Below are 115,343 nucleotides of genomic sequence, written 5' to 3' on the forward strand. Positions count from 1 at the left end.
GAGAAAAACTAGGTTTGAACCTTGACTAGATGCGTTAATCAGGGCTTGAATACCATCCCAGCCTTTACTTGGAAGTTCAGTTTCTGGAGGCGTTGTATCAACTGACATTAGATGTCCTGTAGCCCCAATAGTAGCTCCCATTAACATGAGTGCAAAGAGAACAATCTCTGTAATCCAAAAACCTTTGGAACGGAAAAGACGGTAAAAGTCTGCTTGAATTGTGTGTATCATGGTTTTCCTCCTATTTTACTAATTGTGTGAAGTATTCTTCAAGATTTTGACGAGCATAGTAAATCTCATCCACAGCAACATCTGCTAGAGTAAGTTCTTTGAGAATGCGTTTGACATCTTGTTCATGACTAAAAATATGAATCTCATTGTCTGAATTAACAACTTTAAATTCAAGATGCACTTTGTCTTTTAAGATTTGACTAGCTTTTTCTTTGTCACTTGTTTTTAGAACAATATAGTCTTCATTCAGTGTCTCAAATTCGGCCTTACTGATTTCTCGAATGATTTTCCCTTGGTCTAGAATTCCAAAGCGATTGGCAACCAGATAGAGTTCTGACAAGATATGACTAGAGATGAGAATTGTTATTCCTAATTCTTGATTCAGACGTTGAATCATTTGACGAAACTCTTTGATACCGATTGGGTCAAGTCCATTGATAGGTTCATCAAGGATGAGAAAGTCTGGTTTTGATAGTAGGGCAATCGCAATGCCTAAGCGTTGTTTCATCCCAAGAGAGAAATCTCGAAAAACTTTTCTACCTGTATCTGTTAACCCCACATACTTTAAAGTTTCCTGAATGACTTGATCAGCATTTGGGATATGTCGAATAGTACAATAGTATCTTAGATTTTGATAGGCCGTTAAATGATTATGAGCTACTGGAGATTCAATAACCGAACCTACTCGAGATAGTGCTTTCGTGCACTCCTTATAGCCTTGACTAGAAAAGAGGGAAATAGTTCCATGGTCAGCAGATAATAATTGGGTAATGATTTTAATCAAAGTTGTTTTACCAGCCCCATTCTTTCCGATAAGTCCATAGATATCTCCTTCTTTTACTGAGAGATTAAGATCTTGTAGAATGGGTTGTTTGCCAAATTGTTTGGACAAGCCATGGATTTCGAGGACTGTTTTCATAGTTTTCTCCTTTAATCTTTAATACTCAATGAAAATCAAAGAGCAAACTAGGAAGCGAGCCGCAGGCTGTACTTGAGTACGGCAAGGCGAAGCTGACGTGGTTTGAATTTGATTTTCGAAGAGTATAAGATGTTTTATTTTTATAACTCTAGTATAAAGCATAGATATCAAAGAATCGTCAAGCATTTCTAAAGAGTTTCTAAAGTTTTTAAGTTTCTAAAAAATAAAAAGCCCAGTTGGCTAGAAATGCTAGTTGACTGGGCTCATTTTCTACAAAATATATTTCTCAATAGCGCGTGCAACACCATCTTCTTCATTGCTAGCAGTTACGGCATCCGCGAGAGATTTGACATAGTCGCTAGCATTTCCCATGGCAATCCCAAGCCCTGCAAATTCTAACATCTCAATATCGTTATTGGCATCACCCATTGCCATGATTTCAGAAGGTTGGATATCCAAAATCTCAGCCAAACGAGAAAGAGCAGAAGCCTTGGTTGTACCGAGTGGCATTGCTTCATAGATAACTGGTTGTGAACGAACTCCGCTAAATCTTTGACAAAGTTCATCAGCAAATCGTTGTTCAAAATCATCTATTTGTTCTTTTGTACCTAAGAACATGCCTTGGAACATACGATATTTACCACTGGTAGCTTCCTCAAGTGAGATTTCAGTCAGGTCAGAAAAGACGAGTGTCGCATCGTATTTTACGATAGGATTTGGTTCGCCTCCGAGAACGAAGTAGTGTTCCTCGTCAAAGAGAGTCAATTGGACCTCACTTTTTTCTGCAAGTTCATTCAGGTATTCAATGTCTGATTTGCTAAGTTCTCTCCAGTCAACCAGTCCCCAATCACTAGTTTGGTGGGTAGAACAACCATTGTTGACGATGACGTATTCATTCTGCAAATCAAGACCAAGTTTCTTGTAGTAGGGAAGAACCCCAAAGAGAGGACGACCAGTACAGAGAACCAGTTTGACGCCTTTTTCGACAGCCTTATGAATGGCATCAATATGAGCCTGAGGAATTTCCTTGGATTCGTTGAGAAGAGTACCATCCATATCTAGGGCAAGTAATTTAATCATAGTATTTCCTTTTCACGTATTTTGTCTATATTATAGCATATTTTGGATGAAATAAGGATTACTATGTCAATTTAGGACGTTTCAATTACAATTCATGATCTGAAGAAGCTTTTTGGCAAATATATGCTATACTAAACTTGCAATATACTGATAATGGATAAAAAAGCAGAGGGGTTATCATGAAAAGAAGAACAGTACAGATTTTACTAGCTTTATTAGTAATTATTTATAGAAAGACATGGTTTTGGTGGATTTTTAATCACTTTTCAGCTAGATTTGTAGCCGCTAGTCGAGAATTTTTTCAGATTCTTGCTTTTTTAGAGCTTAGCGTAAGTCTTCTAGCTATTCTTTATTTACTAGTATTCGAAGGTAGAAAAATGCTTGAGTTGAAGTGGAAATGGAGTTATCCAGTTTATTTGCTCCTTGCTTATGGTGTCAATTATCTTTTAGATATTGCATTGTCCTTTTTAACTCCAGCAACGTCCAATCAAATGGCTTTAAATGAATTGACAGAGATGACAGGGCGACAAGAGTTACCTTATCTTTTACTTATTGTTTGTCTGCTAGGACCAATTACAGAAGAATTGGTATATCGAGGAGTTCTGATGAATACATTTTTGAAAGATTCACCTTGGTATGGAGATGTTTTACTATCAGCCTGTGTCTTTGGCTATGTGCATGTCAGTTCAGGTTTAACACCACTCGCCTTTTTCACCTATGCAAGTGGTGGAGCAATTTCTGCATTCCTCTACCGAAAAACTCATTCTCTCTATTATCCTATTTTGCTCCATATCATGATTAATATCACTGCATTTTGGGATTTATGGATGCTTGTATTTTCATGAAGTTAGTGCTTATCGATCAATGCCGGAAATTTCCGGTATTTTACTTTTTATCAGTAGTTTAAGAACTCTCTATTTATAGGATTAGCAGTCAAAAAATGGTATAATGAATGGTAATGAAAAAATCAAATGAGGCAGAGATGAAACTACTTTATACCGACATTCGGACTTCTTTGACAGAAATCCTGACCAAGGAGGCTCAAGGACTGGTTGCCCAAGGCAAACGAGTCTTTTACATAGCTCCTAACTCTCTTTCTTTTGAAAAGGAACGTGCCGTGCTGGAGTGCTTGAGTCAGCAGGCTTCTTTTGCGATCACAGTCACGCGCTTTGCTCAAATGGCTCGTTATCTGGTTTTAAACGATATACCAGCGAAGTCTAGTCTCGATGATATCGGTCTTGGTATGGCTTTCTATAAGTGTCTGTCTGAGATAGACGCTAAGGATTTCCGTGTTTACGGGGCTATTAAACAAGATCCGCAATTCATCCAGCAATTGATTGAAATTTATCACGAAATGACAACTGCTAAGATGAGTTTTTTGGACTTGGAAAGTCTAGCTGACGCTGATAAACGCTCTGATTTACTCTTAATTTTTGAAAAAGTAACAGCTTATCTCAATCAAGGTCAAGTTTCTCAAGGAAGTCAATTATCGTATCTGATTGATGCTATTGAAGAGAATAAGGTAAGTAGTGATTTTAGTAAGATTGCCCTAGTCATTGATGGTTTTACTCGTTTTTCTGCAGAAGAGGAACACCTAGTGGATTTGCTCCATCGTAAGGGTGTTGAGATTATCATTGGTGTATATGCGTCTAAGAGAGCCTATAATAGCCCATTTAGTGAAGGGAACCTCTACCAAGCTAGTGTTGAGTTTCTAGGTCATTTAGCTTTTAAATATCAGACCAAGGCAAAAAATGCATGTCAAGAACATGAGAAACTTGATGCCTTTGCCAAAGCCTCAAAATTACTTGAAAGTGCTTATGATTATTCTGAAATTAGCTTGGAAGTGGATGCTAAGGATAGAGAAGACTTGCAAATCTGGTCTTGTCTGACCCAAAAAGAAGAGTTGGAGTTAGTTGCTCGTAGTATTCGTCAGAAATTGCACCAAGAGCCAAAACTTAGCTATAAGAATTTTCGAATCCTACTTGGTGACGTAGAGTCCTATAAACTATCCTTGCAGACAATTTTTAATCAATATCAGATTCCTTTTTATTTGGGCAAGAGTGAGTCTATGGCTCATCATCCTCTAACTCAATTCGTAGAATGCATCGGGCGTTTGAAACGATACAATTTCCGTCAAGAAGATTTGATTAATCTCCTACGCACTGGCTTGTATACTGACCTTAGTCAAGAGGAAATCGATAGCTTTGAGCAATATCTTCGTTATCTAGGAATTGATGGTCTTTCTAGTTTTAAACAAGAATTTACAAAAAATCATCATGGGAAATTTGATTTAGAAAAATTAAATAAGCTTCGTGTTCGTGTTCTAGATCCATTAGAAACGTTATTAACCAGTCGTAAGCAAAAAGCTGAGAATCTTCTTTCAAAATGGAACAACTTTTTGAAAGATGCTTATTTGACCAAGCAGTTACAAACCTTATCTGCAACGATGGAAGTAGCAGAGCAAGAAAGACAAGAGGAGGTCTGGAAAGCATTTTGCCACGTAATGGAGCAATTTGCAACCGTGTTTGAAGGTTCCCAGGTCACTTTGGATGATTTCTTGGCTCTTCTTCATTCAGGCATGAGCTTGTCCAATTATCGTACAATCCCAGCAACGGTAGATACGGTTCTAGTGCAAAGTTATGATTTGATTGCACCTTTGACAGCTGATTACATCTATGCAATTGGTTTAACCCAAGATCATCTACCTAAAATCACTCAAAATACTAGTCTTTTGAGCGATGAAGAAAGGGAAGTACTGAACCGAGCAACCCAAGAAGGTTCACAATTGCTGATTGCAAGTCAAGAAAACCTCAAGAAGAATCGCTATACCATGCTTTCTTTGGTCAACTCTGCTAGGAAGGAATTGGTCTTATCAGCACCAAGTTTACTCAATGAAAACGAGAGTAAAGAGTCAGTTTATCTGAAAGAATTGCAGGACTTTGGTTTTAGCAAGATTGAAAAGAGAATCGACAGAAAAAATCTATCAACAGAAGATATCGGTTCTTATCATAGTCTTTTGTCTAGTCTGGTTGCCTATCATCAGCAAGGTGAGAGTGAGACAAGTGACCAAGACTTAACTTTTGTAAAAGTTCTGGCTCGTGTGATGGGGAAAAAGTTGGAAGACAAAGGTTTGGAAAATCCTGTCCTACCGACAAGTCCGAAAAGCAAGGCTTTAGCTAATGATACACTGGAAGCTTTATATCCGCAGGAACAAGATTTCTATCTATCTACTTCTGGACTAACGGAGTTTTACCGTAATGAATACAGTTATTACCTTCGTTATGTCTTAGGCTTGCAGGAAGAATTGCGTCTGAAACCTGATGCGCGAAGTCACGGAAATTTCTTGCATCGTATTTTTGAGCGCGCATTGAAAATGCCGAGTGATGAATCCTTTGATCGTCGTTTAGAACAAGCTATCTCTGAAACCAGTCAAGAACGTGAGTTTCAAGCTATTTATCAGGAGAGTTTGGAGGCTCAATTTACTAAGGAAGTCCTCTTGGATGTCGCACTCGCTACTGGACACATTCTTCGACATAATGCGGATGTTGAAACGATTCAAGAAGAAGCCGTCTTTGGTGGCAAGGACCAAGCCTTTATTCAGCTAGATAATGGACGAAATGTCTATGTCCGTGGTAAGGTTGACCGAATTGACCGTTTGAAAACTTCTGATGCTATCGGTGTTGTAGATTATAAGTCTTCTTTGACTCAGTTCAAGTTCCCTATGTTTTATAATGGTCTTAACTCGCAATTACCAACCTATCTAGCTGCCCTCAAGCAAGAAGGGAATACGGATTTCTTTGGAGCTATGTACCTAGAAATGGCTGAACCAATTCAGTCATTACAAACTGCTAAAACTCTTTCTAAAGCAGTAGCAGAAACCAATAAGACTATGAAATACCAAGGCCTCTTTCTTGAAAAAGAGATAAAAAACCTTGGAGAGTTTTACAATAAAAACAAGACTTATCAGTTGTCTGATGAGGAATTCCAATTATTACTAGACTATAATGCCCTTATCTACAAAAAGGCAGCAGAGAAGATTTTATCTGGTGAATTTGCGATCAACCCTTATACAGAAAACGGTAGAAGCATTGCACCCTATGTTCAACAATATCAAGCTATTACAGGTTTTGAAGCCAATTATCATTTAGGTCAAGCGAGATTGTTAGATAAGGTTGCCAAGAGCAATGCCAAGGAAGCTTGGTTTAATAAAATCAGAGAGGAGTTGGAGCGATGAAATTTTTATCTCAAGAAGAGATTACAGCCTTGCAAGTAGCAGAAGTTCAGTCTAACAAGAAACCTAAGAAAACAGCTGAACAAATTCAAGCTATTTATAGCTCTGGTCAAAATATTCTGGTCTCAGCTTCAGCTGGTTCAGGGAAAACCTTTGTCATGGCTGAACGAATCCTTGATCAACTAGCGCGTGGTGTTGAGATTCGCCAACTCTTTATCTCAACCTTTACAGTCAAGGCAGCAACCGAGTTAAAAGAACGCTTGGAAAAGAAAATTAGCCAACAAATTCAAGAAACGCAAGATCTTGAACTAAAAAAACACCTCGGCAGACAATTAGCTGATTTACCCAACGCTGCTATTGGAACCATGGATTCTTTTACGCAAAAATTCCTGACCAAGCATGGTTATCTCCTTGACCTCGCTCCAAACTTTCGTATCCTTCAAAATGAAAGTGAGCAGCTTCTCTTAAAAAATGAGGTCTTTCGTCAAATTTTTGAAAGTCACTACCAAGGTAAAGAACAGGAACGATTTAGTCAGTTGGTGAAGAACTTTGCAGGTAGAAGCAAAGACGCGCGTGGACTGCGTAAACAGGTCTATATGATTTATGACTTTTTGCAATCCACTAGTAATCCTCAGGCTTGGCTAGAAGATTCCTTTCTAAAGGGATTTGAAGAGGCTGATTTTACGGTTGCTACAGAAACCCTTGCAGAGGATATAAAAGAAAGACTTTGGGATTTAGAAAGCTTTTTCCGTTATCATTTGGATAATGATGCCAAGGAATTTGGCAAAGCAGCTTATTTAGAATCTGTCCAACAAGTTCTTGATGAGATCGGTTCTTTAAGCCATAAATCAACCTTTGACAATATCCAAAAAGTGCTAGAGCGAGTTGTGAATATTTCTAAGGATAAGGGAGGTCGTGCTCTTACAAATGCCAGTCGTAAGGCTGAACTACAAGACTTGAAAGAAGTCTACAATCAAGAGAGAAAAGCAAAATTTGAAAAGCTGATCTCACTAAATGATCAAATAACTTTACTAAAATTCCAAGAAGATTATCATCAAGATTCCTGGGACTTGGCAAAGACATTCCAAGTCTTCATGAGGGATTTTGTTGATGCCTACCGAGAACGTAAACGCGAAGAAAATGCCTTTGAATTTGCTGATATTAGCCACTATACCATTGAGATTTTGGAAAACTTCCCTCAGGTTAGACAAGAATATCAGGAACGCTTCCACGAAGTTATGGTCGATGAATATCAGGATACCAACCACATCCAGGAGAGAATGCTGGAACTCCTCTCAAACGGTCATAATCGTTTTATGGTAGGAGATATTAAGCAGTCTATTTATCGTTTCAGACAGGCAGATCCCCAAATCTTCAACGAAAAATTTCATAGATTTGCTCAAGATGGCAAAGAAGGTCAGTTAATTCTGCTTAAGGAAAATTTCCGTAGTAGTTCAGAGGTTCTAGATGCTACAAATGATGTCTTTAGGCATCTTATGGACGAGGAAGTAGGAGAGATATCTTATGACAGTATGCATCAACTTGTTTTTGGAAATACTGATATTCAAGTAAATCCTGAAAACAAGGCAGAAGTTCTCTTATATGATAAGGATGATAGCGATTCTGATGATGAGGAACTTGCAACCAACAAATTAACTGGTGAGATGCGCATGGTGCTTAAGGAGATATTGCGTCTTCATAATGATAAAGGTGTCCCTTTCAAGGACATGGCTCTCTTAACTGCCAGCAGAAGTCGCAATGACCAGGTCCTACTTGCCTTGTCTGAGTATGGTATTCCAGTCAAGACAGATGGCGCCCAATCAAACTATTTGCAATCCCTAGAAGTGCAGGTTATGTTGGATACTCTTCGTGTCATCCACAACCCTCTTCAAGATTTCGCTTTGGTTGCTCTAATGAAGTCTCCAATGTTTAGCTTTGATGAGGATGAATTAGCTCGTCTAGCTCTTCAAAAATCTGAAGAAAAAACTCAAGAAAATTTTTATGAAAAACTAGTCAATGCTCAAGCAAATACGGGTCTTCAAAAGGATTTAATCAAAGCTGAATTACAAAAGAAACTAAACTTCTTCATGGAAACTGTCCAGTCTTGGCGTTTGTATTCTAAAACGCACTCACTTTATGACCTCATTTGGAAAATCTATAGCGACCGCTTTTACTATGACTATGTCGGTGCTTTGCCAAATGGTCAAGCTAGACAGGCAAATCTCTATGCCCTTGCTTTAAGAGCAGATCAGTTTGAAAAGAGTAATTTCAAGGGATTATCTCGCTTTATTCGAATGATTGATCAAGTCTTGGAAGCCCAGCATGATCTTGCTAATGTCGCTGTGGCACCACCTAAGGATGCTGTAGAACTTATGAGTATTCATAAAAGTAAGGGCCTAGAGTTTCCTTATGTCTTTATCCTTAACATTGATCAGCAATTCAACAAGCAAGATTCCATGTCTGAGGTCATCCTAAGTCGAAGAAATGGCCTTGGTCTCAAGTATGTTGCTAGAGTTGCTACAAATGCCAAAGAGGAATACGTTCCATCTACGATTAAATTATCTATCCCTAGCTTGACCTATACGCAAAACGAAGAAGAACTTCAGTTAGCAAGTTATTCTGAACTCATGCGTTTGCTTTATGTAGCCATGACACGTGCTGAGAAAAAATTATATTTAGTTGGAAAAGGTTCTCGTGAAAAGTTAGAAGCCAAAGAATATCCGACAAATGGGCAAGGTCTTTTAACTCGAGAAACTAGACTAGATGCTACTAATTTCCAAGATTGGATTTGGGCAATTTATCAAGCATTTTCTAAGGAGGATTTGCATTTCACTGTGCGCTTTGAGGGTGAAGAAGACCTAACTAGAGAAGCTATCGGAGAATTGGAAAATAAAAGCCAGCTCCAAGACCAATCCCAAGCAAACAATCGACAGTCTGATACCATTAAAGATGCGCTGGAAATGCTAAAAGAAGTGGAAGTGTATAATGATATCCACCGTGCAGCAATCAATCTTCCAAGTGTACAAACCCCAAGTCAGATTAAGAAGTTTTATGAACCAGTCATGGATATGGAAGGTGTCGTAGTTGCTGGTCAAAGTCAGCCAAAAGAAAAATCCATTCAATTCAACCTTCCTGATTTCTCTAAAACTAAGAAAGTTACTGGTGCTGAGATTGGTAGTGCTACCCATGAACTCATGCAGAGAATTACTCTAGCTAAGAAACCCACTTTAGAGACTTTAACAGAGGCCTTGGAGCAAGTTCAAGTAAGCTCGGATGTCAAATCCAAAATCAATCTAGGAAAAATTTTATCCTTCTTTGATACAGCTCTAGGTCAAGAGATTCTTGCAAATCAAGATAAACTCTATCGAGAACAACCTTTCTCAATGTTAAAAAGAGACGAGAAGAGCCAAGAAAACTTTGTTGTCCGTGGAATCTTAGATGGTTATCTCCTCTACGATGATAAGATTGCTCTCTTTGACTACAAGACAGACCGTTATGAGCATGCTAGTCAGCTTATTGAACGTTATCGTGGTCAATTAGAACTCTATACAGAGGCTCTATCTCGTTCATATCAGATAGAAACCGTTGAAAAATATTTGATTCTACTTGGTAAAGACCAAGTAGAAGTCGTTAAACTTTAAAAAGAAAGGAGACATCATGTCCATTCCTGTTAGAAAAAACTTATATGATGCAGTTTTAGAGGCCTCTAAAGCCGATACTTGGGAACAAGCTACCAAAGAATGGAGTGAAGTTTCCTTGATTTTTAATGGAATCGGTCGGAGCAATTGTGTCTGCGGTAATGCTATTAAGTATGCTTATGAACTTTTTAACGGAGTTACTGGCAAACGACTTTTTCCCATTGGGAGTGACTGTGTGCGTCATTTCCAAAGAATTAGCCTAGATCAACAGCTAGAAGAGGAAGAAAAACTTCTCAGAAAGCTTGAAAATCTAACCAGAAAGGCACAGAAAAAAGAAGCCATTCGAGTTAATAAAACAGATTTTGATGAGCGACTGATCAACTGGCTATGGGAAAAGGGAGCTTTTAAATCAAATCGAGGCAATCAATTTTCACCAGAAAAGGATCATCAACTCTTTTTGGAAGTTTTTCAAGGTGGAAGTTGGAGTAAGGCAGAGCCTTTGAAGAAAGCTCGTATGGAGGAAGTCCTTGAAAAATTTATCAAACCCTTTCTACTTGGAAAATCTGACGATCAACTCTATCTTGTTAAACTAGGAAAAGAAAAAATTGACTATGAGCAGGAACTTCGCATCAAGGCTGAAAAGGAGCGAAAGAAGCGGGACAAAATTGCTAAACAATATGCGGATAACCTGGTTCTAGCAATGGGACCAGCTGAACGTGCCTATCAGGATTACTTTGGATTAAGCGAAACACTGACACTAGAGGAGCGCCAGTGGGAAAAAATTCTCTTTGGTAAAAATCGTGCAGAACGTTCTATCAAATCAAAACAGTACCAGAGAGAGCTTGAAAAGGATCAACGCATTGCTAGTCAAGACCCTCTTGAAAGAAAACAAAAGCAAGTCTGGTTGCTTAACTCGTATTTTAAGGATATACCCGAAGAAAAAGCTCGCTTTTCCCGACTTCTAATCATGTATCGAAAAACTGGAGAAATTCCATTTTCAACTGACTATCTCTCTAACACTTTGTTTGACTTTTTCTACAAAATGAAGGCTTTTGAATTTGAAATATCACCTGATCAGGTACTTGATTTTCTTAAGGAATGTTTAGATGCGGAGAATCTATCGTCCGCACAAAAATCTTGGATAGAAGGCATTTTAACCAACTGCATCAAACCTTTTTTAGAAAGAATGATAGTATAGCGGAAGTTTTCGTCCTGCATGGAGAGACTCATTATTGTTAAAATTATGTCTCAAAATTTTTTACATAATTTAACTTATGTAAAAACTTAAAATATTTGTATCAACATTAAAAATTAGAAAGAAACTATGTCAAAAGAAATCGATATTGAATATTATCACCAACTAGCCTTGCAAAAACAAAAAGAGCATCGTAAGTTTTTAGGAAATTTAAAGAAGAAAGCGCCTAAAAATTTAGATAAAATTGCGCTTGAAATCCATCAAGAAGTTTTTAATGAAATTGATTGTAAAGCCTGTGCTAACTGCTGCAAGAGTCTTGGTCCAGACTTTAAAGAAGCAGATATCACACGTATTGCCAAGTATTTTAAAATGAAATTGCCTGCCTTTGAAGCTGAGTTTCTCCAGGTAGACGAGGATGGAGATAAGGTCTTCAAATCTATGCCCTGTCCATTTTTAGGAGGTGACAATCTCTGCTCTATTTATGATGTTCGTCCCAAAGCCTGTCGTGAGTTCCCACATACAGACCGTAAAAAAATCTATCAAATCAATAATCTAACGATCAAAAACACTTTAACCTGCCCAGCTGCCTATCTCTTTGTTGAGAAATTAAGAGAAAATATAGAATGAAAGAGTCGTTTATTCGGTTTTTTCTGTCTTTTATGATAGATTATTGGTGAATTTTACATGTTTTTTCCAAAAAAACATGTATAATTTCTTAATTAATTAGCTAATTGTTTGCATAATAAGCGTTTACATAGTATAATGTATCTGAAATTAAAATCAATGAATAGGATTTTGCTTATGCATGATTCCATTCATAATAAGGAGAAAAAGTGAATGAAAAAACTCACTAAATTTGGCATTATTACAATGTCTGTTTTTGCTCTAAATCTGGTATCACAGTCAGTAGTTCAAGCTGAAGAAACTAATAGCGAACCAGCAAATGTTTCAGTGACACCAGGTATTACTAATTCAACTGATGCTGAGAACACTTCTTTAGCAGACAATAAGGTTGCGCCAGACCCTACTAGTGACACCTCACTAAAATCAGACGAAGAGGGTGCCAATGCTTCCTCACCAAAAACTGAAGAAATCTCAACTAATAGCGAAGCTACAACTGGCGGGAAAGAAGATTCAACCTGCTCTCCTGGGACTTCAACAGGCTCAGCCCCAGGCGCTAGTTGCGAACCAGATGGTAGCAATATCATTGACGAAGGCGGTTATGTCAATGTAGAGGGACAACCGGCACATTTTAGTGAAGATGGTAAAAGTGTAGTCTATAATTACACTGTAGCCTTCAAAGGAATGCACTCAAGTGATCGCGGCCAAACAGTCCGTGATATTCGTATTCGTATTCCTAAAATTGCAGGTGCGAAGGCCGATTTCACTTTGATTGGAACACGTGATGCTAATGAAAATCCTGTAGATGTCAATGTTCCAATGAAAGAGCTTTCGTATGATAAATATGATGGGTATTCTGATTGGGATGCGATTGTTCCATCTGCTGAGGAACTAGCAACGGGTAAGAAACCATCTATTGTAAATATGCAAGATTATGATTTCGGTGATGGAACTGTTAATGTATATGCTGTCAGTTCAAAAACATTTAGATCAACAGCTCTTCGAGTATCTGTGACTGTACCTTTGGAAGAAGCTAAGAAGATTAAGTACTTACCAATTGATGTTAGATTTCAATGGAAATGTAGCCAAGAAGGTGGAATCAGCTCTTATGAAGAAGGTTGTCAACATTTAGAGGAATATTCTCTCTATCATCCGTATTATGCAAACAGTAACGGAGAAGTAACTTATGGTGCCCTAGGTAATCCAAGCTTAGTAGATGATACTTATGTTCAGAATGGCCATCTAATTAGATCAGTTTCAAACCAAAATACTCATATCACACCAAATAACGGTGACTGGAAAACTATTCCTCATGATGTTAATATTAATCCTGAGACCTTCTTTAATTATGTCAAAATTTTTCATTTGAAATACGGTCCTGTTAAATATTATGCTTCAGAATTTGAAGATATGGCTGACCAGGATGTTTCTACGCTTCATTATGGAGATGTAGTGGTGGATTATGTTATTAAGGGAACAAATCAATCTATTAAGAAAACTTATAAAGACACACCATTAACTTCTATTTATGGATCTGATGGAAAACTTGTGACCTATAATACTGGTGACAACTCAGATGAGCGTCCGTTTTCTATCACTGTAGATGGTCAAAAATACAATCTAGTTGGAATTTCTTCAACTTCTGCTCCAGAAACAGGTGAGCTAAAAGAAGGAACAACTCATGTTATCTATGAGTATGAGAAAGAACCAGCCCCAAAACCAAATCCAGAACCAGCTCCAAAACCAAATCCAGAACCAGCTCCAAAACCAAATCCAGAGCCAGCTCCAAAACCGAATCCAGAGCCAACTCCAAAACCAAATCCAGAGCCAACTCCAAAACCAAATCTAGAACCAGCTCCAAAACCTATTCAACAAGAAAAAGTTCAATCTTTGGAGCAAAAATCAGCTCATGAAAAAGCTCAGTTACCAAATACAGGAACTTCTGAGTCACCATCAGCTATGAATCTTCTTGCTATTATAGCTGGAATCTTTGGTATTTCACTTTTCAAAAAAAGTAAAAAATCAGAGAGTTAAGTAGATAGTTTTATAAAAAGCCATCCAAATTGGATGGCTTTTTAGTGTAGTCAACTATTTTTCTATAGTAAATCTCCATACAAAACAGGCTTTGATTTTTTAGGTTTTTGTATATTTATTTCTATCTGAAAATTCAAACTATATTTCTTATTAAGTGATAAGCCTTTTTTAAAGCTTAAAGTTTTTTAAACTTTTTCTTAAAGAAAACTTATATAAGGTATCTTTAAGCGATGTTCTGTATAGTTATACCATCATCAAAGAAAGAGGTATCGATATGAACTACATAGTCATTCCAGCTTATCAACCAGATAATAAACTTATCAAACTCATCGAAAAAATTCACGAAAAGAGTGATTTTCATATCTTAGTCATAGACGACGGCAGTTCATCAGAGTGCCAAAAAATCTTTGATAAAGCAAAACAATTTGCTACTGTCATTCGTCACCAAGCGAACCAAGGTAAAGGGCAGGCTCTAAAAACAGCCTTTACTTATATCCAAGAACAAAACATTTATGGTACGGTTGTCACAGCAGATGCGGATGGACAGCACAAGGTATGGGATATTTTCCGCACGGCTAATAAATCTTCAGAAAATCCAAACAAACTAATCTTGGGTGTACGTGCCTTTTCTGGAAAAGTTCCCCTTCGTAGCCGTTTTGGTAACAGCTTAACCAAAGCTCTCTTTAAGCTTCAAACAGGAGTAGGAGTAACAGATACGCAGACAGGTCTTCGTGCATTTACGACAAACTTGATACCGTTTATGCTTAAGATTGAAGGTCAACGTTATGAATATGAGATGAATATGTTGCTCGAAGCAACGAAAGAATACGAGATTCTAGAAGTGCCTATTGAAACTGTCTATATCAACGATAATGAGGCTTCACACTTCCGTCCAATACAAGACGGGCTCATGATTTATAAAAATATTTTTAAATTTGCCTTATCATCTCTCAGTAGCTTTGTTGTAGACTATGTCGTTTACGCCCTAGCAATCTTGATTTTGCCGACAGTTCCGACGAGTCTACGAATCTTTCTAGCAAACGGAGTAGCTCGTGTGACTAGCTCTATTTTCAACTATTCTACAAATAAGAAACTAGTCTTTAAAAATGACGATAGCCTTGTGAAAACAGGGATGGGATACTTTGGTCTAGCAGTCGGACTCTTTATCTTAGACACGCTACTGATTCGTCTTTTCTTTACAGTCTTTGGTATCAACCTTCTGATTGCTAAAGTTATCGTCGGCATCCTTCTCTTCGCTGTTTCTTGGACAGTTCAGAAGAAATTCATCTTTAAGGAAAGGACATCAACTGTATTATGAAATTTTTAAAGAAACGCTATGCTTACGCCTCTGTTCTTGGCCTACTCTTGACAGGATCCTTTAGTTACTCAATGCTAAAGACCTTTGTCCTCGCTGAAACTATCTCGACAGTTGCCACAACTAGCACAAGTTCCAATGCAGCAGCAAGTCAAGCTGCTAAAACAGCTACTGTCACTGACTCTAGTTATAAAGATGACAATATTTCTGTCAATTTGTCTGAAACGACGGTCAATAATACCCAAGTCTACGTTGCTGATATTACTCTGAGCTCATCAGATTATCTGAAAACTGCCTTTGCTCAAAATGCCTACGGAACTAACGTAACTGCAAAAACCTCTGTTACCGCAGCTGACAACAATGCCATTTTAGCGGTAAATGGGGACTACTATGGAGCAAACTCTACAGGCTATGTTATCCGTAATGGAGTTGTTTATCGTGATACTGTTCGTGAAGATTCTAGTAATGGGGACTTAGCTATTTATAAAGACGGCTCTTTCAAGGTTATATACGAAGATCAGATCTCAGCTGAGCAACTAGTAAATGACGGTGTCGTCAATCTATTGGCTTTTGGACCAGCCTTGGTCGAAAATGGTGAAATTGCAGTTGATACCAATACAGAAGTAGGACAAGCAATGGCTTCAAATCCTCGTACAGCTATTGGTATTATCGATGAAAACCACTATATCATCGTGGTTTCAGATGGACGTACCTCTGAAAGTGAAGGTCTCTCTCTTTATCAGCTTGCTGAGGTCATGAAATCTTATGGAGCAAAAACAGCTTACAACCTTGATGGTGGTGGATCATCTACACTTTACTTCAACGGTCAGGTTATCAATAAACCAACGACTGGTGGAAACAAAATTTCAGAAAGGGCGGTGAGTGACATTGTCTACATTGGTTACTAATTTTAGAAAAAAACGATTTAAAAAAACGGTCATTTCTTATACACTAATCACTATTTTCTTCTTTGCATTTTCTAGAATTTACGAAGCTTTTAGTTTTGGAGAAACTTCTGTTCATATGCACTATTTATTTGCAGTACCTCTTATTGGAGGAATTCTACTAGCAATCTTTCTCAAGGTTCTCCCTCATTTTTCTCGTATTAGTCTAAATCTATGGAATTCGTCAGTAGCGATTATTACGGCAGGTACACTTTTCCGCGGGATTGTCAATCTTTCTGGACGCTCAACAACCTTGGATGCACCCTACTGGTATGTTGGGATTGGTTTTGCAATACTAGCTATCGTTACTATTTTCATCAATCCAAACCTTTGGAATAATTCTGCTAAAGCAACTAAAACAAATCGCAAAGAAGTCTATAGTCAGGTATAATTTTATAAAAAAGTAGTCGTTCAGATGGTGTTCGACTACTTTTTATTGACTTTTATTTCTAAAATATTTTAAAAATATTACAAGTTCTTTTCTTCTGAAAGATACTGCTTTTATATTTAACAGAATATTGTATAATATAGTGGATAAATACTGTTTTTTACACAATATATAGAAACATCAAATACAATATCTAGGTCTTTGTAAGGAGAAAAGAATGAAAAAAATATTGCTGGCAAGTACAGTTGCCCTCTCTATGGCAGGTTTTGCAAAAACGACCGTCTATGCCGAGGATTCTCAAGCTACCAATAATGTTCAATCATCAGAAAAGATTGCTACCAATACAGTAAGCAATGAGAAGAAAAATCAAAGCGAAGCTGAAAAAGTATCTTCTCAAACTCCAGAGACCAAAGAACAACCTTCAAAAGAAACAGTAGTAGAAGTAGTTAACAAAGAAGGTTGGCAAAAAGAAAATAACCAATGGCGTTATTATGAGGATAATCAATCAGTTTCAAATTGGAAAAAAATAGCTGGAGTCTGGTACTATTTTAATCAAGATGGCATCATGCTTAGTAATACTATCTTTAATGATTACCTATTGAATAATAGCGGTGCTTTGACAGAATCTTCTTGGGTAAAAATTGACAACCAATGGTATTATGCCACTGAGGACGGGAAAGTTACTCGTAATAATTGGAAAAAGATAGCGGGTGTTTGGTATCGATTCGATGAAAATGGTATCATGATCAGCAATGCTGTTTACGATGATTATCTGTTCAAAGCAAGTGGTGTCTTAGCTGAAAATAGCTGGGTAAAAATTGGTGATAAATGGTACTACGGTAATCAAGAAGGAAAAATCAATCGTGACAAGTGGGCAAAGATTGATGGCCTATGGTATCGATTTGATGAATCTGGTGTCATGCTAAGTGCTACTATTTATAAAGACTATCTTCTCAAGACTAGTGGAGCTATGGCAGAAAATGCCTGGGCAAAACTCGAAGATAAGTGGTATTATGCTACAGCATCAGGAAAAATTATTCGCGACAAGTGGGAGAAAATCAGCGGTTCATGGTACTATTTTAATAAAGATGGTGTCATGTTAAGTAGCCAATGGAAAGAGAAATACTATCTAAAAGATAGTGGAGCCATGGCCAAAAGTGAATGGATTTTCGATGAAAAATACAAGAGCTGGTTTTATCTCAAATCAGACGGCACCTATGCTGAAAATCAATGGGTAGGTTCTTACTATCTCAAATCTTTTGGTTATATGGCCAAAAATGAATGGATTTTCGATAAGGACTACAATGCTTGGTATTATCTAAAAGAAGATGGAGCTTATGTAACTGGTAACTTTACCATTAATGGGAAAGACTATACTTTCCAAAGCAATGGAAAATGGATTTCTGATACAGCAGCTTACTATAAAGTAAAACCAATTACAGCAAATGTATATAGTGCTTCTGGTGAGAAACTTAGCTATATTTCGCAAGGAAGTATTGTAGCGATTGATGGAGCTGAAGCCAAAAACGGTCGACTTCCGGTCAAAATTTCTGGCCTTTCAGGATATATGAACAAGAGTGATCTAGTAGCAGTCAGCTCAGATAGTGACTTCATTCCTCACTATGCCACTGACGGTAATTATCTTTACCATGAGTTATCACCTTACGCAAGTATTCGTGTAGCACCTCACAGCTCATCAATGGCAATTGGTAAAAAATACTATTCAGCTGATGGCAAGAACTTTGAGAACTTTACAGTTGAAAATCCTTTCTTATTTAGAGATTTAAGAAAACCAACCAATTACACAGCTGAAGAATTAGATAAAGTCTATTCTCTTATGAATATCAAAGGAAGTCGTCTGGCAGGTAAGGGAGCAATCTTTAAAGAAGCTGAAGAACGTTATCAGATCAACGCTCTCTATCTAATTGCCCATAGTGCCATAGAAAGTTCATGGGGACGTAGCCAAATTGCTAAGGATAAAAACAACTTCTTTGGTATTGCCGCTTATGATACAACACCATATGATTCAGCAAAAAGCTTTGACGATGTTGATAAGGGTATCTTAGGTGCAGCCAAGTGGATCCGCGAAAATTACATCGATAATGGCAGAACATACCTTGGAAATAAAGCGTCAGGGATGAATGTTCTTTATGCATCGGATCCATACTGGGGAGAAAAAATTGCAAGTATCATGATGAGAATCAACAGTCAGCTAGGTGAAAAAGATTAAAAATCATTAAAATCGATAACAACTGCAAAGTGGTTATCGATTTTGCTTATCATGATAAACTTGAGAAATGAACTTTATGAAGTAGAATTTTGAACATATACATACAAGAGGGATAAATTTAAATCACATAGGGATCAACGCATACGCTTATGATTATTCAGTAATCCAAGACTTACTTGATAATCTCAAAGCCAATAATCAAATTATACTAGGTGGGGATGTTTTTTGCTACAAGAATGGCCAATTGAAACATACTTATGATCATTGGTATTACGAGAAACAAGATCCAACCATTGATAGCAGTAAATCCATTATTCAAACAGAAAAATATATCAGCAACTATGTTAAAGATCATGGTGAACACTATTATTTTTCAATTGTTTTAGACAATGAGGAATTTAATTTGTGACTGATTGACTTAGAAAACATTTTACAATCGGCATTGAATCAAGCGTCAAATATGAGAAATCATGTTATAATAAAAGATAGTGATTTATTTTTAGAAAAAAGGATATCTATTTAATTTTTAAATATGAAAAAATAGATACAAATCCAATAAAAGAAAGGAATTTTACAGAATGGCAACTATTCAATGGTTTCCTGGACATATGTCCAAGGCGCGTCGTCAGGTCCAGGAAAATTTAAAATTTGTTGATTTTGTGACAGTTTTAGTAGATGCACGTTTGCCCTTGTCTAGCCAAAATCCAATGCTGACTAAAATCATCGGGGACAAACCAAGGCTATTGATTCTAAACAAGGCAGACCTAGCGGACCCAGTATTAACAAAAGAGTGGCGTCAGCACTTTGAATCGCAAGGTATTCAGACACTTGCTATCAATTCTAAAGAGCAAATTACAGTTAAAGTCGTGACCGATGCTGCTAAGAAACTTATGGCAGATAAGATTGCTCGTCAAAGAGAACGTGGAATTCAAATTGAAACCTTACGCACCATGATTATTGGGATTCCAAACGCAGGAAAATCAACTCTGATGAACCGTTTGGCTGGTAAGAAAATTGCTGTAGTTGGGAACAAGCCTGGTGTGACAAAAGGTCAACAATGGCTCAAAACCAATAAAGATTTGGAAATCTTGGATACTCCAGGGATTCTTTGGCCAAAATTTGAAGATGAAACTGTTGCACTCAAACTTGCGCTTACGGGAGCAATCAAGGATCAGTTGCTTCCAATGGATGAAGTGACTATTTTTGGACTCAATTACTTTAAAACCCATTATCCGGATAAACTTCAAGAACGTTTTAAACAAATGAATCTGGATGATGAAGCTCCTGAAATTATTATGGATATGACTCGCATCCTTGGTTTCCGTGATGATTACGATCGATTTTACAACCTCTTTGTCAAGGAAGTTCGTGATGGTAAACTTGGTAACTATACATTAGATACATTGGAAGACCTCAATGGCAACGATTAAAGAAATAAAAGAAGCATTAGCAAAGATAACTGAACTTGAAAGTCCCTTGTTCAAGGAATTTGAAAAAGATTCTCGTTCAGGTGTCCAAAAAGAAATTCAAAAGCGGAAAAAAGCCCTTCAAGCTGAAATTGATGAAAATCTCCGCTTAGAAGCCATGCTTAGCTATGAAAAAGAGCTTTACGAGAATGGAATAAGCTTCATTGCTGGAGTCGATGAAGTTGGTCGCGGTCCCTTAGCTGGCCCTGTTGTTGCTGCAGCAGTCATTCTGACCAAAAATTGTAAAATTAAAGGCTTGAATGACAGTAAAAAGATTCCCAAGAAAAAACATGAAGAGATTTTTCAGGCTGTCAAAGATAATGCCCTAGCAATCGGTATTGGGATTATGGACAATCAAGTCATTGATCAAGTCAATATCTACGAAGCGACGAAACTAGCCATGAAGGAAGCTATCTCTCAACTTGAACCTCAGCCAGAACATCTTTTGATTGATGCTATGAAGTTGGATTTGCCGATTTCTCAAACATCCATCATCAAAGGGGATGCCAACTCCTTATCTATTGCAGCAGCATCTATCGTTGCGAAGGTTACAAGAGATAAGATCATGGCTAACTATGACCAAGAATTTCCAGGCTATGATTTTGCTCAAAATGCTGGCTATGGAACTGCTAAGCATCTAGAAGGAATTGAAAAGCACGGTGTCACACCTATTCATCGCACCAGTTTTGAACCGATTAAAACGATCGTTTCAGAAACTAGTAAAAAATAATTAAAGGAGAGAATTATGGAGGAACAATCGGAAATACTTAGTTCCAAGAAAGAATTTGCTTTCGCGTCCAGTACGATCTTAGCTCAAGTAGGGCGAGGTATTATTGTCGGATTAGTCGTAGGACTTATTGTAGGATCATTTCGATTTTTGATCGAAAAAGGCTTTCATATCGTTCAAGGATTTTATCAAGTCCAAGAGAATCTGATACGGAATCTATTGATTATTTTATTGTTTTATATGCTAATTTGCTTAGTTAGTGCAAAATTAACACGCTCAGAAAAAGATATTAAAGGATCAGGTATTCCTCAAGTTGAAGCGGAGTTAAAAGGTCTCATGTCTCTCAATTGGTGGAGTATCCTCTGGAAGAAATACATTCTAGGTATCTTGGCCATTGCGAGTGGGCTCATGCTCGGTCGTGAAGGTCCCAGTATTCAGCTAGGTGCCGCTGGAGGGAAAGGAATTGCTAAATGGCTCAAGTCTAGCCCTGTTGAGGAGCGTTCCTTGATTGCTAGCGGAGCTGCTGCTGGACTTGCTGCAGCCTTTAATGCACCGATTGCAGGACTCCTATTTGTAGTAGAAGAAGTCTACCATCATTTTTCACGATTTTTCTGGGTTTCTACCTTGGCTGCTAGTCTAGTAGCAAACTTTGTTTCCCTTCTCATCTTTGGCTTAACACCTGTACTTGATATGCCAGACAATATCCCTCTCATGAACTTGAGCCAATATTGGATTTATCTGGTGATGGGGATTTTTCTAGGACTCTCAGGTTTTCTCTATGAAAAAGCCGTTCTGAATGTTGGAAAAGTATATGATTGGATTGGCCAAAAGATTCATCTGGATAAGGCCTATTATCCTATTCTAGCCTTTCTTCTTATCATTCCAGTAGGAATATTCCTGCCACAAATACTTGGTGGAGGAAATCAGGTTGTCTTATCCTTAACAGAACAGGATTTTAGTTTTCAAATTCTCTTGGCTTACTTTATTATTCGCTTTATCTGGAGTATGATCAGTTATGGTAGTGGACTACCAGGTGGTATTTTCTTGCCAATTTTAGCTTTAGGCTCCTTACTTGGTGCCCTAGTAGGTGTTATTTGTGTCAATCTAGGCCTTGTTACCCAGCAGCAATTCCCTATCTTTGTGATTCTTGGAATGAGTGGGTATTTTGGTGCTATCTCAAAAGCACCTTTGACAGCTATGATTCTTGTGACTGAGATGGTCGGTGATATCCGCAATCTAATGCCTTTAGGGATGGTGACCCTAGTTGCTTATATTGTTATGGATCTGCTTAAAGGGGCGCCCGTCTATGAAGCCATGCTTGAAAAAATGTTACCAGAAACCGCAAGTGATGATGGAGAAGTTACCCTAATTGAAATTCCAGTATCAGACAAAATAGCTGGTAAGCAAGTACATGAACTCAATTTACCTCATAACGTGCTCATCACAACCCAGGTACATAATGGCAAGAGTAAGACAGTTAATGGATCTACAAGGATGTATCTGGGTGATATGATTCATCTCGTAATTCCAAAAAGTGAAATTGGAAAAGTGAAAGATTTGTTGTTGTAGGATTGGTTGTTTACATAACTTATGTTATGTATCGTATATAGTTGGTCTAAAATTAGTAATTAAAAAGATAGACCGAGTCATATGAATCAAAACTCGATTCCTAAATAATGGTATCGAGTTTTTATATTTTATTCTGATAAACTGTAGAAGCTTTAGAAATTTTTTAAGTCAATAAATTAATGATCAATAATTCACTTAGCGAATCTAGTCGTTTTTTAGAAAAACTAAAAGTTTATGTACAATTGACTTAACGTGAGCTAAACTATTGATACAACTGAATTAGAAGCATAAAGTACATTCTTTAAGGAGTGTACTTTATTTTTATTTTGTACATTATTTTGAAGTGTTATTTTGTATATTTTCTAGTTCATAACATCATCTGATTTAAGGAATTGATTTGTACATTTTTACTCTAATAGGTGCAGAAGAAGTAGTGGTTCAATTGTACATTTTTTGCTACTCATTTAAGGTCTTATTGATAGTAAGATATAGATTTTTACTCGTGGTGCTAGTTAATCTCAAAGTATCTCAGATTATAAGTCAGTACAATTTGCTCCATTCTCAACTGCAATCCTGTTAAGCCTCTAGCTAGTGTTTGTTCGACATCAAAAAAAGCACAAAGTTCTGAAAATCGAGTTTCAATAGTCCGTCTCATGATAATGATTATGTTGTTTAGCTCTTGCCATATTTTGAAGTAAAGGCGTCCAAAGATGGTAACCTTTCTGTTTCAACTGTTCTCTGAGTTCATAGCTAAGATAAGCTAAATCAGCTAAAACATAGGGTTGAGAACAATTTTCTAGTAAGTCATCAACTGCCTTGACCGTCGATTAAACCGACTTCTTTCAAGGAGACACCCACAAGGATTCTTGTTTAGAAGCACCGAATCAATCAAGAAGGATCACCCAGAGGTTCCAGAATTTGAAGAATATGACGAGCTACTTGAAGCAATCAAAAAATCCCTTTATAGGGATTTTTTATACTTATAATACCTTGTGCAAAATAGTCGTATATATCAAAATCAGAGTCACGTTACCTACTATTAGACCAAAAGTCGCAAGCAAGGTCTTTGCTGTACCCGGCTTAAAATCTGCACTAATCAAATATGGCCAAAAGCATACCATTGGGAAAACGGCTATTAACACGCATACATAGGTAGGAAAGTTTGTCCAAAGAAAGCGTGTCGTCTCTAACCAGTGCCCCCATGAAGGTATCATTATTTTGCTTATAGTGAAAAGTATGCATATAAGGTGGACCATCAGAAGATAAATAGCATACTTTGTCTTGCTCGGTACTTTTTTCTTTTTCATTTTATCTAACTATCTTTGCTAATTATTCTCTCGTTCACCTGCAATATGAACTTTAAAACTAAAATTAACTATATTATTATTCGAATCAATGTCCAAATTCATAAAGTATTGATTCCAAAAGAATTCATTGTTACCTGTTCCCCACTGCACACCGTAATGTCCCAAATATTCATCTCTTGGCTCGCTTGGAGTCAGCCATATTTTTTTCCCAAATACTTTCGTGAACTCGTTTTCGTCAAGCTTCTTTAGCAAATCTATACCATCTATATTATATGAAATTCCATATTTTGTGGCAACAGCTGTGCACTCAGAATCGAAGCAAACCTGCGTAACTACACAGTCCTTCAGCTCCGTACTCTTCCTCTTATCTCCGTAAACACCTATACATCCGAGAACTACATTCTTCTTTACAAGAAGATAGGTAGATCGCGTAACTGCTGAGTCATATGACTTAAAGCCGTTTGGTACTGTTACACCGGAACCTTGGTATTTATAATAGCTTCCCGATGTCAAAAGCTCATCATACTCGGAGTAGTCCTGTTTACCATTTGAAACATATATATCATACCCCTTATCCATCAAATCCGACACCTTCGTCTCAGATAACTTTATCTCCGTATTACTAATCATCAAAGCTTGCGCCTTGTCAGGTAAACCGATCAGTATGTATGCGAACATCAAAAATACAAATACCATAAGTACTGCAACAATGTATATCCATGATTTTCCCGTTCTCTTACGCGCATTGAAGTAGGCCATAATCGATGGCGTTACAATCGCAGAAGCAATTGGAGCTGCACCGTGTCTAAACTTGCTCATTATAAATAAAGCAACCGCAAGACTAATTAGAATCATCGAGATATAAAAGATATTCTCTTTCAAACTCAGATTGCCGGTTCTGGTTTGCTCATTCGCAGGCGCATCGTACATAGGTACACCATTCACATCGTTTCTCTTCAAATATGAGCGCAAGCCAAGAGCTGTTCCTATGAATAATAGTGCTAAGAAAACCAGCAACCCAATAAAAACTAATCTTTCCATCTAAAACCTTTTCTTTGAATAAGTTCTTATCTTTCAAATACATCCCAAATACATCCATAGTATAACACAAATTTAAATTGTTTTCTATGAAGCAATTATTCATAATGTATACAAGCTTTTCAGATTATTTTTTCTTTACACCTCTTTTTCACTATGTTAAAATTGTATAGAGTTTAATACTTGTTTTATTCTAAACGTGCGCATCATTTTAGCGCAAAAAACAAATTTAATTCCGTTGTTTCTGTAGTTAACTTTTTTATCGAAGTAATTCAGGAGTCCTATATTCAATATGAAGTTAGGAGACCTTATGGGAAATCCAAAATAGAAAGTAAAAGTCTGATTTAAATTAAGTAAGAGATTAGCTAACTAGTTTAAGTCAAATATAACACGGCCATGATGCATGAGCCCGTGTTTTTGTATGAATGTACAATTGAAAAACTTTTAGTTTTCACTTAAATAAAGTACATATTTAAGGATAATTAACTCTAAAAAAATTTTTGGTATTTTGGTTTATGCTAGTTAGGATATCCATTCCTATATAGCCCTCTACAACATCTTTCCGAAAAACTATAATTTTCTTGAAAAATATATCTAGCTATGCTATACTACTAGTATAGAAAGATTTGGAGAAAAACATGAAACGCGAGATCTTATTAGAACGGATTGATAAACTTAAACAAGTTATGCCCTGGTATGTTCTTGAATACTATCAATCGAAACTGGCTGTACCATACAGTTTTACGACCTTGTACGAATACTTAAAGGAATACGATCGATTTTTCACTTGGGTTTTGGAATCTGGTATATCGAATGCTGATACCATAGCAAATATTCCTTTAGATGTTCTTGAGAACATGACAAAGAAAGACATGGAATCTTTTATTCTTTACTTACGTGAACGTCCTTTGCTTAATGCTAACTCAACTAAAAATGGTGTCTCTCAAACAACCATTAACCGTACTTTATCAGCGCTTTCTAGTCTTTATAAGTATTTGACTGAGGAAGTTGAAAACAATCAGGGAGAACCTTATTTCTATCGCAATGTTATGAAGAAGGTTGCTACCAAGAAAAAGAAAGAAACTTTAGCTGCACGGGCTGAGAATATCAAGCAAAAACTCTTTTTAGGCGATGAAACGGAAGGTTTCCTTAACTATATCGACCAGGAATACCCCAAAACTCTCTCAAATCGCGCTCTATCTTCTTTTAATAAGAATAAAGAGCGAGATTTGGCCATCATTGCCCTTCTTCTTGCTTCTGGTGTCCGTCTCTCTGAAGCAGTTAACCTTGATCTTCGAGATCTCAACCTCAAAATGATGGTGATTGATGTTACTCGTAAGGGTGGAAAGCGCGACTCAGTCAATGTTGCTGCCTTTGCTAAGCCTTATTTAGAACAATATCTTGCTATTCGAGACAAACGCTATAAGACAGAAAAAAAGGATACAGCTCTCTTTCTGACCTTGTATCGAGGAGTTCCGAACCGAATTGATGCTTCTAGTGTTGAAAAAATGGTGGCCAAGTATTCAGAAGACTTCAAAGTCCGTGTGACACCCCACAAACTTCGCCATACGCTTGCAACACGTCTATATGATGCAACCAAATCCCAAGTTTTGGTAAGTCATCAACTAGGACATGCTAGCACACAGGTAACGGACTTGTATACGCATATCGTTAATGACGAACAGAAAAATGCCTTAGATAGCTTGTGAGATACATAATATAAATTATGTAATGTTTTCGTGTTAAAAAAAGAGAGTAAGATTTTTTATGGAATCTTACGCTCTTTTATTCTTCTATAAAAATTCGATCCAATAATTACGGTGTGGCTCAATAATGACTGGTTTGCCCCAGAATGATTTTAGATAGGCCAAGTTTGCAGGGGTGACCGGTCTTTTTTCATCATTGAATTTCTCTGCACTCTCTTCTGTTAGAAAGCATTTAACAGCTTCATATGGTGTACCATCGCCCGCTATTCGATCAATTCCTAAATAAGCAATTTCATCACCGGCTTTTGGAATATCTGTAAATAGTTTACCAATAAAATAAACCGTCTTATCTTTCATTAATTCATAAGCCTTACTATTTTCCAGTCTGTTATTCGCTGCAGCATACATAATACAAAAACTGTCCACAATATCTTTTAAAGGCATTAATTCTTCTTTGCTGACTATAATTTCGTCGGGAGCAAGTCCACCAATGATTAAGTTTTTATAATGAGGTTGCTGGATGACATTATCTAAAGCCATTCCTAATGGTAGTTGGACTGCTTGATAGCCTAATGGTTCTAGCTCTTGCTTTTTCTGGTCAAGGTGTTCTTGTGTAATACTGATATTCAAATCATATGGACTTGAAGGTTGTTGCTTGCTAAAAAAAGCTACTACTATACGGTCTAACTGTTCAAATAGACCAAGATTTTCTACTGGTACTTTCATCATTGAATTTAATCCCCTTTTTGTTCAGATTTCCTCTTTATTCTACTCTCATTATTTTTGAATATCAAGTCTAAGATAAAAGATATCCACGTTAAATGGATATCTTTTACTTTATTCAACAACTGCTTCAGCAATTTCTTCAGCAGTAATTCCTGCGAAGTAACGACCTAGGTTAATGGTTTGTAGGGCTTTAAGAATGTCTTCGCGTTCGTATTTGACACCACGAAGAACATCTTCTACTGCTGCAACATCTTCGATACCAAAGAAGTCTCCATAAATCTTAATGTCTTGGATTTTGGATTCAATAACGTTAGCAAAAATTTCAACCTTACCGCTTGGGAATTTAGTTCCACGACGGACGTTATACTCTGGTGATTTACCATAGTTCCAATCCCAAGTTCCAAACTTAGTATCTTTGATACGATTGATTTCAGCCAATTCTTCATCTGAGAATACATATTCTGTCATCTCAGGGTATTCTTTTTTCATGTATTCCAAGAGTAAATCACGGAATTCTTCAACAGTGATTTTTTCTGGCAATTCATCGATAATATTAGTTACACGAGCACGAACTGATTTAACCCCTTTTGATTCAAACTTATCTTTAGACACTTTAAGTGCGTTAGCTAGGACTGACAAATCCACGTCAAAGAGAAGACAACCATGGTGCATGATACGGCCATTGATATAGGCTTGTGCATTTCCACAGAATTTCTTACCGTCAATTTCCAAGTCGTTACGGCCTGTAAATTCAGCTTTAACACCAAGTTCAGCCAAGGTATTGATAACCGGAGTAGAGAAGCTCTTGAAGTCAAAAGCCTTGTTTTCATCTTCTTTTGAAATGATGGTATAGTTTAGGTTGTTCAAATCATGGTAAACAGCTCCACCACCACTGATCCGACGGACTACTTCAATACCGTTTTCGCGTACATAGTCACGGTTAATTTCTTCGATGGTATTTTGGTGACGACCTACAATGATAGATGGTTTGTTGATCCAAAGAAGGAAGATTTGATCTTCATCAAGAAGATGCTTAAAAGCGTATTCCTCTAAAGCAATATTAAAGGGAGTGTCGTTTGAATGATTGATAATGTATTTCATAAGATACCTTCTAATACGATAGAGACTGGAAAATAATTCCAGTCTAGTCTATCTATTTTTATTTTTTCTTAGGTGAATGAATGGCCATTCCAAGAACATCAGCAAATGCTTCGTACATAACTTCAGAGTATGTTGGGTGACCGTGGATTGTTTTAAGCATTTCTTCTACAGTGATTTCCATTTCGATGATGCTTGACGCTTCGTTGATCAATTCAGCTGCTGCAGGACCAATGATGTGAACACCAAGGATTTCACCATATTTCTTGTCTGCAATGACTTTAACAAATCCTTGAGCAGCATCTGATGCAATTGCACGTCCGTTTGCGGCAAAGTTGAATTTACCGATTTGGACATCGTATTTCTCACGAGCTTGTTCTTCAGTCAAACCAACTGCTGCTACTTCTGGAAGTGTATAGATAGCTGCAGGAGTCAAGTTCAATTTAGCAACATGGTGATTTCCTTTAAGGGCGTTTTCAGCAGCTACTTCACCCATACGGAAGGCAGCGTGAGCCAACATCTTAGTACCGTTGATATCACCTGGTGCATAAATACCAGGAACAGAAGTTTCCATGTACTCGTTAACCTTGATACGACCACGGTCTAACTCAAACTCAACTTCTCCGATTCCTTCAAGGTCTGGAACACGACCGATTGAAAGAAGAGCTTTGTTTGCGATAACATCATCTTTTCCTTCAACCTTGATACGAAGTTTGCCATCTTCTTCAATGATTTCTTGCAGTTTAGTACCTGTCAAGATAGTCATACCTTTACGTTCAAGAATCAAACGAAGGTTTTTAGATACTTCCGCATCCATTGCTGGAACAATGCGGTCCATCATTTCGATAACAGTAACTTTTGAACCGAATGTCATGAAGGCTTGACCAAGCTCGATACCGACAACCCCACCACCAATGATAACGAGGCTTTCTGGTACTTCATTCATTTCAAGGATGTCATCACTAGTCATCACAAGGGATGATTCCATACCAGGAACATTGATTTTGCTTACTTTTGAACCACCAGCAAGGATGATCTTCTTAGTTTCAAGCAATTCAGAACCATTTACCAAGACATTCTTATCTTTAGTAATAGTACCGATACCTTTATGAACATCAACTCCATAGCTACGAAGAAGTCCTGCAACACCACCTACAAGGGTATTGACAACTTTAGATTTTGTTTCTAAAAGTTTCTCCATATCAACTGTGAAATTAGGATTTTCAATTACGATACCACGATTTGCTGCATGACCGATATTTTCAATGATTTCAGCGTTGTGAAGGTAAGTCTTGGTTGGGATACATCCACGGTTCAAGCAGGTTCCACCAAGTTCAGATTTTTCAACAAGAGCAACCTTACCACCTAATTGTGCAGCTTTAATAGCAGATACGTAACCAGCAGGTCCACCACCGATAACAACGATGTCGTAAGCATCATCGCTCTTACCATCATCGTTCGAAACACTTGCTACAGGTGCTGGGCTAGCTTCTGGTGCAGCTGCTCCAGCTGTTGGGATATTTTCCCCTTCTTCACCAAGATAACCGATAACTTCAGTAACAGGAACAGTCTCGCCGTCCCCTTTTAGGATAGCGATCAAGTAACCGTCTTCTTCTGCTTCCAATTCCATGCTGACTTTGTCAGTCATGATTTCCAAAAGGATTTCTCCTTCTTTTACAAATTCTCCGACTTTTTTATTCCATTGGACGATTTGTCCTTCTGTCATATCCACGCCGGCTTTTGGCATAATTACTTCTAAGGCCATATCTTACTTCCTCTATCTATTTTTCTAAAACAAATACTTTAAACCAACATTGAGATTGGGTTCTCAATCAAAGCTTTTAAGTCTTTCATAAACTTAGCACCAGCCATACCATCTACGACACGGTGGTCAATTGTCAATCCAAGACTCATAATTGGACGAATCACGATTTCACCATTAACAACAACTGGTTTCTCAATTGTTGAGCTAACCCCAAGGATTGCTGAGTTCGGTTGGTTAATGATTGGACCGAATGATTGAACACCAAACATTCCCAAGTTACTGATGGTGAAGGTTGAGTTTTGCAATTCGCTAGGAGCTAGTTTACCATCCAAAGTACGTCCGATAACATCTTTGAAGGCAACTACCAACTCAGACAAACTCATTTTTTCAGCATTATAAACAACTGGCGTCATCAAACCATTATCCATTCCGACAGCCATCGCAAGGTTGACATAGTTGTGAGTGATAATAGTCTTGCCATCTTCTGTCAATGAAGCGTTGATGTATGGGTGTTTCATAAGAGTCTTAACAACGGCAAGTGAAAGCAAGTCTGTAACAGTGATTTTCTTACCAGTTGCTTCCATGATTGGATCAAGAACTTTCTTACGAAGGGCAAGCATTTCAGACATATCGACATCGTAGTTAAGCGTAAAGGTTGGGGCAGTCAAGTATGACTCAACCATACGTTGAGCAATAACCTTACGCATGGGTGTCATTGGAATACGCTCGATTTCTCCATAAGGTGTCACGTTATCTGGAACTTCTTCCACTTTCTCGATTTGAGCAGGTGATTTAATCGTATCGTTTTCGATATTTTCAGGAAGGAAGGCTAAAACATCCTTCTTCATGATTTTACCACGATGACCAGTTCCTTGGATTTCTTGCCAAGCAATATTATGCTCTAGTGCAATTCGTTTTGCGAGTGGCGAAATGCGAACCACGTTAGTGTCTTTAAATGTTTCCACGTCTTCTTTGTGGACACGACCGTTTGCGCCTGAGCCAGAAATATCGTAGAGATTAATTCCTAAATCATCCGCTAATTTTCTAGCTGCAGGAGTCGCTCTTAGCTTATCATCAGCCATGACCTCTCCTATTCTATTATAAGATATTAAGGACGAAGAGGGCAATGAAAAAATAGGAGATTGACGATGTGTTCGATGAACACAAGGAAATCTATCTTTTTTTCACAGTCCTCCGTCCGGATTCAGTTACAACTCTACAAGTAACTTGGATACGAAACGTATCTCAAGTTACTACGGTTGCCGCTATAAGGCGGTTAACCTAGTAGACTTACTAAGTCGTTCGTCGGTTAATATCGACCCGACTCTCTCCTGTCGCAACTTTTCAACTTACTTAGATACAAAACGTATCTCTAATAAGTCTTGTTTACATAATTTATATTATGTATTATTGTTTGTTGTGAGTTTTACGAATAGCATCTTTGATGCTTTCAACTGTTGGAATCATTGCATTTTCAAGATTTTGTGCGTAAGGCATCGGTACATCCTCACCTGCACAACGGCGAATAGGTGCATCTAAATAATCGAATGCTTCTGATTCTGAGATAATAGCTGAAATTTCACCGATAAAACCACTTGTCTTGTGGGCATCGTTGACAAGAACTACTTTTCCAGTCTTCTTAACTGAGTTAATGATGATGTCTTTATCAAGTGGAACCAAAGTACGTGGGTCTACTACTTCAACTGAAATCCCTTCTTCAGCCAATTCTTCAGCTGCTTGCATGACACGACGAAGCATTTTACCGTATGTTACTACTGTTACATCAGTTCCTTCGCGTTTGATTTCTCCGACACCAAGTGGGATAGTATAGTCTGGATCAACAGGAACTTCACCTTTTTGGTTAAATTCTGATTTGTATTCAAGAATGATAACAGGATTGTTGTCACGGATAGAAGACTTAAGAAGTCCCTTCATATCAGCTGGTGTACCTGGAGCTACAACCTTCAATCCTGGGATATGAGTAAACCAAGATTCCAATGATTGTGAGTGCTGAGCTGCAGAACCTACTCCGTTACCAGCGGCACAGCGGATTGTAATAGGCACTTGACCTTTACCACCAAACATGTAACGAGTTTTAGCTGCTTGGTTGACGATATTATCCATGGCAATAACAGAAAAGTCCATGAAAGTCATGTCAACGATTGGGCGAAGTCCAGTCATAGCAGCACCAGCAGCTGCTCCAGAAATCGCTGCTTCGGAAATCGGACAGTCACGTACACGTTCTGGTCCAAATTCTTCAAGCATACCTACAGATGTACCAAAGTCTCCACCGAAGACACCGACATCTTCACCCATCAAGAGTACATTTTCATCGCGACGCATTTCCTCAGACATTGCAAGGATAATGGTATCGCGGAAAGACATTAATTTAGTTTCCATATTTTCTCTACTTCTCCTTAGTCTGCGTATATATCTTCAAAAGCTGATTCTAGTGGAGGGAATGGACTCTCTTCAGCAAATTTAACAGATGCTTCCACTGCTTCCTTAACTTGTGCTTGAATTTCTTCAAGTTCTTCTACACTTGCAATCTTGTTCTCAACAAGGTACTTACGAAGATTTTCGATTGGATCTTTTTCTTTCCACTCTTCTACTTCTTCACGTGTACGATATTTACCAGGGTCAGATGACGAGTGACCAAGCCAACGATAGGTTACACTTTCAATCAAGACAGGACCTTTACCAGAACGAACATGGTCGACTGCTTTCTTAAATCCTTCGTAGACATCGATTACATTGTTACCATCTTCGATAAACATCCCAGGAATACCATAAGCAGCACTACGCTCATGGATATGCTTGACATTTGTCATTTTCTTAATATCAGCAGAGATTCCATAACCGTTATTGATACAGTAGAAAATTACTGGAAGATTCCAAATTGAAGCCATATTAACAGCTTCGTGGAATACACCTTCATTAGTCGCTCCATCACCAAAGAAGCAGACAACGATTTTACCAGTGTTTTTCATTTGTTGTGTAAGAGCTGCACCTACTGCAATCCCCATACCACCACCTACGATACCATTAGCACCAAGGTTACCTGCATCTAGGTCTGCGATATGCATAGATCCACCTTTACCTTTACAAGTTCCAGTGCATTTACCAAGAATTTCAGCCATCATACCATTGAGGTCGATACCTTTAGCGATGGCTTGCCCGTGACCACGGTGATTTGAAGTGATCAGGTCATCCTCGTTTAGAGCCAACATAGCCCCAACATTGGCAGCTTCCTCACCAACAGAAAAGTGCGTCATTCCTGGCACTTTTCCTTTTTTTACTAATTGAGCAATTTTTAAGTCCATACGACGAATTTCTTCCATCTTACGGAACATCTCAAGCAAAAGATTTTTATCTAAAGTTGACATAATCTTGCCTTTCTAAGTTTAAATTCTTATAGTTCTATTTTACTGTATAGGTTAATTTGTGTCAAAAAATATGCCTACAATTTTTCACAATATAAAAAAAGAAAAGTCAGTAAAATCAAGACTTTTCTTTATATAAAATACAAATTTCACAAGTTGTTTTTTCATTATTTCTCAACAAATCATTTGAATCTTTTCATAATAACTTGTAAACGCCACTGATAGAGAATTCCACTTACCATTAAACTAATGATGAGAGCAATCCAATAGGAGTACGCACCTAAACTAGTCGAATAATCAAGATATAACCCAAGCGGAATCCCAACACCCCAGTATCCAAGAAGACCAAGGCAAAAAGGAACAATCGTATCCTTGTAACCTCTTAAAATCCCTTGCAAAGGTGCCGCAAAGGTATCAGCTAACTGGAAGAACAAGCTATAAGTCATAAAAGAAGCTGTTAGTTGGATAAATTCTTGATCTTGACCATATAGTCTGGCTACATTTTCACGATAGATGTAAAGAAAACTAAGTGTTAAAACTGCAAACACCATAGCTGTTAAACGACCAATGTGGATATACTGTTTAGCATCGTCTAATCGTTTAGCTCCTACCTCATAAGAAATCACAATGGCCATGGCAGTTGAAATACTCATAGGAAAAGCATACATCAGATTTGAAAAGTTCATAGCTGACTGATGACTGGCAATAATAAGTGATGAGAATTTCGCCATAATCAAACCAACAACTGAAAAAATGGCTACTTCAGCAAATACCGTCCCACCAATTGGTAGACCAAGATAAATAGCTTCCTTGATTTTTTTGATTTGTAGAGGCATAGGTTTTTGGAGTTGATATTCCTTGAGCTTTTTATGCTTTAACAAGACCAAAACCGAAATCAGCAACAAAGCCCAGTAGGCAAGGGAAGTCCCTAGACCTGCTCCTGCACCTCCTAACTCAGGAAAACCAAAAGCTCCATATATTAGTAAATAGTTAAATCCACTATTTAAAGGAAGTAAAAGAAGCATGAGATACATAGACAATTTTGTCAGTCCTAGCGTATCAAGTAGCGAACGAATAACACTAAAAAGTAAGAGAGGAATAATACCGATGGCTAAGAGCCATAGATAACGTATGGCAACGCTGGATACAGCCACTTCCAGTCCCATGAATTGTAACACAATTGGTGCTAAAAAGAAAACCAAGACAAAAAGTACGATAGATAAGGCTAAAGCCAAATAAAGAAATTGATAAAAATCCGAAGAAACTTCTTTCTTTTTTCCTTGTCCCAAATGGTGACCAATAATAGGGACCAAGGCTGAGACGATTCCAGTTAAAAAAGTAAAGAAAGGATTCCATAAACTAGTTGCAATTGAAACACCCGCTAGATCGAGAGTATTATATTGGCCCGTCATCGTGGTATCGACAAAAGATGCGGAATAATTAGCGAATTGATAAATTAAAATAGGAAAGAAAATTTTTAAAAATAAGATGATTTTGCCTTTAATAGTTTCTGTTGAATGCATACCTACTCTTTCTACTCCTTTTCATCCAAGCCAAAAAGCTTTAATCCGTATTTTCTCAAGCTCAAAGGTGGATTACTAGTTTTTGATGTCGTGTGCCAGCAATTACATGAGGCGCAATAATAGCTTCTAACCAAGCCACCATTATCATACTCTACAGCATGATCAGCTTTTTCCTTGGTTTCATACTGAATTTTAGCACGGTTAGCAGCTGGACAATATACTCCATGGCAAGCATTTCGTTTACGATTTCTAAATTTACGAAAATAATTCATCCTCAAGCTCCTAATCTGCTTGATAAACGATTTGTCCCATACAGATAGTATATTTAACCTGCCCTTTTAATTGTTCACCAATGAATGGTGAATTAGCTGCTTTAGAAGCAAAATGCGTATCAACGATTCGGTCAGCTTTATCATCGAAAATTGTAATATCAGCTGGGCCGTTTTCAGCCAAATATCCTGCTTCAAAATTATACAATTTGGCTGGGTTTACTGTCATTTTTTCTAATAATTCCATCAGGGTTAGCTCACCAGCTTCGACTAAGTAAGTTAAACCGAGTGACAAAGAAGTTTCTAAACCTGTCATACCTGATGGAGCTTTGGTAATATCTTCGACATTCTTTTCATCAGCATGGTGAGGCGCGTGGTCAGTAGCAATGACAGATATGACTCCAGATTTAAGCCCTTCAATAACTGCTCGACGGTCAGACTCCAGACGAAGAGGTGGATTCATCTTAGCGTTACTTCCTTTCGTCAAGAGAAGAGCTTCAGTCTTAGAAAAATGCTGCGGTGCTACTTCTGCAGTTACGTTTGCTCCCATATTTTGAGCAAACTCCACAACTTTGACACTTTCTTCTTTTGACAAATGCTGGATATGAACATGAGCCTTGGTTGCATAGGCAATCATGACATCGCGAGCTATCATAGCGTATTCTGCTACCCCTGTAGCGCCGCAAATATGGAAATGTTCTTTAGCAATGTTTTCATTAAAACCTAGCGTACCATTCAGTCCAGGATCTTCTTCGTGCAGACTGATAAAGGTGTTTAACTTTTTAGCCTCTTCCATGGCTTCCTTGACCACTTTACTGCTTTCAAGTGGAATCCCATCATCAGAAAATCCAACAGCTCCAGCTTCTAAAAGCGACTTAAAATCTGTCAAATCTTGGCCATTAAAGTTCTTGGTAATTGTTGCTACAGATTTAACGTTGATCTTTTCCTTTGCCGCAGATTGAAGAACTTCCTGCAAAGTCTCAACATCTGAGATGGTTGGATTGGTATTAGCCATCATAACGACAGTTGTAAATCCACCTGCAGCTGCTGCTAGTGCTCCTGTATGAATGTCTTCTTTATGAGTTTGACCAGGTTCACGGAAATGAACATGGATATCCACCAATCCAGGCGCAACTACAAGACCAGTAGCATCTATGATTTCTGCTCCTTCTTCCGTGATCTCAAACGCAATTTTGACAATTTTCCCATCTTGGACCAAGACATCACACACTTGATCCAAACCAGACTTAGGATCCATTACACGGCCGTTTTTGATTACTAACATCGCTTTACTCCTTTATTCGTAGAAATCCACTTGGGTATCCAATAATTTATCACCATCATAGACAAATTTAGCTGAAAAGAAGGGTTTATCTTCTAAAAGCCACTCTACAAAGGTATGGTCCCCTTCCCAGGTCGGCTTACTTAAAACCTCATCGTAAGGAACCCATTCTAAGGTCCCTTCATTACAGTCAATCAACTCACCTTCAAACTCAGTTACTTTAAATACATAGGTGTACCAGTCAAGGTCTGGTGTAAACTCTGGAAAGGTGATAACTCCTTTTAATACTGGTTTTGCTTTTAGACCAGTTTCTTCAAGAATTTCACGAGCAGCACATTCTTGTGGAGTTTCCCCCCGTTCTAACTTTCCACCTACACCAATCCATTTCCCTTGATGGACATCATTAGGCTTTTTATTGCGATGAAGCATGAGCAGCTCTTTCCCGTTATCAATGTAGCAAATTGTCGCTAACTGAGGCATATTCTCTCCTTATCTAAGCCAATCTATTGGCTCTTGTCCACTTTCTTTTAAGAATGCATTTGTTTTTGAAAATGGTTTGGAACCCCAAAATCCTCTGTAAACTGAAAGAGGACTTGGGTGGGCTGATTCGATAATCAAGTGCTGAGGATTTGTAACCAAGGATTTCTTCTTACGTGCATATGCACCCCAAAGTACAAAAACTACGGGTCTATCAATATTATTGACAACCTTGATTACAGCATCTGTAAAAGGTTCCCATATCTGCCCAGCATGACCATTTGCTTGACCAGCAGGAACCGTCAAGCAAGCATTGAGAAGCAAGACTCCCTGCTCGGCCCAAGTAGTTAAATCATGTGAATTCTTAACTCCAATATCATCTGAAAGCTCTTTGAGAATGTTTTGCAAGGAAGGTGGCGCTGGAATAGCATTGGGTACAGAAAAACTCAAGCCCTGAGCTTGACCAGGCCCATGATAGGGATCTTGACCTAGAATCACTACCTTAACCTCTTCCAGAGGAGTTGTTATAAGAGCCTGAAAAACCTTTTCTTTAGGAGGATATACAGTTCCTTGAGTATAAACCCGCTCCATAAAGTGATTGATTTTCCCAAAATAACCCTCAGGTAATTGCTCTTTAATCAAAGCATGCCAAGATGAGTGTTCCATAGTCAACTCCTTCGTTAATACTGTCTCTATTATAGCAAAAAGTGGCTATCTAAACCACTTTGAAAAGTATCTATTGAGATTTGAGAAGTTTTTTAGAGAATTTATACTAAAGAGCCTTTATTCAAGACCTTTTCTCGTATTAGAAAGGATAAATTCTTTGTCGATTTCATCAATAATCAATTTTGTTCGAGTATTAAGTTTTTCATCAAATCTTTTATTCAATTCCTTTACAACGCTTATCTTAAACTCATCACTTGATTTTTGTTTATAGTAATCAAATCCTCCAGAAGCCGCGCTACAGCAACTCCCCCAATCTGAAAGATAGCCTATAATTTCAAAAACACTATCATTGTATTTTTCAAATTTTTTAGTTGCTGTACTTTTTAAATAGCCTGAAATACAATTTACAAAAGAGTAGTAATACTTAGAGTCACGAAATGAATTGTATTCTGCACTATGAAAACTTGGATCGAGAATTCGTGCTGATCGCACATCTTCCATAGTGGGTTTTCTGGTCATTTTAATATCAGTCTGCAGATAAGCATAATAGGTTTCCCTATCAAAGAAAGCTCCATCTACCGCTATCAAAGCACCATACATACCATCTTCATACTGAAACAACATCACAGCACCGTTCCTATATTTGCTTTCTACAGGAACAGGCGGAGCAATTCTCTTTTTGGGCTTTTCTTTTTTGACACTTATTTTTTCTAAAAACTTTTCTAGATTTTCACTTCTTTGTTCTAAAAATTCACTATCTGCACCCAATTCTTGGGCAAGTTCTAAATCCTCTTTGTTGAGAATGATTTCTTTAATTTCAAGTAAGAATTCGTCATCTAATTGTCCAACTTCCCATAAACAATGTGCTAAGGCGAACAAGACATCATATATATCGTCATCGTATAAATCCGACGTCAAGTCATTTTTAATTGTATTTGCATCTTCTCCTTGATTGTATCTCTCGAAAAATTCTTCTTTAATATCTAAGGAGGTGTCATTTCCAAAAATCGTTGCATCCCATGTTCCCATAATTTATAGACTCCTATCTACTTTTAAAAAGTTCTAAATATTTTGTAAAGTTATGCAAAGAATCTATTATTCAGAATAAACAGAAAGATAACTAATCATTACAAAAAAACTATCATGATCTCTTTCAAATTTTTTCCTTGCAGGACTTTTCAAATACCTTGTAAATCTATGCTGACAACAAACTAGATTAAATCTCCCCTTAGCCAGAGATAAGGAGAGATTACTAGAACCATACTTAAGTACAGTTTAAAGATTTTTTTCATTTTTGATTTTCACTCAATTAGTAAACTATTTAACAATCAAATAATGGGCATCTTTTATCTTATAATTTTCTAAACTGATAACTGTTTGTTTCTTATCAACAATATCATATTTTACCAGAGAATCATTGAATAAAAAATAATAGATGTTATCTTTAAATGTAAAATACGGTGCAGTATATTGTTCTGTACTAAAGCCTTCCAGATGAATAATATCTTTTTCTAAATTGTCTAGATTGACTGTAGTAAAGGAAAATTCGCCATTATACAATCCCTCATTCTCTATAATCAATTGATTATTTTTAGCATCATAGTGAATATTTGTTGGATACTTTTCAGGAATATCGATATAATTCTTGTTTTGACTCTTTAAATCAAAAACCAATAATTTATTTCCTGACTTATATTCTCCATCAGAATTACGCCCACTAAGTGCTTCCACAATATACAAGACATCATCTACATTAACCATTCTCATATATGCTGATGTTTCATCAAGATTATATTTTTCGACGATGTTGAATTCTTTATCCATTTTCCAAATTTCGGCATTAGGAACTTGAGTAGACAAATCCAATGTGGTTACAAGTAAGTATAAATAATCATCTACAATAACAAACTGTTGACTGGCATTCAGCTGACCATCATTTTTCACGGTAACATTAGTGACAACCTCTAAATTATTATCATATTTATAAAATTCAATTCTATCTGTAAAGACAGCAGTCGCATATAAATAATCCCCATCTGTTATAGATGCGTATGCATCATTTCCTTCTGCTAATTTAAACGTTTCACTTAAATTTTCCTTATTAATTCTAGATACATATCTTTTTAGAGCAGGTGTGTCTTTTGTTTTTGCAGTTGAATAGGATCCTGCTTCCGAAAAACTTTCTGCCCAATAGATATATTTTTCTTTTCTAGATATATTATCCTTGAACTCATTTAAATCATAATCATCAAAGACAGCTATTTTATCGCTATCCCAGATAGCCATTTTATAATCATCTACCGAATTTACCTTATTTGACTGACAGGCACTTAGACAAATAAGGCAGCAACAAGCACTTATTAACATCAACATGAAGTTTATGGCTCTTTTATTACTTTTCAATATCATACTGATTTGCTCCTATATTAGTTTTGTTCTACCAATTTAAGTCGTTTAACTTGTAATTATATCCTTGTATGATTCATTATATCAAAGAAATAAAGCGTTTTCAAGTTATACCAAAAAATCCCTGAACTCCATGTCCTCAAGTTTTTCAGTATCGTTTAAATGTTCCAATTTTAAAATAGCTCCAAGCAATCAAGCAAAGCCTGATAAGAGTCAACTTCATAAGTCGGATGGGCTTGGGTCTTATTTTCCAGATGATGAGGGTTGTACCAGACAGTATCAATTCCAGCATTTTTCCCACCCTGAATATCAGCTGACAAAGAATCACCAATCATAAGGGCATAGTTTTTATCAAAGTTAGGGATACAAGCTCCAATTTTTTCATAGAACTCAGCATCTGGTTTTTGAGTATGGAGTTGTTCTGATATAAAAATTTCCTTGAAATATGGTGCGATTCCAGATTGTTCTAGACGACCTGTTTGAATAAAGGTAATCCCATTTGTTGCAGCATAAAGCTCATAACCTTGACTTATCAATTTTTTTAATAAATCTTCGACACCTGGAAAAGTTTGACCTTGTTTAGATAGAAAAAACTGATAGCGCTTCGCTAAGTAGGAACCATCATTTTCAATGCCAAAGTGAGCAAACAACCTTGAAAAACGAGTGTTAATCAATTCTGATTTTGTGATCTTTTTCTGCTCTAAATCCTTCCAAAGAGCCTTGTTCATAGGAATATAGTAATCTTTGTAGGCTTGGATATCCTTTACTCCTTCTTCTTTTAGGAGGTGCGATAAGGCAATGTCTTCTGCAGCATCAAAATCAAGTAAGGTGTGGTCGAGGTCGAAGAGTAAATACTTATATTTCAAATCTAAATGCTCCTTTCTGAACATTAAGTAGTAAAAAATAAATAGTCATTCAAAAGATTGCAGGAGCTAATTTCTATAGAACTGGCAGTATTGACTATGGTCCCAACTAGGTCTTTGGGTATCTATAGGTTTGATCTATAAACTTCACCGAGTATTAACAAAAGCCGATATTCCTATCACCTTTTAATAACCAGTTTGAATTCTCCCTACTTGAAAAGCTCCTTTAACAGAAAAGGAGCTATCTTGTATTTTATTGGTGTACAGCTTGGGCTGCTGTGATAAGAGTAAGTTTGAAGACGTCGTCTGAGTTACATCCACGTGAAAGGTCATTAACTGGTTTGTTCAAACCTTGCAATACTGGACCAACTGCTGCAAAGCCACCGAGACGTTCTGCCATCTTGTAGCCAATATTTCCTGCTTCGATACCTGGGAAGATAAAGACGTTTGCTTGTCCAGCAACCTTGCTTCCTGGCGCCTTAAGAGCAGCAGTTTCTGGAACGAAGGCAGCATCAAATTGCAATTCCCCATCGATTTCAAGGTCAGGACGAAGATCATGAGCAATCTTAGTTGCTTCAACGACCTTATCAACGCTTTCACCAAAACCAGAACCTTTAGTTGAATAGCTTAGCATAGCAATTTTTGGTTCGATACCAAACATCTTAGCTGTAATTGCAGAGTTAATCGCAATCTCTGCCAAAGCTTCAGCATCAGGATTGATATTGATGGCACAGTCACCAAAGAGGTAACGTTCAGTACCACGAACCATGAGGAAGGCACCTGAAGTACGGCTAACATTCGGACGAGTTTTAATGATTTGAAGGGCTGGGCGAACAGTTGCCGCAGTAGAGTGAATAGCTCCTGAAACCATTCCATCTACCAAGCCCATGTAAACCAACATAACACCAAAATAGTTCACGTCTTTAACCAAGATTTCACGCGCTTCTTCTTCAGTCATTTTTCCTTTACGACGTTCTACAAGTGATGCTACCATTTCTTCAAATTGAGGATAATGTGCTGGGTCAATTACTTCATAACCATCCATGATTCCTTCGATTTCAAGATAGATTTTAATTTTATCAGGATTTCCTAGTAGGACAGGGATAACTTCTGTTTCTTTTACGATGCGTTTTGTAGCTTGAAGAATACGTGGTTCTTCACCTTCAGGCAAAACAATACGTGCATTTTTACCAACTAGGTTGGCTTTTAAACTTTCAAAAATTTCCATGAGTTTTTACTCCTTTTTAGATAAATTATTATTTGATAACTGAGTTATAAGATTCTTAAAATCATCCGGCAGTGGACTTTCCATCTCCAACTGCTCTTCAAGAAAAGGATGATAAAACGATAAGTAATGGCAATGCAGAGCTTGACGCTCTATGCCATGTTCAAGACTACCACCATAGAGGTCATCGCCAAGCAAAGGGAAACCGATATGGGAGAAATGAACACGAATCTGGTGTGTCCTTCCCGTATGTAGTCGAATATCAACTAGATGAATATTGCCATAAGACTGCACTATGCGATAGGAAGTATGGGCATACTTGCCACCTTTTGCCACTCGTCTAGTGATAATGGAATCTTCGTCACGGGCAATCGGGGCAATAATTTCACCTTGAGGTTCCAGAAACCCATCTCCTTTAACCAGAGCAAAATAGCGCTTTTCAATGGCTTTCTTTTGCAACTGCTTGTCTAGTCTAGCGTGGGCATACCCGTGTTTAGCAAAAAGCATGAGACCCGAAGTATCGCGATCTAGTCTGGTTACAATGTGAACCTGTTGATTTTCGTAGTTCTGATTCACATAATAGCCCTTGATAAAGTTAGCGATGGTATTGGAATGATTGACACTAGGAATCGAGGCCACACCAAAGGGTTTGTTTAAAATCAAGAAATGATCATCTTCAAACAGAATATCCAGTGGATAATCAATGGCTTCCAGTGTCTCGAAACCTTCCTCAGGAGGAATGTCGATGACAACCACATCCCCAATATCTAAGATATAGGTTGCATTTTGTGGATGACCGTTTACGCGAATATCTCCACCTCGAAACTTGATTTTGGCAAGTAAACCTTTCGAGACTTCGTGTTTTTTTAAAAAGGTCTTTACCTTGACATGTTCGTCAGCAATAAATTCAAACCTCATTCATCCACCTCACCAATAAAGGCATCCTTGACACGATTCCAAAAACTAGTATGGCTTGGTGTTGCGACAAAGTGAATCTTGTGGTGGTCTATTTGGTATTCTATTCTTTCAATATTACGGTAAGAATAAATGCTATTGTCAACAGAAATCGTATGATAATCATTGCGAGTCGGTATTAATTCAATCTTATCCTTCTTAGGCACAATGATAGACGAACCTAAGGTTCGGTAGACACGATTGTTGAGACTCGCAATTTCTGTTAATTGTAGGGCCTCAATAGTAGGATGCAAAACAGCTCCACCAAGAGATTTATTATAGGCTGTACTCCCAGTTGGCGTCGATACCGTCAGGCCATCTCCTCTAAAACGTTCAAATGGCACTTGGTTAATGATAATATCGGCAACCATAGTCCTATCAGCTCTCCGAATGCTAGTCTCATTCAAAGCTCGGAAAATTTTCACTTCTCCATTTTCCAAAAAAATCTTTACATTTAAAAGCGGGTAAGACACACGAGCCCCAGTATCCAACTGTAAATTAGTAAGCAATTGATCTAGTTCAAAATCACGGTAGTCCGTATAGAAGCCCAAATGACCCGTGTGAACACCAACGAAGCGAACCTTATCCAGCTGGTCTTCATACTTGTGAAAAGCAGACAAAAGCATCCCATCCCCACCTATGGAAATCACGATATCGGGATGTTTATCATTTAATATAAAGTTATTCTTTTTTAATCGATCTCTTAATTCATATAAGACTCGTTGACTTTGAGGTTTGCGATTAGCGATTAGATCAATTCGTTTACCTGTATTCTTCATCGGTATCGTCACTATTACCTACCCCGTCATTTAACTTTCTATGCAATGGATCAAAGAGCGCCTGTGCTTCCTGGATATCATCACGAATTTTACTCATTTCTTCATCCAATTGGTGAGAGATTCTTGCTGTGATTTCCAAGCGTTTCTTAATTTCTTCTGGAAAATCCCCTTGATATTTATAATTGAGAGAATGCTCGATGGTAGCCCAGAAATTCATAGCCAAAGTACGAATCTGAATCTCCACCAGAATCGTTCTTGCCCCATTGATCGTATCAACTGTATACTCAATAATCAAATGGTAAGAACGATAGCCTGAAGCCTTTCGATGAGTAATGTAGTCACGTTCTTGTACCACTCTCATGTCTTGCCTCTTACGAAGGATGGCAACAACCTCGCTCACGTCATCTACAAATTGAACCATGACGCGTAAACCTGCAATATCTTGCAAGTCCTGTTCCAACGTATCGTATCCAATCCCTCGACGAGCCATTTTTTCTTTTATACTTTCGATCGGTTTGACTCGACCAGTTACAAACTCAATTGGAGAATGTTTATTTTGTTTGCGGTATTGTTTTCGAATACCTCGGAGTTTTATCTTCAGCTCTCCGACAGCCTGAATGTAAGGATCTAAAAATTCTTCCCATTCTGTAATCATATATCTTTTTCATCCAATTCTCTATACACTTCGATTTATCTAGTTTTTGATTTTCTAGGAAAAATCTTATACAATAAATACAATGCTTATTATACCATACAATCGCTTTCAAAGATAAGGAAAAAGTAAAAAAAATGAAACATTTAGAAATTGAAATGAAAACACTTCTTAGTGAAGAAGAATATAACCGATTGCAAGCTCAATTTTTAGAAGTCACACCAGTTACACAAAAAAATTACTACCTAGACACGCCTGATTTTTACCTTCGTCAACACAAAATTGTCATGCGCATTCGTACTTTTGAAAATAGCGCTGAGTTGACCATAAAAATTCCTCAAGCAGTTGGAAATATGGAGTATAATCAAGCTATCAGTCTTGAAGGGGCCAACCATTGTCTGAAAGAATGTAAACTTCCTCAAGGAATGATTCTTGACGAACTCCTGTCCCGCGGTATATCACCAAGTGATTGGACAGTTTTAGGTTGCTTAACAACGATTCGTTATGAAAAGGAAACTCCTATCGGACTTATGGCTCTTGATCAAAGTCACTACTTCGATATTGTTGACTATGAACTTGAATTAGAAGTAGAAGATGGTAAGCAAGGTAGCCTTGATTTTCAAGAATTTTTACAAGTCAATGAAATCCATTACAAAAAAGCTCCTTCAAAATTGGTTCGTTTTATAGAAAATATGAAAAAATACTGAAATAATCTTCTTTTTTTGATAAAATAAAAGGGATGAAAAATAATAGAATCTGTTGTAGCGAACACTTATCACTAAAAGTGTTCCACAACACCGATTCACTTAGTTTAAAGAGGACGGTTTATCAATGTCAGATACAAAAAACATGAAACTTTTCGCACTATCTTCCAACCAGGAAATTGCTCAAAGAATCGCAGATGCTGCGGGTGTTCCACTTGGAAAAGTATCTTCACGTCAATTTTCAGATGGTGAAATCCAAGTTAACATTGAAGAAAGTGTTCGTGGATACGATGTTTATATCATCCAATCAACTAGTTATCCAGTAAATAACCACTTGATGGAACTCTTGATTATGGTTGATGCTTGTGTTCGTGCTAGTGCTAATACCATTAACGTTGTACTTCCATACTTCGGCTACGCTCGCCAAGACCGTATCGCTTCTTCTCGCGAGCCACTTACAGCTAAACTTGTTGCTAATATGTTGGTAAAAGCCGGAGTTAGTCGTGTATTGACTCTTGATCTTCATGCTGTTCAGGTTCAAGGTTTCTTTGACATTCCTGTAGATAACCTCTATACAATTCCACTTTTTGCAAAACACTACTGCGATAAAGGTTTGACTGGTTCAGATGTTGTTGTTGTTAGTCCTAAAAACTCGGGTGTAAAACGTGCTCGTAGTCTCGCAGAATATTTGGATGCACCAATTGCAATCATTGATTATGCACAAGATGATTCTGAACGCAGTCAAGGTTACATTATCGGTGATGTTGAAGGTAAGAAGGCAATCTTGATTGATGACATTCTTAACACTGGTCGTACCTTCTCTGAAGCCGCTAAAATCCTAGAGCGCGACGGAGCAACTGAAATCTATGCAGTTTCAAGTCATGGACTTTTCGTTAACGGTGCTGCAGAGTTGTTGGATGCAACAAATATCAAGGAAATCTTGGTTACAGATTCTGTTTTGACAGAAAGTAAAAAACCTAAAAACGTACAATACATCACTGCTAGCGAATTGATTGGTGATGCAATGGTTCGTATTCACGAAAGAAAACCAGTTAGTCCACTATTTAAATAGAAATTAGGTGAATTTTTGATTTATTTGGATAATGCTGCAACGACTCCCATGTCTTCAGCAGCTATCTCAGCAATGACTCAAGTCATGCAAGAAACTTATGGCAATCCTTCTAGTATTCACGGCCATGGGCGTCAAGCAGGTAAACTATTACGAGAAGCTCGTCAAGAACTAGCAAGTTTACTAGGAACAAAGCCACAACATATATTCTTTACCACTGGTGGCACTGAAAGCAATAATACTGCTATCATTGGTTACTGCCTTCGCCATCAAAATCATGGAAAGCACATTATCACTACTGCGATTGAGCACCATGCTGTTCTAGAACCCATCAAATACTTGGTTGAAAATTTCGGTTTTGAAGTGACTATTTTACAGCCTGAACATCAAGAAATCACTGCAGACCAAGTTAAAAATGCACTTCGTGAAGATACCGTTCTTGTTTCTACTATGTTTGCCAATAATGAAACTGGTACACTATTACCTATTGCTGAAATTGGTGCGGTTCTAAAAAATCATCCAGCCGTCTATCATGTCGATGCAGTTCAGGCAGTCGGTAAATTAGAAATTCTTCCTGAAAAATTGGGAATTGATTTTCTCAGTGCTTCTGCACACAAATTTTATGGTCCAAAAGGAGTTGGTTTTCTCTATGCTGCATCTACAGATTTTGATTCCTACCTTCATGGTGGTGATCAAGAGCAGAAAAAAAGAGCAGGAACAGAAAATCTTCCTGCCATTGTAGGAATGGTAGCAGCTCTAAAAGATGATCTTGAAAACCAAGCACAAAACTTTAAAAAGGTTCAACAACTAAAAGACACCTTCTTAAAGGAAATGGCTGAGACAGACTATTACCTCAATCAAGGGAAAGACCAGCTACCTTATGTCCTTAATATTGGATTTCCAGGTCAACGTAATGATCTACTACTCCTTCGTCTGGATCTTAAAGGGATTTCTATTTCAACTGGTTCTGCTTGTACTGCAGGTGTCGTTCAGGTTAGTCATGTTCTTCAGGCTTTCTACGGAGAAGACTCTCCTCGCTTACACGAATCCGTTCGCGTCAGCATTTCACCTCAAAACACAGAGCAAGAAATGATCACCCTCGCACAAACTCTAAAAGAAATCATTGGAGGATAACTCAATGGCATTCGAAAAAACTATTAGTCTCAAAAATTGCCGTTACGATTACACAATCAGTCCAACTGTCAAAAAGTTTACTCTAAAAGATAACACTTTTTTTGAAACAAAGGTTGGTAACTATGAACTAACACGCCTTCTTGAGAAGGTTCCAAATAGTGGGGAAGGTTTCCAACTTAAGATTATCATCAACAAAGACTTAACTGGTGCCAAAATCAACATCACTGATAAATTTGGTCTACGTTTGGTTGATATCTTTAAGTCAGAAGAAACTCATATCCACCAAGAGAAATTCTACTTCTTGATGGACAGTCTTGTTGAGCGTGGTGTCTTCACTAAAAGTGAAAGATAGGGGGACCCTATGTTTCGATTAAACTATAAGGATGCCTATCAAGTCGATCGCCTTTTAGAATACGAAGATTACGAAGCACTCATGCTGTCACTTTCAGGATGTGTGACTCTTCCAGATACGACCGTCATTACTTCTCTTACCTATAAGGGAGAAGAAATCTATCAAGGTCTTCTGGGAGATCTCTATCGTTTTCTATTTCACTATGATTTTACAAAGATAAACTAAGATTTTCTTAGTTTTTTCTTGTTTTTGTTGATTTTTTCACAATCTTTCTATAAAATAGTATTTAGAAAGGTTGTGATTTTGTGAAAGAAAAACAGTCTGCTATTCCAAAAGCAACAGCAAAGAGACTTTCTCTTTATTATCGTATCTTTAAAAGATTTCATGCAGAAAAGATTGAAAGAGCCAACTCAAAACAAATTGCCGAGGCCATTGGTATTGATTCCGCTACGGTTAGACGAGATTTTTCCTACTTTGGTGAACTTGGTCGTCGTGGATTTGGCTACGATGTCAAAAAACTAATGACGTTTTTTGCTGATCTTCTAAATGATAATTCTATTACGAATGTTATGTTAGTGGGGATTGGTAATATGGGGCACGCTCTCCTTCACTACCGTTTCCATGAACGAAACAAAATGAAAATTATTATGGCTTTTGATTTGGATGACCATCCTGAAGTTGGGACGAAAACGCCCGATGGAATTCCAATTTATGGTATTTCCCAAATCAAGGATAAAATAAAAAATGCAGATGTAAAAACTGCAATCTTAACTGTTCCGAGTGTCAAATCACAAGAAGTAGCTAATCTCCTTGTCGAAGCAGGTATTAAAGGAATTTTAAGCTTTTCACCCGTTCATCTCCAACTACCAAAAGATGTGGTGGCTCAATATGTGGATTTAACTAGTGAATTGCAAACTCTCCTCTATTTCATGAGAAAAGAGGATTAGAAAGCGAAAGCATTTATGAAAAAACCAGTTATTGGGATTACAGGAAACGAAAAAGCTCATCCTGATGATGAGCTGATGATGAGCTATGCTGCAAAGGGCTTTGTTGAAGGAGTCAAGGAAGCTGGGGGAATTCCCATTATCCTACCAATTGGTGATCAAGAAATGGCCAGTTACTACATTGGCTTGATTGATAAACTCATTTTAACTGGTGGACAAAATGTCGATCCAAAGTTCTACGGTGAACCTAAAACGATCGATAGCGATGACTACCACCTTCAAAGAGATATTTTTGAGCTAGCTCTTTTAAAAGAAGCCATTAAACAGAAGAAACCGATTTTTTCTGTCTGCCGTGGTACTCAACTCTTTAATGTAGCCATGGGAGGAACTCTTTATCAAGATATTGAAGATCATTGGCAGGATACTTCAGCCGAGTATACAACTCAACGTTTAGTCACCGAGCCTGATACTATTCTTCGAGAAATCTATGGAGAAATCTCTCATATCAACTCTTTCCATCATCAGAGCATTAAAGACCTTGCTCCAAATCTAAAGGTTGTCGCTCATGATCCTAAAGATGGAATTATCGAGGCTGTAACAACGACTGATGGTTTCCCTTACCTCGGTGTTCAATGGCATCCGGAATTTCTTTTTGAAAATCGCCCCAAAGATAAAACACTTTTCGACTATGTCGTCAATGAATTGTAAAACCTGTACATGATACAGGTTTTTTAAATCAGATCCGTCTTCTCACGGTAACTAAAATAATCGGAATGTGAAACAATGAGATGGTCCAATAAGACCAAACCCATTAATTCGCAGGCTTCTTTAACAAGTTTCGTAACATGGTCATCATTTCTACTTGGCATAACAGCACCAGATGGATGATTATGAACCAGAATCACGGATGTTGCCATATGCTTTAAGGCATAGTGGAGAATTTCCCTTGGTTCCGCAATACTTCTAGTAGCAGATCCAATAAAAATGGTTTGCTGATGAATAATTTGATTTTGTGTATTCAGATAGAGCGCCACTAGGTGCTCTTGTTTTTTATCTCCCAATTCTTGTTGCATCTTTTTAGCCAGTCTTTGACTACTCAGAATGCTCTCTGCCTCAATGGTTTCATGTTTGTGAATACGACTTCCAAGCTCAATCATAGCTTGCAATTCAATAGCTTTTACTCTCCCGATTCCTGATAAACTCTGCAGTTCTTGCAAGGTCATTTTTTTTAACTCAGTTAAACTGTTCAATTGAGACAATACTTTCTGTGCAATTTCAAAAACGGTAGATTGACGAGTTCCTGTTCGTAATAAAATGGCTAGTAATTCCTGATTGCTCAAACTCTCTACTCCTTCTGTCACCAAGCGTTCCCTTGGCAAGAGCGAATCTTCTTGAAATGAAATACTGTACATAAAAATCCTCCTCACTTTATTATTCGTGAGAAGGATGCTTAATTCAATAAAAACTAGTTATTTTTAGATTTTTTCAAGCGCTAGTCGCAAATCTTCAATCAAATCATCGACATTTTCAAGACCGATTGAGAGACGGATTTGATTTTTAGTTACTCCTGCTGCTTCTAGATCAGAGTCTGACAACTGAGCATGTGTTGTAGTCGCGGGATGAACGACCAATGATTTAGCATCTGCTACATTGGCTAAGTTTGAAAAGATTTCCAAGTTGTCAATCACCTTACGAGCTTCTGCTTCTCCACCTTTAACGTGGAAAGTAAAGATTGAACCAACACCTTTTGGTAAGTATTTTTCAGCCAAGGCATGGTAAGGACTATCTGGAAGTTTTGGATAGTTGACTTTTTCAACCTTTGGATGGTTTACAAGGAAATCAACGATTTTCTCAGCATTTTGAACATGACGTTCAACACGAAGAGAAAGAGTTTCAAGACCTTGTAAGAGCAAGAATGAGTTAAATGGTGAAAGGGCAGCTCCCATATCGCGAAGCAATTGCACGCGAGCAGCAACGATAAAGGCTGCAGCACCAACATCACGAGTATAACTGATATTGTGGTAGCTTGGATCTTCTTCGACTAATTGAGGGAATTTCCCTGAAGCAGCCCAGTCAAATTTGCCGCTATCAACGATGACACCACCAATAGTTGTACCGTGACCACCGATAAACTTAGTTGCTGAGTGAACCGCAATATCAACACCATGAGAAAAGACATTGATAAGATATGGTGTTGCAAAAGTATTATCAGCGACCAAAGGAATCTGGTGATTATGAGCAATTTCAGCGATTTTTTCGATATCTGGAATATTAATAACTGGATTACCCAAGGTTTCAATCAAAACAAGCTTGGTATTGTCTTTAATCGCTGCTTCTAACTCTTCTAGATTATCAATATCAACAAAAGTTGTGGTGATTCCATAGCGAGGAAGGGTTTCTTTCAACAGGTTAAAGGTACCACCGTAAATAGTTGAAGCTGCAACCACATGGTCTCCTGCGTGAGCCAGTCCTAAAATTGTGTAGGTAAGAGCTGCCATCCCAGAAGCTGTTGCAAGTGCACCAACACCGCCTTCCAGTGCTGCGATACGCTCTTCAAAGGCTGAAGTTGTTGGGTTAGTGATACGGGTATAAATATTACCAGCTTTTTGAAGGGCAAAAAGATCTGCACCTTCTTGTGTATCTTCAAATACAAAAGATGTTGTTTGGTAAATTGGAACAGCACGAGACTTGGTAGTAGCATCTACCACTTGACCTGCATGCAATTGCAGAGTTTCAAATTTAAATTCACGAGTCATATTTAGACCTCCAAAGATTTCATTAGGTTCATTGTATCACCTATTAGAATAGGTTACAAATACAACTTTGTTATATCTTGGCATAAGAAATAGCTATGGCTACTTCTATTTACTTTGTCTAAAATTAGAATTGTAGAACTTTTTTCAGATAGTTTAAAAAGTTTGTATTCACTTCCTCTTTACTTTATAATGGACAGGAAGGAGAAAACTATGTCAGAAATTACACATGAAATTGATGCAAACTTTGCTGGCCGTTTAAATATCTTGCGTGCTGGTGTACTGGGCGCAAATGATGGAATCATCTCTATCGCTGGAGTTGTTATTGGGGTTGCCAGTGCGACTAACAATATCTGGATTATCTTCCTCTCAGGATTAGCCGCAATTCTTGCTGGTGCCTTTTCTATGGCTGGTGGCGAGTATGTATCCGTATCTACTCAAAAAGACACGGAGGAAGCCGCTGTAGCTCGAGAACAATTACTTTTAGATAAAGATATGGAAGCTGCTAAAAAATCACTCTACGCAGCCTATCTTCAAAATGGTGAGTGTGAAACATCAGCCCAGCTCTTAACCAACAAGGCATTTCTCAAAAACCCTCTCAAAGCCTTAGTTGAGGAAAAGTACGGAATCGAGTATGAGGAATTCACCAATCCCTGGCATGCTGCTGCATCTAGCTTCATCGCCTTCGTACTTGGTAGCCTGCCACCAATGCTTTCAATAACTATCTTCCCAAGCGACTATCGAATCCCTGCTACTGTTTTTATCGTTGCGATTTCTCTATTGATTACAGGTTACACCAGTGCAAAACTCGGGAAAGCCCCAACAAAAACAGCCATGATCCGAAACCTTTGTATCGGTTTGTTGACTATGGGAGTTACCTATCTATTCGGACAGTTGTTTAGTATTTAAAAAAGATACCGTACGGTATCTTTTTGCTATCAAAATATAGACAGTTAATTTAAATTACCAAAACCAACCTTCGTCATCATTGATAGGTTGGGCTTCTTTAATCTTGCGTGGGCCTGTTCCATACATTTCAGCTTCGATATCTTCTTTTGTTGGTAGGATCGAAGCTAGGATAATGTAGATAATAATGCCGAGTCCAAAGTTTGCGATTGTAAAGATTGCAAAAAGGAAACGAACTAGGGTTACATCAAGATTCCACTTATCAGATAGACCTGCAAGAACACCTGATATCATGCGATTTCTTCTCATTTTATAAAATTTTGTATTCATAATTTATTCCTCTTTCGGATTTCTTAATCTTAGTATAGCACTAAGCTAGATTTGCTACATCAGTCCTTAGGCCGATTTAACAAGAGGAGCTTTCCACGACAGAGACCACAACGATAACGCTTGGTATCAATTTTTCGCTTTCTTTGATAGATTTGCTGACAAGACTGACAAGCATAGACTAAGCTTGGTTTTTGATTGGAACTTGACAAGGGAGGAACAAAGCGGAGACCGTCTACCTCTTTTAAAAGTTGCTTAAAGGCTAAATCCTTATGCTGATAGCCCTTGCCTTCAAAGTAAAGATGGTAATGGCAGAGCTCATGACGAACAATTTTACGAAAAACCTCTAAACCAAGTTCTTGATATACTTTGGGATTGAAATCCAAATGACCATCTTTAGGAAAAAATCGCCCACCTGTCGACCGTAGACGAGTATTCCATTGAGCTTGGTGTTTGAAAGGTTTTCCAAAATCTTCTAAAGAGACCTGTTTAACGTAATCAGTTAGATTCATTTGGTGCAAGAAGCGACAGATTCACTTTTTCGCGGTCAGCATCGATTTTCTTCACCCAAACGGTTACCAAATCGCCGACTGAAACGACTTGACTTGGATGTTTGATAAATTTCTTACTCATGTGTGAAATATGAATGAGTCCATCTTCATGGATACCGATATCAACAAAGGCACCGAAGTCAACGACGTTGCGCACAACTCCCTCAAGCTTTTGGCCAACTTGTAAGTCTTTGATATCCAAGACATCCTGACGAAGGACTGGAGCATCAAAAGAATCACGGAAATCACGACCTGGTTTGAGAAGATCAGCAATAATATCTTTAAGAGTTTCTTGACCAAGGTCTAGCTCTTGAGCCATTTCTTTGATAGAAACAGCTTTGAGTTTGGCTTGCGCTTCTTCATTTAGGTCTTTAATATCCAAGCGTTTGAAGAGTTCCTTGACCGCTGCATAGTTTTCAGGGTGAACTCCTGTATTGTCAAGTATATTGCTACTTTCAGGAATACGGAGGAAACCTGCTGCCTGTTCAAATGCTTTGGCACCAAGGCGAGGAACTTTCTTGATTTGGGCGCGTGAAGTGATTTTACCTTCTTCTTCACGATACTTAACAATGTTTTCTGAAATCGTTTTGTTAAGTCCTGCGACATGTGAAAGCAAGGCTGGACTAGCTGTATTGATATTGACACCAACTTGGTTAACAACTGTATCCACCACAAAATCAAGACTTTCAGATAGTTTTTTCTGACTAACATCGTGCTGATACTGGCCAACACCGATAGATTTAGGGTCGATTTTAACCAATTCAGCAAGAGGATCTTGCAAACGGCGAGCAATTGAGATAGCCGAACGTTTTTCAACGGTTAGTTCTGGAAACTCCTGACGGGCAAGTTCACTAGCTGAGTAGACAGACGCACCACTCTCATTGACAATGACATAGCTGACTTCTGGAAAATCCTTCAGTACTTCAGCAACAAAAGCTTCACTTTCACGACTGGCAGTACCATTCCCAATAGCGATAATTTCAACACCGTATTGGCCAATCAAATCTGCCAAATCGCGCTTAGCTTCCTCAATCTGACGAGCTGAAGCTGGTTTAACTGGATAAATGACTTGTGTCGTCAACATTTTCCCAGTCACATCAACGACCGCAAGCTTGGCACCTGTACGAAAGGCAGGGTCAAATCCAAGAACCACGCGCCCTTTTAGCGGTGCTACCAGAAGAAGATTACGGAGGTTTTCTGAGAAGAGTTGAATAGCTCCTTCTTCTGCCTTTTCTGTCAATTCAGTACGAATACGGCGCTCGATAGCTGGTAAGACTTTTTTCTTAACAGACTGCTGAACAACTTCGTCAATATAAGCATTCTTAACCTTAAAACGAGCAGCAAAGAAGGCTTGAATACGATCAGTCGCATGCTCAAAACCAATTTTCAAGACGCCTAACTTCTCACCACGATTAAGGGCAAGAGTACGATATCCCTGCATGTTAGCAACCGTCTCTGAGAAATCATAATAAATCTGAAAGACTTGCTTTTCATCCAAACTTTCGTCCTTGACTTGTGAAGTAATCTTAGAATGTCTAAGGACCTCTTGATAAGTCATCGAACGCAAATTGACATCCTCAGAGAGAGCTTCAACCAAAATATCAACTGCACCTGCTAAAGCATCTTGTGGAGTCTCGAATCCTTCACAGACAAATGCTTCTGCTTCTTTTTCTAGGTCAGAAACATTTTGTAAGATTAAGCGAGCAAGTGGAAAAAGCCCTGCCTCACGCGCAATTGTCGCCTTGGTGCGGCGTTTTTCTTTATAAGGAAGATAAAGTTCTTCAACATCTGCTAGTTTTTCAGCAGCTAAGATGGCTTCTTCTAACTCTTTGGTCAACTTACCTTGCTCTTTGATTTTTGACAAAACAGCTTCCTTACGGTCATTGAGGTTGGTAAGACTTTTATCAAGGTCGATAATAGCTTTGATAGCCACCTCATCCAAACTACCAGTCATGTCTTTCCGATAACGAGCGATAAAAGGAATAGTCGCTCCCTCTGCTGTCAAAGACAAGACCGTATCAATTTGCTTTAAGCTTACACCCAAATCTTGGGAAATTTTTTCATATTTTTTATTCATGAAACTATTATACCATAAGGAAGAAAGCTTGTTTTCATTAATGTCACAGTTAGCTTGGTATTTGTTGAAGATAAAAATTCATTTGTCTTGTCAATTTAAAATTAAACCTTTTGGCTGAAATAATAGTATAATAGAGGAAACAATAAGAATCGAGGTATGCCTTATGGCTGTTAAATTTACAAAAACTGATGACTTAGATAAGATGTTCGAAGAGTTCGCTAAACTTCCTGATTTAAAGCAAGTGACATTTCCAGATGACAAAGAAAAGAAAGATAAAGCAGAAAAGAAAAAATAGATGACACTCTTTCAAAGTCTACCTTCTAGTGTGTTACAAGCTGGCGCTATCTTTTTATCAATCATCATTGAAGCCCTACCATTTGTCTTAATTGGTAGCATTATCTCTGGTGCTATTGAAGTCTATGTGACTCCTGAAAAAGTATATAGATTTCTCCCTAAAAATCGTTTGGGGAGGATCTTTTTTGGTACATTTATAGGGTTTCTCTTTCCCTCTTGTGAGTGTGGAATTGTCCCTATCATCAACCGTTTCTTGGAGAAGAAGGTTCCAAGCTATACAGCTGTTCCATTTCTAGTAACCGCTTCTATCATCAATCCCATCGTACTTTTTGCAACTTATTCAGCCTTTGGTAATTCATTTAAAATGGTCTTACTCCGCGCTTTAGGTTCGATTCTTGTTGCTACTATATTGGGTATCTTACTTGGATTTTTCTGGGAAGGATCGATTCAAAAGGAAAATAGACTGGCTTGTCATGAACATGATTTTTCTCACTTGACCAAAGGTCAGAAACTTCTTCAGGTCTTTATCCAAGCTATTGATGAATTCTTTGATATGGGACGTTATTTGGTCTTTGGCTGTCTTTTTGCAAGTATAGTCCAGGTTTATGTACCAACTAGGATACTGACTTCTATCAGCGCAACACCACTACTTGCTATTGTTCTCTTGATGGTCTTATCCTTCCTTCTATCACTCTGTAGTGAAGCCGATGCTTTTATTGGCTCTTCGCTGCTCTCTAGTTTTGGATATGCGCCAGTTCTTGCCTTTCTGGTTATTGGACCAATGCTTGATGTCAAAAACCTACTCATGATGAAAAATTATCTCAAAACTCGCTTTATTTGGCAGTTCATGACCATTGTGACTCTTGTTGTTCTTGTCTATTCTTATCTAGTCGGGGTGATGATATGATACGATTTCTTATTTTGATGAGTTATTTTTTCTTAACCCTTTATCTACACCTATCTGGTAAGCTCAATCAATATCTAAACCTCCACTACTCTTATCTGGCTTATATAACAATGGTGTTGTCTTTCTTGCTAGCCATTGTTCAAGCCTATATTTGCTTCAAGCGTTTGAAAGAACACAGTCACTTACACAAGTTTTCTGCCAAGCTTGCTAGTTTTGTCCTCCTAAGTTTACCTTTGTTAGTTGGATTTGCCTTTCCAACTGTTGCACTAGACTCACAAACTGTATCTGCAAAAGGCTATTATTTCCCTCTGTCAGAAGGAACGGACAAGGCAATCCAAGCAAGCGAAGGTACGAGCAGTCAGTATCTTAAACCGGATACCAGTCGCTTTTATTCACAAACAGCTTATGTAGACACTGTCCGTAAGAGTGCTGATAAATACTTAGCTCAATCTAGTATTGTTATCAAGGATGAAAATTACTTGGAAGTCATGGAAGCAATCTATGATTATCCAAATGAATTTGAAGGTAAGGAAATCGAGTTCACAGGCTTTGTCTACAATGATCCGAATCACGCTAATAGTCAATTTGTTTTTCGTTTCGGTATCATGCACTGTATCGCTGATTCGGGAGTTTTCGGCCTCTTGACCACAGGAAATAGCAATCAGTATGACAATAACACTTGGGTGAGAGTGAAAGGGAAGATTAGAAACCACTATCACAAGGAACTCAATCAAGTCCTCCCAACTCTTGAAGTTCAATCTTTCGTAAAAGTCGATAAACCAGAGAATCCTTATGTTTATAAAGAATTTTAAAAAAGTAGCCTATTCATGCTACTTTTTCTTGTTTAACAAGTCTTTAACTTCTTGAGCTCCAACCTGATCGCCTGCTTTTTCAAAAAGATCGATAGCTTGCAAAAAATTCTCTTGCGATTTTTCAGGTTTTTCTATAGAATAAATCTCTCCCAATCCTCTATAAGCGCAGGCCTGAGCAATAAAATCATCTGTTTGTAAAGCTTGCTTTAAGGACTGCTCCATATACATGATCGATTTTTCGATTTCCCCAATCTTAAATCGTAAATAACCTTGCTCATATTTATTGACAGAAGATTTTAGTGCATCCTCTGAAAAAGAATCTTCAATAACTTCTCGCTCTTTTTCTATATAGCTAAGAGCCGTTTGATAGTCATTCATTTCACGATAGACCATGGCTAACTGGTGATAGCCGATATGTTCGTTTTCTTTATCCTGACTTGAAATTGCCACATCTAGATAGTTTTGATAAATCAGCAAAGCTTCTTTGTAATCTTTTTCAAAGAACTTAATATACCCCATTAAATTGAGAAGGTCATAATCCTTGCATGTTTCCAATGAAAAGTTTTCTGAGACTAATTTCTTGGCCTCTTCAATCTTCCCCTCAAACAATAATTCCCAGGCTTGATTCATACTTGTAATCCTCCATCTTATGTAGTATAGAAATCAATCGACAAATCACTATCAGAATCGTATTTTTTCCATGCTAGGCTAAAGCCATAATAGTCTTCAAATTCTGGATGCCAGTCATAATAAAGTGGGATACGGCTAAATTTTCTTGCAACTACTTCATCTTCAAATTCTGGGGACTCTCCTGCAGTAATTCCAAATTGAAGGCCATTCAGTTCCCAGGTGTTTCCCCAAACATTTTCGTCTGATAGAACGTCAATCCAACGAGAGGCATCAATATCAAAATCTGCACATAATTCAAGTTCTAACAATTTTCTGTAGTTTACCTTGGCAGGCTTTATATAAAAGGCTCCATCAACCTGATACTTTTTATCTTGTACTTGAATTTGTGTGATTTTCATCGGAATTGGAACTCTATTTAACTCCAACCAAAAATAGCCTAGAGGAGTTTTGATTGCATGGTAAATTTGTTTAGACTCTATTTTTACTTTTTTCGAGCAAGCATTTAGAATTCTTCCATGCTCAAGTATATTTTTACAAACTATTTTTGAAGTCTCGGGATCAAAAATAGAGTACCTACGGATAACCCTTTTTAACTTTTCAGCGGGATAAGTGATATCTCTTGGGAAAGCATGATATTTCTGGACTACCAGAGCTATTTTTTCAATATTTTCCTTTCCAGTTGGTACAATCACACCATGCCCAATATGAATACTTGGATCATCACAGATATAAGTATATCCATTTCCACCTTCTTGAAACTCAACGACAACGAGATTCAACTCCTGATCAGGATCGAAAAGTGGTTCTGCTTTTGCACTGGTCTGGCGCTCATAAAAAGTGAAACAATCTTTATTATCCTCTTCACCAAAGACCATAAAACTACCACAATTTGGGCACTTCCACATATAAAAGGAAGCCTCAGAAATGTCTTCATAGGAAATTGTATCATTACCATCTTTTTTATTCATGATTTCTACTAATAACTCATCCGAATAAACCGAATAAGCATTTGGATCAGGAGCTTGGTGGTCGTTCATTGCTTGACCACATCTACATGTCCATTTTCTCATATCTAACCTCAGTCACGACTCAATTCTTCAAGGAAAAATTGATTGAGAGCTTCCCAGTCTTTCTTCTCCTCGGTAACACTTTGGATGTAATCATCTAGTTCTTGGATATTTTTGGTGATGTAGTCCTGGATGGGCTTAATGGGCTCAATTTCCATACCTTCAGGTCCATTTATCTTGATATCAAGTAATCTAGACACATGCTCTTTCATTTCATCAGGAAGCAATTCTTTCACTAAATCATCAAACAAAATCGGTGGAACAGAATGATATTTTTCTATCCAACGACAGGCTAAAATTGGACGCAGAGCATAGAAGTACTTTTTAGGTTTGACCTTGTCTCCTGAAAGATACTTATTCATTTGCGTTCTAGCAGTATTCAAGTAATGGTGGAGCATCTTTTTCTCGGAAAAATACTGACTAACAAGCGGACGGATACGGTCAATAAAGCCTTCGTCTTGCTGGTAAACGATTGGCGACTGTAACCACTCAAAGAGGGTTGGATTTGACTTATAAAGAAGTTTTAAAGTCTTGTCCAAATCCCAGCCGCTCACATCCCAAGTATCGTCAATTGGTAGTTCGATGACATCGCGATGATCGTTCAGACTAAGATAAAATTCTTGCTTATGCTTGTAAATGAAACGCACATCAAAGTCACTATCTGGAGACTCAAAGCCCCAAGCGCGACTGCCAGACTCAATTGCCCACAATACGGTAACATCATAATCACGTTCAATTTCCGCTAGTTTTTCAGGTACCAGAACATTCATTTCTTCTTGTGTTTGCATGGTAGTTCTCTTTCTATATTCAAGCTACTTCTTCAGCGCGATTATTGATTAAGTCAATTGTTTGGACAATATTCCTCAATACTGGTATTTGATGTTGAAATAGTACTTGTACGGATCCATAAGATTTAAACGGTTCTTGTGTCAGCATTGACTTATCCATATAACCATTTTCAACGACATAATCGACAATCAATTTTACAAAAGAAATTTGCTTAGCATTAAGGCTTTCATCTGACAAGAACTTAGAAAACACTTGATTAGCAGCCTCTCTATTCAAACCAATAATCTCACGAACCAATCTAGGAATAGCCTTGTTCTCATAGTGCTGCTGATAGTCAGTTTTACTTCCTAATTTTTCCCATAATAGAGTTTCTAATGCTAATAAATCTTGTGCAGTCAACTTCTTGTTATGATACAATTTAGAAATTGCTTCCTCATCCAAATGAGCTTTCAAATAATGCTCAACTTTTTCGTTATAGGATCGAAGATCATTTACCTGCAAATAAGGAGTGGTTTCATAAACAGTAGAAAGAATTCGATCTTCAAAATTGACATAATATACTTTTCGGCTCGTTTTATCTAAGAATTGCAATAAATCCCTTAGAGAAAGGCGTATTTTTTCAAGTTCAGACAAGCTTACTTCCTCCCAAAATTCAGGTTCTTGAACTTTCCTGATAATTTCAGCCTGTGCAAAGACCTGAGGGATATTGCCAACAGAAGCAAGAGCCTGAGCAGTTTTCATAACTTGAGATATATGAGTCCGTGATGGCTTAGAGGTTAGTTGTCCTACTTGAATTTCTAACATCCATAAATCAAAGCGTCTCGCCATTTCATTTTCTTTATCTTCATCAAACATGAGAGGAGATATATGAGTATGAAGATTTTCACATGAAATCGTTGTAAGATTTTGCCAATTTTCTAATTTCTTATAGGTATAAACCATATCTAAGACCATACGAACTCTAAAGTCTAACTCATTCAAGTCCTCTACATGACTATGAAGTTCTGAGACGAGTTGCTGACGATACTCTCTTGCAAATGGATCCTCTTGATAGTGAAGGTCTTGCAGTTCACGAATCAAGTCCACCTTGATATTAAACAAACGATGTGCCAAGGGAACAATATGACGTCCATTTCCTTCTCTCGGATCTGCTTTGAAGTATTCAAAGTTGTCACCATAATCAAATACCAAGAAGTTTTCCTTATTCTGATCTGGTCCAAATAAATCTTTACAGAGACGCGTTCCACGACCAATCATCTGCCAAAATTTTGTTTTTGAGCGCACTTTCTTGAAAAAGACTAAATTGACAACCTCTGGAACATCAATACCTGTATCCAGCATATCAACTGAAATTGCAATTTGAGGGTGTTTCTCTTTGATTTTAAAATCATCAATCAAGGTCTGATAATGTTTAATACTGTAGTCAATCACCTGAGCATAGTCGCCCCCCTTTTCAGGATATCGTTTATTAAAAATCTCTCTAATAAATTCAGCATGATGATGATTCTTTGCAAAGATGATAGTTTTTCCAATCTCATCACCCGAAGCCGTCTGAATCCCTCTCGTCATTAGTTCATCTAGAACAATCTCTACTGTACCTTTATTAAAAATAAAGGAATTAAAAGCTCCAGCATCAATGTCTTTTTCTAGACTATCATCTTCAAATTGGCTATCAAAATATTCTTTATCTTCTTTGGATAGATCATCGTAATGAAGCCCATCTGTAGGTAATTCTAACTTGGTTTCAATCGAATGATAGGATACCAAGTATCCATCCTCAACAGCCTTTTCAAGATCATAAGCATAGGTAGGAACACCATTTTCCAAGTTAAAAAATCCATAAGTGTTTTTATCAAGGTCCTGACGAGGTGTGGCCGTTAAGCCTACGATTCTAGCATCAAAATAATCAAAAATGGTCTTGTATTTTTGATAAATAGAGCGGTGGGACTCGTCAATAATGATAAGATCAAAATGACCAACAGTGAAAGGGCGTTGAATGACTTCTTCCTGATCACTAATAGCTCCAACCATGGTCGGATAAGTAGAAAACACCATACGACTTGATCGTGCCCCAGCTTTATCCTCTAAAAAGTTACAAACCGAAAGATCTGGAAGTAATTTCCTAAATGAATCATAGGCTTGTTTTACAAGAGATGTTCGGTCAGCTAGAAAGAGAACATTTTTGACCCAATTGTGACGTGATAGGATATCAACAAGAGAGACTGCTGTTCGAGTTTTCCCAGAACCAGTTGCCATTACCAAAAGAGCTTGTCTTCGATTGTTAGAAAAAGCCTCACAAACACTTGCAATCGCATGTTTCTGGTAATATCGGCCAGAGATATCGTCTCTGATTTTACTAGAAATATCCTCAAGTGGTTTTTGCAAATGTCGTCTGTCCATCAATAATTGCAATTCTTCTTGAGAATAGAATCCTGCGACCTGGCGACGATTTACACCATCAAGAATGTAGTGCTTGAGGCCATTTGTAATAAAACAAATCGGTTGGTAACCTATTTTTTCCTCTAGCGCATTAGCATATTCCTTGACTTGTACCTCACCGACTTCTGGATTCACTGCAGCCTTTTTGGCTTCAATAATTGCTAAAATCTTTCCATTTTTACCATAAAGGACATAATCACAATAACCTGTTCCTGAGCCGTGGTTCAGTCCATTAACAGCGACTTCAACTCGACAATTTTCTTCAAATTTCCAACCCGCTAATCGTAAATCAATGTCAATAAAAAGTTTTCTCGTCTCAGCCTCAGATAACTGATCGATATGAAAGGAAACCTCTTGTCGTTGAGCAGCAGTTTCACGTTTTTCTGTATAATTCTCTTGAACTTCCAAGGACTGTACAGCCATTTGTTCATGAAAGTCAGGCATAACAGGTAAACTGTCTTGCAGTTCCACCATGGCTTGTGGTGTTTCTCTTTTCTTGACATTCTCTGAAATTGGCAATAACTTCTCGTCAAAAAAACGTTCCACAAACTCATTGCTGTAGCAGTAATCAATAAAGTTTACGAACTGGTACAAATGATGTAAGGCTAAAATCGCTTCACGTTCCTTGATCTCCCCACCATGAGCAGCATGATTGCCCCAGCGTATCAAGAGAACCATCTGACTATGAAGCTCTGGATCTACGATTTCTCTAAAGTCATCATCCCAAACTAATGAAGACAAGGTAGCACGATAAGGGGCTTCCAAATAAGAATCATGGCTATAAATCCAATGAACAGCCTGTTCCAAGGCACGACGCGCCATGAAAGCTGTCGCTACAGTGGATGTCCCAATCATATTCTCAGCTTCTATACAGGGCCTCGAAAAAGATTCATACTCCTCGTTATTTAAAAGAAAATCAAAATTTCCCATTTTTCTCTCACTTTGATTAAATAGATAGCTATATTATACTAGATTTTAAGCTATTTCTCCACAGTTTTATAGCCATCTGACAAGCAAATTGTGATTTGTCAACCTGAGCCACAAAGTCTGCGAACTCGTTTTGGAGGGAAAGAGGGGGGAGGGGGATGGTTAATTCTTCAATCTGATTTTTTGTTATCGCTTGACGAGTAGCACCTGAACTTTCTCCTATTTTCTGTAGCAAACTCTTAAACTCGGAAGTTATTAGAAGTTGATTTAAAAATATTGGTGATAATAAGTGCTTTTTACAACGAATTATAGAAACATGCTGATTAACTCTCGCAGGCAAAATAATTTGTGGAACAATACAACAACGAGATACAGATGCACCTGTAATATTCAGCAAAACATCGTCAGATTCAACAATTACATTATTTAATTTTTCAGCCTGAACATTAGTTAAATAAGCTAAATCTTTGAAAATAAACTTACCATCATATACATTCATACTTCTAATGAGCGCTATCCCTTCGTTGACATAACTTTCTCTTCCTCCTCTAGGTGTAGCCCCTGAACCAATTTTTAATGTTAATTTTGATAATCTATGCTTTTCCCAACCCATTTCATTCAAAATAGGATCTCCAAACATCTCGTTAAATCGGGATTTGCACTTAAGAGATGAATTTCTGATGGGAATGTTTGACATTACTTTGGTTGACCATAGCATAGGCTAAGGTTGTGTTAATTTTGCTGTGACCTAGCAGTTTTTGGACTTGTTCGATAGGCATTCCTTTATCAATTGCCTTTGTTGCTAGTGTTCTTCTGAATTTATGAGGGTGGACCTTTTGGATTCCAAGCTTTTGACCTAACTTTCTTAATCGAATCTCAACACCAGCTATTCCGAGTCTCTGAGCTTTTCCAAGCAAGGTAACAAAAAGAGCTGGATGATTATCTTCTCTGATTTTGATATAGTTTTTTAAATGGATTTTCGTACGAGCATCAAAATAAACAGGTCTTTCCTTTTTACCTTTCCCAAATACAACACATTCACGATTTTCAAAGTCAATATCTGAGCGATTCAGTTGAACAAGTTCTCCCACGCGCATTCCTGTTGAAGCTAGTAGATCGATCATTGCTAAATCCCTTAAGTTTTCACAATTGTCTCGCATGATTTCAAGATGTTCATCAGTATAAGTTTCTTTCACAGTTTGTTCGGTCTTAATCTTTTTTATCCGTCGAATAGGATTTTTGATGATATATTCCTCCTGCTCAAGCCAAGCAAAAAACGAAGACAAGATGCGTCGGATATTGTCCAAATTTGCTTTACTGCAATCTTTTTCTGACTGATACTGTGCTAGATAACTTCTCAAATCATCTGTTGTCAGTTGTGTTACAGACTGCTTTATGCTCGTAAATAAATTTTCAATAGTCCTTTGATAATAACGAATCGTTTTTGCGCTACAACCCTCCACCTGTTTAGCAGTAATGAACAAGGCTAACAAGGATTTATTCGTATACTTCTGTTGATTGACACCATTTACTAAATGGCGCTCTAAACTCTCCCGCAATGCTAGTAATTGTGCATTGTTTAAAAGGGGTAGCATTTCTTGAATGATGATTGTCACTTTTGTTTCCATATTTTCTCACTTTCATTATTTCAATAAAAAGAGACAATATTAGTTTTCTGAATTACAGAATTCTAATACTGTCTGTTTATCTATTTTTTACTTATAGGATTTAAATATCCAAGCTTAAATTTGGCCATTAGCTCTAAAAGAATGTTCGGAAATCCATTTGGTGTAGCTAGCTAATCTTTCATCTGTTAAGGATTCTACTGCAATAGTTACACACATATCCACCGCTTCTTCAACTGTTACAGAAAAACGATAACCATTTAACTGTAGAAATTTCACCAAAACGAAGAAAGCAGTTCGTTTATTAGCGTTGGCAAAAACATGCTTCTTGATTAATTGGACAAATAGTATCGTTGCCTTATCAAAAATTGTTGGATAAAGAGGTTTGCCAAAAACAAATTGTTCTGGTAAATTGACAATCATATTTAAGGCAGAAGGACTAACTGTCTGAATTTTTTCATTAGGTGAATACCGTTGAATTGCTAAAGAATTGATTTTTTCAATTTGTCTTTCTGTAAGATAGACTGTCATTTTTCCACCAAAGCTTTGAAAACATCATCGTATTCATCAAAGATTTTATCTAAATTTAAGTCAAAGGCATCATCAGATACATAAGAAATTTGATGTTCAGACTCTTCGGGAGTAAAGATAATTTCACCACTTGGTAACAATTTCGCTTCGTATTTTACACCACTTGGAATATTGAATTCACTTGGAATGGTAATGGTGATTGAATTTCCTTGTTTTCTTGTTTTTACTACCATCTGATTTCCTCCTTTGAAGTATTATAACAAATAATTACCGTAATTACAATGACAGAATATCAGCCAAAATACTCTTGCATGAGAGATTTATTCAAATAACTCATCCGAATAAACCGAATATGCATTTGGATCAGGGGCTTTGTGGTCGTTCATTGCTTGACCACATCTACAAGTCCATTTTCCCATAATTAACCTCAGTCACGGCTTAATTCTTCAAGAAAAAATTGATTGAGAGCTCCCCAACCTCTCTTATCATTCTTACACTATGTTAATTTTATCAGATTTCTAATACTTTATCAAAAAATTATTATAGTATCTACAGAAAAAAAGCCTAGGATAGGCTTTTTCATCTGACAATATCTTTATACATGTCTGGTCTTCTGTCTCTAAAGAGACCCCAATTCAGGCGCTCATTCGCTCCCTTGTCAAGGTCATAATTAGTTAACAAGATAGCTTCGCCTTGCCGTTCGGCTTGACTTAAAATAGCTCCTGTTTCATCGGTCATAAAGGATGAACCGTAGAAATTAAGACTTGAACTTTGGTTACCATTTTCCTCGCAAGGAGTGACTTCTTCTAAACCATAACGATTGGCTGCGATAACTGGCACAATATTTGCTGCTGCATGTCCCTGCATGGTACGTTGCCAATGACCACAACTATCTGTATCCAAAATAGGCTCTGAACCAATAGCTGTTGGATAAAAGAGCAATTCTGCGCCATTTAGAGCAAGGCAACGGGCTGTTTCAGGGAACCATTGATCCCAACAGATGCCAATTCCAATCTTGGCATAGCGAGTGTCCCAGACCTTGAAGCCTGTGTTTCCAGGTGTAAAGAAGAATTTCTCCTGATAATAATGGTCATCTGGTATATGAGTTTTACGATAAACGCCCAGTACTTCTCCATCTGCATCAATGACAGCAATGGAATTGTATAAGACATTACCATCTTTTTCATAGAAACTGATTGGTAGAACGACCTTTAGCTCCTTAGCAATTACTTTAAAATGCTGAATAGCTGTATTTTCTGTCACCGATTGGGCATACTGGTAGTAGTCATACTGACGCTCCTGACAAAAATAGGGGCGTTCAAATAATTCAGGTAAGAGAATAATTTGGGCTCCTTGCTCAGCAGCTTGTCGAACTAAACGTTCAGCTGTTTGGATATTCGTTTCCACATCCTTAGCGCATTGCATCTGAATAGCTGCAACCGTTACATTTCTCATCTTTTTCTCCTATTCTGGAATTTGTTGGGTAATACAGTGAATATTTCCACCACCTAGTAGAATATCTCTTGCAGGAATTCCGACAACTTCACGGTCTGGGAAACACTGAGTCAGAATATCCAAGGCCACTTGGTCGTTAGCATCCTGAAATTGCGGCACCAAGACAGACTTATTAGCAATGTAAAAATTCACATAGGAAGCTGCTAGTCTTTCACCTGCATAACGCTCCTCTTCGCCTTCTTCATAAGTATAGCCCGGCAAATCTTTTTCTGTAACTACTTGATGACGTGCTGGAATAGGAAGCTTATGAATAGTGAAACTCCGGCCTTTTGCATCAGTTTCCTTCTCTAAAAGAGCTAGATCTGCTGCAGACATGGCATACTGAGGATCGTCTTGGTCGTCTGTCCAAGCTAAAACAAGCTCTGCAGGACCAACAAAGGCTGCAACATTATCGACGTGTTCATTTGTCTCGTCTTGATAAATACCGTAAGGCAACCAAATGACCTTTTCGGCACCAAGGCTCTCTAGTAAGGTCTCTTCAATCTCCTCTTTAGTCAGATGAGGATTACGACCCGGACTGAGCAAGCAGCTTTCTGTGACAAGAATAGTTCCTTGACCGTCACTGTGTATAGCTCCGCCTTCCAGTACAAAAGGTTTGGCATCATAAACAGGTATCTCTAAAACTTCTGCAAAACGACTGGCTACTTGGTCATCTGCTTCATAGTCTTGGTAAAGACCGTCAACAGCACCACCCCAGGCATTGAAAGACCAATCTACCGCCAACTTTTCCCTTTGATCATTGAGGAGAATTGTCGGACCAGTATCACGTGCCCAGGCATCATTTGTGGGAATATCTAAATAAACAACGCTATCACCAAGGTAGGATTGAGCTTCAGATAGATAGTCCTGCTCCACCAAAAGGTAGACTGTTTCCCCTTGAGCAATCGTTTTGATGATCTGGCTAAAGGCTTTTTTTGCAGTCTTTCCTTGAAAAGGCCAAGACCCTGGTCGAGTAGGCCATATCATGAGAGTCCCATGATGGGGTTCATACTCTGCAGGCATACGATAACCTAATTTCTTTGGGCTGTCCATCATGATAATCTCTCCTTAAAGTCTTGGTAGCCAAATGCTTTGACTAGACTGCACTCACCCTCTTTATCCATGAGATACAAACTTGGAAGTCCAATTCCGTTAAAGGTATTATTTTTGACAAATGAGTAAATAGCCATGTCTTCAAAATAGAGGCGATCGCCAATTTCAATCGGTTTTTCAAAGCTGTAATCCCCAATGATATCACCTGTCAGGCAAGTATTTGAAGAGAGTCTATAAGTATAAGTTTTTTCTTGGGATTCAAATCCATCTCTCAATGGGGGACGATAAGGCATCTCAAGAACATCTGGCATATGGCAGCTTGCCGAGGCGTCTAGTACCAAGGTCTCAATCCCGTTTTCAACAATATCTAAGACTTCTGTCGCTAGATAGCCCGCATTAAGGGCAATAGCTTCTCCTGGCTCGATATAGACGTCAAGGTTATAAGTTTCTCGAATGCGTTTAATCTCAGAAATCAGTAAGTCCACATCATAGTCATCTCTCGTAATATGATGACCACCACCCATATTGAGCCATTTAAGGTGAGGCAAATAGGTTCCAAACTGGTCTTCTACTGCTTTCAAAGTCGTTTGTAAATCATCTGCCCCTTGCTCACAGAGGGTATGAAAATGAAGTCCGTCAACCAAATCTAACAAATCACTTGGTATCTTGTCTGAAGTCACTCCAAAGCGTGAGCCAGGAGCACAAGGGTCATAGAGCGCGTGATCACCCTGCGTTGAACATTGAGGATTAATGCGCAAACCAATACTAATACCAGCTTCACGACAAAGTTGACCATATTTGCGTAGTTGTCTCTCTGAGTTAAAAACAATATGATCAGATATTTGCAGTAGCTCTTCCATATCTGATTCCTTGAAAGCAGGCGCAAATACATGGACTTCCCCCGGGAACTCCTCCCTAGCCAACTTAGCTTCAAAGAGTCCACTGGCCGTCGTACCTGACAGATACTGACTAATCAAAGGATAGGTTTTATAGAGAGAATAAGCCTTTTGAGCCAGTAGAACCTTACAGCCGGTTTTTTCTTGAACCTCTTGTAGAATGCGGCAATTCTCTTCTAATTTTCCTAAGTCAATGATATAAGAAGGCGTTGGTACTTGTTCTAATTTCATTAGTCCACCATTTGTGGATTTTCAACCACAACCCATGGCAAACCGTATTTATTTAAAGCTTCCATGAATGGGTCTGGATCCAACTCTTCAAGGTTATAAACTCCTGGTTGTTTCCAAGTGCCATCCATCACTAATTTTGTCCCAATCATGGCAGGAACACCTGTTGTGTAAGAAATGGCTTGTGATCCAACCTCTGCATAGCACTCCTGATGGTCGCAAACATTGTAAATGTAGATGGTCTTTTCAACGCCATCTTTGACGCCTGTAAAGATACATCCGATATTTGTTTTACCAACAGTACGTGGGCCAAGGCTTGCAGGATCTGGAAGCAAGGCTTTCAAGAATTGGATTGGTACGATTTCTTGTCCGTTAAAATTAATAGCATCTGTACGAAGAAGACCAACGTTTTCCAAGCATTTCATGTGCGTTAGATAAGATTGACCAAATGTCATAAAGAAACGAATGCGTTTAACACCTGGAATATTCTTTGCTAATGATTCGATTTCTTCATGGTGGAGGAGATACATGTCTTTTTGACCAACTTGTGGGAAATCATACTCACGTTTGATAGACATAGCTTCGACCTCAACCCATTTTCCATCTTCCCAGTAAGAACCTGGTGCAGAAACCTCACGTAGATTGATTTCTGGGTTAAAGTTTGTCGCAAATGGATAACCGTGGTCACCACCATTACAGTCTAAAATATCGATATAATGGATTTCATCAAAATAGTGTTTGAGGGCGTATGCTGAAAAGACGCTGGTTACCCCTGGGTCAAAACCAGAACCAAGCAAGGCAGTTAGACCTGCTTTCTTGAATTTCTCTTGGTAAGCCCATTGCCATGAGTAGTCAAAGTAGGCAGTAAAACCAAGCTCCTTACAACGTTTCTCATAAATAGCACGCCATTCAGGGTCTTCTGTGTCCTCAGCCTCATAGTTGGCAGTATCGATATAGTGGACACCTGTTGCCAAACAAGCATCCATAATAGTCAAATCTTGGTATGGTAGAGCTACGTTCAAAACAGCTTCTGGTTTGTAGCTTTCAATCAAGGCAATCACTTCTTCTACCTTGTCAGCATCAAGAGCAGCTGTCTCAATCTTAGTATTTGTTTTGCCTTCTAATTTAGCCTTCAAGTCATCACATTTTGACTTGGTACGGCTAGCAATCATAATTTCTTTAAAAGTTTCGCTATCTTGGCAAATCTTTGAAATAGCAACTTGGGCAACTCCCCCACATCCGATCACTAATAAACGACTCATTTTTTTCCTTCCTCTTCTTCTAAAATGTCTTCTACATACTTAGGCAACATAAAGGCCCCCACATGTAAGTTTGCAGTGTAATATTCCGTAAATAATTGGCGTTTTTTCCAGCCTTCCTTGTCAAAATCTTTGACAGGGTGATATTTTTTCGATGCAAATCCAAACAACCAATAGCCAGCAGGACTAGTTGGGATATGTGCCTGATAAACCCGGCTGATTGGAAAGGCTTGATTGACCTTGCGATGCATGCTTCGGCAAGCTGACTCATCTTCGTCAAAGAAGGGACTACCATGCTGGTAAATCATGATACCGTCTTCTTTCAAGGCTCTATAGCTATTGCCGTAAAATTCCTTGGTAAAGAGCCCTTCTGTATGTCCAAATGGATCAGTCGCATCATTGATGATAATGTCGTAATCATCTTCGCAGTTTCGTAAAAAGCGAAGCCCATTTTGGTAGTAGATGGTAACACGAGGATCATCAAGTCCTGCTGCAAAGTCTGGAAAATACTCTCGACAAACCTCAACCAGCATCTCATCTGGTTCTACAATATCGATTTGTTCCAATTCTGGATAGAGAGTTAATACTTGGGCAACACCACCGTCACCACCCCCAATAACCAAGACTTTCTTTGGATTGGGATGGACAGCCATAGGAACGTGGACGGTCATTTCGTTGTAGACAAAGTCATCTGCATCTGAAAACAAGACATGCCCATTTAAAATCAAAATCTTTCCAAAAGCTGGAGTATCTAATACTTCAATATCCTGCCATTCACTTTGACCAGAATAAAGCTGTTTGGCTGTTCTCATTGTTAACTTGACATCTGGAGTATGAACTTCAGAAAACCATAAATCCATCTAGTTCTCCTTTCTTTCAATAACATTGATGTGATTGACCTCTGGATCTTCCGTTCCTTGGAGAGAACAACCACGTTCTTTAGCAAATTGGATATAATCGACAAGACCTTGTGTAATGCGTTCACCAGGTGCTAGGATTGGAATACCTGGAGGGTAACACATGACAAATTCCCCACAGACTTGCCCAACGGACTCGTCTAATGTTAAGCTTCTTCTCTCTGCATAGAAGGCTTCCTGAGGAGAGAGCACCAACTCAGGTTGGATATATTCTCCAGCAATCAAGTCCTTCCCATCTCTTGAGTAAAGTCTCTTGATGTCAGCCAGAGCACCAACCAAGCGTTCAATATCTTGGATACGGTCACCAATCGAAATGTAGGCCAAGATATTGCCAATATCACCAAACTCAATCTGAATGTCATATTCATCACGTAAGAGGTCATAAACTTCAATACCTGTTAAACCAATTCCCTGAGTGTAGACTGACAGCTTGGTCACGTCAAAATCACAAACTGATACACCATCTACTAGCTCTTTTGAGTAGGCATAGTAGCCACCGATGGCATTGATTTCACGACGAGCATACTCAGATAACTCAATAACTTTCTCAAAGGACTCCTTACCACGAAGGGCTAAGTTTCTACGAGAAACATCTAGACTAGACATTAGCAAGTAGGATGCTGATGTTGACTGTGTCAGATTAATAATCTGACGTACGTACTCAGGATTCATCTGATTGCCAACTAAAAGAAGCGAACTTTGAGTCAAGCTGCCACCAGATTTATGCATGGATACAGCCGACATATCTGCTCCTGCATCCATAGCAGACAGAGGAAGTTTATCTGTAAAGTGCAGATGAGCACCGTGGGCTTCATCTACTAAGACTTTCATTCCTGCAGCGTGTGCCATCTCTGTTAAACCCTTAAGATCTGAACAAATCCCATAGTAGGTTGGGTTGTTAATTAGGATAGCCTTAGCATCCGGATGGTCCTTAATCGCTTGCGCCACACGATCATTTTCAAGCCCCAAAGCAATACCGATTTTAGGATCCACACTCATCTCGATATAGATGGGGATAGCACCACACAAAACAAGGGCGTTGATAGCTGATTTATGTACGTTACGCGGAAGAATAATCTTATCTCCAGCTTTACAAGTGGAGAGAATCATGGTTTGAACAGATGAAGTTGTCCCCCCAATCATTAGAAAGGCATGAGCAGCCCCAAAAGCTTCCGCTGCTAGTTCCTCTGCTTCTCTGATAATCGAAATGGGATGTCCTAGATTGTCCAAGGGCTTCATAGAATTGACATCAATACCAACGCATTTCTCACCCAGAAGTTCAACCAACTCTGGATTCCCACGGCCACGTTTGTGACCAGGTACATCAAATGGTACAATTCTTTTCTTTCGTAATTTGACCAGCCCTTCATAGATGGGAGCTTGGTTTTGATTTAACATTATAGAGACATACTCCTTTATCGTAGTTTTTTTCATCTTGTGTAAGGCTCTAAAGGATACTTATGAAAAAAGAGCAGGTTGGCACCTGCTCTACAATCTACTGACGTGTTTATGTTTGTTTCTTTTGAGTATGTCTGTTCCTGATGTTTCCTAACTCTCTAGTAGCAAATATTACGTACTTTATTGATCGTTTCACAAGATGACGTGTGCTTTCACCACACTAACAAATGTATACGAATTAGAACTAGTGTTCTAACATCAACTTATAAAAGTAGGCTTTTAACCCTATCAATAATGTGGCTTTTCAACCACGCTTCGGCATTCAACCCTGCCTGTCCGTAGGCATTTTTTACTCGGGTTTATATTTGCTAGAAAACATCATCTCATTTTCTAAGCTTCATTACTATATCATGTTTTCAGAGACTTGTAAAGTATTTTTAGAACTTTTTTAAAATAATTTAATATTTAGTTCGTGTAATTTATTCAACCCAGAAATAGAAATCGTTTTAAATTTAAATCAAAAACAAAAAAAGGAACTAAATAAATTAATTCCTTTAGATAGGCAGAAGTAAATTCAACTATTCAAAATCGTATTTACTCATCACGCGCTACTTTGGCAGCTAGTTCAAAATCAGTCATCAAATAATTTTCATCTAGACGGATAAGACTATAATACTCATTCCAAAATAGAGAGTCACTGTTGCTAGCCCATTGTAATCCATACCACAATTGAGTGACATCACTTGTATGTGATGGGGGGATTGACCATAGATGCTTTTTGAAAGTTTCTTGAACAAGTGGAAGGTCCAGTCGACTAGTCAAGTCGAGTTCATCCAATTTCAAAGTGATAGAATGTTTCTTAGCAACTTCAATGCTATCCTTGTTAAATCGGACCTGAATAACCTTAGAATCTTCTAGAACCACGTCCTTATCTTCTGCCCCGTAAAAGGAAATACTCCCAAGAACTATGCCATCTTTTGCAAAGAGATAGGGAGCGTAGGGAACAGCATTGCTATCAAGTCTGAAGCCTTTTTCGATAGTGACTGATTTATCTCCTGAATACTTTTGAAAATTGCCATCTGTCAGGAGGTCTTCGTAGTCGCTAGCACCATCTCCCTGTCTTACATAGATATCAAATCCAGATTCCATCAGATCACTTACTTTGGTTTCTGCTAACGTAATTTTACTTTCATTAATTTGCAAAATTGGTGCTTGAGGTGGCAAACCAATCGTGAGATTAAACATGACTCCTACTAGAAAGACCATCAAGGTTATAAGGAGGGCAAGTAATGACTTTCCAGTCCTTTTTCTTGCATTGAAAAGGGCCATTAGAGCAGGTAGGAGGATCATTTTAGCTAAAATAGAATTCCCCACACCGCCTCTATTTAAGGTCTGAAAAGCAAAGATCCCTGCGATTGCAATCAGGGACAGGTAGACCAAAATCTCGCCTAGACCCAGTTTTTCTGTTCGAGTTTGTTGGTTTACAGGGGCTTCGTACAATGTCTGCCCATTCTCTTTCCTCTTTTTTAGAAAGAAATAAAAGCCCAGACCGAGTAGCAGATTAAAAATTGCAAAAGCAATTAAAGTACCTATAATCACCGTTCTACCCATGGCTCTCTACTCCTTTATGTTCTCTCTCAAATCTTATCTTTCTCTTTAGTGTCCAATTCCCAACTAATAAAACCATTAAGAAGAAGGGGCCGCCTTCTATCAGTACAATCGGTAAAGCCAGTAGAGCAATCATCAAAAAACTAGCTTTCTTTTGACGCCAACTACCGCCCCATTCTCCGTTTATCAGTTCACCTAAATAATCGATGTAGTCAGTAAACCAAGTCAATAAGGGATTTTGAAAATCATTGAGCCTTAGGTAAATGAACAAAGCAGAATTTTGAAAAACATAAAGAATTCCTAAGACTAGAATAATCTTTTGACTAGTTCGAGTAGCCTCTAGAACGATTTTTTCTCTCTTCTCTGGTTTTATTTCCTTGAGACTTGGATTCTTACAAGAGAGTTTTTCAAATCTATAGACCAGAAATCGGTAGAGATAATATTTTTTTATATCACGCTTCATAAAACCCCCAAACTAGGAAGGACACTCAATTATAAATCATGGTTTAAACATCTAATTTCAAGGAATTTCCTTCCAAATAGACCGCTTTTGACTCAGTGATTTTGATTTTTTGATCTTCTGAAAAGCCAATGGTTTCACCGTCCTTTAAGGTGACATCACTACCTAAAACATACTGAAGAATAGACAAGAGGAAATAATATAAGTCATCGTTATTCATAGGAGACTCGATAATTTCAATCTCAGTTTTTCCAAACTCTTTCAAACCATAAGTGTAAATACTAGTTTTATCTCCCTGGTTTATAATTCCCATATAAATCCAGAGTTGAAGGGGAAGCATTTCTTCTTTCAAAAGGTCAGCCAGGTCTAGATAAAGATCTTTGGGCAAGAGCAAGGTGGTAGAACCCTGATAAATACCAATAGCTGATTGACTAGTTTTTAGGATTGAGGCATTGACTTTAGTTAATAGGGAATAAGTTTCTACTGGCGAAAGATTGTCAGACAAAATAGAAACAATGGCGTGTTGAGTGTGCTCCTGTGTTTCCTTCTCAACATCCTGCCAGAGGTAAGAATAGGCATACAATTCTTCAAATTCTTGACTTGGGATAGGTAAATCCATTAAAGCCAGCGCAACTAGAGCACCATCAATCACAAAGGTTGCACTAGAATCATCCCCAGAAACTTCAGAAATTTCAAGCCCCCAATGAGATCTCAATTCCTGAACAACTTGGTCTAAAGAATAGGATTGATTGCCTTTGAAAAGAGGCATGGACAAGATCAGTTGTTTTTTCTTCTCTGACTTTTCTTTCTTACTAGCAAATAGATTTTTTAAAAAATTCATAAAACTCCTCTTTTTTCTTATACCAGTTGGGAAGCAAAGCTATCTTGGTCAAAGTGAGTCGAGATACCAAGTTTCCTCATCCTCAAAACCGTAGAATTTCTCATCAAGTAGCCAATTTCCATCCACCAATCTAAGGACAAACTGATGCTTCATTTCTAAAGCTTCTTGATAATGGGTGATGACTCTTGCTTCTTCAGCTTTTGCCATGATAAAATCTACAGAAAAATCATTCGTTTGAACATAGTTATACTCACTTGGGGAGCCATAAGAATTTCGAACTCCTCCTTCCAAGCATTTTTGAGTCACTCGTCCAGTTAGAAGTTGCATTTGCCTCTGAAAATAGTCATCCATAAGTTCATTCCACAAAGGGTGAAGCTGATTAGATGGGATGCCAAGGGCTTCTTTTTCCTTATCCAGTGCTCTGTTACGCTCAAAAATTTCCTCTTCTAACAAGGTTAAACTTTTGAGTAAATCAAGCAAGGGTGGGATAATTATTTCCACCATAGCTCGATAGTTTTCAGGGGTATTTTTATAGTTCACTCTCATGATTACTCTCTTAACTCTCCTGGATTAATTGCTTTACTTCTATGTCTGAAAGTTGTCCATCCATGTAGAGTTTCCTAAGTAAATCTTTATCTACGGTAATTTCATAATAGTCAGTCACAAACTCATGAAATTTCTCAAAGCTATCAAAAAGGTAAGAAAGCAACCATTCTCCACCATCCTGATCTTGGTAAGTCTGTTGATGCGCGTGACCATCATACCAGATAAAGAAAGTCGTTTCATCTTTTTGGTCTTCTGAATAAAGTGAGACATACTTTTCATCCAGTCCTTTATAAAAACTATCGATGATATCTTGATTCCACTCGTTAGCAGCAAACTGGCTTAAACTACTTTCATGATCAAAGCCTTTTATGAGGATCATTTTATCAGTCAAAATCACATCTAAAGAATCACCAGAGCCATTGTCAATAAGATATCGGAGTCCATAGTCTTCCTCAGTCTTAATCACGAGTCTGAGCCAATCCTCACTCGGATCTGTCAGATATTCGTCAATGACTAGCAAGGCATCTAAGCGAGTCTTTATCTTGTCCCAATCAATCTTTCTCATCTCTAAAAACCTTCCATCTTATTCTTGCAATTTATCAAGATCACAAGCCCTATAACGAGCTGTTAGATAGCCCGAAAAGCTAATCTGAGGGATATTCCACTCATTAGGCAAATAAATCGAACAATCTACCTGATCACCTAGAGGGGAACTTGCTGAGAAGACATATCTTCCCAAATCCTCATTATTAGGATTTCTTTCAACTTGACCCAATCTGCTAGTATTGAACCAGTCTTTAAACAGTAACCAGATTTGCTCGGCATCTTCATTAGATAAGGTGGTTTTCAAGTTGTAGCTGATTCCGACTCTAGATCTTTTTTTGAATCCTGACTCATCAGCCTTACAAACTTTTATCGATCCCTTATCATACTGCCAGTTATCACTATCTAATTGGGGAAATTGAACAGATAGATTGTCTTTAAATCCCTGCATAGTATCAAATAAATCTTTGGAGGCAGCTTCGAATAATTCTAGTTCTTCCATAGTCTTCTCTTTAATTTTCATTACTAATCACATTTCGATTTAATCTGCATCAACCCAGATCTGGTATTTTTGACAATGGAGACATCTAAACAAATAACCACAGATAGGCCCGTCTTTGAACAAGTAGTCTTCTACCTCTTGATATTCTTCACGCGCTTCATAGTCTGCCAAGACTTGCTCAGCGATTCCCATTGTCTTTAGTTCTTTAGTGCCTACTGTTCCTAAATAGGCACAGTAGTCTTGGCAACAAGATAACCAATGTTCTCCCTGCCAACTTATGTAGCCTGGAGTCTGGCAAAAAAGCAGCTGATTCTTTTCTGGATCCACTTCACCTTGCCACTCAGCATCTTGAATAAATTCCGCATCGAATTTCTTGGCTGCTAGCCCGTTTGCAATACAAAATGGACAGAGGTTTTCTATGTTGTCGATACAATAAGGGATCAAGTCATAATAAATAGTGCTTTCTTTCCCACAAGATGGACAAACCTTTGCTTCTCCCTCTACAAAAGCTCCTGTTGCTATAGGGTCTGGATGATAGATAAAATGTGGCAAAGACTGTAGTAGCTCCTGCCTATGCTTCTTCTCTTCTTTTTTTAGAGGACGAGGAAGGGCAAAACGATCGCCATGACTCTGACTCATTTCTTGTAAACGAGTCAGTTTCTTTAGCTGTTTTCGATTTGGTTTATCTATGATTTCGGTAAATAAGCGATAGGCACTAGTGTAGAGAGCCAATTGCTCATAGAGGTCCACTAAGACCTTCTTTGCTTCTAAATCATCAGTCATAGCTAATTCATCAGCCAAATCATAAAGGGCTACAACACATGAAGGCTTTCCATCTTGAGCATGGTATTCCCTTGTCAGGGTGATATATTCTTGTAAATATGGATTCATCTGGCTACCTTTTCTTTTATGGATGAGTTCTGATTAACAAATGGTACAGTTAATAAATTTCATACACAAGCTCTCTATCAGCTTGAAACTGTTTGTCGAATTTCACTAAAAGATAAAGGGATCCAGCTGGAGATTCACCCGCATCATAACCTAGAGCAAATTCGCCATAAGAACCACTTTTATCCAAGATTAACTCACTTAATTCCAATACTGAATCAGCAAGATCAGGTAGGTTATCATGAATAACTTTTTGAGCTTTTTTATCAAGATGATCCAAGTTTCTATATAAGCTAAACATCAAATCATCTGATAATAAGAGTAAATCTTGTTCACAGTAACCTGTAAAATGAATATTTATGTCTTTATTAAGATATTGCCCTAGAAAATAGATCCCCGAAACATGTTTTTCCCAGTTTATTCCTTCCCATAATGTCAATAAATCTTCTTTGTTCATTTATTATCTCAAGCAGTTTTATTCTTTTAGAAATGTTTAATAAACTTTCTAACAAATAGTGACGAGGACATTTCCATTGAGCTCTAAAATTTGCTTGTAAAACTTTTTCATATTTACAAAGCTGATTCGGATTTCATCCTTGATTTCTTCCTCTTCCTCAAGATAATCCCAAATATTAGGATACAAGTCAGCTTTTTTACAAGCTTCCATACTAAAGTCTTTCAAAGCCTTGTCCATATCAAATTCTTCTAAAGCTTGACTGATAGCCGCAATTCTCGATTTTTCAGTATAGGCGATATATTCAGATACATCCTCTAGAGGAGTCACCCCTAGGACTGCTTCCCTCAGAGGATCGTCGTCCATAAACTCAGAGCTACTAAAGCCAGTCATGACAAAGACTAAGACATCCCACATCTTATCGATATCTATTAAGATATCATGAGTATCAACGGAGTCCTCAGCAAAGTCTAACAAGTCATCTTCTTGATTGGAAAGAGCTTTTATTTGTTCTAATCCATTGTCTGGTAAATATTGATAATTGGCAATCATTCCCATGATTTTTCTCCTTTGAATCTTGTAGGATAATACTGATGTTTTTAGCTCTATTTCTATAGAAAATGCTATAATGGAGCTAAGAAATTGTTTTATTGAATGTTAATACTCAATGAAAATCAAAGAGCAAACTAGGAAGCGAGCCGCAGGTTGCTCAAAGCACTGCTTTGAGGTTGCAGATGGAAGCTGACGTGGTTTGAAGAGATTTTCGAAGAGTATAAATAGGAGGAAATAGTAATGTTCACTAGTATTGTTTTGGCGTTTTATGCTCTTTTCTTTCTATCCTTATCCTTTACTATTTATCTCTATATCAGACTTCTAGTTGCAGTCAGACAAGGGAAAGATGTCCCAAAATGGATCTATAAACTCGGCCATGCCATTCAAGGTAGAATTCACGTTGACTATGAAGAAATCACAGATGCCAATGCACTTAAAGAAATTCATTGGTTCTTTCTAATCTATCTAATCATAAATCTACTCCTATTGGCTGGCTTCTACTATCATAGCCATAGCTTTCCTCAAGCAATTTATGAATGTTTGAAAAAACAATTTTTCATCGTACTTGTTAGTATGGTTTTAAAAAGTATTGGCAAATTTATCGTATTAACTATAAGAAAAAACTTTCAAAACAGTCATGCCTATGCATCCACCAACGCTTTTATCGGAACAGCTTTTTTAACGAGTTATGTGTTTATGTTTTGCATGATGATGAGTGGTCTTCCTGCTCAACCTGTTCCAGTGAGCATTCAAGATACAACTGTCATTATCGGGGAGACCAAGGCTTCCGAGCTTTTGGATCAAGGATTTAGTTTCGATGATAAAAGTCCAGAGAGCCCCATCACCAATCCCAAAAACGACCACTTCTATTACGGTCAACTTCTTGAAGTCAAGCGAGATAATCAGTCCTATGGCTTTATGAGCCTTACTCCTACAGGAAGAGATACTGATCAACTCAAAAACTGTATCATTACCTACTATAGAACTCCCAAGGACGACCATCAACTGCAGGAAATTTCTATCAATCATGTCAATCTTGCAAATCTCAAGTTCCAAGATTTTCAAACACGAAAGTTAATCGATATCTTTCAACTAAATCCTGCTGATTATGAAGAAAGTAAAAATCCTAACAACTTCACCTTGACCATTCAAACAGCAGATTACGATCTCTGGAAAAGATACAGAATTGAAGTCAAGTTTAATACAGATGGTTCCCTAGATAGTTATGGTGTCAGAGCCCAACATAGCATGTGGGAATGATTCACCCCTTATTTTTCTCTTATCAGATAGACATTAGGCTGAAAAAATATCATCGACAAGTTTATAGGTTTCGATGAACCGAAGGCCAGAAGAGCTTTTATCTCTAGTGATTTCTTCATAAATATCTTCTAAATTTTGGGCAGGTGCCAGCATCCAAAGACTAAAAGGTCTAAGTTTCACCTGTCCAATTTTTTCAATATTTTCTAATAATTGCCCTAAATCTTTGTGATTGAACCAGCAATCTGTAACGAGAGCAAACTTCGTATTGTCCATCTTACAGGAGATATGACTGGTCAAAAAATCATCGATTGTGGGCTTTTTTGTTTGTAAGAGGCGAGTACAAGCTAGATGGTACTCAAGCTTTCTAGGACTCTGCTCAACCATAGATACAAAGACAAGACCATACTCATCTTCGAACTTAACAGCAAGGAGATCCCCTTCTTCAAAATAGGGTTTGCGTTTAGTTTTGTCTTTAGGGACTTTTAGAGGCCTAGGATTTTCAGTTTGCAACTGGATAGCAAGTTTTTCCAAGACTTTTTGCCTTTGCTTCAAAGCCTTTGGATCTATTTCCATCCAAAATGGATCAGCCCCTTTTCTGAGAAGCTCTAAGGTTTTATCTCTGATATCGTCTGTCAGGTGACCAATCTTCCACAGTGAATAGGCAAGAGCAGTCCAATAAATCTCTGTAAAAAAGTCAGTTTGACAGTAATCTTTCTCTGCATCGAGGATATCCTTGATAATATTGGACACATGTTCACCGTCTCTATAGCGACCAACTACCTCATTGTAAATGTCATACCCTTGATCACTGTCAATGATTTTAACGCCATCAATAGCCATTCTCAACTCCTAATGCTCAATCGATATCTTATTGATAAATCTCAAAAATTATTTAATCTTATGCTTGTTCATTTTCTCTTGGAAAATATCTGTAAGAATTTGTCGCAATTCTTGAGCTTTCTTTTCAGGAAGTTGGCCTTCTTGTTCAGCAACGGCATACAACTCTGGATACTCAAGTGAGATTCTCTTAACAGTACGTGTAATGGCATGTTTTCTAACAAAAAATGGAATCCGTTTAATCATATCTTGAGGGATTAAGGCGATAATCTTATCGGCTGTTTCCTTATCGTTCAGTTTAGAGAAAGTTAGTCCCTTTTTAATCATTTCTTGTTCTTTTTCTGTAAAATCTTTAATATCCATTATATCTCCTTATGACTACTTTATTTACTACTATTATACTATTTTTTTAATTGGTCGAATGAAAAATCTCTATAAATCACTTCTCTGCCAAGGACAGAATCTGTTGTAACAGGTAGTTTTTGCAGCAAATCTTGGATCTCAATATCATTGGGAAGAGGATTCAATTCTCCCAGACTATTTTCCTGAAGATGTGCTACAAAGATAAACTCTCCCTTTTCCCAATCCATAGCACAATCATTGATAACATCTACTGGCGACAGGTCCAGCAGTTCTTGCTCTTGCGCTATAAACGTTTCGTAGATCAGCTCAAAAATAGCTTCTTTATCAATTTTTACAACTCTTAATGTATGTTCATCCATGCTTGCTTTCCTCTAATCATATCAATTTAGCTATCATTCGATTGGTAACTTCTTATCCCACTCTTTAGGCAAATCATCCGAAAAATACTACTTTTAAAATTGAATCCACTTATCATTATCCATAATAAAGGGCTTCGCTAGACCTTCTCCTGTATAGTTTTCATATTTTGTAGATAAATATTTGTAGCAATCTTCCTTGGTTGCAAATTTGATAGCTTGATAAGGCTCCTCAAAGGTCAACTTTTCGACAAAAAGGTAGGCATCCTCACTTGGTACAAGAATTCCAACATGACCGATAAAGAGAGATTGACCATCCAAGTCATCATGGACCACTACGGAGAGCATTCTTGCATTTTCATTAAACTTGAATTGAGAAAGGAACTGTTCCATCTTAGCAGCATGCACCTTAACATCTGTCGTTGCTTCGGTCTTGACTCTTGAGAATAAAATATCAAAAGCATCCTTGTCTTCCGTACCAAAGACTTTTCCCTTATCAATGGCATCATTATCCACAAACAAGAGGGAATCATCTTTTTCTAACTTAGGAATTTCGATGGAATTTTTCAATAAACAATAACTGTTAATCCGACAGTTAGTGCCGACAAAGTCACCCTTTTTAGGTGTCCAAAGATTGCTTATCTTTTCAACATCATAGTCTGTTTTGGTAAATGTAGAAAAATCTCCAGTTAAGCCTACTGAGCCGACAGTCGCGTTGTAATCATTTACAAGGTTGAAAAATGCATCGACACTGTCTTTATCCAAATGCGCAGCCAAGGCTTTTCGAACTTCTTCTGCACTTTCTTTGCTATTAAGATTGCTATAGGTTCCTTTGTAGCTTTCTTTATCTGAGCTAGCCAACTTAGTAGTTGAACTGTTATGTTTTTCCATAGATTGGTTTTGGTTTGTACCACAAGCAACTAAAGTACAGATAGCTAAACCACAACAGCTTATTAATCTTATTTTTTTAGATACTTTCATAAAATGTTTCCTTTTTTACTAAGATTTTTCAAGTCGATTAGCTTCTCTTATATTATAGTTCATATTTATTTTAAGTCCAAGCATTTTACTAAATAAAGTAGATTTTAAATTATTAAAAAAGGAAGCTGGCACACAGCACGCTCCCTAATAAGTGAAATATCTATAAAATATTTTATTTTAGTCATCTTTTAGCTGTACCTGTGTATGAGCTATAAGATCACCTAGATGTCGCTTATCTTTCCTGAAAACCATCATTGCTAGTAGGGCAACTGCGAGGAGAGTAGCTAAAAACGAGAGGATAATAGATAATAAATCAAACTCACTATAGACACCATGTATCGTGCCCATATGACCTATTTGCCAAGGCAAAAATTTAATGGTGTTTCTAATCAAGCTAGATTGCACTGTTTTTTTCTTGTAAACCAATTGAAGTCCAGCTTTCGCCTTCCCAAAACTTCCATTTTTTGTATAATCTAAGGATGTAAAAAGTAGAGTGATTGGCAAAACAGAGGTAAAAAATGCAAGACACTGCGACTGAATTTCTGTAAATTCTGGGATACCATTAAAAAAAATAATGTAAAAAAGCATACAACCTAAAAACAGAAGCGCTAAATAAGCTAGTATGAAAAGATAATCAAATAGTAATTCAATCATTCTTTTTTTAAACGAAATAGAATTAATTGCTAAAATCTTCATCATCATCGCCTCCTTTATTATCTGCTATTCTTTTCAAATGTTTATTATTCTTTCGGTTGAGAATAGACTTGGATATGCTGACCTAGTACCTTAATTTCTACTGGTAAGTCATCAGATTTGTCGCCATCAACATCCGTTTCTAATTCAGAATCAGAAGAAATCTTTATATGACGAGCTTTTATGTACTCGATGTGATCATTTTCTACAACATCACCTTTTAATAAATCAGGGATAACTGACAATTTAGTAAGGATTGAGGCATCTTTTAAAATCAAAATATTAGCATAACCGTCCTTATCTTCATCAAAGATTTTTTTGTCAGCAAAATAATTTGTAAGAAGAACTAAAACATGACTGGCTGGACCAATATAATTTCCATTTTCTATCTCAACTCTAATATTAAATGCTTGATCTGTAACGACAGACTTCATGGTGTTAATCGCATAGGCTAGCATGCCAAATTTTGTTTTATCTTCTATCCCAACGTTATGAATGGCTTCTGGTAGTGAACCAATACTAAAGATATAACCAAAATAATTTCCATTTGATTTTCCGATATCAATCTTGTTTGTAGAACTAAAATCAAGCTCGCCAATAGCCCCGTCAATATCTTGATTGATTTCTAATAACTTTGTAATGAGATTTCCAGTTCCTCCAGGTATAATTGCTAGTTTTGGAATATAGTCTCTTTCAGCGATACCAGAGATTACTTCATTGACAGTCCCATCTCCACCGAATACGAGAACTGCCTCATAATGTTCTCTGGAAGCTTCTGTGGCGAAGTTGGTTGCGTCTTGCGCTTTTTGTGTAATTCTGGTATCGACTTGCTCGAAGTATTTTTTAGCCTTATTTTCTAGCTTATCCTTATAATCTAAAGCCTTTTCTCCACCAGAGGTTGGATTGATAATCAACATTATTTTTTGCATTCATTTTCTCCTCAATATCTATTTACACCTTTAGGCTATCAATATATCTTTTTTTGATATACTTTATTATATAATGAAATTTCTAAAAACAAAAATTGAACGTACTGAACTAAAATAGATACAATCATGAACTGTCTAAGAATTTTTCTATTAAAATTGGAAAAATAGAATTTGTGGAAAAAATTCTATCAAGTTACAAACTGAAGAAATCATCTCATTCACTCTTTCTTCATATACGACAGTTTTTATTTTACTTTAAAACAAAACCTATGCTTCTATTATTTTTTTAGCCACAAATGTTGTAAAAAACTAATATCTTTATAAGGTTTTAAATCACATACTGCAAGTTCAATCTTTGTCATTTCTTCTAACCAGTTTTCTTTGCTCTTAAATTCATTTGGTTGTAGACTGTAAAATGTTCGAATCCCCAAATAGTTTTCTAATTTAAGACCAGACAAAGCTAATAATTCCTCTATCGTGATTATGCTTGATAATTGAAATTAAGCCATCATTTTTTAAAATTCTTTTGAACTCCAGAAGATAGTCTTTTCGGTCATTAGGATCTATATATTCTAAAACATTATGGCAAAGGACAAGATCAAAGGATTTATCTGTAAAACGAACGAGTTGGGCAATACTTCCCCACAATTTTTCATAGGATGTGGAAGAGTTGGCATAGAGCATTTCCTCATTAGGTTCAACAGAAATAACTTGATTCTTGCGAGAAAGAAATTCACTGACCAAGCCAAATCCAGATCCAAAATCAAGAATTTTCTTACCTTCCAGGTGAGCAAGTTGGGCAAAGGTTATTTCATATTGTATCTTTCCCCAGGGTTGTTTTAACATATTTCTATAATGTTCAAGATCAGATTTTTTGCTTGTCATGTCTTACCTCATTGGAACTGATATTTTTCTTTAAAATCATTTCTTCTAATAATTTACAGTAAACTGCCGAATTTTCAGTGATCTTGTGACAGTGGTCATATCCTTGCCAAATATGAAATTTGGCATGAGGATACTTTTTGGGAAGAACTTTTTTAGCAGCTATCAAGTCGAATTCTTTTGATCCATAAAAGAAAACACAACTTTTTTGTTCCTCTGGCGTAAGATTAGGCAAAGCCACAAAGGCACAATCATGGGAAATATGTTTGATACTTTCTTCATCCATAGCAATGAAAGAATCCGCCATCATCTCTCCTTTTTCTCCATAAAGTGAAACCATCTTATGAACAGCTATATCTCTATTTCGCAAAGCTTTTCTATGCTTTATTAACAATAAATACCTAGTAAATACATCTAGCAAAGGCGCATTTGTCCATAAACTAACCCCTTCAAAAACAAGTTTCCCAAACCTGATATCCTTATGATTCAATAATTGCAGTAATACAACTCCACCCAAGGATGCACCAAAGCCTAAACGCATGTCTTTTATCTGATGATCTTTTAGATAATCGTAGATCATCTGGCTTTCCTTAAGAGCTGACTCGTAAGTATCCGAAGCTGATTGCCCATGCGCAGACAAATCCGGAATGATATATCTAAACTCTTGCCCCATCTGATCTGCAATGAGGGACTTCATTCCTTGAGCAGAAGATAACATAGGGTGGATTAACAATATCGTCTCTTTCTGATTAGAATTAAGATCAAGAATGTTCATTTACCGACACCAGATTTCTTTCCTTTTTTAGCCCTTATTCTTAAAGAACTTATCCCATCCATTTATGATTTATCCAGATAAATGCGACAATTATAATACCTTCACTTGAACCCCTTGCATGTCGAATATTTCTTTGACATGTTCAAAATTACTGCTTATGATAGTCGCTTGCTTCAGATTTGGAAACTGTTGCAGTTCTTTAAGACTAACTTCATTTAGGTCAAAACAATCATCTTCTCCATCCCACTGAGGAATCAGATTCATATAAATTTCATTTCCTCCATCCATATAGATTTCTTGGACTTGTTCAGCATATTTCTTAGGTATAGGAAGATTTATCATATAATCAAGTGCTGGCTGAATAATCTCCATACTTTCTGTGTCGATGTTCAACTCACTGGCTTCCTCTGCAAAATCAAAAATATTAAAAATAGGTTTCAAAACCTCTAAATCATACATTAAAACCTGGATAATGGCTAGTTTAAAATTTATATTGTCAAAGTGAAGCACTTCTCCATCAGTTGTTTTTAACTTGTAACTTTCCCGTTCACGTTTTATCTCTGGAAAGTAGGAAATAGAAAGTGTGTCTGTGATTGTCTCTGTAATTCCATTAAAATTAGTTCCATAAGGAGTCCATAAAATAAGGTTAAAATCCCCTACTCTATGCCTATCAGAAAAGAAATAAGGAGATTTTCCATCTGATAATACCATAGCTTGACATGGTTGCTTTGGCAATTCTTTCTCTCCAGTCATAGATTTTACAATATCGCCATAGTAAAGGAAAACAGTAGAAATCAAATGTTCCTCATCAATGTATGTTTTAGATTTTTTTAAATGATTTTTAATCGAGAAAGAATGTTCAAATACAATACCAATATTGTCATAAATGTATTTAATAAACTTATTATCTCTTTTGACAACCTGGTCAGGCTTCCCCAATACAGCTTCAATATCTTTCAAGGACAAAGGAAAAGCTAAGCTGGTTCCGTTAATAATCATTGAATTGTTTTGAAGATTGATTTCAAGTTTTTTTTGTGTTTTTTTCTTAAAAAAATGAAACATATTACTACCTTTTCTTAAGTTTCTTCCAGATAAATCTTGACCGCTTTGTATTCCTGCTCTTTAGCGTAGGCAAATACTTCTGAATTTCTAATGTAGTCAAAAATATTTTCCTTTAAATCTTCATCCCAGGTCGATTCACTAAAGATTTGATTGTCTTGACTAGCTTCATAGAAAATATCAAGGTGAACTTGATAAAACTCTTCATCTTCATTTGGAGCTTGCCTTACTAATGAAAATTGAAACAAGGGTTTATCAGATATACTGGTAAATGTCCCTACTTCAAACAAAATCATTTCATCATCAATAGGATCACGACACAAGTCTTCAAAGATAGCTACCATATCCTCCAAGGACATTCTATCAGTGATTCTTTCTTTTAAAAATTTAAGTGATTGTTTCATGCTTCTCCTCTTTCTACATGTTTACCATCAGAAACTGACTAAAAATTAAAAGTAACCTATAACTCTAATAATCTCTATAAAGTAGTATATACCTATTGCGATAGCTATCATAATTGCTAGAACAACTAAACCAATGATAATCCTTGCCCAGATATGCCTTTGTGCCTGTTCAATGACAAAAGCACTAAGAGACGCGAACGATAATCCAAAAGCTAGAAAGATAGATATGGCCCAAACAAACGGAATAACTGTCATCCAAGGGTAGGGAAATGGTTGTCCGACTGGATGATTTTCTAAAATAAAATAAGTAATAATCGCAACTAGATACAAAAAAATATTCACGATATATAAATACTTAAAAACCTGACGTCTATGAAAGAATACCATCAATCCTAAGACGAAAATCATGATAAGGGGGATGAAAAGACGCCCCCAAATATAACTGTCATTAAACATAGCTAACTCCTATATCTTATGCAAAATCACTTTCAACTACCAATGCTGCATTTTGCTAATCTTGTCTCCCTTATTCCTGATGATTCCAAATATATTTTTCTGAATGACACCAGCCAAAAATATAGTCTAGCATTTCTGCAAACCACTCTTTTATCATTCCATCTTGTAAGCTGTCATAGTATGTAAAAAATCTCTCATAAACTTGTGTCTCCTTCATACCTAGATGATGGATTTTCCTTAAAAGATCATAGCCTAACTCCGCATATTCTTGATAATTTTCAGCTGTAACCTGATTCGAATATTCGGTTATTTGAAGAAATAAGCTCTCAAATTCAGTCAACTTTCTCACCTCTGATTTAGCTTTTGACTCCATAAAATGACTAGTCTTAACTTGGAAAAAACCTATTAAAAAATAGAATCCCTACACCCTTTATTATACTACATTAACAGAAAAAAGACTGAACCAGATGGCTTTCAGCTTGGTTTCAGTCTAGATCTTTTTGATAATCAGAATAGCCGCTGTAAGGACGTCTATCCCAAAATTAATTCCATGTAAAAGGGTTAATAAATACATATGCTTGGCAGCTATGGAAATCATAAAATCTCCTAAGAACTAACCTGGCTCATCTTTTAATCTAACTTGATAGTTTCAGAAAGGATAATTGCCCCAGTACCACTGACATCAAAAAATCCCACATCATGTTTTAAGGCTAACATGAGCATTGTATTATAGGCTGTTTCTGCTTGTGACCATGCAAATCCTGCATAGATAAGATTCTTACCAATACTATAGTCAGTAAAACGAATTTCCAGTTCTTGGTCATTCTCTAAGGCATCATCTATATCAAAGTCACCATTCATAGGAGGAAATAGTTTTATCATGTCCAGAAACCAACTTTTTAGTTTGCTTGAACTAACTTCAATTGAATCATAATCGTGGTCTTCCTTCCACTCCACTTGCTCCTCATACCATTCTAAAAATTCAGCTTTACTAGCTGGTGCGATTGATTTCTCAAATACTACTAAATCATAAGACATAGCTATACCTTTCTCTTTTATTATCATTACGCATATTTTCTCAATATCCTATACAGCTTCTCTCAGCTATGCAAACTTTCAATCATGATTAAAACTAGAGATTGGGAATTGATTTCAAAGCCATCAGCAGTAATTCTGTCATTAAAATACTTGACCGCTTGATCATGATCAAGAAAGCGATTGCTACTAAGATACTGTTCAATCTCATCCAAGAGAAAAGCACTTTCTTTTAAAGATTTATCTTCAAAACCATTCGCATAATGGATGCTCTTCATCATTCGTTTGAGCTTGGTTTTAGGATAGCAATCTTTAAGTTTATCCCTTAAAGAAAGAACAAGATCCTCAAAAGATTGACTATCTATATCATCCTCTAACAAACTTGATATTATATTCTTTTCGTACATATCTTCGATTAGTTCTTTCTAAGCCTGTTTCAGGACAAGATTGCTTTCTTCAGAATTTGGTGTCATATAAAATTCTTTATCCATTATCTTTCTCACTAAATATATTAAAAATTATGATTTCCCACAAAAATATTTCAGTAAACTTTTTAAAAGCGAGCATTTTCAATTGCAGCTCACCTTCTTCAGAAATTTTCGTGAGTAACTTCTTCAAAATAGTCATCCAGATGATGGTAGATTCGCATATCTTCTTCTGAACTATCTTGTAAAACTGCAAATACCTTCACTTTCTCATCATTGACAAAGACGAAATTATGTTCACCAAAATAAGCCTGATAACCCTTGTCAACTAAGGTCCAGAGTTCACCTTTTTTTAAACTGAAAATATCTTTTTTTACAAGATAGGTTTTCCCGATTTCCATTTTCATGATAGACCTTCTTTAAAATACTATAACTACCTTTTCTCTGACAGAAAGGATACTACTTCCACATGATAGTATCAATTATTTATTACTTCCCATCCCAGGAAGGATCATCTGATATTTTAATATCACCTATAAACCATCGCTTCATCTTCTTTTTATCCTTAAAGGGATTGGGGTGGACAACGGTAAATGCATGAATACTTGCATCTGGAAAATACAGTTCGACATTTAAGGACTGCTTGGGATTATCATTGACATAGGCTGAAAAGTAAATATGATAATGACCGCCCATATCACCACTATCATCATAGCCTCCTCGAGCAGTATTCGGCAAAATCGTCACAGACTTTACGTATTTTCCGTCATCTTTCAAATGGGTCATAATTTCACTCTTGATTGAGTCTTCATGATCAAGAATTAACTTAGAATTGTTGCTATATAGAAGATTACCTTTACTTAAATTCCCATTGATAAAAAAGGGCAAACTCACAAGCAGAAAGGGGGACAAAATAGCGATGTATAGCCATTTATTGGATTTTAGCATGGATTTCCCTCTCTAATCATTTAATATTCGTTGAATGAAACTTTAATTAATAAATCATATTCATCATACTTTGATTTTATAGATCCCAATTTGCATGATAAAAACTAGTCAATTTTCTCTATGATGTTCCCAGATTTATCCAAGACAAGATAAGTATTTATAGCGATTTAGATTCGAAATAAAATTATCAAGTAATCGTAATCTGATTTTTCCAAAATTGATATTCCAACGTTTATATTATTCAGTCTTCTTCTTGTTCAAGTACCAACTAGGAATGATTTGCTTCATATCATTATACCATTCCAAAATTTCCTTAGCTTGATTTTGCATTACTGATATTTCTTCAGGTCCGTAAGGTACAGCCCAGGGAAGTGATCCAACTAAGTTATTTAGAATATAGATAGCAAGAAGTTTCCAAAATAAATCTGGAACCTTACCATCAAAATATCCATCTATAATACCAGACGCAAAAGAGGGAGAGACTTGAGCAGACCATACAATACGATTGAATTCCTCCCAAGGATCTCCAATATCAAATCGATCAAAGTCAATGACATAAATTTTACGATCTTCACCAATCATGAAATTCCCTATATGATAATCTCCATGTTGGAAAACCTGAGGTCTATCTTTCAACAATTCTCGATTTTCATTTAAAAAATCAATGAATATCTGACCATTTTCATATTGAACGGGACATTCTTTGTATTTGGAGATTTTGTCATCAATTTTTCGATTAAAAAAGCTTTGCCAATCTTCACGAACTTCTGTTATAGGGAGTGAATGAATTTTTTGCAGGATTCTTCCTGCTTCTAGTCCATAAGTGTATTGTTGTTCTTTCGAATAAGTTAAAATGGTTTCTCTTGCATCTTTCCCATCTATCCATTCGTGTAAAGAATATACTTCGTCATCGCAGAGTTCAATGCTAATTGGTTTACACATTGGAACTCCAAGAGAAGCTACTTTCTCCATCATATCAAATTCAAATTTTTTAGAATCTAACTTCTCCTTATCAGAAACACGCAAGAAATATTTTTGCTGATTTTTATCTGTCACACAATATTTTTTATCATCTGACCAGCCTTTATTTATAGCTATCTTACTACTAAAATCCATTAAGCACTCTCCGATTCATTTCACAACTCTTTTTGCAGTTTTCACTAGTAATCTATCCAGTTTGTCTACACTTTAATTTCCTAGATCAAGATTTAGATAATGAAAACTAGTCAATTTTCTCTATGCTATTTCCAAGTTTATCCAAAACAAGACAGGAATGATCATTTAGTGGAATTATGGGAACATTAACGAGTTCTTCAACTCTATCCTTATTAGCTTTATCATTCCAAGAATCATAATGGACACTAATTAAAAACTGACTAAAGACTCCTAATCCATTTTTTATCTTTATCTGATGATCTGTATTATCATTAGGTGAGACATATACTTTTTCTCCTAATAAAAGGGATCCTGCTGAAAATCCTATAACTTTCACCCCTTTATTAAGCATATGAACGATATATTTTTTGAACTCCTGATTGACATAAGTAGCTATATATTTTTCCGTATTTCCACCACCGATGATAATTAGATCAGCATCTAAATTGCTATCAAAATCAATCTGCTCAGTGTCCAAGAGCAAGTAAGCAGTGTTTAGGTTAGGAAAATGACTTTGAAAAACTTCCGTGTACTTTTTCATGTACGGTTCCCAATTTTCTCGAAAAACTGTAAAAATGATAATTCTTTCAATTTTCCTTGATGACACTATTTTATTAACAATCGTATGGTTTTTTATCGGCGGATTTCCACCCATCAAAAAAATTTGTTCTTTCAAGTTATCTCACTTTCTAAAGAAACATAAAGTTTAAACAAGTTTATTCACGTTTCGAAATTATAATTTTTTCTTAAAACATATTATTTTATTATTGACTGACTAAGATCGCACAAGTAATATTACACACTAACAACGAACTTTGAGTGACTACTGAATAGCATCCACTGCTTCTTTAACAAACTTATCGACATCTTTAATCTCTACAAACGAAGGATCAAGGTGACACAAGAAGTGCCAATCTTCGGCGCCTTTTTTTCTATAGACAATCGCTTCGCCGTCTTCACTTCCGAAAAAGCTTCTGTCAACTTCATACCCACTGCCTTCTAAAAAGTCTTTTACCTGATGATACTTGGTTTCTCTTGCTTCGATATAAGCTTTGACTTCATCGTTATTAACGACATAGGCATCGATTTTTGAATACCCTTCGATTACTTGATCGTTTTTAACGGATATATTCGAAATCTCTTTCCAAATAATGTCCACATTTTCCTCAGAATCAAACGAAAATCTAGACAAGGGTACAATATTTCCGTTAAAAATAATTTCCATATAATCTGGCAAGTGTTTAGGATTTACATACTCCACTTCAAACCCATCTTCTTTTTCGAGAGTGTATCCAGGAATTTGAGCAACAAAAGCTTTACCCTCCTCTAAAGAATCAAAAACGACTAAATCTTTTGAATAATGATTTTGATACAATTCCAATATAAGCATCTATCATCCTCTAATCTTAACTGTTTCTATTAATTCTCATCATTTTTACGTTATTACTATCTCAGCCTGTGCTACTTCTGTTGAAAAATAAAAGTAAGACATTAAATTTTGTTAATATCCTGCTTAAACTTTAATTCAGTATTTTATAATAACCTTCATAAAAACTTTCCCTCGTTACCACTTCACCAGTATATTTTTCTTCTAGAAGTTCATAAATTTCAATTGGTCTAATCCCTTCTTCCGCCATATCTTGAAGGAATGGACTGCATAGCTTTATCTCACCTTTACTCGATTGTTTTAATAAAATTCCATATATAGGAATCTTAGTTAATAGATTATGGGTACTCTTTTTCATAACATTTATCTCCCCCACAAATTCGGATTGATTGGCAAGTCTACTTAACAAAATGATGCTGAACATAGCTTGACTTAATTTTATGAAAAGAGGCCAGTAACAAACTTAAGCCCAGCCTCTTAGATAATCATTTTTCTTTGTAGCAAATAATGTATGCTTTGATGAAATCACTACCCACAACAATGGTTAGCGGAACACTCAAAACAACTTCATCAGTTTTGCCATTCTCATACTCTTGTCTTTCTTCAGGAGAGTATAGGTACATAGCTATTGAATAGGTGTTTCCAGCCTCCAAGTCAAGATCCATACTGATATTTTCTGACTTGATATTGATTGTTTTGTTCAATCGAGTCTCAGTTGTTTTATAAACGCCCTCGATTGTATATCTCCCAGGAACTAAAGCAACTACTTTTTCTAGGTTTTCTCCAGTTATTGGATTAAAGTCAGCAAGATTCTGTCCATTAATTTTAGTTTTTGAACAGTATAAATGAACAATAGCTTTATCATTGTTATCACTAACAAAGCTAACAGCTTTTTTCTTTCTATGGCTATATACAATCATAAATCCAACAAAGAGCAAGAGCCAAAGGACAAGAAAAAATACAATAATATAAGTTGAGTTCATCATATATCTCCTATATTTTCTTTACTTTTTAACTACATTATAGCACCAATCATTGAACAAAGCAAAAAGATATACTAAATGCAAGTAATTGTTTTGGTTCTTCTCTTTCAACTCCTTTTTGTCACCTTTAAATAGCTGTTTTCACAAGCATTTTTATTTATATTAAGTAAACGAGATCACTAGAATAAATCTTTTATCAATAATCTTTATAAAGCGCTTGCTCATGACCTTACGTCATGATGTATAATATATATTAGGAGGTGAGAATGATGGCAAAATTCAGAGCAATTCCAGAAGGTTTTATGACAGTTGGGGAAGTCGCAAAGAAAATGGGAGTTACAGTCCGTACTCTACAATACTACGATAAAGAAGAATTGCTTTCCCCATCAGCAGAAAGTGAGGGAGGACGTAGACTTTATACTGATAAAGATCTAATCATGCTTCATCAGATTATATCCTTGAAATCACTTGGTTTTTCTCTCAAGGACATAAAAGGGCGTTTGAACTCTTTGAAAACTCCAGCTGAAGTTGCAAATGCTCTTACAGAGCAAGCAGATGATATTCGCCAAAAAATAGCACAACTTCAGACTTCATTATCAGAAATAGAGCAGTTAAAAGTTGAAGTTTTACAAATACAGACAGTTGACTTTAAAAAGTATGCAGATATTATTGTCAATCTACAGATGAAGAATGACTCCTACTCTCTCATTAAGAGCTTTGATGATGATACGCTCGACCAGATACGCAGTCGATTTGACAAGAAAAGTGGACAAGATTTTATGGATAGGTTGAACCGTGTAAGTGATCAAATCGTGGAGCTTCAGAAAGAAAATGTACCAGCTGAAAGCGAACAATGCCAACAGGTTGTACAAGAATACTGGACCTTGATCACGGAGTTTACAAATGGAGATATGACTATGCTTCCGAAGTTGATGGAAGTCGGTAATATTGACACCGCTACTAACGCTTGGGAGGAAAAGCAAAAAATCGTTAACTCATATTTAGAGCCCGCTTTGCAAGTTTATTTTTCAAGACTTGGAACCAATCCCTTTGAGGAGGTGTAGGCATGAAATACGCAATAGAGGTTCGTGGATTAGAGAAAAAATACGGAAGTAAGATGGTCCTAAAAGGTCTTAATTTTCAAATCGTAAAGGGAGAAATTTTCGCTCTGCTCGGTGTGAATGGTGCTGGGAAAACAACAACGCTTGAATGTATTGAAGGCCTGAGAAAATATGATGGAGGCACTATTGTTGTAAACGGCAAAATGGGAATTCAACTGCAGTCATCTTCTTTGCCAGCTCATATCAAACCTATGGAGGCGATAAAGCTCTTTGCAAAATGGAATCAGACAAGCATTAATAATGCCATGCTGAAGGCTCTTGGAATAAAGGAAATTGAGAAATCACAATATCTGCAATTATCCACAGGACAAAAAAGAAGACTACATCTCGCCCTTGCACTTATCGGAAATCCCGATATTATTTTCCTCGATGAACCGACAGCGGGACTTGATGTTGAAGCAAGACTAGCCCTCCACGAACAAATACGGAATCTCAAATCACAAGGGAAAACAATCGTTTTGGCAAGTCATGATATGGCTGAAGTTGAGGCCTTATGTGACCGCATTGCTATCTTGAACAGTGGAAAGATTGTCTTTTGTGGCACTCCTTCAGAACTGACAGACAAGGTTGGAAGAAGATATTATATCCATTTGAAGACTCAAGAATCAGAGAAGTATTTTGAAACGACCAATATTGAGGATACCTTAATTTCATTATTGAATGAATGTAAGCAGAAAAAAATTCAGATATTGGATATTAAGGTTGATCGTGGCAGCTTGGAACAGCATTTCATAAAAATGGCAAGGAGGTAATCAGAATGAACTGTTATTTATATAGTCTAGTATTACAGTGGAAATTAGATATACGAAGCAAATCTCTCTTGGTTACTTTCTATATTGTACCGCTTATTTTCTTTCTCATCATGGGTGGTATTTTTACTTCTGTTATGCCTGAAATGGGAAGTACGCTCATACAATCTATGATAGTCATGAGTGTCTCAATGGGAGCCTTTCTTGGCTTGCCACCTTCATTGGTTGAAATTTATGGAAGTAACATTAAAAAGATTTATAATGCTAATGGTGTCCCTATTTATTTAGGATTGGTGAGCATACTTCTCTCTGCCTTTGTTCATCTGATGATGACCTGCATTGTAATCCTGCTACTGGCCCCTATTTTATTTGAAGCAAGTCTGCCGACACAACTTCCCTTATTCTTTCTTGCGCTGTCCATCTACATGATTGTGTCATTATGTATTGGTAGTTTACTAGGGCTTACTTTAAAAAACCAAGCAAAGCTGACCATGATAGCGCAACTTGTATTTTTACCTTCAATTATGCTTTCGGGTATTATGTTTCCTATTAGCTTACTACCTGATTTTCTCCAAATATTAGGGCGAGTTTTCCCAGCTTATTGGGGATACAGATTGATGCTAGGGAATGATTTTAGTCTTGAAAACCTGTGGTATCTAATTCTTGTATCTTGTATTGCAGTAATGACTTGTATCCTCCTCTTGAATAAACAAAAATCTGAGTAAATACCTGAATAGTGCAACATGAATCCATGGCAACATTAACTTTAAATAAAGAAAAAGCGACGAGATTGTTTCTTACCTCGTCGCTTTGCTGTTTTTCAGTGGTCAAGCTCATGTCTTTGTTAAGTTTGTTTCCAACTTTTCTTCTCGTAAGACGATAACTCTTTACCCGAGGATTTGCTCAACTTCCTTAACCTTATCCTTCATAGTTTGATATTGACTGGCTAGTCTCCATTATGATATTGAAACTTCTTTCTCCCACCGTCTAAGCACATCTTTTAAAGGCTCATCTAGATATGTATAGACCTTTTCCTTAATCCAATCAGGAATTCCATAAGCTGCCTCTGCTATACTTCCTGTGATGGCAGCAAGAGTATCACTATCCCCACCAAGGGAAATCGCATTTCGAATCGCATCTTCAAAATCTGTACTTTCTAGAAAGGCAATGATTGCCTGAGGAACTGTATCCTGACACGTTTCATTGAAACGATACGTAGGACGAATTTCATCTAGTGATTGAGAAAGGTTATACCCATACTCTTGCTCTATGTGTTCCTTGATGCGTCTCTTGCACTCTATAGGGTTATCATTGATTGGTTGTTCATAATCCCCACAGTAACCTCCAAAGTAAAAGCGACACATAAAGATAGCATCAGACGTCGCCAAAGCTCCTTTGACCCCCTCTGGATGGTTATGAGTCACCTCTGCAGAAAGTTGTGCAAGAGCTCTTCTGGACGGCCAGGCTCCTGTTCTGGCACAGAAACTACAATCCATGACCCAAGCACAAGGAGAAACACGCATGGCAGAACCATTTCCAAAGCTATTATATGGTTCTCGATCGTTGCCCTCAACCCAATTACTAAATCTTGCACCGTAACCTGCATCAGGATACATCCTCCCATATTTCTTCATGGCGTCAATAAAGTTATTCTTCTGACCGCCATTCATAATGGCTTCTGCAACAGCACAGGTCATAACTGTATCATCAGTAAAAAAACAATCCTCACGAAATAAAGGAAAATTCTTGGTTTTAATATTGTCCCATTCATAAACAGAACCAACAATGTCTCCAATTATTGCCCCGAGCATAAGATTCCTCCTTTTAAGTTTTTATAATGCACTCTCAACTTCTCTAATATTCTTTTTTCTCCATAATTAAAATAGATATTTTTATAGCCATTCCTATGATAACAATACTGACAAAGACTATTCCAAGAAAGATTATTACCCTCGAATTGTTTAAGAAGAACTCCACAACATTAGTCAGTAAATCTGATTTTGCTTTTAAAAGACTAGATAGAGAAAATACTATAAAGTAGGTTAAAACCATAATCAGCCTACCTTTTTCAGCACCATATTTAAGGATAAACGGTAGTTGAATAGATGATATCAAAACACTTGCAACTAATGTAATTAGTGAGATAAATATGATATTATCTATCGACATCTCACTTTTAATTACCAATTGAACAAATAAACATACTGAACCGAATAGCCCAAACACAAATGCAAAAAACAATTTACTCAATACAAAGCTACTCTTTTTAATAGGCATTGAAAAGGCAAATTGTTCAAACTTTGATTTCGTATCATAACCAAAAGCGATAGCAGTTAAAATTAACGGTATCATTGTACAAATAAGCGGTATCATAAAAATTTCATTTTCATATACCCCATACACAACGAGTGCAATACAGAGAGTGATCGATAATAGTAGTGTTTTCTTTAAAGTAGCTATATCTTTTAATATCAATGCAGTCATTACCTTTTATCTCCTTTCACAAAATATATCATAATATCTTCGATAGACGGTTTTTGTAATCTGATTCCATCTGGAACAAGATTTCTTTTAACAAGTAACTCTTGTCCAAATGAGTGTATCCTTCTCCCAATTATGGCTTCCTCATCAAGGTTTTCAACTTCTTCATTAGATAAAGTACAGATACCATAGTTTTCTTTGACTTCATCCTTTGGTTCAACAAAAAGAACTTTACCATCATTGATAAAAGCAATATAATCTGCCACCTTCTCTAAATCTGATAGGATATGTGACGATATTAAAATTGTATGATTTTCATCTTGCATAAAGTCAAGAAGAAAATCTAAAATTTCTTCCCTTACTATCGGATCCAAACCACTCGTAGCTTCATCCAATATAAGAATTTCTGCATTATGAGATAAAGCTACTGCCATCGATAATTTCATTCTCATTCCACGAGAATAACTTTTAATAGCCTGTTTTTCAGATAAATTAAATTTCTTTTTTAGTTGATAAAAAAAATCTCTATCCCACTTTGAATAAACCCTGGAACAAAATTTTTCCAAATCAACAAGTGTCATCTCTTCTGGTACTAGTAAATCATCAAACACTACTCCGATTTTATCTTTCAATTCAATACTGTGAGGATTATCATAACCTAAAATTTTAATTTCTCCTGAATCTTTCTTAAGTAATCCTAACAATAATTTTATAGTTGTACTTTTACCAGCTCCATTTTGACCAATGTATCCTACGATAGTCCCTTTAGGAATAGACAAATCTATCGGTCCTAATGTAAAGCTGTTAAACTTTTTAACCAAATTTTTGATTTCAATAGCATAATCACTCATATTTCCCCTCCATGTAACTACTAAACATCTCTACCAACTCATCGTTGGATACACCTGCAATTGCTGAAAGCTCAACAATATCTTGCAACTTTGATTCAATTTGTTTCAAATATTCTTCTCGAATAAGCTCTTTATTTTGAACTGCAACAAAATTACCTTTACCTTGGACTGAATTAATGAAACCATCAAGTTCCAGTTCATCAAAAGCTCTTTTAGCAGTTATCATACTCACTCGAAGTTCTTTTGCCAAAAATCTGATTGATGGCAATTGCTCGCCAACCTTTAATTCTCCAGAAATAATCTGAGCCTTTATTTGATTTTTTATCTGCAAATAAATCGGATCATCACTTGAATTATTAATTTGTATATTCACACTCCATATCCTCCTAATCATCCAACTGTTATCTCTGTTTTATCTGTTTATATTATACCATAACAGTTATACAAGTTCAAGATTTAATAATCTGTATGAACCATATTATCGTTTAAATTGATTACTTTTCGATTGTAATTTTTGGTATAACAAAAAGCCTTACAATCAAGGCTTTTATAAATTTTTTTGCTAGAAAGTTTTAACGTTTTTACCAGCAACAGCACAGGTCATAACTGTATCATCAGTAAAAAAACAATCATCACGAAATAAAGGAAAGTTCTTGGTTTTAATGTTGTCCCATTCATAAACAGAACCTACAATATCTCCAACTATTGCTCCGAGCATAAGATTCCTCCTTACAGCATATCAGATTTCCAATGGATCACTCTTTGAAAAATGGAACCACCAAATCAATCCATTCTTGAGGCAGGTAAGCTGATAGATAGCCATGGTTATACCCCTTTGCTTCATACAGGATCGTGTTAGGATGTAGCTGCTGAAATAATTTCGCCGATGCTTTCACACAGTTTAATTCTTTTTCACCGTAGATATACAGAACCCGCGCCTTGCTAGCAGAAATCTTGTCCTTTAACTTGTAGTTCCCCATATATGTTTTGTAGATGGTCACCAATGTTTTGATAGGTATCCTTGGCATATCCTCCAAATAATAAGCTTTTATTTCCTCTGGATAAGCCAGTTTAGGATAGAGTTTGGTCATCATGCTTAATTGAAGTTTGCAAGAGAATTTACTGAACATCAGTTTACCAAATAGAGCTACCAGAAAGATGCTGATTTTAGCTAACCTTGGTTGAGGAATACAGAGGCTTCCGTCTATGATGGCCTTCTCAGCTATCTCGCTGTCTAATGACAAAAGCTCTATGGCAATTTGACCTCCGAGCGAAACACCACCAATCGCAAACAATTTCCCACCACAATTTGCTTTGACATAGTCTAGGATCTCCAAAGCAGAATCTTCCGTAGAAACATAATCGAGTTGATATTCTTCGCCGTGGCCATTCAAAGTGGGTAGAATAACACGGTAGTCTTTTGATAATATCCGTGCTTGACGAAGATAATTCCACCAAGAACTACCACCGCCTTGTATCAGTAAGATAGGAGGCAAATTCTTATCACCAAATTCATGGAATTTCATATATAAACTCCTTACTGTATGACTTTCACTAGATACATCCTTGTTTAATCTGTTTAAAGAAGCTGTGATCTAAATACATCAATCGTTACTTTCGATAATAGTTAAACTGATCAAAAATTTAAAATATTTTTTCCTTACTAATTCTATTACTCGCTAATATTGTATAAATTAAATAAGCTATAAAAATAATAATAAAAATAAGATTAATCTTCAACACAAAATAGAGATTTAACAAATTTGCGAACGCATGAAATAAAATACAATACCCCACAGATTTCGTTTGGCGGTAAAGAAGCCCTAAAACAAAACTTAAAAATAACGTATATATAAAAAATAAAATAAAAGGAAATCCTTGATGACTTTCTCCAACAATAAACCATAAAGGCAGGTGCCAAATCCCCCAAATTGATCCTACAATCAAATTAGATTTCCAATAAGTATTTTTTTTATCAAGTAAGGGTTGTAGTATGCCTCTCCATCCTAATTCTTCGTGACCACCACCAAAAAAGATTAATTGAATAAAGAATAGTGGCATCAGGTAAATTGATACTCCGTTTAATTCTAAGGAAGATACAGAAAATAGTATCAAAATTGCTAACAAATGAATAATGAAATAAATACTAGTATTTTCTTTCTTACTAAATACAAAATGTTTAAATTTTATATTATTCCTTTTCAAATAAAAGCCACTTGCAATAGCTGGTCCAAGTGCACCTAGTATATGTAATGTTCTACCTATAATCGTTTCTAATCCCCAAATATCAGATCGTGTAAATATGGCAAGAAGTCCCCAAGTTATATAAGTAATTCCAAATGTAATATAAAGATAATTTTTTAAATTCCTTTTATCAATTTCTGTCATTTTATCTCCATATCTTGATTATTTAACAAATAACATTTTTTACTGCTTCTTAGTTAGTTTCGCTATATAACTACCTATATTCTATCACAAAAACATAAAAAAGCCTTACATTCAAGGCTTTTCATATTCCCTTTCGTAACAAGGTTTTTAAGGTTTTACCAGTAATCCCACACACTCAACATGTGGTAATATTCTACTTTTGTACTAATAAACAAAAGGCAATAAAAATCATTTTAAAATGATACTGTGGAACGGAAAGATTATCACCACTTCCAAAAGAAACGACATCCATAACTCCAATTAGAATTACAATTGAAAATTCTCTGACATTAATCATCTAATTAACAAATCGTTACTTTCAATAATGGATAAGCTAATCTAAAATTTAAAATCTTTTTCTTTACTAATTCTATTACTAGCCAATATGGTATAAATTAAATGACCAATAAAAATGATAATAAAAATAACATAGCAGCCAGTCTTACAACTTACTACTTTTCATATGATAATTTACAAATGTCTTTCCAGCCACTCGATCTTTTTAAAATCCTTATTGTTATTGTGATCATTTCGATAGGAGTCTTGAGAAGAAGCTTTGTAAATACTTAGATACTGCTCTAGACTTGGAAGACGAAAAGTGATGCCTTCAATGTGAATAAGCTCTATATCCGATTCCGAAACTCCTGCAAAATCAAGTAAGGAATCGATACTTCCAAATTCAACACTCACTCGATCTTTTTTGAATTCATGCTCATGAATATCTATTAAGACGTAGCCTAAGTCTTTCATCACTTTCATTATCTTGTCCCAGTCATAAATTCTGAGATGATCAGGTGCTTCCCAACCTCTAAGGTCACCAGGCACATGAATGTCAATGTCAGACGGCTCCCAATTTTCTTTCGTTCTAAACTCAAATCCCAAAGAGCCCATCAGTGTCGGTGTAATTCCGACTCGATTTAAATGGAAACAAATGGTTTTAAATTCTTCAAATAAGAGACTCATAATTACTCTAAACCTTTCATATAGATATTCGTTATTTCTACTATATAACCTTGAACAAAATCACCTTCATTTTCTAGAGTATAGCCAGTTATTTTGGATACAAATTCTTTTCCGTCTTTTAAGGACCCAAATGCGACTAGATCTTTTTAAGAAGGATTTTGATATAATTCCAACATATACATCTCTAGTCTTTCTGATTTTTTAACGATTCTCCACATTTCACTAACAAACTTACACACTCGGCGGTTCGCTGTTACCGTATCGTTTCGTCGTAAACTCCTTACTCTACGACAGCTATCCCATGGGCAGAACATCTGCTTCTACTTCGCTGATGCCTCAGCTCGTACAAGCAGTGATACTGCCTCAACATGTCGTGATAGCAAACTTCTATATTAAAGAACGAAAGTGACTGAGTTGTTGTTTTAAATTATACTATAGAATGAAAATATTAAAAAAAGTAGATCACTTTTAGCAGTTTCCTATTTGTATTATTGTCATTAAAAAAGGGGGCACTCCTGCGCCTGTGGGAAGAGCAGGAAAGAAATGGCGTCAAATCAAGGTTTTATTTTTGAAATTTACTAACCCCACTTCTTTTTCACCTACAATTATTTTAATGAAAAAAGAAATTTCCTGTTAAACAAAATGTTATTTTTTTATCTTTCATTTGTTGTTACACAACGTTTCAGATCTCTTTGCAAGTTTCTTTTTTGTCATTCGAATAACGAAATAGCAAAATCTTTATAAAGAGAGTTTAGAGGAATTGAGTATCCTAGATGTGATATTTTAGAAGGCTTGGAAATTAGTTAATATTGATCAATTTGCTGATGTTCCCAATATTTTTCTTCAACTTTTTCAATTTCAAAATCTTTTGATTTTTCGTTGTAAACAACTAAGAAATATCCGTCATCATTGTAAAATTTCCCTGTAACGATGCCATCTTTTAGATAAAAGTGATATATTGTTTCGTCTATCTTTTGTACAGTTTTTGTTTCTGTATCTGGAAGAGGTATCAAAATGTCAATGAAATTGACACTCAAAATAAGGAACAACATGAAAGCGAAAGTTGAATAAATCAATAGTTTCATCTCTCTCATTTTTCGTCTCCTTTTGAGAATTGTGAGCCGATTTCTTTGGATTTCCAAACATCATATTTGACAAGATGATCTTCACCTTTGTTTTTTTCTTTGTTGTAAACAACAAAATAGTAGTCATCAGCAGCGTAATGTTTGCCGACAATTACATTATCAGTGAGGTCTATTTTGTAAGATTCTTTTGGTAATTCTCTAATATATTCTACGTTTTCAATGACTTCTACTTTTGGTGTTGTGATATTAGCAATAAGTGCCCATAAAAAGATTAAAAGGATATCACCAATGACGATACCAAGCATGACTTTTTTATTTAGTTGCATAATTTATTCCATTCTTATTTTTACTTAATTATCACTTACAGTGATAATTTTAACATTTTTAACTTTTAAAATGGCCAAAATATATTCAATGAAGAGATTATTATTTACCAAAAAATAATTTCTTCATATTCATAGTTTCGATGTTTTCTATGAACTCCAAATATTTTTTTCGGTAAATTATCTCTAGTTAAATAATGCTTTTTATCTTCTAACTCACCTTTATCAATCTGTTTAAGAGAATCTTCAAATTCGTCTACTTTATAGAATAAAAGACCATCATAATGTTCTACACCATCATCATTAAATTCAATAGTGTTATTATGTATGTCATATACTAGTTTATGTTTTATTCCATCTTCATATTCAAATACAAAATATATATTATATTTCTTGAAATCTCGGATTTTTTTACAAAGTTCATCAAATTGATCATGGTAAATAAGATTTAACTCACGTCTCCTCCTTTCTGGAATAATACATGATCCCAATAAGACGAAATAAAGGTAGATCGCATTTCTACGTATTTTCTCAACCAAATCCCAATCATTTAAATTATGAGTATGAAAGAAACCGTTTCGACATTCAATTCTAAAACAACTAATCATGTCAGTAACTGTTTTTGCGTTATCCGGATTTAAAAAAATATGCTTATTACATCTTAAAAAATACTCAAAAGTTCCAATAGAACTATCCATGAATTCTTTATGATGTTCCGTAAATTCGATATATGGATAGTTTGTGAACCTATAATTGTTCCCTTGCTTGTATTCGGGGATTTTATTAAATTTGTTATCAATTAGCTTAAAAACTGGGATATTCTGTCTGAAAGCTTTTTTTAACATATCTCGTTTCATTGCTATTTTACAATCGTTGTCAATATTGAGCATAACAATCTTATACAATAACTGTTCAATAGATTTTAAGTATCCACTAACGACAGAAGTATAATCAAAGTTTTCTTTACCCTTAAACGAATAATAAAGCCATTCCGATGTTATAAAACTTGCAGCATATTCGTTCGAACTTACCATTGTTTCATATAATTTATCGAAAATATATGATTTATGCATATCATCCAGATTTTCAAAAATAATATCTTTTTGAGTGAGATATAAATAATTCTGGACTTTCTTATCACTTGCGTTAATAATCTGATACCTGTAATTCAAATAATCCCAATCTCTAAGCTTTTTCTGTTCAAAAATTTTTATTGAAGCCAGATTCATTTTAGAAAGAAATTTAACAGATTTATAACCTGTGATTTCCTTTGTAACGTTTAGGTAATTATCAATAGAATCAATAAACACTTTATATTCTTCTTCACCAAATTGTTTTAAATAAAATTCATGAATAGATAATGCTCTTATATTTACATTTCTATCTTTATATTGTTTATTCTCTAGCTCAATTAATTTATTTGTTTGCTTACCTTTTGAAGTTCTAAGGATAATCGCTTTATCGACATGATTAGATTTAAGAATACTATTGATATCTTCATCTTCAAGGAAATCTGCTAACCTATATCCTATTCGTTCATGATTTTTTTTAATTATAAAAATAAATGGAGCATCATGTGAATATTCTACAGGTATATTATACTCGTTCAGTACTCGCCAAAGGATGTTAGTTAGTAATATTTTAGCAGCTTTTTCCTGTCTTTCTATTGCGAAACGATAAAAATAGAAATCATCATCAGCTAATTGAAAAAGTTCTTCATTCCGAATAGACTGGGATTTCACCCACGCTTCTATGAAATGCTTTAGCATATTTATATTTTTATCAATTTCTTCTTTATAGATATATGAACAGTCAATTTTTTTCATTATTTTTCTAACCTTAAATATTTTTATAAAATAAAAAAAGCATAAAATCCTGAGATTATGTGCTTCTCCAAGTATATAGGAGTTAACAGTTGCTTTTAGTAGCAACTGCAAACTCCTTAGTAGCTTCAATCGCATGGATTGAAACACGCTCAGCTGCTGAAGAATCCATATTCAAAGCGAAAATGGTTCCAACCGCAGCTGTGCCAAGGGCAACAACGAACTTCCAGTCAATTAAGACAGTTAAGTTCATAGCACACACCTCCTTTCAGGCTTTAAAGCCAAAAATATATATAGGTGGGTATATTGTCGCCCTATCCAATGTTTCCACTGGACTACTTTAGTATACTTCAGAGATTTAAATCTGTCAATTCTTTATATAATGTAATACACTGTATCTGAAGGTAATCATCATAATTCTAAGAAAGGTTTATCACAAGTTCAAGCATACATATTAAACTCTATTTCACTATTATTTTTCTGTTTCTTAAGATAATAAGTAAATCCATTAGTTAGCTCCAGATTTAAACGTAAATAGTCATTTATTATCTAAGTCAAAACCAATCTGCCAAAATCCCATATCAAGTATTTTCATTTGAGGATACAGCATATCAGCAACAATAAAGTTTTTTTGAACAGAATCTAATTGTTCTATGTTTTTCTCATAAAAATCTACTAGTTGTAAAATAGATTTAATGTTATAGGTTCCACTTGCAATCTTTTGTGACCTTACCCCAGAAACAAAATATCTATCATATGCCGGAACACAACCAAGTGTGCCCATCAGTATCTTTGTGATTAGTGTTTCTGATAAGTTATTTTTTAGTGCTGAACTTCTCACTTCACGCCTGATTTCATCATAATAATTAGCAATAAATTCATTAATTTCCTTTAACAATTTTTGGTTAGTTTCATTTTTAAAATCTTTACATTCTATTCCTGCTAGAGAATCATATTCTTTTCTTAAGATTTCTCTTACTACAGGTATATGTACTCTATAATCCTTTTGTAATAAAAATGAAGAACCTCAATACATCCCCCAACTTGCTAAATAAAATGCAAGTTGTAAACTCAGGTAATCAAGATTCACATCATTCTCTTTTCGAGCTGCCATAAAATGTGAATAACAATGCTCCCATGAACGATATCTATCATGTTCATCAGCTTTTAAATCGTTATAGAATTCAGTTGATGATTTAATAATCATATCGATTGTTTCTATACTTCCTACTTTCCTAATCAACTTTCAAATATATAGCGTTTTCATTGTTTTGTTAATCTATTATATCATTATTTGAAATAAAAAACTGCAACTTACTCGTTGCAGTTACACACAGAATTACTTTTATTTCTTTTAAAAACTTATATTTTCATTTTCAAACATAGTAAAAACATCGTTTTTTTCAAAATAAGGTTTTACCATTTCTTTCCATCTAGCTTTATGAAAATTGATTGATTTTAAAGGAGATAAGCCATAATTTCCCAATGCATAATCAGCTGTTGCTTTCTTAACTTCCGAGAGCTGCTTATCAGAGTCAGTCTGTTCTTTTGAAAGAGCGATGCTTGTTTCCACTGCTGTTTTTGTAGCCAGATTGACTTCCATATCTGTGGTAACTTGAACAGCTTCATGCTTAGCTACTTGGGATACTTTATCTAATTCCTCGTGTAGAACGGTAAAGGGCAATTCGCCACTTGCCTGACCACTTAATTTTGCTTAGTTTATGTGTTCAGCACTATCAGCTGGCTTTGCTTGTGTAAGATTGGTAGCAGAATTTTCAGTTCTCACAACCTCATCTGCATGAACAAGTTGTCCACCTAGACCAACAACTGAGATCATCAGTGTTCCAATCGCCACTGAACAAAATCAAGAGACTTGAATATAAAAAACGGGAGAACTGACGCATCAGTCCTCCCAGACATAAACAAGTATGCCACATTCCAATATACCTATGTTACTACAATTATTTTAACTATCTAAAAAATCTTTCAAAATTTCAAAAACTTCATTTCGATTCAACAAAATATCATCATTTTGAGGAATAGTTGATATCACAGACTCAAGTTCTATCACAAAACGGTGCATATCTGCTTTTACCGTGTCACTAGAAGTTATATTTGACAGTTTTTCACTCCCTACTAATAAAGCTGTTAATCGAGTAATATCGTTCAAATGTTTTTTAATAGCTTTACTTAAACCTTGAGTACCTGTAGCAGAGCGTTCTCTCATATCCAACCAAGCTTTAGCCTTGAAAATAATTAAACCACGATTACTCAACACCGAGTATCCCTGAATGGATTCTTTTTCATGCACCAATATATTATAATAATCCTTATCCAATAATAAGGCCGACAAACTAGCATCTTCATCAAAATGTAAGGGTGTTTCTCTCCCCTCCTTCTTTAATGGGTATTCTGGTAAAATACTAAATAGTTCAATCATAGAAGGAAACTCAGGCTTATTGGTTGTAAATCGAAATAGCTGTGCTTTTTCATCCTTCTGACTTCCTTGATATTCTCCCAATTCTAAAAAGTGATTCAAGGTATCATAAAATTCCTTATTTTTTAATTCATCAATGATTACCATATCATAATCTTTTGTTGTCCGACTTTTAAATCCTTGCGAGTCCAATACAATAGAGGTTGCAGTCCCTCCAATCAAAACATAATAGTCTTGAAAATTCGCAAACATTTCTTGAAAAATAGCTTTCGTATTAGCTGGCATCATCTTCTCCTAGATACTGTAATATATTATTTTTTAGTGCTTCAATCTCTTCCTCCACACGCGGATCATCATCATCTTTTAAGGTCAAATAAAGAGAAATAGGATCTACAAACTGTCTATCTTGATTTTCTTTAAAATTGTTCCAAAATTCAGAGACAAAAGGACTATATCGCCATATCTCTAATACCTTGCCTTCTAAAACATGCTGAGAAAGTTGTAAGGATAATTTATTGAATTGTCTATTTGATATGACATAGCTACTATTTTCATCCGATTCAGCTAAAAAAGTCAAATAAGATAAAGCATAAGTACCACCGTATAGAAGCCTAGAAGCAGATTTTATATTCTCTAGATCTACATTGGGCAATAAGAGCCGTTTTTTGATTGGATTAAATAAATAGGACTCTGATTTTAAGAATAATTCTTTCTTTGATGCTGTATAGGTGTAAAGTTTATTTGGTTTATTTAACCAATCTAAAGTTTTAAAAGTCCTCAAACATCTATAAATCGTTGAGTTTGGAAGCCCAGTTACCTGTGAAAGCAAATCAACATCTACTTCTTTTTGACCTTTTGTCAATAAAAAGGCAATCCAAGTTAATTGTTCACTAGGTGTTAATTCTTTAGATGCTACAACATCATCATTAGCATTCAATACTAATCCTAATGGAGGAAAAAAGAGATTTCCCTTGAAATCTACAAAGGGAACTCTAGCTTGAAGGAGTTGTTTTTTTTCAATGTCTGATAGCTTTGAAAATACCAAAATAACGTCCATGCTAGCTTTTTCACCCATATTACGAGCTTGAGTAACAAATGAGTCTAAACTTCCTCTTCTCTTTTCTTTAATCAATAAAAATGACTCCTTATGAAAGTTCATTTGAGCATATTGAAATCTTTTTTCAAAACTAATTGGTAAAGTTAAAGCTATTTTTTCAACACTTACATTAATATAAAACGATTGAAAAATAGAAATTATCTTTTGAACATTCATTGTTTTTCCTTTTTATCATTTTGTACGTATTTTATCATTTTAAATGATAAAATGCAAGTTTTTTGATAATAAAAAGTGACTTACAAAAGATAAAAAAAGCGAGAACACTTATCAAAATGTTCTCGCTGGATTCATTTATTACTGACGTATCTATTTTTTGTCTACGCAGTCGACATTCAAACAGACGTTCACATCAATGTATTTTTTTGCACCTTTTTTATGTCAAAATCACTCTTTTCAATAAAGACAAAATGCTTGAAAAAGTGCTTAAAATCAAGAATTTTCACCCTTTTAGTCGTTGTAGCAACACTACACACTCCACATGCTGTATCTGTGGAACTCAAAAGGTTTGGGTGAACCTGGATTAGACACGTTTCACTAACAAACTCACACATTCAGCGTTTCGTCGTAAACTCCTTACTCTATGACAGCTATCCCATGGGCTGATCATCTGCTTCTACTTCGCTACTCTGTAGCTCGTACAAGCAGTGATACCGCCTCAACGTGGTGCGTCTGTGGAAATAAATCCACCGGCTGTACTTTCTTCAATTCATAGCCCAACTCTTGATAGAGTTTGATATCTCGAGCCATGGTTGCTACATTACAAGAAATATAGGCGATGCGATCAGCTCCTGTTTGTGCACTTGCTTTGATGAAGCTTTCGGTCAAGCCCTTGCGTGGTGGGTCGACTAGGATTGCAGTTGGTTGGATGCCTTCCATAAGCCAATTCTTCATAGCATTTTCAGCCGTGTCACAGACATAGTGAGCATTGCTGATGCCATTTAAGCTAGCATTTTTCTGGCTGTTTTCTACAGCTTCTGGGATGACCTCTACACCATAAACTTCCTTGACATGTTTAGCGACAGATAGTCCAATGGTCCCAATTCCTGAGTAGGCATCAATGACCACATCCTCTGCTCTTAACTCCGCAAAGTCAATGGCTGTTTGATAAAGCTTCTCTGCCATTTCGGTATTGACCTGGTAAAAGGCTGGTCCAGAGATTTGGAAATCATTGCCCAACATTTGGTCGGTAATGTAGTCTTGACCATAAAGTGTACGCCATTCTTTCCCGAAAATCGCATTGGTGTTTTGGTCATTGATATTCTGCATGACAGACACAATTTCTGGAAATTGCTTGATCAGTTGTTCAATCACCTGTTCAACTCTGAAAACTTTAGGACGAGTTGTCACCAAAATAACCATGATTTGTCCTGAATGATATCCACGACGCACAACAAGGTTACGAATCAAGCCTGACTGTTCCTTCTCATCATAAGGCTTTAAGTCATATCGACGGAGCAAATCTCGCAAAGCCACAATAACTTGATCAATGACTAGATCCTGAATGTAAAAATCCTCCAGTGGCATAAGGTCATGAGAATTCTTACGGAAGAAACCAGTCTCCAGAACACCATTAACGCGACGAACAGGAACCTGAGCCTTATTACGATACTTGATAGGATTTTCCATACCAAGAGTATCAGCAACCTCTACATCCCTGATTCCAGCAATCTTATAGAGACTGTCTTTTACTTGCTTGGTTTTAAACTTGAGTTGCTCTGAATAAGCTAGATGTCCCAAGTCAGCAATACCTGAACGTAAGTATGCCAAATCTAAGTCTAGGTTGCGATGTGGTGATTGCGTAAGGTATTCCTCGACTTTACCAAAGCCAATTTTCTTGTTGACTTTAAGGACACGCATGAGGATTTTCTCAGTTGGTAGAGCATTCTCTACAAAAAAGACCAAGCCATCTACCTTGGCAACACCTGCTCCTTCATGTGTCAGATCGACAATCTCTACTTCTACAATATCATTTTTCTTTAACATTCTTTTCACTTTCTATCAGCCGACAAAAAAAGACGGCAACTGTTCTGTTACCATCTATTATACCATGAATTAGCCTAAGCACCAAAACTCTTGAAAAAGTTTACAATTGCTTGCCAAATAGCACTGAGGATATTGCCACCGTCTTGAATAGCTTTATTAGCATCAAAGTTAAGGTCGATATTGCTAAAACTATCTCCTGCTTGCGCAACGATACTTTGTTTCAGATCCTTTAGAGTCTTTGTAAAGTCTTCGTTATTCAAAATATCGCTCTTAGAAAGATTGAAGGCAAAGTTGATGATGATATTGATCTGGTTCCCTGTTATAACCTGATCCAGCTTATAATTTTTCAATGTGTCTTCAACAATCTTACGAACATCATCTTCAGTAAGCTCACCCTTGGACTCTTTAGCTTTAGCGATGGCAGATTTGATATCGGCAAGGGCTACATTGAGTTTATTGGCATCATAGCCTGATTTGTCCTTATTTTCATCGTTGATGTCTGACAAGGCTTTTAGTTCTTCCTGAGCTAGGTCTTTATTTTCTTGAGGAAGTTGAACACCATTAGCTTCTAATGAATAGTAAATACCTGCTAGGGCACTTTCACCTGTTACAGGGATTGGTGCAGCAACGGTAATACGAGCATGCTCCACACCCAAAGTAACAGCCGCATTGCGGTACATGTCTTGGGTCACTTTAGTGATATTTTCAGGGGTTTCAATCTTCACTTCAAGTGGAGATTTTTCACCTAATTTTTGAATTTTTGCAGACGAATAGAGCTGGATACTAGAGTCATTGGCGACGTTCATAATCTTTGAGTAGACATCTGGCGTCATAGTCTTCAAATCTTTAGTATCTTTTGAGGCATCATAGCCTAGTTTTTTTAATGTTTGATTTTTTTGATCTTCTGTTAGTGAAGAACCCAAGACGTACTCAGGTTGAACATAAGTTTCATCAATGACTTTTTGAACATCAGTGGCTGCTTGAGCGCTTTGCAAAGTTGCAACTGCTAAAAGAGCTACAGCACTTGTCAGAAAGAATTTCTTTCGCATGAGACGTTCCTCCTTTTCCTATCTAGGATAGTCGATTAGCCTTAAAGAAAGCTTATAAAAGCACCTAGAATTTTCTAAGTGCTTAAAATAGATTAAAAAATTTAATAATGTAGAGATTTAGTTGAACCTGTCTAGAGTAATAATAGTTTCCACCATCCACATAGAGTTCTCCACCTTGAAAGATGGAAATTGGATTGACGTAGCGGTAGGTTTTTCCAGTTGTATTTCCTAATGTCGGCGCAACTGTATCTCTGGAATATTGTTTAGCTAGAGCAAGGGTATTTTCTTTCCCATTTTGGGCGATAAAATCGATATAAGCTGGACCAAAGTTATAGGCTTGTACAGCAGTCCAAACATCTACCCCCTTTTCTTGTGCTAAATAAAGATTTTCAGTCAAGGTTTGAATCCCCTGACGAATACTACTCCTATTGTCAGAAATCGTATTTGTAGTACCGCTAGCAGACTCACTAGACTGCATCACGTCGCTTTCTTTACCTTTGGTTTCGGTATAAATCATGGCCAGGACTAGTTCTTCATTTGCTGGCGTATCTTGCTCACTTAAAACCTCTCGTATCAAGGATTGATAGGTCATGACCTGCTTTACATCCCGATACATATGAAAAAGTTTATAACCAGTAAATAAGATAAGAACAAGCACCAAGACCCTTCTTATAAATTTAAACATTATTTGCTTTGTATATCCTCGATGTTTTTGATTAAGATAGAGTAGGTACCATTGTCATTTTGGATAAATTCGACCGACTCAGCATCTTGGTAAATATTATTGGGTACGATTAACTCAATCCCATTTGACAGAGAAAGCTTTTGGTTTTCAAATTTCTTTAATTGACGACTAGCATCGATTTCATCAAACTGAACTGGCTCTGGCACTGCTTCCTTGACTTGGTCAATAAAGCTAAGACGTGCAGTGAGATTGTTGTCAAAAAGGTCATTTGCCAATTTTTCTGGAGACAATTCATTGCTTTCTTCAAGGTTGTTAAAAATAGCAGACTTGACCTTAGATTGAAATTGAAAATCATCTGTATTAAATGTTTCAGCAATTCTCTGAGCTGTTTTTTCCAGTTCCTTGATTGACTTCTTAGGTGAAATCTTAGGCTGAGCCTGTATCAGATTCTCAGAAAAATAGTTCAAAAAAGTCCCGTTATACTTAATTCGTTTCTCAATCAGGTGATATTTTCGGCTTTGAAGATTGACCACTAAGGCCTCGTCAGCCCCTGTACCAAATCCAGGCAGGTTATTCTGAGTCAGCTTGATTGGATTATCAACCTCTCCACCGAGGTGGGTCAAGGTCTCACGCAGGGCAATACGTAAAAAAGCAAAATGCTCTACTCCTTCTTTAGAAAACTGCACAAAAATCAAGTCGTTGGTCTTGAGATTTTCAGAAATGCTGAATTCCTCTTTCCATAGGTTTGCTAGCGTCACCGATGTCTCCAACAAATCATCTGTAATATGATTGAAGAAGGGATTTTCTTCTTCGAAAATCCCAGTCTTGGCTTCATCTGAATACACACGTTCGATTTTCTTACGTAGGTATTCCTCGATTTTTGGAGTGATATTGAGAAATTTATCCGCTAGAAACAACTCTGTGTCATCAGGGCTGAACTGATGGATAATAGCTTTCTTAATATAAATGTCCATAAAAATTTTAGTCCTCATATAATGGGAAGGCATCTGTCAAGGCTTTGACATCGCTTCTTACTTCATCTAAAATAGCTTCATTTTCTGCATTTTTAAGGGTTTTAATGATAAGTTCAGCCACTTTACGGCTTTCTGCTTCACCAAAACCACGTGCAGTTGTTGCTGCTGCACCGATACGAATACCACTTGTCTTAAATGGTGACAAAGTTTCGTATGGAATTGAGTTTTTATTTAGGGTAATATTGACCTCATCCAGCAAGTTTTGAGCAACTTTCCCATTTTCTACAACCTTGGTTACATCCACTAGGAAGAGGTGATTTTCAGTACCACCAGAGATAATACGGAAATCAGGGTCTTGCAAGAAGACTTCTGCCATAGCCTTGCTGTTCTTAATAACATTTGCTGCATATTCCTTGAAGGCTGGGTCCAATACCTCTTTGAAGGCAACAGCCTTAGCAGCAACAACGTGCTCTAATGGCCCACCTTGAATACCTGGGAAAATAGCAGAATTAATCTTCTTAGCAAGGTCTTCGTCATTGGCCAAAATCAAACCACCACGTGGTCCACGAAGGGTTTTGTGGGTCGTTGTTGTTGTAATATGTGCATAAGGGACTGGACTTGGATGAAGACCTGCAGCAACCAAGCCAGCAATGTGCGCCATATCTACCATGAGTTTAGCACCAACAGCATCTGCAATTTCACGGAATTTTGAAAAATCAATAATTTGAGAATAGGCTGAAGCTCCTGCTACGATTAATTTGGGTTTCACTTCTTGTGCTTGTTTCAAGATAGCATCAAAGTCCAGGAGTTCAGTCTCAGGATCAACACTATAAGAAACAAAGTTGTAGGTTTGACCAGAGAAGCTTACAGGAGCTCCGTGGGTCAAGTGACCACCTGCTGCCAAATCCATTCCCATTACCGTATCACCTGGCTCAACCAAAGCCATGTACGCTGCACAGTTGGCTTGGCTTCCTGAGTGAGGTTGGAGATTGGCGAATTTAGCACCGAAAATTTCTTTTGCACGTTCAATAGCTAGACTTTCAACGATATCAACTACATCCGTACCACCGTAATAACGACGTCCTGGGTAACCTTCGGCGTATTTATTGGTCAAGATAGACCCTTGAGCCGCCATAACTGCTTTAGAAACGACATTTTCAGAC

General features: G+C 36.8%; 121 protein-coding genes and 5 pseudogenes (2 of these 126 running past the window's edge). 30 read left to right on the forward strand and 96 right to left on the reverse strand.

Features of this window, described 5'->3' with window-relative positions:
- From AB2B50_RS03200 to AB2B50_RS03210, 3 genes are all read right to left on the reverse strand, one after another.
- Nucleotides 1–231, reverse strand: partial view of an ABC transporter permease gene (locus AB2B50_RS03200; RefSeq protein WP_045763888.1) — the 5' portion only. The gene continues 528 nt to the left of window position 1, outside the view; only the first 231 of its 759 coding nucleotides appear in the window; it begins with the start codon at nucleotides 229–231; its stop codon lies beyond the left edge, outside the window.
- Nucleotides 232–241: 10 nt separating this feature from the next.
- On the reverse strand, nucleotides 242–1,150 hold the full coding sequence (locus AB2B50_RS03205; RefSeq protein ID WP_075231329.1) for an ATP-binding cassette domain-containing protein: 909 nt from the start codon (nucleotides 1,148–1,150) through the stop codon (nucleotides 242–244).
- 270 nt (nucleotides 1,151–1,420) lie between these two features.
- Entirely contained in the window at nucleotides 1,421–2,230 is an 810-nt protein-coding gene (locus AB2B50_RS03210; RefSeq protein ID WP_320692410.1) for a Cof-type HAD-IIB family hydrolase, read from the reverse strand.
- A 179-nt stretch (nucleotides 2,231–2,409) separates the two neighbouring features.
- Here AB2B50_RS03210 and AB2B50_RS03215 point away from each other — a divergent pair, with 179 nt between their 5' ends.
- The 14 genes from AB2B50_RS03215 (at nucleotide 2,410) to AB2B50_RS03280 (ending at nucleotide 22,588) form a co-directional block, all read left to right on the forward strand.
- Nucleotides 2,410–3,075 (forward strand): CPBP family intramembrane glutamic endopeptidase, encoded by a 666-nt coding sequence (locus tag AB2B50_RS03215; protein ID WP_320692411.1) that lies wholly within the window; start codon nucleotides 2,410–2,412, stop codon nucleotides 3,073–3,075.
- A 137-nt stretch (nucleotides 3,076–3,212) separates the two neighbouring features.
- A complete protein-coding gene (rexB, locus tag AB2B50_RS03220; protein WP_320692412.1) occupies nucleotides 3,213–6,464 on the forward strand; it encodes an ATP-dependent nuclease subunit B in 3,252 nt (1,083 codons plus the stop codon).
- On the forward strand, nucleotides 6,461–10,102 hold the full coding sequence (gene addA / locus AB2B50_RS03225; RefSeq protein ID WP_320692413.1) for a helicase-exonuclease AddAB subunit AddA: 3,642 nt from the start codon (nucleotides 6,461–6,463) through the stop codon (nucleotides 10,100–10,102). Before rexB ends, addA begins: the two co-directional genes overlap by 4 nt.
- Before the next feature lie 16 nt (nucleotides 10,103–10,118).
- Complete coding sequence (locus tag AB2B50_RS03230) at nucleotides 10,119–11,297, forward strand: hypothetical protein (protein WP_320692414.1); 1,179 nt, start codon at nucleotides 10,119–10,121, stop codon at nucleotides 11,295–11,297.
- A 126-nt stretch (nucleotides 11,298–11,423) separates the two neighbouring features.
- Nucleotides 11,424–11,921: a YkgJ family cysteine cluster protein gene (locus AB2B50_RS03235; RefSeq protein ID WP_320692415.1), complete on the forward strand. Its 498-nt coding sequence runs from the start codon at nucleotides 11,424–11,426 to the stop codon at nucleotides 11,919–11,921.
- 210 nt (nucleotides 11,922–12,131) lie between these two features.
- Nucleotides 12,132–13,949, forward strand: coding sequence for an LPXTG cell wall anchor domain-containing protein (locus tag AB2B50_RS03240; RefSeq protein WP_320692416.1), 1,818 nt, complete (start codon nucleotides 12,132–12,134; stop codon nucleotides 13,947–13,949).
- 274 nt (nucleotides 13,950–14,223) lie between these two features.
- On the forward strand, nucleotides 14,224–15,267 hold the full coding sequence (locus AB2B50_RS03245) for a bifunctional glycosyltransferase family 2/GtrA family protein (protein ID WP_320692417.1): 1,044 nt from the start codon (nucleotides 14,224–14,226) through the stop codon (nucleotides 15,265–15,267).
- The gene (locus tag AB2B50_RS03250; protein ID WP_320692418.1) at nucleotides 15,264–16,172 is read left to right on the forward strand and encodes a phosphodiester glycosidase family protein; all 909 of its coding nucleotides are present in this window, start codon (nucleotides 15,264–15,266) and stop codon (nucleotides 16,170–16,172) included. Before AB2B50_RS03245 ends, AB2B50_RS03250 begins: the two co-directional genes overlap by 4 nt.
- Nucleotides 16,153–16,599, forward strand: a complete 447-nt coding sequence (locus AB2B50_RS03255; protein WP_320692514.1) for a hypothetical protein — start codon at nucleotides 16,153–16,155, stop codon at nucleotides 16,597–16,599. The genes AB2B50_RS03250 and AB2B50_RS03255 overlap by 20 nt, the downstream gene beginning before the upstream one ends.
- A 214-nt stretch (nucleotides 16,600–16,813) precedes the next feature.
- Entirely contained in the window at nucleotides 16,814–18,826 is a 2,013-nt protein-coding gene (locus tag AB2B50_RS03260; RefSeq protein ID WP_320692419.1) for a glucosaminidase domain-containing protein, read from the forward strand.
- Between the two features lie 133 nt (nucleotides 18,827–18,959).
- Nucleotides 18,960–19,235: an Imm40 family immunity protein gene (gene imm40, locus AB2B50_RS03265; RefSeq protein ID WP_414168182.1), complete on the forward strand. Its 276-nt coding sequence runs from the start codon at nucleotides 18,960–18,962 to the stop codon at nucleotides 19,233–19,235.
- Nucleotides 19,236–19,404: 169 nt separating this feature from the next.
- Complete coding sequence (ylqF, locus tag AB2B50_RS03270; protein WP_320692420.1) at nucleotides 19,405–20,256, forward strand: ribosome biogenesis GTPase YlqF; 852 nt, start codon at nucleotides 19,405–19,407, stop codon at nucleotides 20,254–20,256.
- Nucleotides 20,243–21,022 carry a ribonuclease HII gene (locus AB2B50_RS03275; protein WP_320692421.1) on the forward strand — a complete coding sequence of 260 codons (780 nt, stop codon included), beginning with the start codon at nucleotides 20,243–20,245 and terminating at the stop codon, nucleotides 21,020–21,022. The genes ylqF and AB2B50_RS03275 overlap by 14 nt, the downstream gene beginning before the upstream one ends.
- A gap of 15 nt (nucleotides 21,023–21,037) precedes the next feature.
- Nucleotides 21,038–22,588, forward strand: coding sequence for a ClC family H(+)/Cl(-) exchange transporter (locus AB2B50_RS03280; RefSeq protein ID WP_320692422.1), 1,551 nt, complete (start codon nucleotides 21,038–21,040; stop codon nucleotides 22,586–22,588).
- Between the two features lie 508 nt (nucleotides 22,589–23,096).
- On the opposite strand, the pseudogene AB2B50_RS03285 reads toward AB2B50_RS03280, so the two are convergent.
- Together AB2B50_RS03285 and AB2B50_RS03290 are read right to left on the reverse strand one after the other, a co-directional pair.
- Nucleotides 23,097–23,409, reverse strand: a pseudogene (locus AB2B50_RS03285) (transposase); the annotation flags it as partial.
- Nucleotides 23,410–23,913: 504 nt separating this feature from the next.
- Nucleotides 23,914–24,936 carry a hypothetical protein gene (locus AB2B50_RS03290; RefSeq protein WP_320692423.1) on the reverse strand — a complete coding sequence of 341 codons (1,023 nt, stop codon included), beginning with the start codon at nucleotides 24,934–24,936 and terminating at the stop codon, nucleotides 23,914–23,916.
- A gap of 635 nt (nucleotides 24,937–25,571) precedes the next feature.
- On the opposite strand from AB2B50_RS03290, the gene xerS reads away from it, so the two are divergent.
- Nucleotides 25,572–26,642, forward strand: a complete 1,071-nt coding sequence (gene xerS, locus AB2B50_RS03295; RefSeq protein WP_320692424.1) for a tyrosine recombinase XerS — start codon at nucleotides 25,572–25,574, stop codon at nucleotides 26,640–26,642.
- An 84-nt stretch (nucleotides 26,643–26,726) separates the two neighbouring features.
- Here xerS and AB2B50_RS03300 read toward each other — a convergent pair whose 3' ends face one another.
- From AB2B50_RS03300 to AB2B50_RS03385, 18 genes are all read right to left on the reverse strand, one after another.
- Nucleotides 26,727–27,368, reverse strand: a complete 642-nt coding sequence (locus AB2B50_RS03300) for a hypothetical protein (RefSeq protein ID WP_320692425.1) — start codon at nucleotides 27,366–27,368, stop codon at nucleotides 26,727–26,729.
- Nucleotides 27,369–27,476: 108 nt separating this feature from the next.
- A complete protein-coding gene (locus AB2B50_RS03305; RefSeq protein WP_320692426.1) occupies nucleotides 27,477–28,466 on the reverse strand; it encodes a lipoate--protein ligase in 990 nt (329 codons plus the stop codon).
- A 58-nt stretch (nucleotides 28,467–28,524) separates the two neighbouring features.
- On the reverse strand, nucleotides 28,525–30,228 hold the full coding sequence (gene lpdA / locus AB2B50_RS03310; protein WP_320692427.1) for a dihydrolipoyl dehydrogenase: 1,704 nt from the start codon (nucleotides 30,226–30,228) through the stop codon (nucleotides 28,525–28,527).
- Nucleotides 30,229–30,266: 38 nt separating this feature from the next.
- Nucleotides 30,267–31,310, reverse strand: coding sequence for a dihydrolipoamide acetyltransferase (locus AB2B50_RS03315; protein ID WP_075230519.1), 1,044 nt, complete (start codon nucleotides 31,308–31,310; stop codon nucleotides 30,267–30,269).
- A 325-nt stretch (nucleotides 31,311–31,635) separates the two neighbouring features.
- On the reverse strand, nucleotides 31,636–32,628 hold the full coding sequence (locus AB2B50_RS03320) for an alpha-ketoacid dehydrogenase subunit beta (RefSeq protein WP_006152177.1): 993 nt from the start codon (nucleotides 32,626–32,628) through the stop codon (nucleotides 31,636–31,638).
- 17 nt (nucleotides 32,629–32,645) lie between these two features.
- Entirely contained in the window at nucleotides 32,646–33,614 is a 969-nt protein-coding gene (locus tag AB2B50_RS03325; RefSeq protein ID WP_320692428.1) for a thiamine pyrophosphate-dependent dehydrogenase E1 component subunit alpha, read from the reverse strand.
- Nucleotides 33,615–33,793: 179 nt separating this feature from the next.
- On the reverse strand, nucleotides 33,794–35,134 hold the full coding sequence (locus AB2B50_RS03330; protein WP_320692429.1) for an MATE family efflux transporter: 1,341 nt from the start codon (nucleotides 35,132–35,134) through the stop codon (nucleotides 33,794–33,796).
- Between the two features lie 11 nt (nucleotides 35,135–35,145).
- Nucleotides 35,146–35,406 (reverse strand): hypothetical protein, encoded by a 261-nt coding sequence (locus AB2B50_RS03335; protein ID WP_320692430.1) that lies wholly within the window; start codon nucleotides 35,404–35,406, stop codon nucleotides 35,146–35,148.
- 10 nt (nucleotides 35,407–35,416) lie between these two features.
- Nucleotides 35,417–36,688: a dihydroorotase gene (locus AB2B50_RS03340; RefSeq protein WP_320692431.1), complete on the reverse strand. Its 1,272-nt coding sequence runs from the start codon at nucleotides 36,686–36,688 to the stop codon at nucleotides 35,417–35,419.
- Between the two features lie 12 nt (nucleotides 36,689–36,700).
- Nucleotides 36,701–37,165, reverse strand: coding sequence for an NUDIX hydrolase (locus AB2B50_RS03345; protein ID WP_045762938.1), 465 nt, complete (start codon nucleotides 37,163–37,165; stop codon nucleotides 36,701–36,703).
- Between the two features lie 9 nt (nucleotides 37,166–37,174).
- Nucleotides 37,175–37,828 (reverse strand): uracil-DNA glycosylase, encoded by a 654-nt coding sequence (locus AB2B50_RS03350; protein ID WP_320692432.1) that lies wholly within the window; start codon nucleotides 37,826–37,828, stop codon nucleotides 37,175–37,177.
- Nucleotides 37,829–37,945: 117 nt separating this feature from the next.
- Nucleotides 37,946–38,857, reverse strand: coding sequence for a hypothetical protein (locus AB2B50_RS03355; protein ID WP_320692433.1), 912 nt, complete (start codon nucleotides 38,855–38,857; stop codon nucleotides 37,946–37,948).
- 288 nt (nucleotides 38,858–39,145) lie between these two features.
- Nucleotides 39,146–40,114 (reverse strand): hypothetical protein, encoded by a 969-nt coding sequence (locus tag AB2B50_RS03360; RefSeq protein ID WP_320692434.1) that lies wholly within the window; start codon nucleotides 40,112–40,114, stop codon nucleotides 39,146–39,148.
- A gap of 293 nt (nucleotides 40,115–40,407) precedes the next feature.
- A complete protein-coding gene (gene pynA, locus AB2B50_RS03365) occupies nucleotides 40,408–41,100 on the reverse strand; it encodes a pyrimidine 5'-nucleotidase PynA (protein WP_320692435.1) in 693 nt (230 codons plus the stop codon).
- A 250-nt stretch (nucleotides 41,101–41,350) separates the two neighbouring features.
- Entirely contained in the window at nucleotides 41,351–42,325 is a 975-nt protein-coding gene (gene pta, locus AB2B50_RS03370; protein ID WP_320692436.1) for a phosphate acetyltransferase, read from the reverse strand.
- A gap of 6 nt (nucleotides 42,326–42,331) precedes the next feature.
- Nucleotides 42,332–43,240, reverse strand: coding sequence for an RluA family pseudouridine synthase (locus tag AB2B50_RS03375; RefSeq protein ID WP_320692437.1), 909 nt, complete (start codon nucleotides 43,238–43,240; stop codon nucleotides 42,332–42,334).
- Nucleotides 43,237–44,055: an NAD kinase gene (locus tag AB2B50_RS03380; RefSeq protein WP_320692438.1), complete on the reverse strand. Its 819-nt coding sequence runs from the start codon at nucleotides 44,053–44,055 to the stop codon at nucleotides 43,237–43,239. Before AB2B50_RS03380 ends, AB2B50_RS03375 begins: the two co-directional genes overlap by 4 nt.
- Nucleotides 44,039–44,710: a GTP diphosphokinase gene (locus AB2B50_RS03385; RefSeq protein WP_000627444.1), complete on the reverse strand. Its 672-nt coding sequence runs from the start codon at nucleotides 44,708–44,710 to the stop codon at nucleotides 44,039–44,041. Before AB2B50_RS03385 ends, AB2B50_RS03380 begins: the two co-directional genes overlap by 17 nt.
- 134 nt (nucleotides 44,711–44,844) lie before the next feature.
- On the opposite strand from AB2B50_RS03385, the gene AB2B50_RS03390 reads away from it, so the two are divergent.
- From AB2B50_RS03390 to AB2B50_RS03420, 7 genes are all read left to right on the forward strand, one after another.
- Nucleotides 44,845–45,414, forward strand: a complete 570-nt coding sequence (locus tag AB2B50_RS03390; RefSeq protein ID WP_320692439.1) for a CYTH domain-containing protein — start codon at nucleotides 44,845–44,847, stop codon at nucleotides 45,412–45,414.
- Between the two features lie 124 nt (nucleotides 45,415–45,538).
- Nucleotides 45,539–46,483 (forward strand): ribose-phosphate diphosphokinase, encoded by a 945-nt coding sequence (locus tag AB2B50_RS03395; RefSeq protein WP_320692440.1) that lies wholly within the window; start codon nucleotides 45,539–45,541, stop codon nucleotides 46,481–46,483.
- A gap of 15 nt (nucleotides 46,484–46,498) precedes the next feature.
- The gene (locus AB2B50_RS03400) at nucleotides 46,499–47,614 is read left to right on the forward strand and encodes a cysteine desulfurase family protein (RefSeq protein ID WP_320692441.1); all 1,116 of its coding nucleotides are present in this window, start codon (nucleotides 46,499–46,501) and stop codon (nucleotides 47,612–47,614) included.
- A 4-nt stretch (nucleotides 47,615–47,618) separates the two neighbouring features.
- On the forward strand, nucleotides 47,619–47,966 hold the full coding sequence (locus AB2B50_RS03405; protein ID WP_311522277.1) for a DUF1831 domain-containing protein: 348 nt from the start codon (nucleotides 47,619–47,621) through the stop codon (nucleotides 47,964–47,966).
- Between the two features lie 9 nt (nucleotides 47,967–47,975).
- Nucleotides 47,976–48,191 (forward strand): DUF4649 family protein, encoded by a 216-nt coding sequence (locus AB2B50_RS03410; protein WP_045762950.1) that lies wholly within the window; start codon nucleotides 47,976–47,978, stop codon nucleotides 48,189–48,191.
- Between the two features lie 80 nt (nucleotides 48,192–48,271).
- The gene (locus tag AB2B50_RS03415; protein ID WP_000660647.1) at nucleotides 48,272–48,913 is read left to right on the forward strand and encodes a redox-sensing transcriptional repressor Rex; all 642 of its coding nucleotides are present in this window, start codon (nucleotides 48,272–48,274) and stop codon (nucleotides 48,911–48,913) included.
- 15 nt (nucleotides 48,914–48,928) lie between these two features.
- Nucleotides 48,929–49,618 carry a gamma-glutamyl-gamma-aminobutyrate hydrolase family protein gene (locus tag AB2B50_RS03420; protein WP_320692442.1) on the forward strand — a complete coding sequence of 230 codons (690 nt, stop codon included), beginning with the start codon at nucleotides 48,929–48,931 and terminating at the stop codon, nucleotides 49,616–49,618.
- A 23-nt stretch (nucleotides 49,619–49,641) separates the two neighbouring features.
- Here the strand turns inward: AB2B50_RS03420 and radC are convergent, their stop codons facing one another.
- Entirely contained in the window at nucleotides 49,642–50,322 is a 681-nt protein-coding gene (gene radC, locus AB2B50_RS03425; RefSeq protein ID WP_000286951.1) for a RadC family protein, read from the reverse strand.
- A 63-nt stretch (nucleotides 50,323–50,385) separates the two neighbouring features.
- The gene (locus AB2B50_RS03430; protein ID WP_320692443.1) at nucleotides 50,386–51,666 is read right to left on the reverse strand and encodes an O-acetylhomoserine aminocarboxypropyltransferase/cysteine synthase family protein; all 1,281 of its coding nucleotides are present in this window, start codon (nucleotides 51,664–51,666) and stop codon (nucleotides 50,386–50,388) included.
- Between the two features lie 210 nt (nucleotides 51,667–51,876).
- Here AB2B50_RS03430 and AB2B50_RS03435 point away from each other — a divergent pair, with 210 nt between their 5' ends.
- Nucleotides 51,877–52,572: a VIT1/CCC1 transporter family protein gene (locus AB2B50_RS03435; RefSeq protein ID WP_315639152.1), complete on the forward strand. Its 696-nt coding sequence runs from the start codon at nucleotides 51,877–51,879 to the stop codon at nucleotides 52,570–52,572.
- Between the two features lie 54 nt (nucleotides 52,573–52,626).
- On the opposite strand, the gene AB2B50_RS03440 is transcribed toward AB2B50_RS03435, so the two are convergent.
- From AB2B50_RS03440 to AB2B50_RS03450, 3 genes are read right to left on the reverse strand one after another with little or no spacing between them, the layout of a single operon-like run.
- Entirely contained in the window at nucleotides 52,627–52,899 is a 273-nt protein-coding gene (locus AB2B50_RS03440; protein WP_049503317.1) for a PspC domain-containing protein, read from the reverse strand.
- Nucleotides 52,900–52,958: 59 nt separating this feature from the next.
- A complete protein-coding gene (locus AB2B50_RS03445) occupies nucleotides 52,959–53,408 on the reverse strand; it encodes a SprT family protein (RefSeq protein WP_320692444.1) in 450 nt (149 codons plus the stop codon).
- Nucleotides 53,395–55,524, reverse strand: coding sequence for a Tex family protein (locus AB2B50_RS03450; RefSeq protein WP_320692445.1), 2,130 nt, complete (start codon nucleotides 55,522–55,524; stop codon nucleotides 53,395–53,397). Before AB2B50_RS03450 ends, AB2B50_RS03445 begins: the two co-directional genes overlap by 14 nt.
- 163 nt (nucleotides 55,525–55,687) lie before the next feature.
- Between AB2B50_RS03450 and AB2B50_RS03455 the strand changes: the two genes are divergently transcribed.
- The 3 genes from AB2B50_RS03455 to AB2B50_RS03465 are packed head-to-tail and all read left to right on the forward strand — an operon-like array spanning nucleotide 55,688 to nucleotide 57,537.
- Nucleotides 55,688–55,819 (forward strand): SPJ_0845 family protein, encoded by a 132-nt coding sequence (locus AB2B50_RS03455; protein WP_000268695.1) that lies wholly within the window; start codon nucleotides 55,688–55,690, stop codon nucleotides 55,817–55,819.
- Complete coding sequence (locus AB2B50_RS03460; RefSeq protein WP_320692446.1) at nucleotides 55,820–56,725, forward strand: permease; 906 nt, start codon at nucleotides 55,820–55,822, stop codon at nucleotides 56,723–56,725.
- Nucleotides 56,722–57,537: a TIGR03943 family putative permease subunit gene (locus AB2B50_RS03465; protein ID WP_320692447.1), complete on the forward strand. Its 816-nt coding sequence runs from the start codon at nucleotides 56,722–56,724 to the stop codon at nucleotides 57,535–57,537. Before AB2B50_RS03460 ends, AB2B50_RS03465 begins: the two co-directional genes overlap by 4 nt.
- A gap of 18 nt (nucleotides 57,538–57,555) precedes the next feature.
- On the opposite strand, the gene AB2B50_RS03470 is transcribed toward AB2B50_RS03465, so the two are convergent.
- The 23 genes from AB2B50_RS03470 to AB2B50_RS03580 all read right to left on the reverse strand — a co-directional run bounded on the left by AB2B50_RS03470 (nucleotide 57,556) and on the right by AB2B50_RS03580 (nucleotide 79,190).
- Nucleotides 57,556–58,167 carry a tetratricopeptide repeat protein gene (locus AB2B50_RS03470; protein WP_320692448.1) on the reverse strand — a complete coding sequence of 204 codons (612 nt, stop codon included), beginning with the start codon at nucleotides 58,165–58,167 and terminating at the stop codon, nucleotides 57,556–57,558.
- Nucleotides 58,168–58,184: 17 nt separating this feature from the next.
- The gene (locus AB2B50_RS03475) at nucleotides 58,185–59,237 is read right to left on the reverse strand and encodes a hypothetical protein (RefSeq protein ID WP_320692449.1); all 1,053 of its coding nucleotides are present in this window, start codon (nucleotides 59,235–59,237) and stop codon (nucleotides 58,185–58,187) included.
- An 8-nt stretch (nucleotides 59,238–59,245) separates the two neighbouring features.
- Complete coding sequence (locus AB2B50_RS03480) at nucleotides 59,246–60,022, reverse strand: nucleotidyltransferase domain-containing protein (RefSeq protein ID WP_320692450.1); 777 nt, start codon at nucleotides 60,020–60,022, stop codon at nucleotides 59,246–59,248.
- 19 nt (nucleotides 60,023–60,041) lie between these two features.
- The gene (locus AB2B50_RS03485) at nucleotides 60,042–63,392 is read right to left on the reverse strand and encodes a DEAD/DEAH box helicase family protein (RefSeq protein WP_320692451.1); all 3,351 of its coding nucleotides are present in this window, start codon (nucleotides 63,390–63,392) and stop codon (nucleotides 60,042–60,044) included.
- 28 nt (nucleotides 63,393–63,420) lie between these two features.
- Entirely contained in the window at nucleotides 63,421–64,107 is a 687-nt protein-coding gene (locus tag AB2B50_RS03490) for a restriction endonuclease subunit S (protein ID WP_049504508.1), read from the reverse strand.
- On the reverse strand, nucleotides 64,052–65,017 hold the full coding sequence (xerA, locus tag AB2B50_RS03495; RefSeq protein WP_049504510.1) for a site-specific tyrosine recombinase/integron integrase: 966 nt from the start codon (nucleotides 65,015–65,017) through the stop codon (nucleotides 64,052–64,054). Before xerA ends, AB2B50_RS03490 begins: the two co-directional genes overlap by 56 nt.
- A gap of 114 nt (nucleotides 65,018–65,131) precedes the next feature.
- Nucleotides 65,132–65,545, reverse strand: coding sequence for a type II toxin-antitoxin system death-on-curing family toxin (locus tag AB2B50_RS03500; protein ID WP_320692452.1), 414 nt, complete (start codon nucleotides 65,543–65,545; stop codon nucleotides 65,132–65,134).
- Nucleotides 65,542–65,778 carry an AbrB/MazE/SpoVT family DNA-binding domain-containing protein gene (locus tag AB2B50_RS03505; RefSeq protein WP_049504513.1) on the reverse strand — a complete coding sequence of 79 codons (237 nt, stop codon included), beginning with the start codon at nucleotides 65,776–65,778 and terminating at the stop codon, nucleotides 65,542–65,544. The genes AB2B50_RS03500 and AB2B50_RS03505 overlap by 4 nt, the downstream gene beginning before the upstream one ends.
- Nucleotides 65,779–66,124: 346 nt before the next feature.
- Entirely contained in the window at nucleotides 66,125–67,000 is an 876-nt protein-coding gene (gene aguB, locus AB2B50_RS03510; RefSeq protein WP_320692453.1) for an N-carbamoylputrescine amidase, read from the reverse strand.
- Between the two features lie 9 nt (nucleotides 67,001–67,009).
- Nucleotides 67,010–68,095, reverse strand: a complete 1,086-nt coding sequence (gene aguA, locus AB2B50_RS03515; protein ID WP_320692454.1) for an agmatine deiminase — start codon at nucleotides 68,093–68,095, stop codon at nucleotides 67,010–67,012.
- Nucleotides 68,092–69,219, reverse strand: a complete 1,128-nt coding sequence (nspC, locus tag AB2B50_RS03520; RefSeq protein WP_320692455.1) for a carboxynorspermidine decarboxylase — start codon at nucleotides 69,217–69,219, stop codon at nucleotides 68,092–68,094. The genes aguA and nspC overlap by 4 nt, the downstream gene beginning before the upstream one ends.
- On the reverse strand, nucleotides 69,219–70,478 hold the full coding sequence (locus AB2B50_RS03525) for a saccharopine dehydrogenase family protein (protein ID WP_049504666.1): 1,260 nt from the start codon (nucleotides 70,476–70,478) through the stop codon (nucleotides 69,219–69,221). Before AB2B50_RS03525 ends, nspC begins: the two co-directional genes overlap by 1 nt.
- Nucleotides 70,475–71,335 carry a polyamine aminopropyltransferase gene (gene speE, locus AB2B50_RS03530; protein WP_223338447.1) on the reverse strand — a complete coding sequence of 287 codons (861 nt, stop codon included), beginning with the start codon at nucleotides 71,333–71,335 and terminating at the stop codon, nucleotides 70,475–70,477. Before speE ends, AB2B50_RS03525 begins: the two co-directional genes overlap by 4 nt.
- Nucleotides 71,336–72,790 (reverse strand): aminotransferase class I/II-fold pyridoxal phosphate-dependent enzyme, encoded by a 1,455-nt coding sequence (locus tag AB2B50_RS03535; RefSeq protein WP_320692456.1) that lies wholly within the window; start codon nucleotides 72,788–72,790, stop codon nucleotides 71,336–71,338.
- A 594-nt stretch (nucleotides 72,791–73,384) separates the two neighbouring features.
- Entirely contained in the window at nucleotides 73,385–74,401 is a 1,017-nt protein-coding gene (locus tag AB2B50_RS03540; RefSeq protein ID WP_320692457.1) for a hypothetical protein, read from the reverse strand.
- Nucleotides 74,394–74,861: a hypothetical protein gene (locus AB2B50_RS03545; protein ID WP_320692458.1), complete on the reverse strand. Its 468-nt coding sequence runs from the start codon at nucleotides 74,859–74,861 to the stop codon at nucleotides 74,394–74,396. Before AB2B50_RS03545 ends, AB2B50_RS03540 begins: the two co-directional genes overlap by 8 nt.
- 43 nt (nucleotides 74,862–74,904) lie before the next feature.
- A complete protein-coding gene (locus tag AB2B50_RS03550; RefSeq protein ID WP_320692459.1) occupies nucleotides 74,905–75,699 on the reverse strand; it encodes a DUF4261 domain-containing protein in 795 nt (264 codons plus the stop codon).
- Between the two features lie 48 nt (nucleotides 75,700–75,747).
- Nucleotides 75,748–76,245 carry a hypothetical protein gene (locus tag AB2B50_RS03555; protein ID WP_320692460.1) on the reverse strand — a complete coding sequence of 166 codons (498 nt, stop codon included), beginning with the start codon at nucleotides 76,243–76,245 and terminating at the stop codon, nucleotides 75,748–75,750.
- A gap of 10 nt (nucleotides 76,246–76,255) precedes the next feature.
- The gene (locus AB2B50_RS03560; protein ID WP_320692461.1) at nucleotides 76,256–76,810 is read right to left on the reverse strand and encodes a hypothetical protein; all 555 of its coding nucleotides are present in this window, start codon (nucleotides 76,808–76,810) and stop codon (nucleotides 76,256–76,258) included.
- 18 nt (nucleotides 76,811–76,828) lie between these two features.
- Nucleotides 76,829–77,311 (reverse strand): hypothetical protein, encoded by a 483-nt coding sequence (locus AB2B50_RS03565; RefSeq protein ID WP_320692462.1) that lies wholly within the window; start codon nucleotides 77,309–77,311, stop codon nucleotides 76,829–76,831.
- 18 nt (nucleotides 77,312–77,329) lie between these two features.
- A complete protein-coding gene (locus AB2B50_RS03570) occupies nucleotides 77,330–78,181 on the reverse strand; it encodes a CbrC family protein (protein ID WP_320692463.1) in 852 nt (283 codons plus the stop codon).
- 49 nt (nucleotides 78,182–78,230) lie between these two features.
- Nucleotides 78,231–78,635, reverse strand: coding sequence for a hypothetical protein (locus AB2B50_RS03575; RefSeq protein ID WP_320692464.1), 405 nt, complete (start codon nucleotides 78,633–78,635; stop codon nucleotides 78,231–78,233).
- Between the two features lie 48 nt (nucleotides 78,636–78,683).
- Nucleotides 78,684–79,190 carry a YfbM family protein gene (locus AB2B50_RS03580; RefSeq protein ID WP_320692465.1) on the reverse strand — a complete coding sequence of 169 codons (507 nt, stop codon included), beginning with the start codon at nucleotides 79,188–79,190 and terminating at the stop codon, nucleotides 78,684–78,686.
- A 234-nt stretch (nucleotides 79,191–79,424) separates the two neighbouring features.
- On the opposite strand from AB2B50_RS03580, the gene AB2B50_RS03585 reads away from it, so the two are divergent.
- A complete protein-coding gene (locus AB2B50_RS03585) occupies nucleotides 79,425–80,444 on the forward strand; it encodes a hypothetical protein (protein ID WP_320692466.1) in 1,020 nt (339 codons plus the stop codon).
- A gap of 33 nt (nucleotides 80,445–80,477) precedes the next feature.
- Here the strand turns inward: AB2B50_RS03585 and AB2B50_RS03590 are convergent, their stop codons facing one another.
- From AB2B50_RS03590 to AB2B50_RS03690, 21 genes and pseudogenes are all read right to left on the reverse strand, one after another.
- Complete coding sequence (locus tag AB2B50_RS03590) at nucleotides 80,478–81,284, reverse strand: hypothetical protein (RefSeq protein ID WP_320692467.1); 807 nt, start codon at nucleotides 81,282–81,284, stop codon at nucleotides 80,478–80,480.
- Between the two features lie 48 nt (nucleotides 81,285–81,332).
- Nucleotides 81,333–81,644: a hypothetical protein gene (locus AB2B50_RS03595; RefSeq protein ID WP_320692468.1), complete on the reverse strand. Its 312-nt coding sequence runs from the start codon at nucleotides 81,642–81,644 to the stop codon at nucleotides 81,333–81,335.
- A gap of 38 nt (nucleotides 81,645–81,682) precedes the next feature.
- Nucleotides 81,683–82,003, reverse strand: coding sequence for a hypothetical protein (locus AB2B50_RS03600; RefSeq protein WP_320692469.1), 321 nt, complete (start codon nucleotides 82,001–82,003; stop codon nucleotides 81,683–81,685).
- A 93-nt stretch (nucleotides 82,004–82,096) separates the two neighbouring features.
- The gene (locus tag AB2B50_RS03605; RefSeq protein ID WP_320692470.1) at nucleotides 82,097–82,981 is read right to left on the reverse strand and encodes a DUF4300 family protein; all 885 of its coding nucleotides are present in this window, start codon (nucleotides 82,979–82,981) and stop codon (nucleotides 82,097–82,099) included.
- Between the two features lie 177 nt (nucleotides 82,982–83,158).
- Entirely contained in the window at nucleotides 83,159–83,680 is a 522-nt protein-coding gene (locus tag AB2B50_RS03610; protein ID WP_320692471.1) for an RDD family protein, read from the reverse strand.
- 41 nt (nucleotides 83,681–83,721) lie between these two features.
- On the reverse strand, nucleotides 83,722–84,603 hold the full coding sequence (locus AB2B50_RS03615; RefSeq protein WP_320692472.1) for a diacylglycerol/lipid kinase family protein: 882 nt from the start codon (nucleotides 84,601–84,603) through the stop codon (nucleotides 83,722–83,724).
- Nucleotides 84,604–84,881: 278 nt separating this feature from the next.
- Nucleotides 84,882–85,488: pseudogene (locus tag AB2B50_RS03620) on the reverse strand (class I SAM-dependent methyltransferase).
- Nucleotides 85,469–86,260, reverse strand: coding sequence for an alpha/beta hydrolase (locus AB2B50_RS03625; RefSeq protein ID WP_320692473.1), 792 nt, complete (start codon nucleotides 86,258–86,260; stop codon nucleotides 85,469–85,471). The pseudogene AB2B50_RS03620 and the gene AB2B50_RS03625 overlap by 20 nt, the downstream one beginning before the upstream one ends.
- Nucleotides 86,261–86,350: 90 nt before the next feature.
- Nucleotides 86,351–87,322 (reverse strand): DUF6892 domain-containing protein, encoded by a 972-nt coding sequence (locus AB2B50_RS03630; protein WP_320692474.1) that lies wholly within the window; start codon nucleotides 87,320–87,322, stop codon nucleotides 86,351–86,353.
- 14 nt (nucleotides 87,323–87,336) lie between these two features.
- Nucleotides 87,337–87,723, reverse strand: coding sequence for a hypothetical protein (locus AB2B50_RS03635; protein WP_320692475.1), 387 nt, complete (start codon nucleotides 87,721–87,723; stop codon nucleotides 87,337–87,339).
- Nucleotides 87,724–87,768: 45 nt separating this feature from the next.
- Nucleotides 87,769–88,179: a hypothetical protein gene (locus AB2B50_RS03640; protein ID WP_320692476.1), complete on the reverse strand. Its 411-nt coding sequence runs from the start codon at nucleotides 88,177–88,179 to the stop codon at nucleotides 87,769–87,771.
- 70 nt (nucleotides 88,180–88,249) lie between these two features.
- Entirely contained in the window at nucleotides 88,250–88,519 is a 270-nt protein-coding gene (locus tag AB2B50_RS03645) for a hypothetical protein (protein ID WP_320692477.1), read from the reverse strand.
- Nucleotides 88,520–88,809: 290 nt separating this feature from the next.
- Nucleotides 88,810–89,217 (reverse strand): hypothetical protein, encoded by a 408-nt coding sequence (locus AB2B50_RS03650; protein ID WP_320692478.1) that lies wholly within the window; start codon nucleotides 89,215–89,217, stop codon nucleotides 88,810–88,812.
- A gap of 62 nt (nucleotides 89,218–89,279) precedes the next feature.
- Nucleotides 89,280–89,621, reverse strand: coding sequence for a hypothetical protein (locus AB2B50_RS03655; RefSeq protein WP_320692479.1), 342 nt, complete (start codon nucleotides 89,619–89,621; stop codon nucleotides 89,280–89,282).
- 182 nt (nucleotides 89,622–89,803) lie between these two features.
- On the reverse strand, nucleotides 89,804–90,046 hold the full coding sequence (locus AB2B50_RS03660; protein WP_320692480.1) for a phosphohydrolase: 243 nt from the start codon (nucleotides 90,044–90,046) through the stop codon (nucleotides 89,804–89,806).
- Between the two features lie 82 nt (nucleotides 90,047–90,128).
- Entirely contained in the window at nucleotides 90,129–90,587 is a 459-nt protein-coding gene (locus AB2B50_RS03665) for a hypothetical protein (RefSeq protein ID WP_320692481.1), read from the reverse strand.
- A gap of 237 nt (nucleotides 90,588–90,824) precedes the next feature.
- The gene (locus tag AB2B50_RS03670; RefSeq protein ID WP_320692482.1) at nucleotides 90,825–91,703 is read right to left on the reverse strand and encodes an aminoglycoside phosphotransferase family protein; all 879 of its coding nucleotides are present in this window, start codon (nucleotides 91,701–91,703) and stop codon (nucleotides 90,825–90,827) included.
- A 106-nt stretch (nucleotides 91,704–91,809) separates the two neighbouring features.
- Nucleotides 91,810–92,418, reverse strand: coding sequence for a Type 1 glutamine amidotransferase-like domain-containing protein (locus AB2B50_RS03675; protein ID WP_320692483.1), 609 nt, complete (start codon nucleotides 92,416–92,418; stop codon nucleotides 91,810–91,812).
- 147 nt (nucleotides 92,419–92,565) lie between these two features.
- Nucleotides 92,566–93,132, reverse strand: coding sequence for a hypothetical protein (locus AB2B50_RS03680; RefSeq protein WP_320692484.1), 567 nt, complete (start codon nucleotides 93,130–93,132; stop codon nucleotides 92,566–92,568).
- A 130-nt stretch (nucleotides 93,133–93,262) separates the two neighbouring features.
- Nucleotides 93,263–93,487: a hypothetical protein gene (locus AB2B50_RS03685; RefSeq protein WP_320692485.1), complete on the reverse strand. Its 225-nt coding sequence runs from the start codon at nucleotides 93,485–93,487 to the stop codon at nucleotides 93,263–93,265.
- A 127-nt stretch (nucleotides 93,488–93,614) separates the two neighbouring features.
- Nucleotides 93,615–94,112: a hypothetical protein gene (locus AB2B50_RS03690; RefSeq protein WP_320692486.1), complete on the reverse strand. Its 498-nt coding sequence runs from the start codon at nucleotides 94,110–94,112 to the stop codon at nucleotides 93,615–93,617.
- Between the two features lie 269 nt (nucleotides 94,113–94,381).
- Between AB2B50_RS03690 and AB2B50_RS03695 the strand changes: the two genes are divergently transcribed.
- The 3 genes from AB2B50_RS03695 to AB2B50_RS03705 are packed head-to-tail and all read left to right on the forward strand — an operon-like array spanning nucleotide 94,382 to nucleotide 96,707.
- Entirely contained in the window at nucleotides 94,382–95,176 is a 795-nt protein-coding gene (locus AB2B50_RS03695; RefSeq protein ID WP_431305818.1) for a MerR family transcriptional regulator, read from the forward strand.
- Between the two features lie 2 nt (nucleotides 95,177–95,178).
- Complete coding sequence (locus AB2B50_RS03700; protein WP_320692487.1) at nucleotides 95,179–95,985, forward strand: ABC transporter ATP-binding protein; 807 nt, start codon at nucleotides 95,179–95,181, stop codon at nucleotides 95,983–95,985.
- 5 nt (nucleotides 95,986–95,990) lie between these two features.
- Nucleotides 95,991–96,707 carry an ABC transporter permease gene (locus tag AB2B50_RS03705; protein WP_320692488.1) on the forward strand — a complete coding sequence of 239 codons (717 nt, stop codon included), beginning with the start codon at nucleotides 95,991–95,993 and terminating at the stop codon, nucleotides 96,705–96,707.
- Between the two features lie 231 nt (nucleotides 96,708–96,938).
- Here AB2B50_RS03705 and AB2B50_RS03710 read toward each other — a convergent pair whose 3' ends face one another.
- The 24 genes and pseudogenes from AB2B50_RS03710 to glyA form a co-directional block, all read right to left on the reverse strand.
- Nucleotides 96,939–97,793, reverse strand: a complete 855-nt coding sequence (locus AB2B50_RS03710; RefSeq protein ID WP_320692489.1) for an ADP-ribosylglycohydrolase family protein — start codon at nucleotides 97,791–97,793, stop codon at nucleotides 96,939–96,941.
- Nucleotides 97,794–97,836: 43 nt separating this feature from the next.
- On the reverse strand, nucleotides 97,837–98,466 hold the full coding sequence (locus tag AB2B50_RS03715; RefSeq protein ID WP_320692490.1) for an ABC-2 transporter permease: 630 nt from the start codon (nucleotides 98,464–98,466) through the stop codon (nucleotides 97,837–97,839).
- Nucleotides 98,466–99,314: an ABC transporter ATP-binding protein gene (locus tag AB2B50_RS03720; RefSeq protein ID WP_320692491.1), complete on the reverse strand. Its 849-nt coding sequence runs from the start codon at nucleotides 99,312–99,314 to the stop codon at nucleotides 98,466–98,468. Before AB2B50_RS03720 ends, AB2B50_RS03715 begins: the two co-directional genes overlap by 1 nt.
- Nucleotides 99,307–99,687, reverse strand: a complete 381-nt coding sequence (locus AB2B50_RS03725; protein WP_320692492.1) for a GntR family transcriptional regulator — start codon at nucleotides 99,685–99,687, stop codon at nucleotides 99,307–99,309. Before AB2B50_RS03725 ends, AB2B50_RS03720 begins: the two co-directional genes overlap by 8 nt.
- Nucleotides 99,688–99,900: 213 nt before the next feature.
- A pseudogene (locus tag AB2B50_RS03730) lies at nucleotides 99,901–100,032 on the reverse strand (ADP-ribosylglycohydrolase family protein); the annotation flags it as partial.
- Between the two features lie 37 nt (nucleotides 100,033–100,069).
- Nucleotides 100,070–100,840: an alpha/beta fold hydrolase gene (locus AB2B50_RS03735; protein ID WP_320692493.1), complete on the reverse strand. Its 771-nt coding sequence runs from the start codon at nucleotides 100,838–100,840 to the stop codon at nucleotides 100,070–100,072.
- Between the two features lie 118 nt (nucleotides 100,841–100,958).
- Complete coding sequence (locus AB2B50_RS03740) at nucleotides 100,959–101,702, reverse strand: CPBP family intramembrane glutamic endopeptidase (protein WP_320692494.1); 744 nt, start codon at nucleotides 101,700–101,702, stop codon at nucleotides 100,959–100,961.
- A 510-nt stretch (nucleotides 101,703–102,212) separates the two neighbouring features.
- Nucleotides 102,213–102,704 carry a nucleotidyltransferase gene (locus AB2B50_RS03745; protein ID WP_320692495.1) on the reverse strand — a complete coding sequence of 164 codons (492 nt, stop codon included), beginning with the start codon at nucleotides 102,702–102,704 and terminating at the stop codon, nucleotides 102,213–102,215.
- Between the two features lie 803 nt (nucleotides 102,705–103,507).
- The gene (locus AB2B50_RS03750; RefSeq protein WP_320692496.1) at nucleotides 103,508–103,798 is read right to left on the reverse strand and encodes a hypothetical protein; all 291 of its coding nucleotides are present in this window, start codon (nucleotides 103,796–103,798) and stop codon (nucleotides 103,508–103,510) included.
- Nucleotides 103,795–104,115 carry a hypothetical protein gene (locus AB2B50_RS03755; protein WP_320692497.1) on the reverse strand — a complete coding sequence of 107 codons (321 nt, stop codon included), beginning with the start codon at nucleotides 104,113–104,115 and terminating at the stop codon, nucleotides 103,795–103,797. The genes AB2B50_RS03750 and AB2B50_RS03755 overlap by 4 nt, the downstream gene beginning before the upstream one ends.
- A 104-nt stretch (nucleotides 104,116–104,219) precedes the next feature.
- A complete protein-coding gene (locus AB2B50_RS03760; protein ID WP_320693288.1) occupies nucleotides 104,220–105,938 on the reverse strand; it encodes a kinase in 1,719 nt (572 codons plus the stop codon).
- A gap of 82 nt (nucleotides 105,939–106,020) precedes the next feature.
- Nucleotides 106,021–106,188 carry a hypothetical protein gene (locus AB2B50_RS03765; protein WP_006153932.1) on the reverse strand — a complete coding sequence of 56 codons (168 nt, stop codon included), beginning with the start codon at nucleotides 106,186–106,188 and terminating at the stop codon, nucleotides 106,021–106,023.
- Between the two features lie 285 nt (nucleotides 106,189–106,473).
- Nucleotides 106,474–106,833: a hypothetical protein gene (locus tag AB2B50_RS03770; protein WP_320692499.1), complete on the reverse strand. Its 360-nt coding sequence runs from the start codon at nucleotides 106,831–106,833 to the stop codon at nucleotides 106,474–106,476.
- A 129-nt stretch (nucleotides 106,834–106,962) separates the two neighbouring features.
- Complete coding sequence (locus AB2B50_RS03775) at nucleotides 106,963–107,142, reverse strand: hypothetical protein (protein WP_320692500.1); 180 nt, start codon at nucleotides 107,140–107,142, stop codon at nucleotides 106,963–106,965.
- 147 nt (nucleotides 107,143–107,289) lie between these two features.
- Nucleotides 107,290–107,427 (reverse strand): annotated as a pseudogene (locus AB2B50_RS03780) (ATP-grasp domain-containing protein); the annotation flags it as partial.
- A 222-nt stretch (nucleotides 107,428–107,649) separates the two neighbouring features.
- Complete coding sequence (locus AB2B50_RS03790; RefSeq protein WP_320693289.1) at nucleotides 107,650–107,772, reverse strand: hypothetical protein; 123 nt, start codon at nucleotides 107,770–107,772, stop codon at nucleotides 107,650–107,652.
- Between the two features lie 129 nt (nucleotides 107,773–107,901).
- Complete coding sequence (locus AB2B50_RS03795) at nucleotides 107,902–108,162, reverse strand: hypothetical protein (RefSeq protein ID WP_049529624.1); 261 nt, start codon at nucleotides 108,160–108,162, stop codon at nucleotides 107,902–107,904.
- 30 nt (nucleotides 108,163–108,192) lie between these two features.
- Nucleotides 108,193–108,657 (reverse strand): annotated as a pseudogene (locus tag AB2B50_RS03800) (hypothetical protein); the annotation flags it as partial.
- A complete protein-coding gene (locus AB2B50_RS03805) occupies nucleotides 108,647–109,645 on the reverse strand; it encodes a hypothetical protein (protein WP_320692502.1) in 999 nt (332 codons plus the stop codon). The gene AB2B50_RS03805 and the pseudogene AB2B50_RS03800, both read right to left, overlap by 11 nt.
- A gap of 465 nt (nucleotides 109,646–110,110) precedes the next feature.
- Complete coding sequence (gene rlmD / locus AB2B50_RS03810) at nucleotides 110,111–111,472, reverse strand: 23S rRNA (uracil(1939)-C(5))-methyltransferase RlmD (protein ID WP_320692503.1); 1,362 nt, start codon at nucleotides 111,470–111,472, stop codon at nucleotides 110,111–110,113.
- A gap of 74 nt (nucleotides 111,473–111,546) precedes the next feature.
- Entirely contained in the window at nucleotides 111,547–112,521 is a 975-nt protein-coding gene (locus AB2B50_RS03815; RefSeq protein WP_320692504.1) for a DUF1002 domain-containing protein, read from the reverse strand.
- An 82-nt stretch (nucleotides 112,522–112,603) separates the two neighbouring features.
- Entirely contained in the window at nucleotides 112,604–113,206 is a 603-nt protein-coding gene (locus AB2B50_RS03820; protein ID WP_320692505.1) for a lysozyme family protein, read from the reverse strand.
- Nucleotides 113,206–114,180, reverse strand: a complete 975-nt coding sequence (locus AB2B50_RS03825) for a nucleoid-associated protein (RefSeq protein WP_070460651.1) — start codon at nucleotides 114,178–114,180, stop codon at nucleotides 113,206–113,208. The genes AB2B50_RS03820 and AB2B50_RS03825 overlap by 1 nt, the downstream gene beginning before the upstream one ends.
- A gap of 7 nt (nucleotides 114,181–114,187) precedes the next feature.
- Nucleotides 114,188–115,343, reverse strand: partial view of a serine hydroxymethyltransferase gene (gene glyA / locus AB2B50_RS03830; protein WP_320692506.1) — the 3' portion only. Its footprint extends 101 nt past the window's final position; 1,156 of the gene's 1,257 nt are visible here — the last part of the coding sequence; its start codon lies beyond the right edge, outside the window — the gene reads right to left on this strand; it ends in the stop codon at nucleotides 114,188–114,190.

Source organism: Streptococcus fermentans, from assembly GCF_040888305.1.
Classification (GTDB): Bacteria; Bacillota; Bacilli; order Lactobacillales; family Streptococcaceae; genus Streptococcus; species Streptococcus fermentans.

Bases quoted from the DNA above. Each gene is read 5' to 3' on its own strand.
- AB2B50_RS03205 (WP_075231329.1), bottom strand. From the start codon at position 1,150: ATGAAAACAGTCCTCGAAATCCATGGCTTGTCCAAACAATTTGGCAAA.
- AB2B50_RS03210 (WP_320692410.1), bottom strand. From the start codon at position 2,230: ATGATTAAATTACTTGCCCTAGATATGGATGGTACTCTTCTCAACGAA.
- AB2B50_RS03215 (WP_320692411.1), top strand. From the start codon at position 2,410: ATGAAAAGAAGAACAGTACAGATTTTACTAGCTTTATTAGTAATTATT.
- rexB (WP_320692412.1), top strand. From the start codon at position 3,213: ATGAAACTACTTTATACCGACATTCGGACTTCTTTGACAGAAATCCTG.
- addA (WP_320692413.1), top strand. From the start codon at position 6,461: ATGAAATTTTTATCTCAAGAAGAGATTACAGCCTTGCAAGTAGCAGAA.
- AB2B50_RS03230 (WP_320692414.1), top strand. From the start codon at position 10,119: ATGTCCATTCCTGTTAGAAAAAACTTATATGATGCAGTTTTAGAGGCC.
- AB2B50_RS03235 (WP_320692415.1), top strand. From the start codon at position 11,424: ATGTCAAAAGAAATCGATATTGAATATTATCACCAACTAGCCTTGCAA.
- AB2B50_RS03240 (WP_320692416.1), top strand. From the start codon at position 12,132: ATGAAAAAACTCACTAAATTTGGCATTATTACAATGTCTGTTTTTGCT.
- AB2B50_RS03245 (WP_320692417.1), top strand. From the start codon at position 14,224: ATGAACTACATAGTCATTCCAGCTTATCAACCAGATAATAAACTTATC.
- AB2B50_RS03250 (WP_320692418.1), top strand. From the start codon at position 15,264: ATGAAATTTTTAAAGAAACGCTATGCTTACGCCTCTGTTCTTGGCCTA.
- AB2B50_RS03260 (WP_320692419.1), top strand. From the start codon at position 16,814: ATGAAAAAAATATTGCTGGCAAGTACAGTTGCCCTCTCTATGGCAGGT.
- ylqF (WP_320692420.1), top strand. From the start codon at position 19,405: ATGGCAACTATTCAATGGTTTCCTGGACATATGTCCAAGGCGCGTCGT.
- AB2B50_RS03275 (WP_320692421.1), top strand. From the start codon at position 20,243: ATGGCAACGATTAAAGAAATAAAAGAAGCATTAGCAAAGATAACTGAA.
- AB2B50_RS03280 (WP_320692422.1), top strand. From the start codon at position 21,038: ATGGAGGAACAATCGGAAATACTTAGTTCCAAGAAAGAATTTGCTTTC.
- AB2B50_RS03290 (WP_320692423.1), bottom strand. From the start codon at position 24,936: ATGGAAAGATTAGTTTTTATTGGGTTGCTGGTTTTCTTAGCACTATTA.
- xerS (WP_320692424.1), top strand. From the start codon at position 25,572: ATGAAACGCGAGATCTTATTAGAACGGATTGATAAACTTAAACAAGTT.
- AB2B50_RS03300 (WP_320692425.1), bottom strand. From the start codon at position 27,368: ATGATGAAAGTACCAGTAGAAAATCTTGGTCTATTTGAACAGTTAGAC.
- AB2B50_RS03305 (WP_320692426.1), bottom strand. From the start codon at position 28,466: ATGAAATACATTATCAATCATTCAAACGACACTCCCTTTAATATTGCT.
- lpdA (WP_320692427.1), bottom strand. From the start codon at position 30,228: ATGGCCTTAGAAGTAATTATGCCAAAAGCCGGCGTGGATATGACAGAA.
- AB2B50_RS03315 (WP_075230519.1), bottom strand. From the start codon at position 31,310: ATGGCTGATGATAAGCTAAGAGCGACTCCTGCAGCTAGAAAATTAGCG.
- AB2B50_RS03320 (WP_006152177.1), bottom strand. From the start codon at position 32,628: ATGGAAACTAAATTAATGTCTTTCCGCGATACCATTATCCTTGCAATG.
- AB2B50_RS03325 (WP_320692428.1), bottom strand. From the start codon at position 33,614: ATGTCAACTTTAGATAAAAATCTTTTGCTTGAGATGTTCCGTAAGATG.
- AB2B50_RS03330 (WP_320692429.1), bottom strand. From the start codon at position 35,134: ATGCATTCAACAGAAACTATTAAAGGCAAAATCATCTTATTTTTAAAA.
- AB2B50_RS03335 (WP_320692430.1), bottom strand. From the start codon at position 35,406: ATGAATTATTTTCGTAAATTTAGAAATCGTAAACGAAATGCTTGCCAT.
- AB2B50_RS03340 (WP_320692431.1), bottom strand. From the start codon at position 36,688: ATGTTAGTAATCAAAAACGGCCGTGTAATGGATCCTAAGTCTGGTTTG.
- AB2B50_RS03345 (WP_045762938.1), bottom strand. From the start codon at position 37,165: ATGCCTCAGTTAGCGACAATTTGCTACATTGATAACGGGAAAGAGCTG.
- AB2B50_RS03350 (WP_320692432.1), bottom strand. From the start codon at position 37,828: ATGGAACACTCATCTTGGCATGCTTTGATTAAAGAGCAATTACCTGAG.
- AB2B50_RS03355 (WP_320692433.1), bottom strand. From the start codon at position 38,857: ATGGGAACATGGGATGCAACGATTTTTGGAAATGACACCTCCTTAGAT.
- AB2B50_RS03360 (WP_320692434.1), bottom strand. From the start codon at position 40,114: ATGGCTATCTGGGATAGCGATAAAATAGCTGTCTTTGATGATTATGAT.
- pta (WP_320692436.1), bottom strand. From the start codon at position 42,325: ATGGAAATTTTTGAAAGTTTAAAAGCCAACCTAGTTGGTAAAAATGCA.
- AB2B50_RS03375 (WP_320692437.1), bottom strand. From the start codon at position 43,240: ATGAGGTTTGAATTTATTGCTGACGAACATGTCAAGGTAAAGACCTTT.
- AB2B50_RS03380 (WP_320692438.1), bottom strand. From the start codon at position 44,055: ATGAAGAATACAGGTAAACGAATTGATCTAATCGCTAATCGCAAACCT.
- AB2B50_RS03385 (WP_000627444.1), bottom strand. From the start codon at position 44,710: ATGATTACAGAATGGGAAGAATTTTTAGATCCTTACATTCAGGCTGTC.
- AB2B50_RS03390 (WP_320692439.1), top strand. From the start codon at position 44,845: ATGAAACATTTAGAAATTGAAATGAAAACACTTCTTAGTGAAGAAGAA.
- AB2B50_RS03395 (WP_320692440.1), top strand. From the start codon at position 45,539: ATGTCAGATACAAAAAACATGAAACTTTTCGCACTATCTTCCAACCAG.
- AB2B50_RS03405 (WP_311522277.1), top strand. From the start codon at position 47,619: ATGGCATTCGAAAAAACTATTAGTCTCAAAAATTGCCGTTACGATTAC.
- AB2B50_RS03410 (WP_045762950.1), top strand. From the start codon at position 47,976: ATGTTTCGATTAAACTATAAGGATGCCTATCAAGTCGATCGCCTTTTA.
- AB2B50_RS03420 (WP_320692442.1), top strand. From the start codon at position 48,929: ATGAAAAAACCAGTTATTGGGATTACAGGAAACGAAAAAGCTCATCCT.
- radC (WP_000286951.1), bottom strand. From the start codon at position 50,322: ATGTACAGTATTTCATTTCAAGAAGATTCGCTCTTGCCAAGGGAACGC.
- AB2B50_RS03430 (WP_320692443.1), bottom strand. From the start codon at position 51,666: ATGACTCGTGAATTTAAATTTGAAACTCTGCAATTGCATGCAGGTCAA.
- AB2B50_RS03435 (WP_315639152.1), top strand. From the start codon at position 51,877: ATGTCAGAAATTACACATGAAATTGATGCAAACTTTGCTGGCCGTTTA.
- AB2B50_RS03440 (WP_049503317.1), bottom strand. From the start codon at position 52,899: ATGAATACAAAATTTTATAAAATGAGAAGAAATCGCATGATATCAGGT.
- AB2B50_RS03445 (WP_320692444.1), bottom strand. From the start codon at position 53,408: ATGAATCTAACTGATTACGTTAAACAGGTCTCTTTAGAAGATTTTGGA.
- AB2B50_RS03450 (WP_320692445.1), bottom strand. From the start codon at position 55,524: ATGAATAAAAAATATGAAAAAATTTCCCAAGATTTGGGTGTAAGCTTA.
- AB2B50_RS03455 (WP_000268695.1), top strand. From the start codon at position 55,688: ATGGCTGTTAAATTTACAAAAACTGATGACTTAGATAAGATGTTCGAA.
- AB2B50_RS03460 (WP_320692446.1), top strand. From the start codon at position 55,820: ATGACACTCTTTCAAAGTCTACCTTCTAGTGTGTTACAAGCTGGCGCT.
- AB2B50_RS03465 (WP_320692447.1), top strand. From the start codon at position 56,722: ATGATACGATTTCTTATTTTGATGAGTTATTTTTTCTTAACCCTTTAT.
- AB2B50_RS03470 (WP_320692448.1), bottom strand. From the start codon at position 58,167: ATGAATCAAGCCTGGGAATTATTGTTTGAGGGGAAGATTGAAGAGGCC.
- AB2B50_RS03475 (WP_320692449.1), bottom strand. From the start codon at position 59,237: ATGAGAAAATGGACATGTAGATGTGGTCAAGCAATGAACGACCACCAA.
- AB2B50_RS03480 (WP_320692450.1), bottom strand. From the start codon at position 60,022: ATGCAAACACAAGAAGAAATGAATGTTCTGGTACCTGAAAAACTAGCG.
- AB2B50_RS03485 (WP_320692451.1), bottom strand. From the start codon at position 63,392: ATGGGAAATTTTGATTTTCTTTTAAATAACGAGGAGTATGAATCTTTT.
- AB2B50_RS03490 (WP_049504508.1), bottom strand. From the start codon at position 64,107: ATGCTATGGTCAACCAAAGTAATGTCAAACATTCCCATCAGAAATTCA.
- xerA (WP_049504510.1), bottom strand. From the start codon at position 65,017: ATGGAAACAAAAGTGACAATCATCATTCAAGAAATGCTACCCCTTTTA.
- AB2B50_RS03500 (WP_320692452.1), bottom strand. From the start codon at position 65,545: ATGACAGTCTATCTTACAGAAAGACAAATTGAAAAAATCAATTCTTTA.
- AB2B50_RS03505 (WP_049504513.1), bottom strand. From the start codon at position 65,778: ATGGTAGTAAAAACAAGAAAACAAGGAAATTCAATCACCATTACCATT.
- aguB (WP_320692453.1), bottom strand. From the start codon at position 67,000: ATGAGAAATGTAACGGTTGCAGCTATTCAGATGCAATGCGCTAAGGAT.
- aguA (WP_320692454.1), bottom strand. From the start codon at position 68,095: ATGATGGACAGCCCAAAGAAATTAGGTTATCGTATGCCTGCAGAGTAT.
- nspC (WP_320692455.1), bottom strand. From the start codon at position 69,219: ATGAAATTAGAACAAGTACCAACGCCTTCTTATATCATTGACTTAGGA.
- AB2B50_RS03525 (WP_049504666.1), bottom strand. From the start codon at position 70,478: ATGAGTCGTTTATTAGTGATCGGATGTGGGGGAGTTGCCCAAGTTGCT.
- speE (WP_223338447.1), bottom strand. From the start codon at position 71,335: ATGGATTTATGGTTTTCTGAAGTTCATACTCCAGATGTCAAGTTAACA.
- AB2B50_RS03535 (WP_320692456.1), bottom strand. From the start codon at position 72,790: ATGTTAAATCAAAACCAAGCTCCCATCTATGAAGGGCTGGTCAAATTA.
- AB2B50_RS03540 (WP_320692457.1), bottom strand. From the start codon at position 74,401: ATGGGTAGAACGGTGATTATAGGTACTTTAATTGCTTTTGCAATTTTT.
- AB2B50_RS03545 (WP_320692458.1), bottom strand. From the start codon at position 74,861: ATGAAGCGTGATATAAAAAAATATTATCTCTACCGATTTCTGGTCTAT.
- AB2B50_RS03550 (WP_320692459.1), bottom strand. From the start codon at position 75,699: ATGAATTTTTTAAAAAATCTATTTGCTAGTAAGAAAGAAAAGTCAGAG.
- AB2B50_RS03555 (WP_320692460.1), bottom strand. From the start codon at position 76,245: ATGAGAGTGAACTATAAAAATACCCCTGAAAACTATCGAGCTATGGTG.
- AB2B50_RS03560 (WP_320692461.1), bottom strand. From the start codon at position 76,810: ATGAGAAAGATTGATTGGGACAAGATAAAGACTCGCTTAGATGCCTTG.
- AB2B50_RS03565 (WP_320692462.1), bottom strand. From the start codon at position 77,311: ATGAAAATTAAAGAGAAGACTATGGAAGAACTAGAATTATTCGAAGCT.
- AB2B50_RS03570 (WP_320692463.1), bottom strand. From the start codon at position 78,181: ATGAATCCATATTTACAAGAATATATCACCCTGACAAGGGAATACCAT.
- AB2B50_RS03575 (WP_320692464.1), bottom strand. From the start codon at position 78,635: ATGAACAAAGAAGATTTATTGACATTATGGGAAGGAATAAACTGGGAA.
- AB2B50_RS03580 (WP_320692465.1), bottom strand. From the start codon at position 79,190: ATGGGAATGATTGCCAATTATCAATATTTACCAGACAATGGATTAGAA.
- AB2B50_RS03585 (WP_320692466.1), top strand. From the start codon at position 79,425: ATGTTCACTAGTATTGTTTTGGCGTTTTATGCTCTTTTCTTTCTATCC.
- AB2B50_RS03590 (WP_320692467.1), bottom strand. From the start codon at position 81,284: ATGGCTATTGATGGCGTTAAAATCATTGACAGTGATCAAGGGTATGAC.
- AB2B50_RS03595 (WP_320692468.1), bottom strand. From the start codon at position 81,644: ATGGATATTAAAGATTTTACAGAAAAAGAACAAGAAATGATTAAAAAG.
- AB2B50_RS03600 (WP_320692469.1), bottom strand. From the start codon at position 82,003: ATGGATGAACATACATTAAGAGTTGTAAAAATTGATAAAGAAGCTATT.
- AB2B50_RS03605 (WP_320692470.1), bottom strand. From the start codon at position 82,981: ATGAAAGTATCTAAAAAAATAAGATTAATAAGCTGTTGTGGTTTAGCT.
- AB2B50_RS03610 (WP_320692471.1), bottom strand. From the start codon at position 83,680: ATGATGAAGATTTTAGCAATTAATTCTATTTCGTTTAAAAAAAGAATG.
- AB2B50_RS03615 (WP_320692472.1), bottom strand. From the start codon at position 84,603: ATGCAAAAAATAATGTTGATTATCAATCCAACCTCTGGTGGAGAAAAG.
- AB2B50_RS03625 (WP_320692473.1), bottom strand. From the start codon at position 86,260: ATGAACATTCTTGATCTTAATTCTAATCAGAAAGAGACGATATTGTTA.
- AB2B50_RS03630 (WP_320692474.1), bottom strand. From the start codon at position 87,322: ATGTTTCATTTTTTTAAGAAAAAAACACAAAAAAAACTTGAAATCAAT.
- AB2B50_RS03635 (WP_320692475.1), bottom strand. From the start codon at position 87,723: ATGAAACAATCACTTAAATTTTTAAAAGAAAGAATCACTGATAGAATG.
- AB2B50_RS03640 (WP_320692476.1), bottom strand. From the start codon at position 88,179: ATGTTTAATGACAGTTATATTTGGGGGCGTCTTTTCATCCCCCTTATC.
- AB2B50_RS03650 (WP_320692478.1), bottom strand. From the start codon at position 89,217: ATGTCTTATGATTTAGTAGTATTTGAGAAATCAATCGCACCAGCTAGT.
- AB2B50_RS03655 (WP_320692479.1), bottom strand. From the start codon at position 89,621: ATGTACGAAAAGAATATAATATCAAGTTTGTTAGAGGATGATATAGAT.
- AB2B50_RS03660 (WP_320692480.1), bottom strand. From the start codon at position 90,046: ATGAAAATGGAAATCGGGAAAACCTATCTTGTAAAAAAAGATATTTTC.
- AB2B50_RS03665 (WP_320692481.1), bottom strand. From the start codon at position 90,587: ATGCTAAAATCCAATAAATGGCTATACATCGCTATTTTGTCCCCCTTT.
- AB2B50_RS03670 (WP_320692482.1), bottom strand. From the start codon at position 91,703: ATGGATTTTAGTAGTAAGATAGCTATAAATAAAGGCTGGTCAGATGAT.
- AB2B50_RS03680 (WP_320692484.1), bottom strand. From the start codon at position 93,132: ATGCTTATATTGGAATTGTATCAAAATCATTATTCAAAAGATTTAGTC.
- AB2B50_RS03685 (WP_320692485.1), bottom strand. From the start codon at position 93,487: ATGAAAAAGAGTACCCATAATCTATTAACTAAGATTCCTATATATGGA.
- AB2B50_RS03690 (WP_320692486.1), bottom strand. From the start codon at position 94,112: ATGAACTCAACTTATATTATTGTATTTTTTCTTGTCCTTTGGCTCTTG.
- AB2B50_RS03695 (WP_431305818.1), top strand. From the start codon at position 94,382: ATGGCAAAATTCAGAGCAATTCCAGAAGGTTTTATGACAGTTGGGGAA.
- AB2B50_RS03700 (WP_320692487.1), top strand. From the start codon at position 95,179: ATGAAATACGCAATAGAGGTTCGTGGATTAGAGAAAAAATACGGAAGT.
- AB2B50_RS03705 (WP_320692488.1), top strand. From the start codon at position 95,991: ATGAACTGTTATTTATATAGTCTAGTATTACAGTGGAAATTAGATATA.
- AB2B50_RS03710 (WP_320692489.1), bottom strand. From the start codon at position 97,793: ATGCTCGGGGCAATAATTGGAGACATTGTTGGTTCTGTTTATGAATGG.
- AB2B50_RS03715 (WP_320692490.1), bottom strand. From the start codon at position 98,466: ATGACTGCATTGATATTAAAAGATATAGCTACTTTAAAGAAAACACTA.
- AB2B50_RS03720 (WP_320692491.1), bottom strand. From the start codon at position 99,314: ATGAGTGATTATGCTATTGAAATCAAAAATTTGGTTAAAAAGTTTAAC.
- AB2B50_RS03735 (WP_320692493.1), bottom strand. From the start codon at position 100,840: ATGAAATTCCATGAATTTGGTGATAAGAATTTGCCTCCTATCTTACTG.
- AB2B50_RS03740 (WP_320692494.1), bottom strand. From the start codon at position 101,702: ATGACAGAAATTGATAAAAGGAATTTAAAAAATTATCTTTATATTACA.
- AB2B50_RS03745 (WP_320692495.1), bottom strand. From the start codon at position 102,704: ATGAGTCTCTTATTTGAAGAATTTAAAACCATTTGTTTCCATTTAAAT.
- AB2B50_RS03750 (WP_320692496.1), bottom strand. From the start codon at position 103,798: ATGAGAGAGATGAAACTATTGATTTATTCAACTTTCGCTTTCATGTTG.
- AB2B50_RS03755 (WP_320692497.1), bottom strand. From the start codon at position 104,115: ATGCAACTAAATAAAAAAGTCATGCTTGGTATCGTCATTGGTGATATC.
- AB2B50_RS03760 (WP_320693288.1), bottom strand. From the start codon at position 105,938: ATGAAAAAAATTGACTGTTCATATATCTATAAAGAAGAAATTGATAAA.
- AB2B50_RS03765 (WP_006153932.1), bottom strand. From the start codon at position 106,188: ATGAACTTAACTGTCTTAATTGACTGGAAGTTCGTTGTTGCCCTTGGC.
- AB2B50_RS03775 (WP_320692500.1), bottom strand. From the start codon at position 107,142: ATGATTATTAAATCATCAACTGAATTCTATAACGATTTAAAAGCTGAT.
- AB2B50_RS03790 (WP_320693289.1), bottom strand. From the start codon at position 107,772: ATGATCTCAGTTGTTGGTCTAGGTGGACAACTTGTTCATGCAGATGAG.
- AB2B50_RS03795 (WP_049529624.1), bottom strand. From the start codon at position 108,162: ATGAGAGAACGCTCTGCTACAGGTACTCAAGGTTTAAGTAAAGCTATT.
- AB2B50_RS03805 (WP_320692502.1), bottom strand. From the start codon at position 109,645: ATGAATGTTCAAAAGATAATTTCTATTTTTCAATCGTTTTATATTAAT.
- rlmD (WP_320692503.1), bottom strand. From the start codon at position 111,472: ATGTTAAAGAAAAATGATATTGTAGAAGTAGAGATTGTCGATCTGACA.
- AB2B50_RS03815 (WP_320692504.1), bottom strand. From the start codon at position 112,521: ATGCGAAAGAAATTCTTTCTGACAAGTGCTGTAGCTCTTTTAGCAGTT.
- AB2B50_RS03820 (WP_320692505.1), bottom strand. From the start codon at position 113,206: ATGTTTAAATTTATAAGAAGGGTCTTGGTGCTTGTTCTTATCTTATTT.
- AB2B50_RS03825 (WP_070460651.1), bottom strand. From the start codon at position 114,180: ATGGACATTTATATTAAGAAAGCTATTATCCATCAGTTCAGCCCTGAT.